Raw genomic sequence first — 101,658 nt, 5'->3', positions numbered from 1 at the left:
CCCGCAGAGCCCTATCCTCCGCTGAAGCGAGGACACTTTGCGCCTCAGCAACGCACCCCTCAAGTAAAACAGCAGCGGCGCCCTCATCATTCCAGCTTTGCTCGCACAGCCCTCTCCAACTTTGCTCGCACCACGACAGTGTTTTAACGGGCTTCTGCCACACCCTGGTGCCGATCGGTAGAAAGAACACGTTTGACCTCCCTCTCCTCCCGACGAAGGAAGGAGGAGAGGGATGGGGAGAGGAGGCGCTTGTATTCGGACCACCCCTCTCTCCGGCTCTCTCCCCGCTCGTTCCTCGCAAGGAGAGAGTGTCAGATCGCGTTGGCATCTGACAACTCGATCGGATGATCGTTACGGTTCTGCCTCCAACCTCGCCAAAAGCACTTTGGCCGATGGGACGTAGTTAGCGACGAACTCCCGCCGAAATTCGCCAAACGTTCCCGCCGCCAGATGCGCGCGAATGTCCGCCATCAGTTTGAGATACATGTGGCTGTTGTGAACGCTCAACATGCGCAGGCCGAGAATCTCGCCCACGTTCAGCAAGTGACGCAAATAGGCGCGGGAAAAATTCCGGCAGGCATAACATTCGCAACCTTCCTCAATCGGGCGCCAATCCGCCTTGTTGAAGCCGGCCTTGATGCTGATGGTTCCTTTGGTGGTGAAAGCAGTGCCGTTGCGTGCAATGCGAGTGGGCAGAACGCAATCAAACATGTCCACTCCCCGCGCCACCAATTCCACCATCTGCGCCGGCGTGCCGAGTCCCATGGCATAACGCGGTTTGTCGGCGGGTAAAAACGGCTCGCTGCACTCCACCGCTTTCATCATCTCGGCTTCCGGCTCGCCGACGCTCACGCCGCCGATGGCGTAGCCGTCAAAATTCATGGCCACGAGCGCCGTGGCGCATTCTTTACGCAGCGCGGCGTTCGTGCCACCTTGCACGATGCCAAAGACCAACTGCCTGGTTGCGCGCGGTTGTTCGCGACATTCCTGCGCCCAGCGGATGGTTCGTTCAACCGCCGCTTTGACTTCGCGTGCGGGACAACCATGCGGCGGACATTCATCGAACACCATCGCGATGTCCGAGCCGAGGGTGCGCTGGATTTCCATCGCTTCCTTCGGCCCAAGAAATAACAGCGAGCCATCGACGTGCGAGCGAAACTCGACGCCGTGCGGCTTGATCTTACGGATTTTTGCCAGACTGAAAACCTGGAAGCCGCCGCTGTCGGTCAAAATCGGATGCGGCCAGTTGATGAAACGGTGCAGGCCACCGGCTTCGCGGATAATGGCCATGCCGGGACGGATGTTCAGATGATAGGTATTGCCGAGAATAATTTGCGTCCCCATCTCGCGCAGTTCGCGGGGGTCGAGCGCCTTGACACTGCCTTGCGTGCCCACGGACATGAACGCCGGCGTTTCGACGACGCCGTGTGCCGTAGTCAAACGTCCCAGCCGAGCCTTGGAACTCGGATCGGTCTTCAACAATTCAAACATGGCGGCGCAGATTGAGCCATGAAGCGGCGCGATTGAACATGAATTTTTCCGCACCCTCTCCGCTTGTTGGTCGCGTCGGGCGCTCAAGAATCGTCAATTATTGCATTCCCTTTGCGCAACGAGTTGGTATCCTCAGGCATCGACGATAAGCAGAAAGTCATGAGCCGATTTTCCAGTCTGCGTGTCCGACTGGTGGGGATCGTATTTCTCGCCGTGGCGCCGGCGTTGGTGCTGTTGATCTACACGGAGCTTCCATGGCTGGGCTTCGTGATCGGGTTGCTGGCGCTGGCGGCGGCGTGGTGCGGCGGCACCTTGTTTGTTCTGCGTCAGGTCAAACTGCTTTCGGCCGCCACGAAACGGCTGGCGGCGGGTGACCTAACCAGCCGGACGGGCATGTCAGACGAACCGGGTGAACTCGGTCAACTGGCCCGCACTTTCGACGGGATGGCCGAGTCGCTCGAGCAGTTGATCAAGGAACGCGAACGGGCGGAGCAAAAGCTCCTCAACCACGCCCACCAGCAAACGGTCATCGCCGCGTTGGGGCAGTTTGCGCTCGTGACGCCCGACCTCGCGCCGTTGCTGGACCACGCCGTCATTTTCGTCGGGCAAATCCTCGAAGCCGAGTACGGGCTGGTGCTCGAACAACTTCCCGACGGCGTCAACCTGATGTTGCGCTCTGGCAGAGGGTGGAAAGAAGGTTACGTGGGACACGCGGTGGTGAACGTGGAGCGCGGCGCGCAAGCCGGCTACAATTTTCTCCGCGCTGAACCGGTGATTGTTTTGGATTTGCGCACGGAGACCCGTTTTCAATGGCCGCTTTTCCTGCACGAACATGGTGTCATCAGTGGAGTGAGCGTCGTGATTCCTGGGCATCATCGTCCGTTTGGCGTCCTCGGGATTTATACTAGTCAACCACGGACTTTCACGGAGGACGCCGTGCATTTTCTGCAAGCCGTGGCCAATGTGCTCGCGGTGGCGGTGGAACGCAAACGGACGGAGCCGGAAATCCAGAAGCTGGCCGCCTTCGCCCAGTTCAACCCCAATCCCGTTTTGGAATTCACCGCCGACGGCAGCCTCACCTATTTCAACAAGGCCGCGCTCAAAATGGCGACCACACTCGACAAGGATGAGCCGCTGGCGATCCTGCCGCCGGACGTAATCAAGATTGTCCAGACCTGTCTTGTCACCGGCAAAAACAAGTTGCGGCTGGAAACTGGCGTCGAAGGACGAACGCTGTCGTGGTCTTTCTATCCCATTCTGGCCAGTCAGGTGGTTCACTGCTACGTGGAAGATATCTCCGAGCGACTCAGCCTAGAAATGCAGTTGCGCCATTCACAGAAAATGGAGTCCGTCGGCCAACTGGCCTCGGGCGTGGCGCACGATTTCAACAACATTCTGACCGTAATCCAAGGTCATGCGGGATTGCTCGCCGCCCGGCCCAATTTGCCGCTCGAAATGACCAGGTCGTTGCAATCGATTTCCTTCGCCGCGGAGCGCGCCGCGAGTCTGACCCGCCAACTGTTAATGTTCAGCCGCAAACAAGTCGCCCAGCCCAAGAGTCTCGACTTGAAGGAAGTCATCGACAACATGAGCAAGATGCTCAAGCGGTTGCTGGGCGAAACGGTCACGTTGAAATATACTCCATCGTCCCGCATCCCACCCATTCAAGGCGACGTAGGCATGATGGAACAGGTGCTCATGAATCTGGCGGTCAATGCCCGCGATGCCATGACCAAGGGCGGTGAACTGACAATCAGCACCTTCGCGGTCGAAGTCAACGACGCGTACGTCGCCTTGCATCCCGAAGCGCGCGCCGGCCTGTTCGTTTGTCTGCGAGTCACGGACACGGGTTGCGGTATGGACGCCACAACCATGGACCGGATCTTCGAACCGTTTTTCACCACCAAGCCGGCGGGCAAAGGCACGGGGCTGGGACTGGCGACTGTTTATGGCATCGTCAACCAGCATCAAGGTTGGATCGAAGTCGCCAGCCGGCCAGGCCAGGGCACCACCTTCAACATCTTTTTCCCCGCCAGTACCAAGCCCGTCGAGGCATCAACGGCGGAGCCGTCGCCAGTCCGGGGCGGTCACGAAACCATACTGGTGGTGGAGGACGAACCAGTGCTGCGCGAGGTGGCCCATTTGATTTTGCTGGACCGCGGCTACCGCGTTTTGGAGGCGGCCAGCGGTGTCGAAGCGTTGTCCCTATGCGAGCGCCAACCGGAACCGATCCACCTCTTGATCACGGATATGATCATGCCCGAAGGGTTGTCGGGCAAGGAACTGGCGGAACAGTTGGTGGCCAGACAGCCCAGCCTCAAAGTCATCTTCACCAGCGGTTACAACGTCGATGAGATCGGCGGCGGGTTCGTTCTCAAGGATGGTCTGCGCTTCCTGCAAAAACCCTACAATCACCTTACGCTCGCCCGCACAGTGCGCGAATCGCTGGATGGGTGAAGCGAAACCCTGAAGCACGCCTACTTCCTTGCCGACGTGCGCTCCTGAAGCCAAACCACATCCGGGTTAATTGTGTTGGGAGGTATGCTGGTGTAAACAGCCGCGCCGTACTTTTCCCAAGCTTTTGTGCGCGCATCCCGCCATGGTTTGATTTCGGAATGTCCATCGGCGAACGCGATGCCGCACGCGCCGTTGTGAAAGCTGCCCGGCCCATCCAGAAAACGATTGGCCATCATGGTCACCGCAAACCCCGCGTCGTTGAGACTCTTGTTGTTCTCATCCAGCAGCACGAACAGCATGGCTGGGGACGGGTTGATAATCGACGAAAGCCTTCCGTAAGTGTTCCACGGGCCGCTTCTGGTGTGACTGTGCGAATCGTCCAACCAAGGCCCATTTACGGCGAGTGTTCCCCTGCTCGGAGGGTAGGGATCCGTTCCGACGGCCTGGCTCATCGAAAAAGTTCTCGCTGCCGGCACCCTTTCTCCCCTGGTTGACGGCGCTGTGGATCTCCCTGTTCGCTTGTCCGCCGGGCATTTGTAGATGGCTACGGCTTTGCCGGTATATGGAGTTAGAAGGGCACGGGTAGGATCCATAAGGATGTCACTGTTGAATTCTTCTCCTTGCCCCGGCCCGGCTGAGCCGGGACACCAGTTGTATCCCGGCGTTGTGTTGCCATCGTCCGGATTGGGCGGGAGCAGGTCCCTGTAATCTCCTGCATACATGTGAATCGCAACCATCATTTGTTTGCCATTGTTCATGCACATGATGCCCTGCGCCTTTATTTTTGCTTTGGCCAATGCCGGCAACAACAGTCCAGCCAGAATGGCGATGATGGCGATGACGACCAGCAATTCGATCAGCGTAAAACCGCTCTTTGATCGCCGCGTGAGATCCAGCGCGCTTTTCGGGTTCATAACATATTTTGCATGCATTCGATTCGTATCGTTACGTTGGCTAGTGGTTGCCATTTATCTTAGAAGCACTGCCAATTCATGTCAAATGCTACCTGCAAACGCGCCCAAGACAACTGTGCGTTTGAATGCACACCCTCGCGGATAATCCAGCAGCAAGACGCTTGAAGAATTGATAATGACCGAGAAGTCCGCTAGGTTCCGATCAACTTCAGCGTGGTAGCCACGGCGGAATCCATATTTATCGGGAGCATTTCGCCACCCCGCCGTTTCAGCTCCACTTCGCCCTTGGCCAGTGACTTCTCGCCAATGGCAATGCGGATGGGAAAACCAATCAATTCGGAATCCTTGAACTTCACACCCGGCCGGTCCTCGCGGTCGTCGAGAATCACGTCAACACCCTGCGCCGTCAGTTCAGCGTAAAGCTTTTCCGCCAGCGCCATCACCGGGCTGCCGGGTGTCACGCTCAATGGCGTCAGACAAACCGTGAACGGTGCCACGCTCAATGGCCAGATGATGCCGTCCTTGTCATTCGATTGCTCGATGATCGCCTGCAGCGTGCGCGTCACGCCGATGCCGTAACACCCCATCACCGCGGGCTGTTGTTTGCCGGCTTCGTCGAGAAACAAGGCGTTGAGCGCAACGCTGTACTTGGTGCCGAGCTTGAAGACGTGGCCCACTTCGATAGCTCGTTGGGTTTTGAGTGGTTTGCCGCAGGCGGAACACGACTCGCCTGCTGCCACCAGCCGCAAGTCAGCCCACTTTTGAACTGCAATGTCCCGCCCGACATTCACATGGCGGAAATGATAACCATCTTCATTCGCTCCGGTGGTCATGTCCGTATTGTCGCGCAAAACGTCATCGGCATAGACCGGCAATTGGCTGATTCCAACCGCGCCCAAACTGCCGGGATGCGCGCCGAGCGCGGAGAAAATCTCCTCGGCCGTGGCCGCGCGAAAATTCGCCGTTCCCAAAACGCTCACAAGTTTTGCTTCGTTCAATGGGTGATCGCCGCGCATCAAAATCAAAACCGGTTTGCTTTCGACAAGGTAAACCAGCGTCTTGATCTGCCGGTCGGCGGCGACGTTGTAGGGCGGTTGGGAAAGTGCTTCAATCGTGACGACGCCCGGCGTGGCAAACTTTTCGATTTCGGATTTCGGATTTCGGATTTCGGATTTCGCCACCGCGCTCGTCGCCTTTTCAATATTCGCCGCATAACCGCACGCTTCGCAATGCACCACTTCATTCTCGCCCGTCGCCGCCGGCACCATGAATTCGTGGGAGAATTTGCCGCCCATCACGCCGGTGTCCGCTTCCACCGGCATCGCTTTGAGGCCGCACCGCTGGAAGATGCGTGTGTAAGCGTCATACATCTTCTGGTAACTCACCTGCGCCGCTTCGTCCGTGGCGTCGAAGCTGTAGGCGTCCTTCATGATGAATTCCTTGGCCCGCATCAGACCGAAACGCGGACGGATTTCATCCCGGAACTTGGTTTGAATTTGGTAGAAATTCTTTGGCAACTGGCGATAAGAATTGATTTCGCCGGCGACGAGCGTGGTGATGACTTCCTCATGCGTCGGACCGAGCAGCCATTCCTTTTTGGCGCGGTCGCGGACTTTGAACAGCACGTCGCGCATGGTTTCGTAACGTCCGCTCTGCTGCCAGATTTCCAGCGGTTGCAAGGCGGGCATCAACACTTCCTGCGCGCCAGCGCGGTTCATTTCCTCGCGGATGATCTGCTCCACCTTGCGCAGCGCGCGCAGGCCGAGCGGCAAAAAGGTGTAAAGTCCGCCGGTCAGTTTGCGGACCAGCCCCGCTCGCAAGAGGAGCTTGTGCGACGTGATCTCCGCCTCGGCCGGCGTTTCTCGCAGAGTGGGAATCAGAATTTGTGTCCAGCGCATAAATTTAATGGAAAAACTTTCTGACAATTTCTTTGGGCGTGGCGATGACCGGCGGGTGCAAATCGAATTCGCGGAGTTCAAAAACGAGGCGCGAGTAATCCGCGCCGCGCACCACCGAATCCTTGGTGACAAGCAATTTTGCACCGAGCAACGCAGCTTCGACAAGGATGAAGGAGTCGTGACGTTCTTCGTGCGGGAGAACTCCGGCAATCCGCAGATGGTCGGCGACGCGCTCAACGACTCCATGCTGGGCGGGTGAAAGTGCCGCTGATTGGAAGTTCCAATCAGCGCGAAAGGAGGCGAGCGCCTTGGTGGCGGCGGATTGCAACCGTGGATTCCGGAGCTGTACCTTGAAGAACCTCAACTCTTCCAAAACCGTCGGGGTGGCGACGACTTGAAAACGCGGGGCGCGGCGGCGCAAAGTGTCGGCGGCATCCAATGCGTCTTCGTCATCTGCGGCCAATGCGAGCAGGAAGTTGGTGTCAACGGCGGCGAGCATGAGCGCGAGTCAATTCTGCGCCGTTGATGTCCGCCAAGGCTTCGGCCAGCAACCGCTGGCGCTGCGAGTCGGTCAGGGCGTTGAGTTGCGGTTTGAATTTCCGCACTTCCGCTGCCCAATCCACTTTTTTGGAGGGTTTCTTTTTGAGAGCATCCCGTTTCATCGCCGGTCAAATATTAGCCGATTTTCCAAAAATAATCGCCAAGGCTTTTTTGTGCAACTCCCGCCGTTCCTCGTCAGAAAGTTTGTTGCACCGTTGCCGTGTGCGCTCGCAGACGGCGTCCCAATCGATCCTTTTTCTGGTTTTGGAAGATGAGGTGTTTTTTCTCATGCCATTAATTTATACTCGGCCGCGGCTTGCCGCAATTATCTGGCTTATTTCACCGTGTTGACCAGCGGCGCAAGTCCTTGAATGCGCACTTCGAGACGATCCCCCGATTCAATCGGCCCGATGCCGCTCGGCGTTCCAGTCACAATGATGTCGCCGGGCAACAGCGTCATGTTGGTGGAAATGAAACTGACCAGTTGATAGCAATTGAAAATCAACTGGCTGGTGTTCGAGTTCTGGCGCAATTGCCCGTTCTGAAAAAGTTGAATCGTCAGATCATGCGGGTCAATCTTGGTTTCGACGTACGGTCCGAGCGGTGTGAACGTGTCGAACGATTTGCACCGCGCCCACTGGCTCTCCGATTTCTGAATCGTGCGGTCGCTGATGTCCTGCGCCGCCGTGTAGCCGAAAATGTAGCGTGCCGCCGCCGCCGGGGTCACGTTGCGCACCCGCCGGCCGATGACGATGGCCAGTTCCGCTTCGTAGTCCGTCCGATGATCGGGAAACGGAATTTCGATCTTGGCGCCGTCGGGAATCAGCGAGGTGGTGGCCTTCAACCAGAACAGCGGTTCCTTGGGCAACGGTTTGCCGCTTTCGCGCGCGTGATCGGCGTAGTTCAATCCCACGGCGATGATCTTGGACGGGGCGACCGGCGTCAACGTCCGCAGACCCTTGAACGGCGTCGCCTTTTTGTCGAAGGAAGGCGAACCGAAGACTTCACCCCGCAGACGAAACAGTTCGCCGTCCACAACTTTGGCGTAAAAAATTTCGTCGCCCTTTTGAAATCGGCCAATGGCTGCCATAAAGTGGTGCGTTTGTAGCAGATTGTGAAACGCCATCGCAAGCCGAAAGTCGGCCTGCGCGACAACGTTCCAAGCCGCGTAAATCTTGCATTGCACCGGCTGGAACATAAAACTCCAGGCATGACAAAAGTAACCCACCGACTCGTATCTGCCATCGCCATGCTCGGCAGTATCGCGACGCCCCTCAAAGCCGACTTGATGGATTCCACCAACGCGCAGCACATCAGTTTTCCCGATACGCGACTCACGGTGAGCGGCCTGGCCTGGTTCAACGAAGACAAGCCGGTCTTGGGACGCCTGCCACTTCGCTCGAAGGAAACGTTTCGCCCGGCAGTCTGGAATCTGGCTCAACAACCGTCTGGCGGCCGCATCCGCTTCAAGACCGATTCGACCAAGGTTGGCATCCGCGCCCAGAATCCCGACACCTCCGGCATGCACCACATGACTACCATTGGCCAGAGCGGGTTCGACATTTACGTCAACGGCGAATACATGGGCAGCGCCTGGCCGGACAAATCCGGGAGCATCGTCAAGGAATGGATGGTTGGAAAAGATCGCGCGCCACGCGACATCACCATCTACCTGCCGCTCTACAAAGGCGTCACGATCTCTGAAATTGTCTTGGAATCGAACGCGAGGCTCGAACCGCCATCGCCCTTCGCGTTGACCAAGCCGGTGGTCTATTACGGGTCGAGCATTACGCAAGGCGGATGCGCTTCCAATCCCGGCATGAGTTGCCAGGCACAACTCTCGCGCTGGCTCAACTTGGATTTCATCAATCTCGGTTTTAGCGGCAACGGCCTTGGCGAACCCGCCGTCGCCGACGCCGTCAGCGAGATCGACGCCGCGTGCTTCGTTCTCGATTACTGGGGCAACCCTACGCCGGAAGTTTTCAAGGAAACGTTGCCAAAGTTCGTCGAAACGTTACGAAGGAAAAATCCCAAGACGCCCATCATCATCACCAGCCCTTACTGCTTCCCGTCGGAAACGTTCACCGGCAAGAACGAGGGCGCGCTCGCGGAGAAACGCAGAACCGCCGAGGAATTTGTGGCACAACAGCGTCGTGCCGGCGACAAATTCATCTCCTACGTTGATGGCCGCGAAATGTTGTCGCGCGAACAGGCGGTGGGATTGGTCGATGGCGTGCATTGCAACTCGCTCGGCTTTTATTTTTGCGCCAAAGGACTCGAACCGCATCTCCGAAAAGCGTTGAAGCTTGGCAAAGCGCGCGCAACACGATGACAGAACGTGCCAATATGGACTTGAACATCCATTCTCCTCTGCCGGCGCGGAAGGACTTTCGCATCGGTATTCTGGGCGCAGGATTCATCGTCAACGATTGTCATCTCGTCGCGTATCGCAAGGCCGGCTTCAATCCCGTCGCCATCGCGTCGCGCGCGCGCGCAAATGCCGAGCGTGTTGCCCAGCGTCACCACGTCGCACAAGTGCATGAGACCTACGAACAACTCCTCGACGATCCCTCAATCGAAGTGCTCGACATCGCCGTGCCACCGAACGCACAACTCGGTTTGATCAAGGCCGCGTGCCAGCGCAAAACCCTCAAGGGCATCCTCGCGCAAAAACCTCTCGGAATGAATTACGCCGAAGCCGTCGAAGCCGTGAGTGTTTGTGACGCCGCCGGCATCACGCTCGCCGTGAACCAGAACATGCGTTACGACCAATCCGTCCGCGCCGCCAAAACCCTTTTGGAAAACGGCACAATCGGCGAACCGGTTTTCGCCACCATCGACATGCGCGGCATTCCGCACTGGATGCCGTGGCAGGCGCAACTCGGCTGGGCCACGCTCCGCATCATGTCCATCCATCACCTTGACTGCTTCCGTTACTGGTTCGGCGACCCGGAAGGAATTTACTGCAGCACGCGCCCCGACCCGCGCACGACATTTCCGCACAGCGACGGCATCTGCACTTATATTTTGGAATATGCGAACGGTCTGCGCTGCGTCGGCATTGACGACACCTGGACCGGCCCGGCGAAGGAGGGTTGTCCCGGAGACATCCGCATCGAGTGGCGCATTGAAGGTACGAACGGCATCGCGATGGGGGACCTCGGCTGGTGCAAAGAACCCTACACGACGCCCTCGACCATTCGCTACGCCGCCAAGGGGGATCACGGTTTTCATTGCCCGGTCTGGACGGAAAGCTGGTTTCCCGACGCCTTCATTGGCACCATGGCGCAACTGCTCGTCGCACTGGAAACGGGCAACGAACCTGTCATCAGCGGTGAGGACAATCTGAAAACGATGGCGTTGGTGGAGGCGGCGTATCTCAGCGCCAAAGAGAAAGATAAAGTGGTGCTTGAAGACATCACGCGCGTGCGCAGTACGTTCAAAGGCGTATCGGAAGACGAATCAGCGACCGCGGGAACGACTCCCGAGCGGCAAAGTTTCATTCGCCGGTGGATGTCGTCTCTATCGAGCCACACAGAATTCGAACCCATGAGCAATTTCACGCCTCGCGCCCAGCAAGCTTTGTTCTTGGCTCGAAATGAAGCTGACCGCTTCCATCATAATTTCGTCGGCACGGAGCACGTTCTGCTTGGACTAATCAAACTCGGCCAAGGCGTGGCGGTTAACGTCCTCCGAAATCAAGGTGTCGATTTAGAGAAGGCGCGAATGGAAGTCGAAACGCAAGTTCCTTCAGGCCCGGAACAAAAGACCTTCGGGAACATCCCTTACACACCACGGGTTAAACAGGTGCTGGCGCTGGCGGCAAAAGAAGCCAAAGCGCTCCATCACACTTACGTTGGAACTGAGCATGTGTTGCTCGGCTTGCTTCGCGAAGGGGACGGAGTGGCGGGTCGCGTCTTGACGAAGTTAGGAGTGGATCTTGAACAAACGCGAAAAGAGGTTTTGAAGGAGCTCGACCCAAACTTTGGCGGGACGGATGAACGACCATAGTCCAAAGAACCACTTTCCCGCCCGCCCAGGCCGAAGCCGTCGATTTCAGGGTCGTACTACTTTCGAAACGAGAACTGTTGGCGTCGCTCAGACTGTCGTTGCTCTATCTTTTGCTGTTCGGTTGGGTAAATGTAATGCGCCCCGTCCTTGAGGATTTGCCGCTCGAAGACGAGTTTCTCCAGAAACGGTCTCGCCCAATGCGGGTTCTCACGGTATTCCGTGCGAGCCACCATCTTGCCGATTTCCTTGTGGGAAAACGGTGTGCCCGCTGACTGTTTCATCAATCGAATAATATCGAATTCCATATTGCTCGAAAACCTTGAAGCCAGAATCGGGCCAGCGCCAGTCAAAATCTGCTCCACGCCTTCTACGCGCCTTTATCCAAATGGATGAGCTTGCCGCGCTGTCCCAGAATCTAACGCATTGCCTCCAAAACGTACAAAAGCCTTTCGTCATTGGAGACAATCCGGCTAAACTTTTCCATCACGATGAAACTTGGCATTATCAACAGCGCGTTCGAACAGATCGGCATCGACACGGCCACCGGCCTGGAGCACATCAAACGCATCGGTTTCGATTGCGTCGATATTTTTACCGAGGCGGTAGGCATCTCGAAAAAGGAAGTCAGCCTCGTCGCTAAAACTTGTGACCAGCTCGGTCTGCCCATCATCTCGCTGCCGCATAGCTCGCTCGGCTTGATTGATTTCGCCGAGCCGGTGCGGGAATTTCACATCTCGCGCACGAAGAAGTTCATTGACCTCGCCAACACCTGGGACGCGAAGAACATCCTGCTCGTACTCGGCGAATACATCTGGCAACGCGAAGTCATTCCCGCCGCCGACCAGTGGAAATGGGGCATCGAAACTTGCCGTCGCCTCGGCGATTACGCGGACAAAAAGAGAATCGACATCGCGCTCGAACTCGAACCGTTTCGCCTCAGCCTGCTCAACAACGTTAAAGAAATGGTCCGGTTCGTGGACGAGTGCAATCATCCGCGCGTCAAGGCGAACATCGACATCAGCCACTTGGTTCTTTCCGACACCAGCCCCGCCGAAGTGAAGAAGCTAAAAGGCAGGGCGATTCACGTTCACCTCAGTGATTGCGACGGCAAAGTCCACGGCGACCTGCCGCCCGGTCGCGGCGTTGTGAAGTTCGTTCCTTACCTGCAAGCGATCAAGGAGTTGAACATCGACGGCGTGGTCTCGATTGAACTCGAATACGCGCCCGACCCGAAATGCATCGTCGCGTGGGTCGAGGAAGCCTATCGCGAGACGGCGAAGTTGATGCACTTGGTGGGATTGCGCGGTTGAAAAGCACCAACCTCCAAGCTCCAACATCCATAGAAACTCCAAGCTCCAAATCACAAAATATGGAATGAGAGCACGTTGGAGGATTCTTGATGTTTGAATCTTGGAGCTTCTCTGGAGCTTGGATGTTGGTGCTTGGAGCTTTGGATTCTCTTCTTGCTTTACGGCCAAAATAAAAATTCCATTGGCAGCACTCGACCATGCGCATCGGCTTTCTAACAGACACGAATATCGCTCGCCTCGACTGGGCGAGGCAAAACGGTTTCGGCTCCATCGAATGGAACCAGTTTGAGAGCAGCCCCGCCGGGTCGCGTCACTCCGACTGGAAACCTTTCGCCGAACAATTCGCCGCGGAAGCCGCATCCCGCAACATCCGTATTTCGGCCATCGCTGCGCTCTACAAGAATCCGCTCGACCCAAAGCAAAGCGAGTTCGCGCGCGCCACCTTTCTGCGGGCCATTGATGTCGCCGCGCACATCGGCGTGAGAACCGTGGCGGGTTTCGCCGGCGCGGTGATCGAATTGGAAACCAATCCCAAAGGCGGGAATCCGGTCTATAAACCCTTCGAGAATTGTTTGCCGCAGCTCCTGCAGTTCTGGGAGCCGATTGCGAAGGTCGCGGCGGACAAAGGCGTGCGTCTCGCCTTCGAGCATTGTCCGCAAGGGCCATATCACCTGCCGATCATGCACTACAACATGCTCGGCCAGCCGGCGATGTGGGAGCGGCTGTTCAACGCCACGAAGTGCGAGAACCTCGGCATCGAATGGGACGCCAGCCATTTGATGTGTCAATTCATCGATCCAGTGACGAACATCCACAGGTTCGGCGCGCGGATTTTTCACGTGCACGCCAAGGACGCGTTCATCAATCGTCAATTGCTCGAGGTTTATGGCATCTGCCATCACGGCGTCGCGGAGCATCGCTTCCCCGGTTTGGGTCAGGCGAACTGGGCGGAGATCATTCACGCCCTGTTGCGCGCTGGGTACGATTCGGACCTCAACATCGAAGGCTGGCACGATCCGGTGTATCGCGATCACGACGCAGCGCCGCCGTCGGACATCAAACTGTCCGCCACCAACCGCCAGGCTGGACAAAAACTGGAACAAGACGGTTTGCTCATCGCGAAACGCTGGCTGGAGCAGTTTGTTCCGCGTGAACCGAATCGTTAGGTTGGTAACCGTCTGGAACAACCGCGCTGTCAGACGCAAGGTCAAGAAAATGAAACCAGATAGACTGCAAACTCCGCGAAACCGTCAGGCCGCCACGAGCTCACCCTAAACCCTCACCTCCGGCCCCTCCCTCATCCAATGTGCGACGGTGGCGTCGGACTCTCCCCAGCGCGGGGGAGGTAGAAGTTTTTTTGCGTTCCGTGTGTTCTTTTGCGACTGATTCAAATCCGTGTCCAACGGTGTTCATCCGTGCTGGAAACAATTCTTCCTTCTTCGCGCTTTTTCGTGGCGTCAGGGTTTCGCGTGCTTCTTCGTTTGAGTTCGACACCTCACCCCGTCCGGCTCCCCGGTCGAGGCGGGGGTGCGTGGTACGACGGCCAAAATATTTTCATCACGCCTATTGAAATCCGCGGGGAGGCTTTTATAGTGCGCTCGATATGAGTCAACGACATGAGCGATTCAACTGACGCCTCCCGACCGTGGGACATCCAGACCGCCCGCAACCTGTACAACATCCATCGCTGGGGAGCGAAATATTTTGACATCAACGAAGCGGGCCGCGTCGTGGCGACGCCCTTGCAGGAGGCTGGCGCGGCCGTGGACCTGACGGATGTCATCGAGGAGGCCAAGGCGCGCGGGTTGAAGTTTCCTGTGCTGATCCGCTTCCAGGACATCCTCCGGCATCGAGTGGAATCGATCAATCAGGCCTTTCGCAGCTCCATCACCGAATACAATTACCAGGGAAATTATCGCGGCGTATTCCCGATCAAGGTCAATCAATTGCGCGAGGTGGTGGAGGAGATTCTCGACGCGGGCAAGCCATACAGCTTCGGCTTGGAAGTCGGCAGCAAACCGGAATTGTTCGCCGGTCTGGCCCTGCAAAATCTGCCGGACAGCCTGATCATCTGCAACGGCTACAAGGATAGCAGCTTCATCAGGATGGCGCTGATGGGCACGAAGCTCGGTAAAAAAGTCATCATGGTGGTGGAGAAGCTGGAGGAGTTGAAACAAATCATCGCCGTCTCCCGGCAGGTCGGCGTTGAACCGCTCCTGGGCATCCGGTCGCGGTTGCTGAGCAAGGGCGCAGGGAAATGGTCGGAGAGCGCCGGTGAGAATGCGAAGTTCGGATTGAGCACCGCCGAACTCCTGAGCGCCACGGAGTTGTTGAAGACGGAGAATCTCAGCCACTGTTTCAAGCTGCTCCACTTCCACATCGGTTCGCAGGTGCCGGACATTCTCACGGTGAAGAAGGCGGTGCAGGAGGCGGCGCGCTTTTACGCCAAGCTGCACAAGATGGGTCTGGCAATCCAGTATCTCGATGTCGGCGGCGGCCTGGGTGTGGATTACGACGGCAGCCGCTCGGCGTTCGACAGTTCCACGAACTACACGTTGCAGGAATACACGAACGACATCGTTTATTACATCGGCGACGTTTGCAACGCGGAGAAGGTGCCGCATCCGGACATTGTCAGCGAGAGCGGGCGGGCCATCGTCGCCCACCACAGTGTGTTGATCGTCGAGGCGTTTGGAGCGATTGAGAAAATCCGCGCGGCCAACGATTTGAAATACGACGAGAACGAGCATCCGCTGGTCCGCGAGCTTTTGGACATCCGCAAGAACCTCGCCAAGCTGAACAAGCTGGAAGCCTATCACGACGCGCAGGAGCGGAAGGAGGACGCGCACAACATGTTCACGCTGGGTCTGCTGGACTTGCCGGACAAGGCGAAGATTGAAAGCCTTTACTGGGAGATCGGCCAGGAAGTGGCGCAGAGCTTTCGCGGCCAAGCTTACGTGCCGGAGGAAATCCGCCAACTCGAAGACAGTCTCGGCGACCAATACCTCTGCAATTTTTCCGTGTTCCAATCGCTGCTCGATCATTGGGCGCTCGGTCAGTTGTTTCCCATCATGCCGGTGAACCGCCTCAACGAACGGCCCACGCGCGAAGCGACGCTGGTGGACATCACCTGCGACTCGGACGGGCAGATCAACAAATTCATCGATCTGCGCGACGTGCGCGACACGTTGCCGTTACACAAGCTGATCACCAACGGCAATGGTCAGATCGAGCCGTACTATCTTGGCTTCTTTTTGATGGGCGCCTATCAGGACATCATGGGCGATCTGCACAATCTGTTCGGGCGCGTGAACGAGGTGCACGTCTTCCTCGATGCCGACGAAGCGGCCGGTTATTACGTGGAGGAAATTATCGAGGGCAACACCATCGTCCAGTCCTTGGCCGCAGTGCAGTACGACGAAAATGAATTGAAACGGCAAATGAAAGCGCAGATTGACGAAGCCATCAAATCCGACAAAATGAAACCATCCGACGCGATGCGATTGCTCGACGATTACGAGCGTGGCCTGAAGGAATACACCTATCTGACTTTCTGAATGTCAAATGACGAAGACCGAATGATTCATTCAGCCGCCCCATGGTCGGGTCAGTGGAGACAATCACCGGTGCGTCATTCGTCATCCGCCATTCGCAATTGTTTCCATGCCTGATCCCGCCCCCAATGCGGAATTGCTGCGGTCGCTGGGTCAACTGGTGCGCGGTCTCTCCGCGCTGTTTTGGGGATTGCCCATCGCGCTCATCGTGTGCGTGCAGACGGCCAAGAGCGACTGGCTGAAAACCTTCGGCATGGTGCCGCCAGTGCTGGTCACAGGCTGGCTTTTGTATGGTCTGTGGCAACTGGGATATTATCAGAAACAGGAACGGATCTGGCGCAGCGCGCTGGACCGCGCCAAACTCTTCGGCCTGGTAAACCTCGGTCTTTCGCCTTTTCTTTACTGGTCGAACAAGATTCCGAACCATCCCTTCTTTATGCCGATGGTGGCGTTGCTGGCGCTGTCGGGTCTGATCTTCCTGAGTAATTTCAATCTGGTCCTGCAGCGGTTGAGCGCCATGTTACCGGATGAAACGTTGCGGCTGGAAACCAGACATTTCACTACACTGAACCGCTGCCTGCTGCTGGCGGCCGCGTTACTCGCCCTCAGTTACCAGACCTTGGTTCACTTCAATTCATTGCCGATCCAGGTGGCTGCGGTGCTTGAGCAACTGGAGCGACAAGGACGGTTGTGGTGGCTCCTTCTCACTGTGTTGCCGCTGGCCATTTTCGTTCTGCTGCCGCTGGCGATGACCATGGCCTTGCTCTGGAAAATCAAGGAGACGATTCTCGACAGCGTTTTCGGTGCGGAAAATCGAACGCTGTGAAGTCCGGGCGGCGTCAGAATCGGAGGCTCAGGTTCAGGCCGGCACCCGCGTCCAGTTTACGGTAGTCCGGCACTGCGGGATTGCTCGATTCCTTGAGGGAATAATCCACGAAGACGCGAGCGCTGAATTGCCGGGTGAAAGCATATTGCAACGTCAGACCGACGGAGTTCAGGAAATCCTCGCGTGGCACGCCGCCGGTGAAATGTGTGTACTTGAACCGGTAATAAGGCTGCGCGATCAGTTTCGGCGTGACGAAATGCGTGCAACTGGCAAGCAGGATGTGATCGGTCCGGTCATTCAGGTCGCTCGCCGCAACGGCGTCGGCGCTGGTGAAACGATATGTGCCCTCGTAGCCGAGCGACAAAACGGTGGTTTCGCAGAACGGAAAAAGCTGGCGCAACCCCCAGTGCGGCACCAACTCCTTGTAGAATTCACGGTAATCCGATTGCGACATCAGCCGGGTTGCGTCCACGCCGACTTCGGCGATCCAGTTCTCGCAACAGCGATATTGTTCCTCCACGAACACCGTCTGCGCATTGAAGTCAAACCGATCGAGCGGAATCCCGAACGGTTCAACTTTGTTTCCGTCCAGACCAAAATCATACCATTGATGTCGATAGCCGAGGCGCGGTGCAAACATTCCGCCGAACATTTCGTAGGGCGACGGCGCCAGCGCAACTTCCACGGTACTCACCAACACGCCCGTATCCAGACGCCGGCCACTCCCTTCCTCCAAAAACATGTTGTCCGTGTAAAAATACTGGATGTCCGCAACCACTTCGAACAAGGTCTTGCGCGGTCTGAGCTGGACGATGGATTGCGGGCCGACGTCGTCGGTTTCACCCGGGTAAAGTTCCGGAGCGGTCTCTTCTTGAGTGGCGCCCGCTTGCGCAGATTGCTGGGCTGTCCGCCGCTGCTGCACTGAGTCCACCTGGTCGATTGCTCCAGGTACTTGCGCCTGCGCCTGACCGAGCGACGCGGCCAGGAGAGCGAGGAGGACGCCGTAGTAGAGCGTTTTGGATTTCATGTCATTCGCGACTCACAAACGTTTCACCGAAGCGGCTATTTTTGGGGCAGCGGCGGAACCGCCGCTTGATACGTGTTTTCGTCCATGCCTTCCAGACCCGTGCGGCTGGCAAAATCGGTTGGGGCACGACCTCTGGCCAGCGCCTTGTTCTGCTTCAGGATTTCGGTGTTGATCAAAGAGAGGGAAGCCAGCTCGCGCGAAAAGCCAGTGACCAGCTTTGATCCGGCCACCAGCTTGCCCAGATTAATGTCCAGCGTCGGCCCGAAATCTTCACCACCGGGCAACACCAGAACCATCTGTCCGGCTTTCAACGTCCGGCTTTTGCGGTTCGCGAGCGTCACCTTGCCCTTGCCCTCGAGGACGATTGTCTTGAATCCGCGGTTCGTCGTCGTGGACACCATCAGCGTCGTGCCAAGCACCGCCGCCGACGCGCCGCCGGTCTTGATGGCCCCGCCGCCTTTGCCCTTCGGCGAATGAAACAGAACGCTGCCTTGCTCCAGGTCAACATTGCGCCCTTTCGGTTCGAAGGAAAAGACCGTGTTCGCACCGACACGCGTGATGGTCTGGTCCGGCGCGGTCAGTTCGGTGCGGGAATCCGTGCCCGTCCGGACAAGGTCAGGCGCTTTGAAAAGTTCACTCACTTTTGCAGGTTGGGTGGTTCTGGCCGGCAGGGTGACGACGTTCACGTCCTTGATCACCTCCGTGAACGTGCTTTCGGTGAGCGAAGCGGCGCCCGCCAGCGAAGCCAGCGCCGCGAACGCGACCGCCAGAAGAATCCGGATTTTCATATTGGGCTTGGTTCGAGTCGCGGAAGCGTTTAAGGGAAGAGGGCGAATTTGTCAACGGAACAAAAGTTTTCTTGATCAACTTCATGCAACGGCAGTTCAAACGGTTCGGGGTGGTGCTCGCCATCTGCGCAGCGTTCACGCTGCTGGCGCTGGCGCTTCAACACTTCGGTTACTCGCCGCTGCTCGAAATGGAGCTTTACACACAGGACTTGCGGACGCGCCTCGGCCGGAAGACGCCCGTGGACCCACGGCTGGTTTTGATCGGGATCGATCAACCGGCATACGGCAGTTCGGATTTCAGCGCGGAAGAACTTCAGCGCGCGCCCATTTTGCGAGACCTGCAAAGAAACTTCCCCTGGTCGCGCGTCGTCTGGGCGGAGGTGACGGAAAAACTTGCCGCGGCCGGAGCGAAGGTGATCGCCTTCGACCTGGTGTTCAGCGCTCCGAATGACGGTGACGGACAACTCCGCCACACGCTCGAAAAGCATCGCGACAAAATCGTCGTCGGTTGCAGCCTGAGCCCGCAGAAAACGGATCGCGGCAACGTCCTCCAACTGTTGACTCCCAACCCAGCCGTTCTGCCCGCGCCGGACACGGACGCGGTTGTGCGGGACGACCGCGTCGGCTTTGTAAACCTCCCGGAGGATTTCGACGGCATTGTCCGCCGCGCCAATTTTCGTCAGACCGGCGAGCAGGCGGGCTTTGTCGTGTCAGGTCAGGAAGTGATGGAGTCGCTTGCGCTGCGCGTACTCCGGAAGCTCGGTCGCGTGGACGCGGTTCCCGCCGGGTTCGATTCCGTCCGTTTTCGCTTCGGCAACGCGCCGGGCTACGGTTATCGCGTTCATCCGATCGGCGACGTGCTCTCGCCCAAACTCTGGGAACGCAATTACGGGAACGGCGAATTTTTCCGCGACAAGATTGTGCTCGTCGGCCCGACCGCCAGCATCTTTCACGACGAGCACCGCACACCTTTTGGCGACCCAAAGCGCGAAATGCTTGGACCGGAACTCCACCTGAACATCCTCAGCGCCGCGCTGCATGGCGAGTTCCTGGGTGAGACGTCACCGCAAGGGACTTTGGGGATGATCGGTGCGGCCGGACTCCTGGCGCTGACACTGGGTTTCGTCATTCGCCAGCCGGTGACAAGACTGGCGGTCGTCGGCGCGTTGCTTGTGGGCTACTGGTTTGGGGCGCAGGCATTGTTCAGTCGTCCGGGTTTCGTCATTCCAGTGGCCGGCCCGGTGCTGGTCTTGCTCGCGAGCAGTGTCTTGGTGCTGACGTACGATTATGTGCTGGAGCAGTTGGAGAAGGCGCGGGTTCGCAAGACGCTGGAGCGCTACGTCTCCAAGGATGTCGTGAAGGAATTGCTCGACAACCCGGCGACTTACTTCGACTCACTTGTGGGCGTGCGCCGATCCGTCACGGTGCTCTTCTCCGACGTGCGGGGTTTTACGACGCTGACCGAAAGTTCGGACTCCGCGCGACTTGTGAAGCAACTCAACGAATATTTCGAGGAAATGGTGCGCGACGTTTTTACCCATCAAGGTTCGCTCGACAAGTTCATCGGCGATGCGGTGATGGCCGTTTGGGGCAGCATTGACATCGTTAGCAAAGGGCGCGCGCACGATGCGCAACTGGCCGTGGCCACCGCGCTTGCGATGAAACGCAGCCTGCGGAAACTGAACGAGGGCTGGAAAGCTCGCGGGATGCCGGAACTGGCGTTCGGCATCGGCATCAACCACGGCGAAGCCATCGTCGGTGAAATCGGCTCGTCCCAGAAGGTGGAGTTCACGGCCATTGGCGATCCAGTCAACCTGGCTTCACGCTTGGAAGGACTCACGAAGGAATATCATCTCGATCTCCTGCTCGGCGAAAACCTGGCTCCGCTCGTCGGCGAGCAATACATTTTGCGCACGGTGGATTACGTGCAGGTCAAGGGCAAAACCAAACCCGTGGACGTGTTCACGGTCGTGGGTGACGGCGCCGCGCAAACCGTGTCCACACCCGTCTGGCTGGCGCGCTATGAAGAAGGCGTGCGGCAGTATCGAAGCCGTGAGTTTGCAGCGGCAGCCACGGCCTTTCAGGAATGCCTGCGCCGACAACCGGAGGACTTCTTGAGCGCCCTGTATGCTGAACGCTGCCAAAACCTGATCCAGAATCCGCCCGATGAGTCGTGGAACGGCGTCTTCGTCATGACAAAGAAATGAGTTGGCGCGCTGCAAGGATCCAGTCGCTCGTCAGGCCTCCGCCTCCGACCGCTGAAACTCGATCCGATGGGTCAATCGCTGCAGCTCGGCGATGGGAATCAAGCCGGACTGGACTTTGCCCCACGCCAGTTCGCGCAGGGAGCGCCAGCCGTGCTGGCGGATTGCTTCGCGCAACTGACCGGTCTTGATGTCGGGCACAATCAAGTCCGCGATGGCGTCGTTCATCAAAAAGAATTCGTAAATGGCCACGCGCCCGCGGTAACCCTTCTGGTTGCACTCGATGCAGCCGCGCCCCTTCCATGCCTTGGCTTCCTCCGCCTTGATGCCCAGCGCCCGCGCCATTTCCTTGCGCAAACGGTCGGGGATGTTCGTGTCCTCTTCGCTGCAATGCCGGCAGATGCGCCGGGCCAATCGCTGTGCGACGCTGCATACCAGCGATGAGCCGATCAAAAAGGCGTCCACCTTCATGTCCAGAAGCCGCGTGATGGAGCTGATGCTGTCGTTGGTGTGCAAGGTGGAGAAAACCAGGTGCCCGGTCTGGGCGGCGCGCACCGCAATCTCGGCGGTTTCATTGTCGCGGATTTCTCCGATGAGCACAACGTCCGGATCATGGCGCAAGACCGAGCGCAGCCCGCTGGAAAACGTCAGCCCGATGTCCTGCCGCACCTGGATCTGGGTGATGCCTTCCAACTGGTATTCCACCGGGTCTTCGATCGTGATGATTTTCCGCGTATCGTCGTTCGCGTGGGCCAGCGCGGCATACAGTGTGGTGGTCTTGCCGCTGCCGGTCGGGCCGGTCAAAAGAATCATGCCCTGCGGCAACTGGGTCAGGTCGGCGAACAGCGCCTCGTGTTGCGGCTCCATGCCGAGTTGCTCGAGGTCCATGAACAGACTCTGCCGGCCAAGGATGCGCAAACAAATGGTTTCGCCGTGCTTGGTGGGAATGACCGAGATGCGCAGGTCGTACTCCTCGTTCCCGGTCTTCATGGCGATGCGCCCGTCGTGCGGCAGGCGCTTCTCCGCGATGTTCAGGCCCGCCATGATTTTCAGACGCGACGCGATGGTTTCGTGGAGCTGGCGCAAGGCATCAGGCACGGGAATCGTCTGCATCATCCCGTCGATCCGGTAGCGCAGGCGGATGGAGGAGTGGTACGGCTCGATGTGAATGTCCGTGGCCTGCAAGCGCAAGGCTTCCAGGAGAATCTGATCGACAAAATCGGCGATGGTGGCATCGACGGCGGAACTGTCCTCGGTGGATTTGACATCAAAAACTATATCTTCGCTCGCGTCGGTCAATCCACGCTCCTCGCGCAGGCGTTGGACGGTTTGCGCGCCCAGGCCGAATTGTCTTTTAATCACGGCATGAATCGAACTCGGAGTGGTCAGGACGACTTTGAGCCGTTTGCCGAGCAGCAGGCGGAGGTTGCCCAGTTCCATCTGGCGCGGCGGTTCGCCGAAGGCCAGTGTGAGCAACTCGCCCTCCAGCGACACCGGCACCATCCGGTAATGGAAAATGAGTTTTACCGGCACCAGTTCCAGCACGGCGGCGGGCAGCGCGAGCTGGCTGTGGTCGATAAAATCCAGATGATGGAGTGACGCCAGCGCACGATAGGTGTCTTCTTCCGATGCGTAATTCAGTTCAACAATTGCGCGGTGCTGGGGAAGGCCCAGGCGCAGTTGACTGCGGCGCACCTGCTCCAGTTGCTTTTCGGTCAGCTTGCCTTGTTCGAGCAACAGGTCGCCGGTTTCTTTTGTGGTCGCGGTCGCTTCCATGATCATTTATTCGGAACTTCGACTTCTTTGGGAACATTGAACTGGAGGAGGTTCGTCTGCGACGCGGCGTTTTTCAAAGTCAACGTGCGCAGCGCAATGTCCACCACCGCTAGGTCGGCCACCACGTTCGAGCCTACCGGTCCGACAAACAAGGTGTCGCCGACTTTGACAAACGCCTTCTTCTCGCCGCCAGCGGTTTGATAGACGCCTTGGTAAGTGAGTAGGATTTTCTTGGTCGGGGAGGGTGCGGGAGTTGGCGTCGCCGGTTTGGGAGGCGTGGGCGGTGGTTGAAAATAGGTGGTGTAAAAGGGATTGACCGAATTGGTTGCCGGGCGACAGGCCGCCAGCGTCGCCGGCGAGAACAACGCCTCAATCTTCCCCACCAACACGGTGGCATTTGGCGAAGTGGCGCGGCGCTTCAGCTCGGGGCGGTAGTTTAGCTGGCCGCCCAAGTTCAACACAGCCACCGCCAGCAGGACGAGCGCCCCCAGCAGCAGCACCGTCGAGAACCATTTGCTGTTTTCCAATGCTCTAAACATTATTCCGATTTTGTTTTTGCTTCCGGTCGGGCCGCGCGCACATCGAGCGCGCGCACGAAGCCGCAGAGCACCACATCCAGACTGACCTCAGCCGCCTTTTCCGGCGTTTGTTTCTTTAAAATCAACTTGTCCAGAAACAGCGCCGGTTTGCCGGGCCGGGATTCTGGCTGGCCGGCAGTCTTCATTTCTTCCGCGCGCAGCGGCAAGGCGAGCAGGAAGCTGGCGGCGGATTCCATCGGCGCCACCAGTTCAATCCGCACAGGAATCTCCTCGAGATTAACCTCCGTGCCACCGGGGACGCGATACATTTGCAACGGCAGTACACTCAGGTTTTTGATGGTGCTTACCTTGCTGTTGATGGCGGTGGTTAGAATGTGATGCACGATGGCCAGCTCCGCCCAAAGCAGGTTCGGTTCTTTCATCTCCGCCTTGTGTTCGGGAAAACCCGCCAACGCAGCAGCGTCCAGCGTCACCTGCTGAGTCTTGGCCAGCGCAGTCAATTGCTCGATGCGCTTCTGGCGATCGTTCTGATAATCCACCAGGAGGAATTCCTCCTTCAGCTTGGCGCGAATCTCCGGCTCCAACTCCACGCGGGCGGCGATCAGTTGCCCGGCCTTCTCCGTCGCGAGCAAGGACGCCTGCAATTTTTCCTGGGTCTTCTTGATCTTGCCCAGATCCAGATCGCGGATGCCGCTGCTCTCCAGACTGACGTTCACCAGGTCCTGCCAGACCTCCGCCAGCGGCCCATCCAGTGCGTCCGCCTGGTGTGCCAACGGCCGAAAAACCAGCACGAAGTATAACGCCAGCCCCACCGCCACCAAGAGCATGACCCAGCGCAGACCGGCAATTTGTTTGATCGTCGGCATGTTCAGTTTTCCCTGGCCGGCGCCGGCGTCCCGTTTCGCTCCAGCGCGGGGTGAAGCGTGCGCGCGTTCGTTTTGAGCGTGCGGATCGGTGGCGGTTTTGGTTCCGTGGGAGGCAGGGGATTTTGAAAAGTGTTTTCCGCCATCTCGATGGAGAGCGAAAAATAGCGGCCGGCCACCAGCACGTTCGTGCTGACCAGGTTTTTGCGCTGGTCCGCCGGCAGCGTATCGACGTTGGTGAACGCGGGATTCTGTTTCAGTTCGGATACGACTTTGCGCAGAGTCTCCCGCATGGCTTCGCCCTCCTCGGAGAGGCAAAGTTCGGCGATAAACCCGTACTTCGACGGCGGCGGGTTGGTGACATTGAGGGCGGCCGCAGCCACGGCTAGATTGGTCTGGGTGACGGGCGCGGCTTGCCCGGCAAAGTAGGACTCCTGATCTGCGAACAGCACAAACCAAAGTTTCTTGTCATCCCTGACTTTCTGCAACAACGCCAGCGTCGAGAGTTTATCGACGGTCCGCTTTTGCAGCTTCAACACAGGGCGCAGGCGTTCATAGGCGTCCTCCAGTCTCCGGTTCAATGTCTCAACCCCTTTGGCCTCCTCCAAGACGGCCTGGGACTGCTTCAACAGCGCCTGCTTTTTTTGGGTCAGATTGAACTTCTGCGCGGTGCCGAAGAGCAGCACCAGCGCAACAACCAAGAGCAATGCCCAGTTGACTGATTGCAGCAGTGCTTGCGTGCTCTGCCGTTTCCGCGCTTCCCGCAGGTCGGCAGGGAAGAGCGACGCGGATGGCAATGACGGCCCCAGCCGCTTGAGCGCGACACCGTAAGCCACTGCGTAACGTTCGAGCGTCAGTTCGCCCAGTTCACCGGACAAACTGGGCCAGGGGGTGAAACGCAGTTGACTCTTTGCGTTCAAGTACTCCATCAATCCCGGCTGACGCGCGCCGCCACCACCCAGAATGATCCGGAACGAGTCCACCGAAAGGCCGAGTTCCGGATTTTCCCGCAGCCAGTCTTGAAGAATTTTTTCCAGCTCGGTCCGCCAGCCGTCCACCACGGAGCACAATCCGGGAATCGCCGCTCCGGCCGCGAACAGGTTTTGCGAGTACTTGAGCGACTTGGCCGCCTCCAGCGAGCAATTCTGTTGCGTGGCGATGGCTTCGGTGAACGTGTTGCCGCCAATGGGATAGCTGAGGGCATAGACGCCCTGGCCCTGCGCGACGATGGCCACGACCGTGCTGGTCGCGCCCAGCTCCACCAACAAGGCGTTTTCCGGCCGGGGTTGCGCGGCTTGATAGGTCGCGATCAGCGCGTTGGCCGGCGTGATGATTTCGCAAAGGTGCCCGCCAATGCCAACGAGCCGGCTGACTTCCATCAAAATCTCCTCCTCCTTCGCGAAGGTGACCCAGAATGGATTTTGATATTTCCCAAACGGTTTGAGCTTGCCGTAATCATAGACGATCCCGCTCTCGCTCAGGCCGCTGAGCTTGACGGTTTCTTCTTCGATCAAGGCCTTGACCTGCTCCGGCCCGACGCGCGGTAGATCGATCACCTGCGAGATGGAGAGTTGTTGCGGCAGACTGATGGCCACGGGCATCCGACCGAACTCCTGCAACACGGTTTCCAGCAAACGGCTCAACTCTTCCGGTGTGAGCACACTGCCTTCCGCCAGGTCAAACGAGCGGTGACGCAGGACGCGCACCCGACCCATGAGCTTGTTCACCAGGAGAACTTTGATGCACCGGCTGCCCGGATCAATCACCAGCAGCCGGCGGGTCGGCGGGAGGGAAAAGAGATTCATGAACGAAAATTAAATCCACGGGAGGTCATTTCTGGTCTTCGTATTCAATGAACTCCCCGGAGTCGGACAGCAGCGTGGCCTTCACGAATACGAGCAGATAACGCGGGCTGTCCACCTCCGTGCGGGTGCGAAACGCCGCACCGATGATGGGAATGTGTCCAAGAACCGGAACGGATTCCACAAAGGTGCTCTTGTTGTGTTCCATGACGCCGCCCATGACCACGGTTTGTCCGGACTTGACCGCGACGCGGGTGGACAGGGTCTGGGTGCGATATTGCGGCAGTTTGATGTCAAAGGTGCCGACGACATTGCCCGCATCATTCCGGTCGGTGACCGTGGCAAAGGTGACCAGTTGCACGGAGGATTTTACTTCCGGCTTCAAGGCGAGCAGGATGGTTTTTCCGTCCCCGCCGATGCTGGCCACGACATCCAAAGAAGCTCCAGAAGTCAATTTGGCGGGTTTGCCGATCGGCACCAGACTGGAGGCCGTCGTTCGGTCTGTCACTTGTTGTTTGACTGTATATTCCTCGTAGTAATATTGGACCTGACCGTCCTCAATATGCGCGGGGAGATTGTTGATCAAGGTGAGCCGGGGCGCGCTCAGCGTCTGACTCTCCCCTCCTTGTTCCAGCGCTTTCAACGTCACACTGAGATCGTACCGGTTCAAAACGTTTGTGAAGGTCGTTTGCAAACCAAGTCCCGTTTGCGTGGTCGCCAACCCGGTGAAATCGGTCGGCGCGGGAACCGCCGTCAGCCGGTTGCGACCGGTTTCCCAATTGGCGCCCAGTTGCATGAAGGCGGCCTGGGAAATCGTGATGAACCGCGCCTCGATCAACACCTGTTGAATGGGTCGATCGAACTCTTCTATTATTCGATCCAATATCTCGAGTTGTTCTCGCGTTCCCCAAGCCATAATGACGTTGCGCTCCCGGTCAATCTGAAACTTGGGGCCTGCGCCAGTGATTACGTTGGTGCCCGCATTAGTGCTCGTGCTGGTACCTATGAAGAATTTCTTGATGGCCTCCTCGATCGAAGGGCTGGTCGACGCGCCGTCCTTGACAAATTGCTCGATCTTCTGATTTTCCGTGACGGTCGTAATGTTGCCCGTTGGCAATACTTTTGTTTCGCTCACCCGGTTGATTTCCGTGGGGCCGAATTGCGCCGGCAAAATGAATCCTTTGCGCAAATGATAAACCCGGGTTTCTTCCAGCACTCTTTTGGGGTCCTTGCTATCGACCACCCAGATCAGATCCTCACCCACCTGGAATTGCACATCCAGATTCCGGGACAAATAACGCAAAAACTCGGACAACCTGACCTTGTCCATGTTCACGAGCAACGTTTGTTTGAGGGCCGGCAGCGTTTTGTCCACCACGAAGTTAATTCCCTCCGCCTGGCCAATGTTAAGCAACATCGCCTCCAGCGTCAGATTATCCACGTGCACGGAAATCTCCTTTGACAGCAGCTTGGCCATCTTCCCTTCCTTGGATTCAAGGTCGAACAGCCGGCCCTTTTCCTGAACGGTTTTCCCAAAATTCTCAGGGACGTAGGGCACGGCTTCAAGCTGATCCACTGCGTCGCGTAAAGCTTTGTTCGCCGGCAATCCACGATCCTTCTTCTCCTTCAGCAAACCGGGGATGGTGGGATTAAACACCGAATTCTTGGCGTCAATTTCCCGGATGCTGTCCTCCAGCGCCTGCTCCCGGCGTAACTGACGCTCTTTCTTTACATACCCCAATATTCGCACGACCAGCGGATCCTGTGGCGACTTCTCAAACAAAACCGTCGCGCGGGTCTCGGCTTCGTCCCACTGATTCTTTTTCGCCAAATCCGTAATGGCCTTGATCTCCTCATCATTGTTGGCGCTGGATTGCACTCTTGCCGGCGCGGCCTGAGGTTTTTCCTTGGCCGGTTCCTTGACGGGCTCTTTGACCGGCTCCTTGGTTCGTTCGGATGTCTTTGGAGTCGCCAGCGCATGGGTTGGCTCGGCCGTCGGTTTTTTAGAACTCACACAGCCGGCCAGCAATACCAGAATGATTGAAAAAAGGGTTACGCGAAACACAACGAATTCACCTGCCATACCTGGTCATAGACGAGCCGCGTCCGGTTGTCATTCACCCCAACATCCACCTCGGCCATTCTTTAATGGTGCGCCGGCTCTGCCCCGGCCACGGGGAGCGCAGTGGCTTTCCGTTCGGCTAATCCGGCCTATTCTGAATTATTCAAGTCGGTTTGGTAAAGGGGAATAATCAAAATCTTTTAGATTTTCACCGGCAGGCGACGACCCAATGCTCTCCACTCAACGGCAAAATACTTCTGGCCAGAAGAATCGGCCAGCGCCTCACCTCAGCTCACCAACCGATACCAGTTGTCCCGCTGGCGCGCTTCGTAGCCGAGGTCGATGATGAGCCGCTGCATGTCCGCCACCCCCATGCAAAAGGTCGTGCCGGCCTGCGAGACAACATTCTCTTCAATCATGATGCTGCCCAGATCATTCGCGCCATACTTCAGCGCGATTTGTCCGATCGCCTGGCCTTGCGTGACCCACGAGCTTTGAATGTTCGGGATGTTGTCGAGATAGACGCGTGACAATGCCTGCATCCGCAGGTATTCGTGCGCGCCAACCGTCGGAGCTTTCAGCTTCGTGTGTTCCGCCTGAAACGTCCAGGCAATGAACGCGGTGAAACCGCCACAAGCATTTGCGGTTTGGCTTCGACCCTGGTTTTCGACCACCCTCTCCCCCTCCGAGGGGGAGAGGGATGGGGTGAGGGGGTTGGCCGAAGACGAAATGCACTTAGGGTTCATGAGTAGGGATGGGGTGAGGGGAGTTTGGCCATAGCCCAGCGACTTATGCTGCTGCGCCCGCACGCGTTCCAAATGCTCAATGCGCTCCTCGACCGTCTCCACATGACCGAACATCATCGTGGCCGTCGAAGCCAGGCCGAGCCGATGCGCTACGTCCATCACGCCGAGCCATTCGTCGCTCATCGCTTTGAGCGGGGCGATGCGCTGGCGCACACGGTCCACCAGAATTTCGCCACCACCACCCGGAATGCTGCCAAGCCCGGCCTTTACGAAGTCGCGGATGATTTGTTCAACCGGTTCGCCAAAGAATTCCTGGAACGCGACGAACTCGCTCGGACTAAAGCCATGAATGTTGATCTGCGGGAACTTCGATTTGATGTGCGAGAGCAAATCCAGATACCACTGCTTGCTCAGCTTCGGATGATGCCCGCCTTGCATCAAAATCTGCGTGCCACCCAGCGCGATGGTTTCCTCGATCTTTCGGTCCATCTCAGCGTGCGTGATGACGTAGGCGTCGTCCTCTTTCTCCGTGCGGTAGAACGCGCAGAATTTGCAATACACGTTGCAGACGTTCGTGTAGTTGACGTTGCGGTCGATGATATAAGTGACGATCTCATTGCCGTGGCCGTCAAAGGCATCGCGCTTGGCCAGTTCGCGGCGATGATCGGCCAATGCGCCAAGTTCTTCCAGCGGTAAACGGTAAAGCCGTAAGGCGCCGGCCTGATCAATGCGCTGGCCATCCCAAACTTTTTGGAGCAGCTCGTCGAGTGACGCATCGTAAATCACAGCGAAAGTTTACCGAGATTTCCTTGTGGAAACAAGGGCCAGTTGGCAGCCAAAAGCCGGCGACCGCCTCCTAATCAACTTCCTTGAACACAACGTCGATGGCCAATCCGGCGGCCAGCAGCAATGCACTCGCGGCTGGCCCCGCCGCGCTCACGTCACTCAACGAGATGATGTAGTTGTCCGCCGATGTGAATAGCTCCTTGCCCAGCCCGGCCCATTTCTTCGTCACCGTGCCGATCTCACGTCCGCCTTTGCTGAGAAATTTGAAGTCCCAACCTTTCCAGTTGCCCTTCACTTCTGCGACCTGCTGGTTTTGATTGTCGAAAACGTAGAAACCGCCGCCAATCGAAAACAATTTGCTTTTGAAGTAACCCAGCGAGGTGCCGTCGCCTGCCACCACTTTGATTTTCGACCGCAGAAACGTGAATCCGCGCTGAATCGAAAGGATGCGCGGCTGCCCTTCCTGTTCGTAAATATTCACCGCCGTGGGCATCATGTGCTTCTTGACGACCAGTCGCAACCACTTCGCCCACACTGGCGGTTCTTCCTTCGCAATCCCGATGTTCTGCCCACTGGCTGGATCAAAGATATCGTAAGTGTCAGTAAGCTTCAACAACCCGGCGCGTTCCTTGACGAAGAAAGTCGTGCGCTCCAACAACGCGCGGTCGGATTGATCATGCGCGTGCGCGCCGGTCGCCGATGCTTGTTCGGCCTGAGCGCTCCGGCCGCTGCGGTTTGCCGCACTCGCCACCCGCAAACCGGAAGTTGGCGGCGATTGAACCCGTGACGGAGATACTACCGATGCGGCCGGAAAGTTGCGTCCAATGATTTCATTCGCGGCGCCCGTGCCGTCCACACCGCAAACGGGACATTGCACCGGGGTCGGCATCCGGCCATGGACTGGCTCGACATCAAACTTGTAGCGCGAGCCACACCCGCACTCGATTTTGACTTCCATCTTGGTTGAAAGGGTTGTGACCGGATTCAACCATTCCTGTTGCCACGAGGCAACGAATTTTCTAACGCCTAATCGACCCGCGAATCAGTCGATTATGCTCCCACCATTCACTTTAGTGAGTGCCCCAGACCCAATCGCCATTGACCGTGTCCGCCGCGCCGTCTTTTTTGTGAACGACTTGGCCACCGTCGTCCTTTTCGTTCCAGCCGATGGAGTAGAGCAGAAATTTTCCGTCGTCCATGCGGCGATATTTCAACGGCTGGCCGCCGATGATGTCGTGCGGAAGTTTTTCAATGAATTGCGGCAAGAGCGAGTCGAGTTTGTCGGGATATTGATCATGCACCACGCGATAACGCTCCAACGCGCAGACAACGAGTGCCTCGTTTGCCATCGTTTGGTGCAATCCTAGTGCTTGAATGGCTCTGACAAAGTTAGGGGTTGTCATGGCGGCGATGAACGTGTACGGGGAAAAATGAGCAAAGGTAGTTTCAAGCTCGCGCGCGATTTCCTTCTCTTTATGCGCCAAAACGATTTCATTCATAGGATCAAAACCATCACTGTATTTCTGAAGCAATTGGGCGTGAACAACCATATTTTGATAAAACCAACCCCGCGGCGCAACGTTGAAAAGCAGGTCTTCGATCTCTTGCCAGAAGGTCGTTTTGGAATCTGCAAAAGAAAACATCTTCTTGATTTCCGTTCGTGGAGTGATTTCAAGCGTGCGCGACAAGAACATCTGTTCGCTCCGAAAGGCTTCCGCTACATAAGGCATTAAACTGATTTGCTTAAGCTGTTGCCCAAGCGCGACGAGTTGCGGCTCGTGCCACGCTTGCAGGCGGAATCCGTCAGCGATCGTTTGCACATAAAGTCCGGTGACAGCAACGTTGATCATCGCCGCCGTCAGGGTCATGGGTTTGCCGGTGGGCCTGCCTTCCAGCAAATGGCACAGGTCGTGAATCAGCGTCAGTTCGCGCAAGGCTTTGTCCGGCTGGCCAAGCAGCAGGTAGCATTGCGCACGTTGCGCCAGCATTTGCGCGGTGGTCCGAACGCATAGGAAATTTGGAATTGGCATGGCGGCAGGACGCTGATAATCGCCATCCATCCGCGCGTAAGGACGTTTGAGCGCTTCGCGAATCAGGTCGAAGTCGGATTCGAATGGATCGCTCCACGCCAGATAATCGGTGGCGCTATAAACCTCCGGCGGATTCAGTGACAGGCGGAATGAATTAGTGCCGGCCGCTTCTGCTCGCAGACGGCCGCCGTGAGGCGCAGGAAAAAACGCGGCGATCTCTTCGATGCTCGGTGTCGTGTCCGCCCGCACAACAATACGCACCGGCTTGATTGGATTCAGTGACTGGGCGACGAGCATGAAACCTTGCGAAGCTTTTGCGCTTGGCCCGGCAGAACCGTTTATGCTCGCTTCAATAGCGCTCTGGATGAGTTTTGCGAGACGTTCACGCACAGCCTGGTCCGCGTATACTTGCTTCTCGTCTTTCGAAGTAACGCGCGCAATGCCGGTTTTTGGATCTTCAACCATCATCAGACCGAAATTGTTGAGCACAGCCAAAAGTGCTTGGCGAGCGGTGACATTTGTCCATCGAACGGAAACCGGATATTGAAGGCAAGGCGTTCCATCCGGATAGGCCCAGCCGGAGGTAACTAGTGGATCAAAGGAAAATTTCAGCTCCGCCCGGCGCGCCAAATTTTCGATGGCGTTCGTCAATGGAACATTATCTAGGATCACGACCGGAATAATCGCCGCCTGGAGATCGGCCGCGTTGGACGAGTTCGCCGGTGCCGTCGCGATTGTCAGGGCCGGGTAGTTGTATTGCAACATTAGGTCCGCATCTTCAGGAGCGGTGGCGGCAGGAGACGTCACCACCGTTAACTCAGCGACGACGCTGAATGGCCGAGAGACCCATCGTTTCGATAATTCACTCACGCCTCTCCCCGTAAACCATTCCTGCATTTTTGGCGCTTTGAAGAAGTTTTGCTCGTCTGGCACTGCCGGAGGAATGTATGCAGACCAATTCAGTACTGCGCCTCTCGCTCCCAGTTCCCGTTTGCAACTTTCCCACGCGCGTTTGCCGCGCCAGTTTTCTTCGGTGTAGAAAACGGCGATTAACGTGGCGAGACCAGCGAGTCCTAGCAAAGTCCGGCGCAGATTGCGCCAACAACGCGACGACCAGCGGACGCATAACCACAAGCAAAGCAGGACGGACGCGCCGATGAAGCCAGTTACGGCGAAAACCACAAGTGGATGACGCATTTCTGGCTCCGACCCGGCGATCATCATTGTTCCGAAGATCACGAGGGTGAATGACACCAGCCAGATCAAGACGGCGCGCGGAACATGCCAAGTTTTTTTCCAGATGCGTTTGGGTTCTTCATTCATACTCGTGATGGTTTCAGAAGAACGATGCGATGGACTGTGCTCACGATTTCAAACCGTCGAAATTTCCACGCGCCTCTCGCTGCGCGGCTGGTGCTTTTGGCGACGCGGCGATTCGGCGGGCGGCGCGACCGGCGGCGGGCCGACGAGTTCAGCTAGCAGCCGTTGCTGTTCTTGAAACGCGAGGCGCATTTCTTCTGCTGGAGTCGTGGATTTGGTGGCGACGTCTTTGGTGCGTTCGGCGTGCGTGAAGTTGAATACGACCAATACCAACCAAGTCGCGGCGAGTCCCGCCCAAGTCCGGCGACATGGCCAGACCAATTCGCGCCAGAGTTTGAGCGCGACGGCGACGGGCAAACTTTGTTCGTGCGCCGCCGGACACTCCTTCAAGTTGGCCACTACAGCTCGGCGGATTTCGTCGAGCTTGGGCGTAACCGCTTGGTGACGTTGCAGCAGAATTTCGCGTGGCGTTTTCATAATGCCTCCCTTTTAACGCAAAGACGCCAAGCTGCAGAGTCGCCAAGGAGAACAGCGACAAATACTATTCTCTGCGTCTTCGCGCCGTTGCGTCTTTGCGTTAATTCCTTTTCGTTCATGGCCGGGTTTGTTGGATCAGTTGTTTGAGCGCTCGCTTCGCGTAATGCAAGCGTGACTTCACCGTTCCGAGGCTCACGTCGGTGATGCCCGCGATTTCTTCGAGCGAAAAATCCTCGATGAAACGCAGCAGCAACACCGAGCGTTGCGACGGCGGGAGTTGGTTGAGCAGGTTCATGAATTCGGCCTCCTGTTCGCGGCGGATGAGCAAATCGTCCGGGCTGTTTTCAAATTCAACGGGCGCGGCGGCGAGTTCGTTTCGCAACTCGGTTTCGCGGTCTTCTTTTCGCCAGCGTTGAACACACTTCTGATGCGCGATGCCGAAGAGCCAACTGCCGAATCTGGCGTCGTCGCGCAGGCCGGCGATGTGGCGCGCTGCGGCGATGAACGTTTCCTGCACGAGGTCGAGGCTCGTCTGTTCATTGTGAACCAATTCAAAAACATAAACGTAAAGCGGCAGTTGGTAGCGGCGGAAGAGCGTGTCCCAAGCTGCCGGGTCTCCGGCGCGGGCTTGAGGGACGGGCAGTTGTTCGCGTTCAGCCACTCCCAGCATTTACAATCAGTGGAATGCCGAAGGCGAGAAAAGGTTCAATGGGCGGGAAAAAAATTTCCAGCGGCTTGGATTTCAAGTTCGCGCGCCCACCTCCGGCAAAGCCACAGCGGCACGAATCCCAACACGCCGAACGAGCAGTCAATCAGCCGCCACCAGAATGGAATGCCGCGCACCGCGCCAAAGATCAGCGCATACGGAACAACCAACACGCACGCGATCAATCCGAAATCGAACAGCCAGCGATTCCGGACCGGATCGCGCAGCGCACCCACAAACGCTAGAGCGATGACGAAGTGCCCAAACGCCAGCCAGTCCGTGCCATAGAAAAGAAGTGGATGCTTCGCACTTATATCTTGCAACGCTTCGCCCGCCGTGAGCAACCAGCGCGCAAGTTCGGAGTTTGCCGTTGCACTGGTTTGCCCAGTGATTCCAAACCACTTCGTGAGAAGATCAAGTTCCCAGTTCAGCGGAATCGCCGTCGCGCCGCTCAAGACGAGGCCGATGATGAAGAACCATGTTAGTGCCTTGATTCGGCTGCGGAGTTGCGCTTCGCGGTTCACGTTCCCGCCTTTTGGAATGATGGGGAAATCACCTGCGGGCGCGGCAAATGTGTCAACGCATACAGCAACACGTAAGCGATAAAAAGAAACGTGGCGAACAACACCGGGAAGGCAAACGTGTTTGCGTTTGCCAGCGGATCTGCCGCCCAATGATTGATACCGTGATAGAGCTTCACCGGTTGGATCAGCACGTCCCAACTGTTGAAGCGCAGAAAGCGACCGAGATAAATTCCGAAACTGCTCAGGCCCGCAACCCCCGCCACGAAAAACCAGCCCGCCGCCCACCCGTAAATCCGTCTCACGACCGATTGCATCAGATAAAGCGACACGAATCCCAGCACCAATCCCGTGAACGCGCACAGTAAAATCAACGTTAGATCCACCCAAAAATGCTGGAAGCGGCCAGACAACAGGTGAATCACGTCCGTGAAAATGTACGGCGCGTTCGGAAAGAACAGCAACCACGCGCCGGCCAGTCCGGCGAAACGCCAGTTTTGTTTTCCGACGAACCCACCCCTGACCCCTCCCAAGAGGGGAGCAGCGACAGACGCACGATCGCAAAAGTTCCCCTCCCGGGAGGGGCAAGGGGTGGGTTCATTCGATTTGGTCGGTCGCTCGTATTGTTCGCAAGCCAGCACCGCAAAGATCAGTGGCAGCCACGCCAGGAACAGATTGCCAATTAAGAATGCGTAATAGAACTGGCCGGTCCAGGCAATGCGCGCCAGCACGAGCGCCACGCTCACCGCGGAGGCGAACGTCATCGCCAGCATTGGCGCGACGGTCTCGCGTTGGTAGAGAAGTTTCAAGAGTTTCATAAATTTAATTCGCGTTGACAGTTTCCAAATGCGGCGCGCGCCGTGCCCAAAGTTCGCGCGCCAATCGTAACACCGGTGCAGCCATCAGCACGAGCGCGACTCCGAACAAAGGCCAGTTGAATCGGGAGGGAAGCACGTTGCGAATTGCGTCCACGCCCTGGTTGGCGACATGCAGCGTGTCCGCCATGAAGACATAGAGTGCCAGCGTGACGCCCATGAAATTCAAAACCCACACGCGCCAATTGGACAGCCAGTGGGTGGGTGTTCGTTCAAATTGGCTGGCCAGCGTGCCCCACAGAATCATCAGCAGGGCAATCGAAACAGGAGCGAGCACTGGCCCCCACCACGGTAATGGCAGCAAGAATAAAATGTCCCAGTCCAGCAGTGAGTTCGGCCAGTCGCACATGATCTTCAGGAACACGTAATAGAACACGTCCCACACGCCGAAAGACACGGCCATGTAACCGACCCGCGCCCGCCACGTCCGGCCCGCCAGCATGCCCACCGTGAAGTGCATGACCATCGTGGCCACTTCGCGCGCCAATTCTACCTGGCCGAGCGACCCGACAATCGGCAACGGATCAACCTGCAACGGCTCCACGCGATCAATCATCGTACGCAAGTAAAACACGACGGACGATTCAACCCACGCCATGGCGACGGCAAAGACGACCACGATCCACCACCGCGAAAAGTTGGTTTGATTTGCTTTCATACGCTGGCGGGGAACGGAATTGAACAAGCGGACGCACCACTTTGATTTGCCGCAAAAGATTTCGTCGCGGCCAGACGGCGGCGGAAGGCGAGATGCCGCAGCCGCGTCACCTCGACGAGCGGCCGCCAGATGGCGTGAACGAGCTGATGCTGGATCAGGAAGCGCCACAGCCGGTTCGAGCGTTTGTAGAGATAACACCCGGCAAAGTAGGCGGGCAGGGCTGCCGTCGCGGCGGGTCGCCGTCGCCAGATCGAAGCGTGGGAGAACAACCGGCGATACAGCCAGTCGTAACCGAGCAGCAGTTCCTCCGGCGTGAGGTGCTTCGGGCGAAACACCACGTGCGCGGTGTCGTACTTCTCCCAGTCATGATGCAGCAGCCGGCCCTCGGCCGCCATCTTCCGGAACAACGGCGTGCCCGGATACGGGGTGAGAATGTGAAACGTGGCGCACTCCATCCGGTTCGCCTCGATCCATTGCACGAGCGTTGTGAACGTGTCCTTGCGGTCGCCGTCAAACCCGACGACGAAACTGCCGTTCACCTGGATGCCGTGCTCGTGGAAGATGCGCACGCGCCGTGCGTAGTCGTCCGCGCGCGGCGTGCGTTTGCGAGCCTCGACAAGGTTCTGATCTGTCAGCGTCTCGAAGCCGATGAACACGCCTGTGCAACCGGCCAACGCCATCTCGCGCACCAGTGCCGGCTCGTCCGTCACGTCGAGCGTCACGGCGGCGCTCCAGATTCTCTCCAGCGGACGCAGTGCGCGGCACAGCGCGCGCAAATAATCACGCCTCGAGCCCAGGTTGTTGTCGGTAAACACGGCGTAGGGTTGGCCGTCGGCATCGAACTGGCGGCGGATGTCCTCCGGTTCGCGCACGCGATAGGGCATGCGCAGCCCGTCGGTGGCGAGGTAACAAAAGCCGCAGCGATTGTGGCAGCCTCGGGTGGCGATGAGGCTCGTGGTCGTCAGGAAACTGGCCCGCGGCGCCAATTCACGGCGTGGCGGGGGATCGAAACCGTAAGCGCTTTCATAGGTGGCTTCGTAACGCGGTTTCAATTCGCCGCGCTCGATGTCGCGCAGGATCATCGGCCAAAGCTGCACGCCGTCGCCAATGGCCATGGCGTCGGCATGTGGCGCAACTTCCTCTGGACACGAAAGTGTGTGCAGCCCGCCGAGAATGACTTTGCTGCCGTGTGCGCGATACCACTTGGCGAGGGCATAGGCGCGTTTCGCGAAAGTTAGATGCACCGTGATGCCGACGACTTCCGGCAGCGGCTCGGACGGCGGTGGGCCTTGCAGAAGGTTCTCGTCCCAGTAACGCACCTGCCAATGCGCCGGCGTCGCTCCCGCCAACGAGGTCAGCGCGAGCGTCGGCGTGAGGACGTGCTTGCCGAAGCTGCCGTGCGGCGACTTCGCATAGAACGGATTGATGAGCAAAGCCGTTCGTGGCTGCGGCGTGCGGCTCGGTTGTGCTGATGGCAGCGGCGGTGGACTCGACATCTCGCGCGGCAGCCACAGCGGCGTGCGCGGCGCGTAAAACGGATCCTCAGGCACGCTCTCGAGCAACGTGGAAAGCAGTTTCATGTGGTAGGGCGCGTCACTCCGTGCGCGCCGTTTGGCGGATCGTTTCCAGTTTTCGGCGCGCACGGAGTGACGCGCCCTACCAATCATGTTGCAGAACATAATTGTCACAGCACTAGCTCCGGTCGCGCGCGTACCAATCAATGTTCCGCGTCAACCAGATGATTACGGCCAGGACGGCGAACAGCCCGGCGGTGCCAAGCAGCAACGCGTAATCCTGCAACTGAAGCGCGACGTAAAGAAATCCGTAGATGCCGGCCAGCAGACCCGCGACGATGAACGTCCTTGCGCCGCTTTTCAGCATCTTCGCGCTGTGGAAGCAAATCAGCAGCGTCGTCACCCCCGCCGCCGCCAGGTAGGAAAGACCAAACGGGATGAACTCCGAGAGGGAGAGCAGGCCGAGATAAAACAGGCAAAGTGCCGCGCCCACCACGGCGTATTGGAACGGGTGAATCTTGAGCGCCGCCAGCATCTCGAACAGGAAGAAGGCCGCGAAGATGAGCACGATGAAGAGCACGCCGTATTTGATCGCGCGCTCCGTGTTGCGATAAGCGTCAATGCCGGATAGGAAGTTCACGCCGAAAAACGAGGCCTCGGCGGCATCGGAGTTCAAGCCCGCCGTGGCATCTTGATCGGTCCATTGTTGTGAGTAACTGCGCCCGTAGTAGGAGACTTGCCAGGTGGCGTCGAAGCCATTGCGCGTGACTTTGCGCTCGGTCGGCAGGAACGAGCCGTCGAAGCTCGGATCTGGCCACGGCGACGTGAGCGTCACGGTATTTTGCGCGCCCACGGGCGCAAATCTCAGCCCGCCGCTGCCGTTCAACGCCAACTCCAACTGGAACGGAATCACGGCGTCGCTCCCGCGCAAACCGCCAACGCTGGCGAACACGCCCGATGGAAACCCTCTAAGTTTGCTGCCCGGCAACAGCGGATACGTGCTCGCGCCCCACTTCAGGTTCAGCGTCTCTTTCACCCCGCGCAGGTCGGGGATGGCAAAGGCGACGAGCGCGTCATCCCACATCACGTTTTTCTCCTCGAGCCGCAGGCTGCTGAAATCGGGCCGCGCGAATTGCCCGTCGAACTTCAGCTTCCCGTTATAGACCACCGCCTGGTAAATCCCGCGATGCAATTGCTTTGGCGCAATGTCGCCGGTGATCGTAAGGTTGGTCGGCAGGAAGTAGGCGTTGGCCACAACCATGTCCACGACTTCGAGCCGCTCGATCTTGCCCGCCCCGGTTGGCTGTTCCTTCCACGACTTGACCGGATGCCGGTAGGGGACAATGAGGACCGGACCAACGAGCTTCTGGTCGCGCCCCCAACTCGACGTGATGTCGGCCACCGCTTCGTTGCGCCGCCCGAGCCGTTCGTGCAACACGGAGCGCACCATGCTAAGCGGGATCAGCAGCAGCAGGATCAGCACTGCCACGCCCGCCAATTTGAAAACCGTCGCGCAGCGTTTCAGGAACGCCAACGCCTCCGGGATTCCGGGGATTTTCCAGTCATTCATAGTTTTGCCTCTTTTGAGTTGTGTGTTGGTGCGGTTGTTCGGCGCGAAGCCGGAGGTCTCGGATAGAACTCAGTTACACGATGCAGGTGCCGAGTACTCGATGGCGAACGTGAACAGCACAATGAGTGTTCTGGCTGGTTACTTAGATGCGTGGAAATGGCGGACGAAAGAGTGCGACTTCTGCTGAAGGGAAGACATGTTGGTTGCATGGCGGCAGTTGCTTCTCAGGCAAAGACGGGTTGGGGAGGCGGAGCCGTGCGGAGTTGTTCGGCGAAAGCCGCCAGCCATTCCTCCACTTGCACAATGAGGGTGTCGGGTGTGGACGTGCCGGCGGTGACTCCCACAGTGTCCGCTCCGCTGAACCATTCCGCCCGTAAGTCGTCGGCGCTTTGCACGTGGTGAACCCGCGTACAAAATTGGCCGCAGGTCGCCACAAGTTCCCGCGTGTTGTTGCTGTGCGCGCCGCCGATGACGATGACGACGTCCGATTGCTGGGCGAGTTCGACGGCGGCGTGCTGGCGCTGCTTGGTCGGCTGGCAGACGGTGTCAATAAAACGGACTTCGGAATTCGGGAAACGCTGGCGGATCAAACCGACCAAATAGCGCACTCGCTCGACGGGTTGGGTAGTCTGAGCGGCCACGCCGAACCGAGGACGCTCCGCAAGTCGCAGCACATCCTCTTCGCTCAACACCACGTCGAACTCCGTATGGTCTTCCGTCAGTCCGCGGACTTCCACATGGTCACGTTTGCCGATGATGACTGGATGAAACCCTTGGCTCACGAGCTTCGCCACCGCGCGATGCGCAAAGGTAACGAGCGGACACGTGGCTTCCAGCACGGTCAAACCGCGTTCGCGCACGGCGCGCAGCCGCTGTTCGGAAGCGCCATGCGCGGTAATCATCACTGTCGGTGTGGTGATAGCGGCGACCTGGTGTTCGATCTTCACTCCTTGATTGCGAAGTTGATTGAGGACGGTTTCATTATGCACCAGCTCGCCCAGAATGGTCAGCGGCTCCTCTTTCGCTTGTTGCCGGGCCAGCGCGATGGCATCACGCACGCCAAAGCACATGCCCAGATGTTCAGCTCGAATGATTTTCATTGTGCGGTGGTAGCGCAGGTTTCCAAACCTGCCGTATCGCCGACTTCCAAGTCGGCAGGGCTTCGAACGCCGCGAGGCTCACAGGTTGGGAAACCCGCGACACAGCAGACTTGGAAGTCTGCGCCAGGTTCGTCTGTCTTCGGTGTATTCACTTTGCAATACAAAGTTAAAGACCATGCAGGTTCAGGTTCGTTCAAAAGATTTTTCACTTAGGTCGGGTTTGTTGGACGATCTGCTCCAGCAGGTTGATGTAGGCGCTGAAGGCCTTCTTGCCGGCGGCGGTCAGGGCGCAGGTCGTCAGCGGCCGGTTGTTCTGGTACGATTTGGCCAGGGAAACGTAGCCGGCCTCCTGCAGCGTGCGCATGTGCGAAGTCAGATTGCCGTCGGTCATTTCGAGCGTGTCGCGCAGTTCGGTGAACGACAATTCCGGCGACGCGGCGAGCATGGACATGATGGCCAGCCGCCCTTTCTCGTGAATCACGCGATCGAGCTGAAGAAATGGTTCTGGGTTCACGTTTCATTCCTGCGCTGCTCGGTGAAATAAAGATAGATGCCATAGGCCAGATGGAGCACGCCGAAGAAAAAACCCATCACCCCATGGGCGTAAGAAGGTCGCGGCGCCCAATCCGGAATCCCCAGCGCAAATAACCCACAACCGCCAATAATAAAAGCCCAGCCGAAGATTCTTATCCCTCGTGGCATGAAGAACCCCGCAGCATGCAAAGCGCAACCGTAAAGCACAACCCAGCCGAGCGGCAGCCAAAGCATGCCCATGACGTTGGCAATCGCTGCGTCTGCAGTGCCGACGTGAATCAGCAGAACGGCGCCCGTGATGAAGCCAGCAGCCAAGGCCGGCAGCATCGCTTGTGTCACCCGCCGCGTGGGTGGCGACCAGAAGGGTTCTGCATCTTTCAGCGCCTGCCGACGCACCAGAAACAGCGAACCAGCAACTGCGATCAGTCCCACGCCGATCCAGTAACCAATGAACGCACGCGGTGCGCCGATTTGAAAAATCCAACCGCTGACTGCGGCCAAAGTGCCCACCGTGCCGGCAAACGTCATGATCGGTGCGAGCGCGCGGCGATACAGCGCGGAGCGCTCCATCAACGTACGGATGGTTTGAAGATGTTCGGCGGCCCAATTCGATTCCATGCCGTCACTTTGCGCTGCAAAGTTAGAATGTCAAGTGTGCATTTTGCTCGAAATCAATTCGAACCCCAGGCTTCTACCTGTCGTCAGTTCGGAGGAGAATCGGGCGGCCGGGAAGCAAGCTGAAGCTTGAACTCCAACTTAGTCCGACTCGGAGACTGGCTCGTAAGGTTCGACCAGCACCTTGCCCAAGACGTTGCGGGATCGCAAATGGGCATAGGCCTCGGCGGTTTCCGTCAAAGGATATACACTGTCAATAACCGGCTTCAGTTTTCCCGCCGCCGCCCATTCGAGGGTGGCCACCAGATCGGCGCGGTCGCGACTGTAACTGCCGATGAGCCGGTGCTGCTTCACAAAGAACGACCAAACATTCAGAGGCACTTCGCTGCCGGCAGTTGCGCCACAAGTCACGACGGTGCCGCCACGCGCCAGACAATCGAAAACTTTTAGCAATACTTCGCCACCGACATGCTCGACCACGAGATCCACGCCCCGTTTACCAGTGAGCTTGCGAACCTCCGCCGGCCAATCCGGATTGGTGGAATCGACGACGAACTCCGCGCCGAGCTGCCGGCCCAACATGCGTTTGGTTTCCGTTGAGCCGGTGCTGATGACGTGCGCTCCAAGATGTTTGGCGATTTGAATGGCGGCAGAACCAACGCCACTCGCCGCACCGATCACGAGTACCCAATCGCCTCCCTTCACTTTGGCGCGATTGGTCAACATGCGCATCGCCGTGCTGCCCGCCAACGTGAGCGCCGCCGAAGTTTCAAACTCCACATTATCCGGCAGTCGAACGAGCTGACGCTTATGCACGAGCACCATTTCGGCAAAACCGCCGTCGCGCTGTACGCCGAGCGTCTGGCTGTTCAGGCACATCGCTTCGTCTCCGCGCTGACAGAACTCACACTGTCCGCAGAAGAGGTTTGACTGAACAGCCACGCGGTCGCCGATTTGCCACGGGGTTGCGTCCGCGCCCACGGAGGTGATCTTTCCCGCAATCTCACATCCGGTCGTGCGCGGCAATTGCAACGGGATCGGCAAAGCGCCTGCCTCCGCCCACAGGTCGAGCCGGTTCAAACCACACGCCTGCACCTGAACGACGACCTCACCGGCAGCAGGCTGTGGATCAGGCAACTCGCGGAGTTCGAATTTTCCGGGCTTGCCATGAGCGACGAGTTGAACGGCCTTCATGGCTTCATTCAATCGCCGCAGCGGAAATGTGACAAGAAAGTTATCCGGGAATGGCCCGAATCAGCCCGAGTGAGTTGGAGTTCAAGCTTCAGCTTGCTCCGGTCTCGCTCTGGCTTTTTCACAACCCGACAAGCTAAAGCTTGAACTCCAACCACTGCCGCGCCGACCGGGTCAGGGCCTCAACACCCGGTAGAACTTGCGATTGAACCCGGCGGTGTTCGTGTCGGAAAGGAACAAGGTCCAATTGGTCGCGGTGAACAGAGGCAGCGAATCCCAGAAGAGCAGGTTGCTGGAGGTCTGGAGTTGATATTGGCGGCCCGGATCGGCGGTGAGAGCGAAACGAAATTCCCCATTCGATCCGAGCGCCAACGAAAACAACTCCGGCGTCAACTGCGGCGCGGCATAAAACCGCAGGTCCTGGACGGCGTTGGTTTCCAAAATCATTTTCATGATGCGATTGGTCGGGGTGAAGGGGAACAGTTGCTGCCAGTTGAAAAGATTGCTCGACGCGATGACGGCGTAATCGCGTCCCGGCACGCCTTTGAAAGTCGCGGAGACGAGGCCGTTGCTGTATTGGATCAGGTTGAGGCCGTACTTCAACTCCACGACGATGACGGTGAAACTCGACGTGCTGCTCAGGCTCGGAGTGCCGTTGTCCGTGGCGAGGAGAGAAAACAAGTTCGTGCTCGGCACCTGGGAGAGCAGCGGCGTCCAGGTCAACACCCGACTCGCGTTATCGAGGACGGCGTTGGTCGGCGTGCCGGACAGCATCGAAAGCGTGACCACGTCCGCCGGAATGTCCGCGTCACTCACCGCGGCGGTGATGGAAAGTGAATCGCCTTCAAAAATCACCGCGTCGGGTATTGGCTCAATTACCGGTGGGGTGTTCGTGTCGAGGACGACGACAGTGAACGTGCGCGAGTCCAAGTACGGCGGCGCGCCGTGATCATTCACGGTGATGGTGATGACATTGGTCGTGCCGCCCTGCGTTTCAGACGGCGTCCACGAGAAGAAGCCGCCGGAAATTCCCGCGCCTGCCGGCGCGTTGGTATTCAACGTGTACTCGAGCGGATTGGCCGGGATGTCCGCATCCGTCGCGCGCGCATCGATGACCAGCGTCTCGTTCTCCGTCACGAAATAAGCGGCCGCCAGCGCCGGCAACACCGGCGGTGAGTTCACTTCATTGACCGTCACGTTGAACGAGCGCGTGGCGAGGAGCGACGGAATTCCGTTGTCGGTCGCGTGGACGGAAACCGGATAAACGCCCGGCCCGTGCGCTTCGCTGGTTTCCCAATGCAACGCGCCGGAGACCGGATTGATCGTCATACCCGGGGGCGCGCCGGGCGCGACACTGAACGTGACCGCGTTGCCCTCGTTGTCGGTCGCGCTGACGGTAAGATCAACAGTCTGGCCTTCATTGATCGTGACGTCGCTGATGGGACTTATCACCGGTGCCGTGTTGGCGGTGACAGTGGTTTGCGCGTCCGGCGCGCCGGGCACCGCCTCGCGATTGCCCGCGCCGTCCACGGCGACGCTGTAAAACGAATAATGATGTCCCGCCACGCCTGAATAGATTCCTGCGGTGACATGCGAGTTCTGCAACCACGGCGTAAACGGTCCACCGTCGTCCGAAACAAAAATGTCAAAGCTCGCCACGCCGCTGCCGCCTTCCTCATCTTGCCCCGACCAGCTAACCGCGAATTGGGTAGTGTTGAATTCGTTCAGCGGTGTCACGGCGCTCGTGGGTGGCGTGGTGTCAGGGCCGCCCGGAATGACGGCGTATTCCAGCGTGTAACTGCCGGTGCTGTTGTAGTCGAGCAGATGGAATTTGAACTCATCGATGGGCCGATGGCTGTTTTCAATGAACGTGCGGTCCGTGATCCACGCGTCGTCGTTGAGCGGCACCTCGCTGTTGTCCGGGCGGCGCACGCGCACCAGTTTGAACAGGCCGTTCGCGGGATCAGGCATTTCCAGGTACGCCCAGCCCGCCGGCATCGCGGCCGTCACGTGCACCAGCAGGTTGGAAACCGTCGGCGGGCCGTCGCTCGCTGGCCCGGTCGCCATGCTGACCGGCATGATGCTGCCATCGCTCAGATAAAGTGTGTCCGGCAAATTCCCGCCGTTCGCGACGTCGTTGACGAGAAAGTCGGGCAAACCGTCGTCGAACGCGCCCGTGGCTCTCACGACGTGATTCATTTCGTGAATTTCGACGCTATCGACCAGCGACAGTTTCGGATCACCGAGACTGTCCACGTGCGTGAAGCTGGCGGAGTAATCAATGAACTGGCCTTGCAGTGAAGATTGAAACAGCCATTGCGCGAGGCCGATTTTCCCCGGCGCGATGTCGCCAAAATTCGCGGTGAGCGACGGCTGGGCCGCGTTGCTACCAACCTGCGTCGCGATGATCTTGAAGTCGATCAACAGCCCTTTTTCGTTCTCCACGATGGTTGGTTGGCTGGAGGAAATCGTCACGTTCTTCGCCGCGCCCTTGCCGACGTTCTGGATGAGCACGCCCAGCGAGTACGGCTCGGCGGGTTCAATCAACGGCGTGAACGGATCATCGCTGAAGACATCGCGTTGATGGAAATATTTGATCTTAAGCCTGGCGTCGGGGAAGACGGTGATAGGCACGGGCAGCAGCGGCACCATGATCTGCCGGCCATCTTGCGTGTAAGTCAGCAGACCGCCGACGGAATATTGCGTTGGACCTTCCGGCGCGGCGTCGGAATTCGGAATCAGAATCCACGAGGCGATGCCCGTGGCCTCCGACGGAACAACACCCGTGCCGTCCACCGCATTCAGACCGGTGAGCCGGGGCGGTTCGAGACCGAATTTGTCGTTGGCGATGTTGCCCGCCACGTCGAGCACATTCACCTGCACGGCGATGTTGGAGAGGCTCAAGGCAGGATCATTGTTCACCAGTTCGAGCGTGGCGTTGAAGGCGCTGCGAGTCATCACCAGGTCCTGATCGAGATGCAGACGGACGCGGGCGCAAATGTCGGCACTGGCGACCGAGGGACGATTGGCATCGGCGGCGGTTGGCGACTCAGCACCAGACTTCGAATGTTTCCCAGATTTGGGATGTGTTTCGCGCCGGGCATGTCTCTGAGGATGGCCGGCGTGACTCTGCGCCTTGAGTTTGTCTGCGTGCTGTTTCAACACGGGCAGGATTTGCTTTTCAAGTTCCTGCATCGCCTTGCGTTCCGGATAGTCGAGGAACTCCGACCGGGCCGCGCCGGGACAATACGGCTGGATGATGTAATTCTTTTCCGCGGCAAAGAGATTGTATTGTTGGCCCAGGAGGTTCACGAGCGCCGTGTAGTAAAGTCCTTCCGAACAGACTTGCGAAGTCAACGTGCCGTGACTGTAAGTAAACGTGAGGGTGGCGCCGCCCTGCACGCTGCCGTTGACGCTGACCGGGGTGGTTTCGCCGGATTGATTGCCGCCCTGAATGGTCGCGGAAAGGTCGCCGGTAACGCCGCCAAAGAAACTCAGCCCCACGCTGGCCGACACCGTCACTTCCGGACCGGAATCCAGACAGCCGGTGGTCAGTGTCCCGGACAGCGAAAGGCTGCCGGTCACCTGAACGCCGACCTTGACGCCGCCATGCAAGGAGGCCGAGGCCGGGGGTTGGCTGTCGAGCGTGATGGTGAGCGAAGCCTCCTGCTCGAAGAGCGGGCCGACGCCGATTTCCAACGTCGCGCTCGCTGATGCAAATCCTTCGTACCCTTGATTCCCCTGGGAGCAACATGTTTGCAGTCCGCCGGCGGCCTTGATCTTCACAGTGGGATCGACCAGCCCGCCGGCTTGCGCCTTGATCGCGTTTTCGATGATCGGTTTCAAGAACTGAAAAAACGTGGAGAGATCCACGGAGAAGACTGGTTCAGCCTCGAAATTCGTCCCGCACGGCGCGCAACTCACCGGCGCGACGATGTTCACCTGACCGACGGAGTAGGCGCCGCCACCGCCACCGGGCGGAGGCGGGGCGGGTTTGATTTCCTGATAACTCGGCGGCAGCGGTTGTGAGGGCACCGAGTCGTAAGTGACCGGCGAACCGCCGGAACTGACCGAGCAATCACCGGCATTAATTGCCGTCACCGATGCGCTGTACTGATTGGTCTGTTTTCCGCAAACCAGCGACCAACCGACCCCACCGCCGAATGTGCAAGGCGAACCCGAACCGGGTCTGTTGGCGGCGCCGGCCGGACGACTGGCGGATAAATTCCGGATCAACAACGGCACGGTCAACGTGCTTTGGGCCGCGATGGTGCCCAGATTCTCGGTCAACGGCTTGATTTCGTAATCGGGATGCGAACCGAAATGCAGCGTCGCGCCATTGGCCGCGATGAGTCCGTGGTTGGAGATTTTCAAATCCACCTGCATCGTATCGCCCTGGAGGTCGGCCAGATCAATCAACGACGGCTCGACGGTGATCACCGGGATGGGCACGACCGTCTCGAACACCGTTTCGATCTGGATGCGCGTGCGATCCTGAATCTCTGTCGGCACCACGGTCCAAAAATACTGCACCGTCTGGCGCGAAAGAAACGCCTGCAGCGTGTTCGTCAACCCGCCGGACACCAGCATGGTCTGATGAAACGGAGTGTGTTTGTCCGCGCTCACCTCCACGATGTAATATGCCTCCTGCAAGTCGGGCAATGTCCATTGGCCGTTCGTGTCGGTGATGCCGTTGGTGATGACTTGCGTCGTGACCGCATCCCGCAAGGTCACGGCGGCGCCGGAAATCTTCGGCGCGCCGGCTCCGTAAAAAGTCAATTCATCCACCGCCTCGACGTTTAGAATTCCCTTCGCGCTGGAGATCGCCACAAACGAAAACGAAACAGGCGTCTGCGTGTCGTCGCCGGACACCAGCAGGATGCCCTGTTGTTGGCCCAGCGGAAAATCAACCGCGGGCGCCAGTTGCAACGTCACCCGATTCGTTTCACCGGGCGCAAGCGACGGCAGCGGTTGTGGCGAAGCCACGCTCATCCACGGCACGTCCGGCAAATGCACCTGCACCGGCCCGCTCGTCTTGCCGCCTTCATTGACCACATCGAAAGCAATCAGCGTCTGCGCGCCGCGCAACATCCCGGCGGAAAGTTGCCCCGGATAAACGACCAGGCGCGCCTGCAAAGCCCGCACGTTCAGGTTCACCGGCAAATCGGCCACCACGCCGCCCGCGCCGGTGACACGGATCAAAAACGTCCCGACAAGTCCGCCATCCGTGAGCGATTGAATCGTGTAGCTCAACGGAATCGAAGCCGAGCCGGGCAGCGCATTGCTCACGTCGATCGTCGCCGACAGGCTGGGCGGCAGCCCGATCGCACTGGCGCTCAACCCCGTGATGGGCATGTCGCTCAGGTTCACCACGGCGACCTGATTGGAAACCGTGCTCAACGCCGCCATCGTCACCGACGGATTCGGCGGCTCGAACCGCATCCCCAACAAAGTGAAACTGTCCTGCGGGCTGGTGTTGGTGACGCCCGGATTCGCGGCACTGAGATCATAATGTCCTGCCTCTCCCGGCAACGGATGGAAGACAGTCGAGAATTGTCCGCTGGCATCGGTGGTCACCGCGAGTGTTCGACGCGTGGAGCGGACATCTACGTAAATGTTCACCGGCACGTTTGTAGCCGGACCGCCGAGCGCACTGGTTGCCGAGCCGGTCAACGGCACATCCGTTCCCGTCGGCGCAGTCGTGACGGCGGTTGCGACCACGGCCGTGTAAGCCGCGGTGACTTGAATCGGCACCGCGGTGATGCTCGTGTTGTTGTTCTCTGAGCCTTCCGTGATCAACCCCGTGCTGTCGGCGGTCACAATCACCCAATACGTTCCCGGCGCGGATGGAAGTGTGAACGGAATGGTCCGATTCGTTTGTCCGCCTGCCGCGAGCGTCCCGGTGAATCCAAACGTGCCGATGAGCGTGTCGTTGCCGAGGTAAGGATCGCTGGAAAGCAGCACCTGTTGAATCGAAGTGCCATTCATGGCGGCGACGCCCGAGTTTGCCAGCGTGTAAGTCAGTTGCGCCACGCTGCCGTTGTAGCCATTGGTCGGCAGCGTGATTTGAGAAATGATCAGGTCCGGCAGATCCGTGTCCGAAACCACCAGGCGCGCCGAACCGCTGGTGAAACCGCCCGCACTCGCCGTGATGTCCACGTTTTGATTTCCATCCGCGACGCCGTCGTTGACGCTCGCGATGTTCACCGTCACCGAACTCTGTCCGGCGGGAATTGTCGCCGAACTCTGCACCGTCGCCTCGGTTGTGTCGCTCGATGCAAGCGAGATCAACAGATCGGCGTTCGTCCCGGTGTTGCGGGAAATGGTCGCCGTCGTCGCCGGATTCAAGCCTTCGCGCACGACGGTTTGTGCCAGTGACACAGAAAGCGTCGGGCCGTCGTCGTCCGTCACCTGCAGGAGCGCTTGCGCCGCCGGGCCGAGCGGCTGGCCGTTGATGGCGTCCACCGCGCTCGCGGCAATGAGCGAGGTCTTCGTGCCGTCCACAATCGAATTGTTGACGGCGCCGACCGGAAAAGTGGTGGACGTTACGTTGGCGGGAATGGTCACCGACGCGGGCACGATGGCGGCGTTGAGGTTGCTGCTCGACAAGGCGATGACCATCGGCTGCGCGCTGGCGAAGGTGCGGGTGATTGTGCCGATGGTCGCCGCGCCGCCCGCGCCTTCGCTCACCGTCGTGCTGCCGAGTTGCAGCGACAACATGGGCGCGTCGTTGTCGAAAATGGTGAAGATCTGCGCGCTGTTGGTGAAGCCCGCGGCGCTGGCGGTGACGCTGACCGTTTGCGGCAACTCCAGAACGGGGTTGTCCACCGCGGTGATTGTGAACTGAACCGAAGCTTGATTGGCGGGAATCGTCACGGTTTGCGGCACGAGGAGACGGCTCGAACTGGACGGAATCAGCAACACCAGGAGGTCGTTGGTCGTGGTCGGCGCGCGTGAGACGGTCGCCAGTTGGCTGGCACTTTCCATCATCAGGTTCGTTTGCAGAGTCAGGGTCAACACCGGTTTGTCCACGTCGATGACGGTGAGGTTGGCCGAAGATTCAAAAATATTCGTGCCGCCGTTGGCGCGCAGCGTCACGACCTTGTCGCCGTCGGGAATCCCATCAGCCCGCGGATGGACATCGAACAGCACCACCGACTGGCCGGCCGGGATGGTGACGCTAGGAGGAAACTGAAGTTCGTTCGAAATGCTGGCGCTTAGGTTCACGACGAGGTTCGAATCCGTCACACCGTTGCGGGAAAGACTCGCGCGCACGAAGGCGTTCGTCGGGCTTTCGGGAAGGCTGTCCGCGCTCAAACTCAATTTCAACGCCGCGGGAATCGTAATGGTGTTCGTGGCGAAGGCGGCATTGTTGCCTTCGTCCTGCTCAAACACCAAGTTGTCCGAATCCGCCAGCACCGCCAGGTGCAGCGCGCCGGAAATGCCGGTCAGCGGGATGCTCACGGTTTGCGTCGCGGTAATGGACGCGTTCGGCGGGAGCGCGTTGGCGACACCGAATCCGCCCAGCAACAAATCGCCGCCAATCGTCAGGTCGGCCGAGAGCACAATCGAGTTGGAAAAATTTCCCGACACCGTGCCCGAGCCGGAGTTCGTCACCGTGCAGACAACGGAAATGACTTCGCCGGGAAAAGCAAAGTCAGGCCCGACCACGCTGCTGATCCGCAGGTCGGGCAACGGCGGATTGCTCAGGACGATGGCCGAACTGGCCACGGTGTTGTTCGTTTCGTTCGCCTCGATGAGCACGCCGGTTTGGTCTGCGACGGCGACGATAAAATAATTTCCCGGCAGGAGCGAAGTTGTCAGCGGCAGCGTCACAGCTTGAGTGCGGACGTAACTGTCGCCCGCGACCAGCGGTGAAACATCGGCCATGCTTCGCGTGAACAAAAGGATCGCGCCCCCGAGCGAACTTGAATTGGTTGTCAGGTAAAGTTTGTCCGACCAGACGGCGTTGGCAGCGGCATCCCCGGCGTTCTGAACATTCCAAGTGACGTTGATCGTCTGGCCGAACTGCGCGCTGGCGGGTGCGCCGACAGAGAGCGCCGCCAAATCTGGCGCAGTCACTTGAATGGGTGTGGCGCTGAACAATGTGTTGTTGGCTTCGTTGACCTCTGACACTTGATCCGCACTGTCGGCGTTAATCCCGAGGTATTGTTGACCCAGATCCGACGCCGGGAAGATCAGCGTTTGCGTGACGGTGACGGAAGCGTGGCCGGAGAGCACGCCGTTGAAGTTGACGACGGCGAGCGTTTGCGTGGGCGCGCCGGCAAGATTTGTCGCCAGTAGAAAGGCGTCGGCCCATCCGCCGAAAGCAATGCCGTCGCCCGCGTTGGTGAGAGTGAACACGATCGGCGTGGGTTGGCCGACCACGGCGCTGGCGGGAGCGGAGATGCCTGCAACCAGGAGGTCGCGATGGCCGTTGGTTTGGGAGGACAGCAGCGTGATCTCCGCTTCAATCGGCGTAGTGCCGTAAAAGTAACCGCCATAGACCGCGAAGTCCACCGTGTCACCGCCCACCACCGAAGCGCTCAACGAAAACGCGCCCGCGTCGCCCGCGTTCCACCACGGCTGGTTGTTGCGGCGCACGGCCACCTGCATGTAACCGCCGTCGCCGGGAAGAAAACGGCCGGCGACGTGTGCGTCGCCCGAGACCGGCGCCGTCCAACGGAGCACGCAAGGTTCAGTGCCGTTGCCCGGGTGCTGCGCAAGCCAGCCGGTGGGCACGCCGACAACCGGCCCGCCAAGATTGTGCCAGATGCCCGGAGTGCGATCGCCGCCCCAGCCGTACCAAATTGGATTGTTGCCGGGCAGCCCGAGATGATTGGTGAACAGGTTAAATTGGCTGAAGTCCGTCGGCATCCAACCGTAGCTCCAGACGCCGTTGGGATTGCCATTCGTGTCGCTGAAATCGCTGGTGGGGTTGAACTGCTGACCGACGCACAAGCCGGCGTTGTCCGCCGTCACAATGCCCGCAACTTCGCCGGCCGAAAGAGCGCGGTTGAAAATCTGGATTTCGTCCAGCAAACCGGTGTAGGCGACGCAATCGCCGGAAGTGCCGATGCGCAACGAGGCGTTGTTCGGCGCGCCGAGCGTGCTTTGGTTCGTCGCGCTCAAACTGCCATTGATGTACAGGCTGAAGTTTGTACCGTCGAAGGTCACGGCCAGATGCGTCCATTGATTCAAGGGCAGGTCTTCGCTGGTGCCAAAACCCGTCCCCGGCTCGCCGCCAAAACCGATGGGCGGCGCGAACAGTTGATAATTGATGTCGCTGCCGCAACTGACACGCTTGCCCAGCAGATGCCCTCCGCTCCCGCCGGTGCGATAGGCCCAGAGCGCGACGGTCATTGCCGAGGTTCGCGAAAAGCTGAGGCTGGCGTCATTCGGCACGTCCACGAAACTGGTGCCGCTGAAATTGAAGGCCTGTCCAACCTTGCCGGGGGCGAACGTGACGCCGTTGACGAGGTTGCCGTGATTCGTGCTGACGTGGTCGAGCGCGTTGCTTTCCGCGCGCCACCAGGAAACGAGTCCGGGCGGGGGTTGAACGCACGTGGACGCCGATGCGCTTGAAACAATTGTTGCTAGGAGTAAAAATGTAAAGGCGTGGCGCAGCTTCATAGAGTTGGATCGCGGAAGGCATAGCAGGATGGTTCGGGAAGTCAATCTGGCTTTTAAGAGGAGCTGACACGCTTGAGTTGGAGTTCAAGCTTCAGCTTGTTCTGGTGCCGGGGCTGGATTTGGCGCAACCCCGACAAGCTAAAGCTTGAACTCCAACCGCCGACGCTTCGCCGAGAGAATTATTCCTTGGCCGGATAACGCCAGACCCAGTCGCCTTGGGAAATATCCACCTTGCTACTACTTTCATTCCGGGGGTCACGACTTTTCTGGTTGACCACCACGCCGCCATCATCCGTTTCGTTCCAGCCGACGGAATATAAAACGAATAGGCCATCTTCCGTGCGGCGGTATTTGAGCGGCTGGCCGCCGATGATGTCATGCGGAATTTTTCCCATGAACTGCGGCGCAAGCGCGTCGAGTGTTTCAGGAACATTTCCGTGAGCGAGCCGATAACGCTCCAGCGCGCAGGCGATGCGAACCATGTCCGTGTAGGATTGTGCCTGAACAAATTTTCTGGAGGCTTTGCTCAAAGCCGGCACGACTAACCCCGCGAACAAGTCGTTGAGGTTTCGGTTCGTTACGAGAGCTTCAATCGCTTCGTCCGCCTGCTTTTCCTTATCGAATGAAAAGGCGCGCGCCCTTAGATTTATGATCGGCAAATAATATTCGGTCTGTATCCGGCAAGTGGAGATTTTGTTTTGCTCAAACCAGCCACCCGGAGCTAGACGAAATATCGTCTTTTGGAAATTCATCTCGTCTGCATGATGCGCGTTGCCATCCTCATCGGAATAGCCACCCGTGTCGCCAATATTTGCGATATATTTTCGATTGTGGCGGAGGAAATCGATCTCCCCGACACCACCGGCGCGCTCGCCACGTATGGACAATTGGTAGTCAGCAAGGAAATCGAGTTTGCCAACTTCCGCATCAAGCGCGGCGAGTTGCGCGTCCGTCCATTTGTGGTCGGCCAATCCTTCCCAAATGGGTTGCAGTGCAATTTGCAGCATCGCAATGCGAACCAAATGTGAAATTAAGAACGGTTCGGCGCGAATTGATTCAATCAGGCGCAACATCAACTGGATGTCATTGAAGGCTTTTTCCGTCTGGCCAGCTTGCAATTCGGCAACGGCGCGCAACCGCAACGTAAGCGTGCAGCCTTTCAGCGAAGCCAGATGTGGCAGCAAAATCCCGAAGGGGTTTTCATCACCATAACCGAGCGGAAAACGAGCGTAAGGAAGTTTGCTTGCGGCACGCAACCTTTCGATTGTTGAATCGTATTTGCTCAACGCCACCAAAACATCTTCGGCAGGCGATTGCGGTCGAGATGCAACCGGAAAAAGATTGGTGACAGCAGCAAGTCGGTGATAATATTCTTGCCACGCTCTCAAATCGAACTTTTCACCTTTTTGCCAGTTGCCGTACCGCTCTGACGTTAGCTTTATGTGTTCCGAACCTTTGCCCCAGTACTCGACCGGCATTTGCAGCCAACGAACGAAATTCGTATGGCCAAGCGCGGCCACTTTATCTCCATACCACCTCATGGCATTTGTCATCCCCATCATTCCGCTGACTTCTTCGACCCAAAGCGTCGTCATCGCGAAATTCTGATCGTCCGGGACGAGTTGGGATGCCAGCGAAACGAGGTCGAACTTTTCTCCTTTCGCTTCCCACTCGCGCTTGTATTTGTCCCACGCGTGTTTGCCGCGCCAGTTTTCTTCGGCGTAGAACAGTGCAATCAATGTTATGAGGCAGGCGACACCAAACAAGATTCGTTTCAAGTTACGCCAGCAACACAGCCAACTGACAAAGAAGATCAACAAAACCATCCCTGCCACGAAGCTGATAGAACTGATCAGAGCGAATGCCAGCAAGTCTTCGCTTGAACCGGGTTCGGACAGCAACGTGATCGCGAAGATTATGAGAAAGGTTGCGCAAGTAAGAACTAAGCACCAAAGGAATAAACCGCGTGCCCCTCTCCATGGCTTTTTCCAGATGCTTTTGGGTTCTTCGCTCATACCATCATCATTTCATGGCGACGTTCGCTGCGCGGCGACGGTGTTCCCGGCTTGGGCCGCTCTGATTCGCGCGGCTCGGATCGTTCCGTCAAGAGTTCCGCCAATATTTTTTCCTGTTCCTTCAAGACCATCAGCATTTCCGGCGATGGCGGTGGTTGTCTTTTTGCAATCGCCGTTGGTTTTTCGCCGGTCGCAAAGTTGAGCGTGAGGATGATCAACCAAACGGCAGCCAGACCGGCCCAAGCTTTTGGGCAAGGCCAGAGGATGGTTGAGAGTTGGTGGTTGAGAGTTGAGAGAAGGGAAGGATGCGTGATGCGTGATGAGTGAGGAGCATCGTTCGCGTGCGACAAGATTTCCGCGCGCCATTCGGTTGGGATCGGGCGCAGTGTTTGCCGTTGGAGTCGTTGTTCAAGATCGTTGTCGTTCATTTTTTTCTTGGTAGGAGTCGAGGTCACGAGACTCTGACTTCATTTTGAACCTCGTTACCTCGTCTCCCACGCAGTTCATTTAATCTCGTCATAGAGGGGACGCAGCCGCTCGCGTAATTTGTCTAAACCGTAGCGATAGCGGCTGGCGGCGGTGTTGGGCGGAATGTCGAGCAATCCGGCAATCGCGTCAAAGGTCAGGCCTTCCCAAAGTTTCAGGTGAACAACCGCCCGTTGGTCGTCGGGCAATTTACCCACTGCTTCCGACAGCGCGTTGCGAAAAGCCTGTTCATCCGGATCGGCAATTGGCGCAAAGACGGAAGCCGTGCAGGCAGCCGCCTGTTCGTGCATTTTCTGCCGCGTGCCGCGACGACGTATGGCGTCGATGGCCAGGTTGTGCGCGAGCCGCAACAGGAAGGCGCGTGGTTCGCGGACGCCATCGAGCAACTGCGGACGTCGGGCGAGCTTGATGAAGAGTTCCTGAAGGAGATCGTGGGTGTCGGCTTCGCTGCGGGTGAGATTCAGAAGAAAAGCAAACAACGCCTGGGCATGATCATCGTACAGGCGTTCGAGATCGAAGGGCGACGACATGTCTTTGTTGAATGACGCACGCGGCGGGAGGATTTGTCTAGGAAACTCTGCATGAAGATTTAAACCGCAGATTCACGCTGATGAACACAGATGGGCAGGCAACAGATCCAAAAAGCAGCCGCCGAGGTTACGAGCCTCATACTGAAAACGGGCAGGTGGGAAAGTGGGTAACTGAAAAAGTGAGAATCGCGCCCGCCCGCCCCCTCTCCCTTTCCCACTTGCTCACCGGCTCACTTTCTGTTCGACAAGTTCTGAGCCTCCTCACGTCGGCTCCTACCGTTAAACTGCGGTCAGTCGGTGGTTCTCGGTCGGCGCACAACGACTTCCTGCGCGGCCTTATTTTTCACAATCATGTTGGCGGGGAGAATGCCGCGCCAGTTGATGTTCGGATAAATCACGGAGCCGCGACCAATGATGCTGCCGGGATTCAGCACGCTGTTGCAGCCGATGTCACAACCGTCCCCGATCAGCGCGCCGAACTTGCGCAGGCCGGTGTCGAATGGTTGGCCATCGATTTCGACAGTCACGTTGCCAGGAAGGGACTTGATGTTGGACAACACCACGCCGGCGCCGAGATGCGCCCGGTGGCCGAGGATGGAATCGCCGATGTAATTGAAGTGCGGCGCGCCGGCGTTGTTGAACAGGATGGAGTTCTTGATTTCCGTCGAGTTGCCCACGACGCAACTATCGCCAAGGATGACATGTTCGCGGAAATAGGCGTTGTGCCGGATGTGACAGTTGCGCCCGATGATGGCCGGGCCTTTGATCATGACGCCGTCCTCGACCACCGTGCCTTCGCCAATAAAAACTTGTTCGCCGATGAAGGCCTGTCCTTCGCAACGATGGTGCAGAGCCGGGCGCAAATTCGCCGCGAGGTAGTCCTTGAGTTTTTTCAGCACGTCCCAGGCAAATTCGCAACCGTCGAACAGCGCGGCGTGCTCCGTCTGGCTGAGATCGAAAAGGTCGCCCGGTTTGAACATGCGTCGAACTTACGGAAAAGAATGGCAGCGGCAAATGTCTTTTTCAGACACGAATCGCACAAAACGCGTTACTCAGGAGGGGCGTCGGGATCAGCCTGCTCGCCCTCCAGTTTTAGAGCATGTCTGTGCCCACTGTTCACTGGATCTGCGAACACATTTCCTTGATTCAGGTCAATGGTGAATTCATCGCCGGCTCTTATTTTCAAACTGAATTTCTGATTTCAAGCATTTCGCGGAAAAAAGATCAACATGGCGAAGCACGACCACAGAATCGCGCGCCGGGATTTTCTCAAAACGACTGGGGCGGTCGTGCTCGGTGGAGCCGGCATCGGCTTTCCGCAGTTCGTCCCGTCGCGCGTCCTCGGAGCGCCGGGCCTGACATCTGCGAACAGTCGCTTGACCATCGCCCACATCGGCGTTGGCGGCATGGGCACGGTGCATTTGAAAAACATGTTGGAGTTTCAGAAAGCCGGAAAGATCAACCTCGCCGCCGTGTGTGACGCGGACGAAAAGCGCCTTGCCGCGGCGGTGAAACTCGCCGGCCCTGGCGTCGAGCCGTATCGCGATTATCGCTACATCATTCAGCGCAAGGACATCGATGCCGTGGTGATTGCCACGCCCGATCACTGGCACGCGGTTCAGACTGTCCATGCGTGCGAATCGGGCAAGCATGTTTATGTCGAGAAGCCCGCCTCGGTCACCGTCGAGGAAGGCCAAGCGATGGTCGCGGCGGCGCGCGCGGCGAACGTGGCCGTGCAAGTTGGCGCGCAAGGACGCACCGGCAAAGGCGCATGGTACACCTGCCGCGCCATCCGCAACGGCATCGTGGGCCGCGTGAACAAAGTGACTTGCTGGCATTACGCCAATCCAGTCGATGCCAACCCGGTGCCCGACTGCGAGCCACCAGCGGAATTGGACTGGGACTTGTGGCTCGGTCCGTTGCCGTGGCGTCCGTACAATCAACGTTATTGCCCGGCCAATTTCCGCTGGTTGCTCGAGTCCGGGGGCGGCCAAATCCGCGACCGCGGCGCGCATCAGTTCAGCACGATCTTCTGGTGCATGAACGCCGACCAGCAAACTTCTTTCACCGTCGAAGCCAAAGGCACCGCGCCGACCAAAGGTCTGTGGGACTGCCCGATTGACATGGAAGTGATTTACCAATTCAGGAACCCGGACTGGACGCTCGTGTGGGGCCAGCCGGGCGACAAGGTTGGCCAGACGGAGTTTGGCCAGGTGTTCTGGGGCGAGCGCGGACATTTGATTTTGGAGTGGGAAGGCGCTTACAAAGGAGCGCACGCGGACGCGATCAACTTCAAGCTTCCGGCCGGCGGCGGCGAAGTCGCACGAACCCACGAATACGAGGACTTCAACATGAACCACAAGGCGGATTGGTTTAAGTCCATTCGCGAAGGCCACCACCGGCCCGCCGTCGATATCGCGATTGCCCATCGCACCGCCACGCTCTGTAATCTTGGCAACCTCTCCTACATCCTCGGCCGAAAACTGGAATGGGATGGAGTAAAGCAACAGGTCATCGGAGATGAGCAGGCCAATCGCATGTTGGGCAAGCCGCAGCGCTATCCGTATGTGTTATGAAATCCGAAATCCAAAATCCGAAAGCCTTCACCCCGTGGAATAGCACTAGTGTCATCGCCGGAAATAGCCAAGCGTTTATTCCACGGGGGAACAGAAGCTCGAAGCCCAAAACCCGAATGCACCGCCCGAAGGAACCGGCCTTTCTTCGAGCTTTGGATTTCGGAATTCATTCGGATTTGGAATTTCGGAACTCGGGTTTTCTCAGCCGCCGTGATTTCCTTGCAGTCGCAACTGCCGCCGCTGCCAGCACGCTGATTCCAATTGGCCGAGCTGCTGACATCTGGCGTCTCCGTCTGTCCACCTCCTCCATTCACTTCAAAGGCCTGCCGATCGAACAAGCCTGCGAGCGCATCGCGGCGCTGGGCTTCGACGCCATCGACATCTGGTGCGCTTACGACAACTGTCCCCACCTCGACGACGTGCAAAAGCGTCTCGGCCCTGACGGCCTCCGGGAACTGCTCGCCAAACACAAACTCAGGCTTTACGCCTTCTCCACCTACGTCGGCGGTTACGCGAAGTACGCCGAATTGCTCGGCAAAGCCGGCGGTGGCGTGGCCATCCAGAGCAGCGCCGCGCCCTGCAAACCGGAGGAACTCACTTCAAAAATGAAATCGTTCCTCGAAAGTCTAAAGCCGCTCGCCGACCTGGCCGAGAAACACAATTCCTATCTCGCCATCGAAAACCACGGCAGCGCGCTGCTCGATTCGCTGGATTCCTTCAAGGCGTTTGTCGAGTTGAACAAGCATCCACGGCTCGGCCTCGCGCTGGCGCCGTATCATCTTCAAACCATCAAAGCCCCGGTGGAAGAAACCATCGCCGTATGCGGCCCGCAATTGTTTTTCTTTTACGCCTGGCAAAACCAACCCGACGTGGGCCAACTTCCCGGCCACGGCCCGACCGATTTCAAACCGTGGCTCAGAGCTTTGGCCAAGGTGAATTACCAGTGGTTCGTGAACCCCTTCATGCACGGCCACGTCGAGCCCGACGCCATGACCGCCGCGCTGGCCAAGTCGCGGGATTATCTCAAGAAGCAAGTTTGACCATGACGAACCAACCCTTCACCAATGCCCCACTGACCGCTGGCGTCACGCTCGCCAGCCTGTCAACCGCCGCCGGGAAAATTTCCCTGGACGAGTTCATCAGTCGGATCAAGAGCGCGGACGACCGGGTACGCGGTCCCGCGTGGCAAAGTGCCGCCGAGTTCGGAGCGCCAGCCGTGAAGCCGCTGGCCGAGGTCATGGCCCATCCCGACTTTGAAATCGCTCGCGCCGCCCAACGCGCACTGTGGAAAATCGTGCGCCACGCTGGACGGCCGGGTGCAGACAAGGAAAGAAGCGAGGTCGCGACTGAACTCGTTCCGTTGCTCGCGCACGGCAGCAGCTATGTCCGCCGTGAATTCGTCTGGATGCTTTCCGAGATTGGCGGCGACGACACCGTGCCGCCCTTGGCCGCCCTTCTTCTCGACCAAGACCTGCGCGAAGACGTCCGCGGCGCTCTCCAACGAATGCCCGGCGCCAAATCACTCGCCGCGCTCAAGACTGCGTTGGCTTCCACGCCCGAAGATTTCAAGCCCGCGATCGCCGTGTCGCTCCGGGCACGCGGCCAAAAGGTCAACGGATTTCCCAGCCAGAAACTCATTCCGACGGAAAAAACCGCAGTGAAACCCGTCGCCACTGCCTGATGCCGGTTGGAAACCGTTTTTGCAAACACAGAAACACCGATGACCAGGAAAACGCATCAAACTTCAACTGAACAATTGAGACATGGACCATCATCAACCAACGGAGCAAGACCATGAACCCTGAACAAGCAACCACTCAATCCCTCACGACTCGTCGTGAGTTTCTCAAAACTTCCGGCGCCGCCGTCGCCGCCACTGCATTGGCCGGCACACTGGCCGCGCCACGCCCCGGCTACACCGCCGAAGACAACACCATCAAAATCGCGCTCGTCGGTTGCGGCGGACGCGGCACCGGTGCCGCCGCCAACGCGCTTTCCACTAAAGGTCCCACCCAACTTTGGGCGATGGCCGACGTGTTCGAGCATCGCCTCGAGGGCAGCTTCAAGGCCCTTTCGCCGAAATACACCAGTCAGATTCACGTCCCGCCCGAACGCCGCTTCCTCGGCTTCGACTCGTTCAAGCGCGCCATCGACGCGCTCGACAAGGGCGATCTCGTCTTGCTGGCCACGCCCGCCGCCTTTCGCCCGATTCACTTCGAATATGCCGTGCAGAAAGGCGTGAACGTGTTCATGGAAAAATCCTTTGCCACGGACGCGCCGGGCATCCGTCGCATCCTGCGCGCCGCTGAATTGGCGAAACAGAAGAACCTCAAGGTTGCCACCGGCCTGATGTGGCGCCACGACAAGCCGCGCGAGGAAGTCATCCAGCGCATCCACGACGGTGCCATCGGTGACCTCCTCCTGCTGCGCACTTATCGCATGCACGGTCCCGTCGGCTTCAAACCCAAGGGGCCAGATGAAACGGAGCTTGGCCACCAGATTCTCAACTACAGTTGCTTCACCTGGCTCAACGCGAGTTTCTTTGTCGATTGGCTCATCCACAACATCGACGTTTGCTGCTGGGCCAAGAACGCCTGGCCCGTCACTGCGCAAGGCCACGGCGCTCGTGCCGCCCGCGAAGACCCGGACCAGATGTTCGACCAATACATGATTGAGTACACCTTCGCCGACGGCGCGAAGCTGCTGGCCGAAGGCCGGCACAACACCGGTTGCTGGGACATTTACTCCGACTTCGCGCACGGCACGAAAGGTTCCGCGCTCATCATGGAAAGCCTCGCCGCCGCGAAACCGCGTCTCTACAAGAACCAGGTCCAAACCCGTGAAAATGAATTCTGGCGCTACAGCGGCGGACCCTGCGAGCCGTATCAAGTCGAGCACGACCTGCTCTTCGACGCCATCCGCAATGACAAGCCTTACAATGAAGCCGAACGTGGCGCTCGTGCTTGCTTCGTGAGCATCATGGGACGCATGGCCGCCGAGTCCGGGAAGTTGATCAGTTACGACGAAGCCCTCGCATCGAAGTTGGAACAGTCGCCGGGGCTGGACCTAATCAGTTCGCTGGCGGCACCGGCGCCGGTCCAACCTGATGCAAACGGCCGCTATCCGATTCCGGTTCCAGGAAGAACCGTGGTGCTTTAGAACGTGTCCGGAAATTCGTAGCGGCAGACATCCTTGCCTGCCAGTAAGGGCGGCGTTCCGCCGACCGGAATTGTTGAAGAAGTTAGCGCCCGGCGCCCGTGGCCGTTGGCTGGCCGGGAATGCCGGTGGCCAGCGGAGTGAACGGCGGTATTGACGCCAGGTTCGTGCTGCGCTCCAGGAAATAGTTTACCCCGGCCACACTCTGCCAACTCACGGTCACGTTGGTGCCGCTGGGCGTCGCCGACAGCAGGCGTAACACCGAGAGCGCGTTGGTGGGATCGGTCTGGCAACGCCACTCCTGCCAGGTGGTGTGGCCGTCGGCGTCCGGGTCCGTGGCATCCGCCGAACCGTCGGTGGGCAGGCCGTACTGCTGGAGCCAGGCGTAGGAAATCACTGAGCCGGGGCCTTGGAACTCGTAGGCGCCGATGTCCACCGTGCCGCTGACGATGCGCGGGAGGCCGTCCAGGTCCGTTGAGCCGGGAGCATAGGCATTGAGGCCGGCATTGATGCAGGGGGAGTTGGATTGCAGATGCAGATTGCCGTTAGCGTAATCCACGAACAGCGGCGCGTTGGTGATGTTGCCGAAACCGCTGGTGGACATCGGCGTTGTGGAACAGTAGTTCAGGGTAGTGAAAAGAGGACTGGTCGCGTAGTTCGCTCCATTCGTGGCGGTGTTGAAATAGACGATGCAGTTGTTCAGTGTGCCCCCCAACGCCCCGCCGCCGGATAAAGAAGCAGAATTGCCGGTCAGCGTGCAGTTGTTCAGGGTGAGGGGTCCCCAAAACATGTCGCCCCCAATGACCCCTCCGCCCCAGGTCGCGGTCGAATTGCCGGTTAAGCTGCAGTTGTTAAGCGTCCCTCCTGCCGCCCCCCCGCCGCCAGAAAACCCACTGGTCCCACTGGCCCGATTCCCGGTCAGCGTACAGTTGTTGAGTGTGCCAATCTCAACTCCACCACCACCTCCAGAAGCCGAATTCTCAGCCACAGTGCAGTTGTTGAGTGTGCTGCGCGAGGCCCCGCCGCCCAATGTGGCCGAATTACTACTCACCGTGCAGTTGTTAAGCGTGCTGTACATCGCTCCGCCTCCGCCGCCGGCCGAGTTGCCGGTCAGTGTGCAGTTGTTCAGCGTGCTAAAAGTCGCCCCGCCGCCGGAGTAGTAAGCGGAGTTGCCGGTCAGCGTGCAGTTGTTCAGCGTGGCATCACCTGCCCCGCCGCCTTGATCAGCCGAGTTGCCGGTGAGCGTGCAGTTGTTCAACGCGCCGCCACACGCCGCACCGCCCTAGCCAGCCGAGTTGCCAGTCAGGGTACAGTTGTTCAGCGTGGCTTCACATGCCCCGCCGCCGCCGGATGCCCAGTTGCCGGTCAGTGTACAGTTGTTCAAAGTGCCCTGAAACGCGCCGCCGCCGGCCCCGGCAGCCGAGTTGCCTGTGATGACGCAGTTGGTCACAAAAGCGTTCGTGGATTCACACCACAGCCCGCCGCCGTGAATCACCAATCTCTCCAATTGCCAATTCCCGTTGGTAAGCGTGGCCCCGCTGGTCAGGGTAAACCCGGACAGGCTGGCGCCGTTGGCGAGATACACGCAGCGAATCGCGCCGTCGCCGTTGGTGGTGCCGGGCACCTGGTAGCCTTGGATGATCGTCACCTCCGCTCCCATCAAACTTTCGACCGTAACGGCCCGGTCAATGGCCACGCGATTCACCAGCACGTTTGTTCCCACCGCGCGTCCGCCCGTGGCGTACACCCCGCCGGCGACCCGGACGGTCTCGTCCGTCTGCGCCGCGTCCACGGCCTCCTGGATGACGTGGGCGGCGGTGGTCCAGGTGGTATAGGGCGGCGCCGGGCTGGGGCTGTCCTGCCAGACGTAGCGCGTGGCGGCGGAGGCGCTGGCGGTGGAAAGCAGGAGGAGAAGGATGGCCGCGAAAGAACACAAGGAGCGCAAAGCAGAGAGCACGAGCCTTGGCTCCATGCGTTCCTTGCGTTCTCTGACGGCGATTGAAGTTTCTGGCCAGCGGTTTGGATTTGTTTGATTTGTTTTCATGGTTCTTTCGGTCGTCGGTTCACTGGTTACAGAGGGAAAACCGGGAATTTGTCACAGGAATTCTTGCCCTGCCCCTGGCGAGGGCTTGGTCAACCGCGAGCCAGCCAGGCCACCGGGACGTGGATTCCTGTGGCCCACAGAAGCAAACGCAGGGAACGAAGCCTGCCGGTGCCGCTTTTCGTTGCCTGCGTTGCGCTGGGCAGGCCACAAGCCGTTGTTGCGCGCGGTCCGGCTTCGTGTTAAAGCAACAGCGTGAAAACGACGTTCGACATTGCGGAGGCGCAGGCGCGGTTGCCCAAGCTGGTGCGCACCAAACAGACCGTTTCCCTGCGGCAGGCCAATGAAACGGTGGCGTTTCTGGTGCCGCGCGAGCGGATGGAGGCGCTGCTGGAGACCATGGAAATCCTGGCCAACCCACAGGCCCTCCGCGCCCTCCGCCGCGACCGCTCCGGCAAAGGCCGCTATCTCCCCTTGTCGGCGCTCGATGAAGCTTAGAGTCGAACTCGATCCGCAGGTGGCCGGCTTCGTTCGGGCCTTGGCGCCGGAGCCGCGCCTGCGCCTGCGCCGCGCGCTGCGCGGGCTGGAGCAGGAAAAAGGCGACCTGAAACAACTCGAAGCGGACCTCGCCGGCTACGCCCGTCTGCGAGTAGGAAGCTACCGGGTGGTGGTTCGATTCTACGCTCAGGGTGGCCAGCGCGTCGCTCGTTGCGTTTTCGCCGAAAAGCGTCCGGTCGTGTACGAATTGTTTGGCGAGATTCTGCGGGGCGAGGCCGGGAAGGCCTAACGGACGCCTGCCGGACGGGCTCCGCCGTAACCTTGGATTCTGCGTTTGGATTGCCATCGTGTTTCGGTTTTCTTTCGGGTTTCGGATTTCTACGATTCGAGTCCAACGCAAAGACGCAAAGACGCGGAGGCCGCAGCGGTTTGGTGTCCACGCTTCAGCGTGTTCTGGCGGCCTGGCACCCTGAAGGGTGGACACCCAACGCGATTCTTCAGACACACTCTGAGAACTGACAGTTCGTTGCTGCATTGATTCTTCGTTGTTCCTTGCGTCTTTGCGCCTTTGCGTCTTTGCGTTTCACCTCTGCGTTCAGTTCCCCACCCCCACGCGGTAGAACAGCGGAGCCAGGGGCGCGGCATTGGTGTCGGTGAAAGTCGTCGTGCCGGGTTGGCCGGGGAGGTTCGGGGACAACAGCGCGAACGGCGGGCTGGCCCACAGATTCGTGCTGCGCTCCAGGAAATAGTTTACCCCGGCCACGCTCTGCCAACTCACGGTCACGTTGGTGCCGGCGGGCGAAGCCGACAGCAGGCGCAACACCGAGAGCGCGTTGGTGGGATCGGTCTGGCAACGCCACTCCTGCCAGGTGGTGTGACCGTCGGCGTCCGGGTCCGTGGCATCTGCCGAGCCGTCGGTGGGCAGGCCGAATTGCTGGAGCCAGGCGTAGGAAATCATCGAGCCGGGGCCTTGGAACTCGTAGGCGCCGATGTCCACAGTGGCGCTGACGATGCGCGGGAGGCCGTCCAGGTCTGTGGGGCCGGGGGCGTAGGCATTGCGGCCGGCGTTGATGCAGGGGGAGTTGGATTGCAGGCGCAGGTTGCCGCCGGCGTGATTCACGAAGAGCGGCGCGTTGGTGATGTTGCCGAAACCGTTCGTTGGCATCGGCGTCGTGGAACAGTAGTTCAAGTAAACTGAATTCCAATGATCAGGCGCGTAGTTTGGACCGCTCGGAGCGGTGTTAGAATAGAGGATGCAGTTGTAGAGCATGCTCCCGCTCGCTCCGCCTCCAGACCCCACCCCCTCCTCAGCTGCCGAGTTGCCCGTTAGCGTGCAGTTGTAGAGGGTACTCCCGCGCGCCACGCCCCCACCACCCTGCCGACTTGCCGAGTTGCCGGTAAGCGTACAGTTGTAAAGCGTGCTCGCAAACGCCCCACCGCCCTCGTCCGCCGAGTTGCCGGTCAGCGTGCAGTTGTTCAAAGTGCTGTCAGACGCCCCGCCGCCGCCGTACTCAGCCGAGTTGCCCGTCAGCGTGCAGTTGTTCAGCGTGCTCGCGTCCACCCCGCCGCCGAAAGAGCCGAATGCAGTGCCGGGTGCTGAGTTGTCGGTCACGGTGCAGTTGTAAAGCAGGCTCCCGGAAGCCCCACCCCCGTATGCAGCTCTATTCCCGCTCAATGTGCAGTTGTAAAGCGTGCCGCCAGACGCCCCGCCGCCGGCCCCGAGCCACCCCACCAACCCGAGACCAGTCGCATTGCCGCTCAAAGTACAGTTGGTTACCACTCCGAACCGCTCACAGAACACCCCAGCACCATCACCAACCAATACATTCCCATTGATCAACGTATAGGTATTCCCATTGGTCAGCGTAAATCCACTCAAGAGCGCGCTCTCGCCCACGTAGGCGCAACGCACGGTTCCAGCCCCGTCGATCACGGTCGCCGCTGGCCCGTTGACGCTGCGCACCGTGAGCGACTTTTCCACCGCCACGCGGTTGACCAGAATGTTTGTTCCCACCGCCCGCCCGCCGGTGGCGTAGATGCCGTTGGTCACCACGATTTCGTCGCCCGCCTGTGCCACGTCCACGGCGTCCTGGATGTTCGTCGCCGCAGTGAGCCAGTTGGTGAAGGGCGGCGTCGGGTTCGTGCTGTTCACGTCCACGTAGCGCGCCCTAGGAATCATGGATGTCCACAGTTCAAGGTTGTCGAAAGTGACCTCGGCCGTTGAGTTTGTGCCCCAGTTGTATTGGAATATCTTGAGGTCCACAACATCCCCCATGGTCACTGGCGCTCGTCTTACGTCCGGCGCAAACGGCACTGAATTGCCGGTCAAGGCTAGGACTTCGGCCGTGGTGAGTGACCGATCAATCTCGGGCGTATCTACAAAGCGGCGTTCATAGAGGACGGCGTTGAGGTTGTCCTTGTCCAAAACGCGGGCCGTAAGAACCACATCCGCGCCCATCCGCGACATCGCCAGCGCCAGGACGACATTCGTATTCTTGATCACGACCGGGTCACAGGAAAAAGCCACGACACCATCTCCCCCCGTAAGTTTGACGATGGAAATAGCGTTGCGCCCCTTGATAAACATGTAGGCTTCGTAGGTGCCCAAATAGCCAGGCTCGATTACTACGTCACTCGTGTTCTCATTCATGCCGACGACGTCAACCCGCCACTCCAGGGTCTGACCGATAGCGAGGTTCCAGTTCTTGGTCCGCAAGCCCTTGGTCCAGATGCCCAATTCTGGAGTCGGATAACCACGCCAAAGGCCGCGCACTTTGAACTGCTGGTTGGTTTCGATGAGTCCACCCTCGGCATTGCTCATCAAGCTCCACCCGGTCAGCTTGTTGTCATCGAAATTGTCGACCACCACGTTGGTCGTCACCAGTGCCGGCCGCATCACATAAAGGCGGGCCACGGCACTGGTTCTCCCAGCGGTGAGATTGGTAATGACCACGCGGTAGTCACACGCGTCCCACGGCTGCACATTGGTCAGGACCAGCGCGGCATTGGTGCAGTTCGCGAGGTCGGAAAAACCGTTGCCCGGGTTTTTCTGCCACTGGTAAGCGAGCGGCTCTGTGCCCCTCGCGCCGACGTCGAAGGTGGCAGTCGCGCCGGGAGTCGTGGCCTGCGTTTGGGGCTGGTTGGTGATGACGGGCTGGGCAAAGCAGATACTGGCGGCGGCCAGAAACAACGCGGACGCGAGGAGAAAACTACGGTCGGCGCCCGGGCAACGCGGCCATAAACTGCGTGGATTGGTAAGGCGCGTCATTCCGTGCGCGCCGTTCGGAGGGTGGGTTGCCAGTTGCGGCGCGCACGGCGTGACGCGCTCTACCTTGAGGTTCATGGATTGGTTTGGTTTCGTTTTCATGAGGTCGAAAGTTGGGTGGTTGTTCTTGCAGCGTTGAGTCCAGTCCGGACGGGGAGTCTGTCCCACTTGGTGGTGCAGACTCCCCATCGTTCCGTCGTCAGCAACTCGTTCGCTGAGTTGCGACCGATCCGCTATGGTAGGATGGGCACGCGCTGGGCGGTGTCTATCACGCCGGGAGTCGTGACCACCGGTATGGCGCCCGGGTCGGGCATCCCGTCGCCGTCCGCGTCCGCCGCCGCCGGATATGTATCGATGGTGTAATTCAACACCGCGTGGTCACGATCGGTGTATTTCCAGGTGCCGTGCCCAATGATGATGGCAACGATCTGCGGCGGGTTCTGACCCGCCTGTACATAGCCCACCAGGGTCCATTTGGCCGTGTCACGGTTGATCATCTTCGTTTCACCGACGAACTCACTCATCCTGTCTCCGCCAAAAGCGGCGATTAGGCCGGCAGTGTCGGGGCCATAGGACTGGAAGTTGACATGACCGGCCATTGTCTGGGCCTCCGGGTCCAAAGGCGCATGCACTGCGGTCCAGACGCTTCCAGCTCCTTTGCCGATCCAAGACCCGCCCAGTTGGTAATGCCTTTGGTTCATCCAGCCCACCGTCGCCCCAGCGGCGATCAGCAGCACGGCGAGGAATCCCCAACGCGTGATCCTGCCTTTCGGCAGTTTGTTTAGCAACGTTTTCATGATGTTAACCTTTCTTTGTTTTGGTGTTCAGGTGAATCCGCAGCGCGTCGTTTTGATGCGGCTGCCTTCAACCTGTTTGTACTAGTTTTCAATGGTTACTAAAGCAGTCCCCGGAAAAAGTAACGGAACGAGCCGTTCGGTGGGATTCCGCCATGTAAAGCGTCCAAGATTCCACAATGGCGCATCGCGGCCATAAGCCTGCTGAGAGGGTAGGGCGCGTCACTCCGTGCGCGCCGTTCGGAGGGTGGGTTGCCAGTTGCGGCGCGCACGGAGTGAAGTGACGCGCCCTACCTTCGTTGTCGTCCGCTGAACCGTTGCCCAGGTTTTTGGCCGGGCGTCGCTGCTGACGCCGGCCGAGGAGGTTCAGGGAATCGGCACCTTTACGGGAATGGCGCGGAAGAAACGGCCCAGGTCACGATCGGTGTTGGGCACGGCGGGCCTGAAATCCGGCCAGAGGTTCGCCTGCGGCGGTTTGAGCGTCGTCGGTTCCTTCCAATGCCACACTTCGGCATGTCCATCGGCAAAACTCACCGTGCCGGCGTTGCCGTGGCGCGTGGCCGGGAAACTGAGCCACGTCCACACGGTCGTTCCAGGATATACGTAGAAGTCTGGGTTGTTGTAGCAGAAGAGGCCCTGTGCGATGCCGTTTTCGTGCTCGTCCACGAACAACAGCGCCTGGGCCGGGCTCGGATTGCGAATCTGATTGAACCGATGCCAGGTGTATGGATGACGCCAGTCGGCCCGGTCCGGCCACATGCCCATGGACCAGCTCAGCGAATAGCTGCGGGTTCGTGGGATGGTGCCCTGGTCGCGCACGGTGGACTTGTCGGCCGGGCAGCGATAAATGCCCAGGGACCGGTTGTAGCTGAACAACACGCTGCGCTGGATGTTGTCCGAGGTCGTGTCAGTCCAGGCATTGCCGAACACCCAGGAGTCTGGCGTGGCCGACAGGGCGGCGCGATCGTTCATACTGCCGAAGTCCGGTGTGGTGGGCGGCAGCGCGTCATTGAAATCCCCGCAATACATCTGCCAGCAAAGCTGGAGTTGCTTGAGGTTGCTAACGCACGCGATCCCCTGCGCCTTGGCTTTCGCCTTTCCCAGCGCGGGCAAGAGGAGCGAGGCGAGAATGGCAATGATCGCAATGACGACGAGTAGTTCGATGAGGGTGAAACCGAGGAGGTGGCTACGCCGCTCGGAGCGCGGACAGCCATGTCCGCGTAATCCTGGCGCAGTGGTTGGGGACTCGCGGACATGGCTGTCCGCGCTCCGGCGACATGGATCGGCTCTGACTTCCAAATCTGAGGTCCGACGTTCGAGGTCGGAATCCAGAGTGAGCTTATTCACGAACCTCAAGGTAGGGCGCGTCACTCCGTGCGCGCCGTTCGCAAGACCCCCTCCGACCGGCGGCGCGCACGGAGTGCCGCGCCCTACCAACCCACGCAGTTCATGGCCGCAGTGGCCAGCCACCAACTGCGGGGTTCTTCCTTCGCCCACGCCAAGGGATCTGTGGTTCGTTTTCATTTCACTTCAGCCCCGGAATCACGTTGATGGTTGCCATCCTTTTCGGCCGCCTCGATTTCCTCCCAGGAGGGTGCGTGCCAGAGGTCGGCGACACCGTCCCAGCTCAGCGCCGCCAGCGTATTCCCGTCGGGAGAAAAACGCGTCCACATAGTCCAGTTCCCGACGGCGTCCAGGCCGATCAGCTCTCGTTGACCGACATAATCCCAAACCTGGAGGGCCGGCTGCAGTTGTCCTCCGATAGATCCTCCGGTCACCAACCGTTTGCCGTCGGGGGAGAATGCCACTGAGACGACGCTATTCGCGTGAACCGACAAAGTAGCCACTTCGCGCCAGGAAGACGCGTCCCAGACCCGCGCCTCGCCACGTACCGGGGCGGCCAGGAGGCGACCATTCGTGGAGAAGACGGGTGCAAACGATCCGCCGGTGTCTGAAACCAGCACCCTCTTCAACTCGCCTGAGGTCCAGTCCCACAATTTGAGCGGCGGCTTGCCAGTGTAGCTCACGGCCAGCAGGCGCCGGTCGGGAGACTGGGCGAGACCATAAGCCCAATCCACATCAATCGGACCAAAAGGAACGCTCTGCCACGAGGCCACGTCCCAACGTATCACCTCCACCTTACGGTGCGTGAGCATGGCAAAGGACACGAGCGTCTTTCCTTGATCAAAGAAAAGGACTCCATAGATGGGGATCTGATGCGGTCGGAATTGCTTCACCAGTCTTTTGTTCTTGAGGTCCCAAACCTTAATCATTCCATCATAACCCCCGATGACCAGCAGGCGCTCATCTGGCGAGAGCGCCAGGCTGAAATTATTGGTGCCCAGGGCGGAGATGCGTTGGACCTCAGACGCGGTGGCGACATCCCAGACGGTGACTGGGTTCGTGAGCGAAGCGGTGAAAAGGCGGCGGCTGTCCGCCGTGAAGGGAACGCCGCAATTCACCACAGGGAATGGCAGCTTCTGATGCGCCGGTGGCCGCGGTTTGCCAAATGCGTCCCAAACCCGTACCGAGCCATCTGAATCGCAACTCACCAGGGTTCGGCCGTCGGGAGAGGCAGCCAATCCTCGCAGTCCCGAGGTGTGGCCTTGAAAGCGGCGTGTCTCGCGCTTCTGTTGAATGGCCCATGCCCGAACCGTTTCGTCGTCACTGGCAGAGAAGAGCGTCCGGCCATCGGGAGAAAAAACCAGTTTCGAAACCCAGCCCCGATGACCTTCCAGGCGGCCCAGAGGGTCAAGGGAAGCGACATCCCAAAGGCGAATAATGCCATCGGAATATCCGTAGCCGGAAGCCAGAATCCGGCCGTCGGGCGAAAAAGCCAGGGCCGTCACGCACTCGCTGTCGGGAGAGGGAGGCGGTATTTTCCGCTCCTGGCCGGTTCGCCAGTTCATTAGTCGAATCGTTCCGCCCCACTCCCCAAGCACGAGCGTGGCCCCGTCCGGGGAGAACAACGGGACGCGCGTGTCCCCGTTTATAAACTCTGAAGCTGGCAGGTTCTTGACAATGTCGCCCGAGGGCAGGCGCAGAATCCGACACTTGGGATCGGCGTAATACACCGCCAGCAAAGTGCCGTCCGGGGAAAGGGCGAGCGCGGTGACCATACGGGGCTGGGGAATCGAGGAAACGAGTCGTTGGTTCGCAACATCCCAAATGTTGATCGAATGGTTCCCGTTGGTATCGCTATCGCCTGAAACAATGAAGTCACCCTGTGGAGAAAAGGCCATCGCGTTCCTCGCACCTTGGTTGAACAGTTGGCCGGTTTTCCGCCGCGCAGTCCAATCCCACAGATCAATGATGCCGCTCCTGTGCCGCACCGCCAGCAGCTTGCCGTTGGGTGAAAAAGCCACATTGACCAAAGCGTTTGAATGCTGAGTGAGTTTGAAGTGCGCATCCTCGCGGCACAGGCCCCACAAATATCGCCATTCCCAGCCGCGCAAATCCATTTCGGATTTCCGCTTTCTACTTTCTGCTTTTCCCGCGGGCAGATACTTGTTCAGCAACTCGATCGCGCGCCCCAGACTCCCCTCCTTCAATGCTTGTTGCGCAATGGTCATGTCCCCCGCATACGCGTGGCGCAAGGCCAGCATCTCGCCGGCTCTGGCTCTTTTCAACTGCCAGAGGATTCCGGTCACCCCCAGGAGAAACGTGAGAACCAAGGCCGCCGCCAGGCTAGCGAACGCCGGCCTGCGCCGGCACCATTTCCACGTCTTGCCCAGCAAGTTTACCGGGCGGGCGAGGATCGGCTCGCCGGCCAGGAATCGGCCGAGGTCGTCCGCCAGTGCCTGCGCGGTCGGGTAACGACGGCCGGGCTCTTTTTCGAGGCACTTCAGACAAATTGTTTCCAATTCTTCCGGGATGCTGGGATTCAGCAAGCGCGGCATGAGCGGCTCGACTTCAACCACCTGCTTCAACAGCGTGGTGAGCGTATCCGCCTGGAACGGCGGCTGCCGGGTGAGCAGGTGATACAGCAGGGCGCCAAGAGAATAGATGTCACTGGCGGGACCAACGTCGCGCGAGCGGCCCCCGGCCTGCTCGGGCGAAATGAAACTGGGCGACCCCAGCACCTGGCCGGTCAGGGTGAGTGACGAGTGACCAGTGGCGAGTGACGAGTCCAAAGTCAGGCGTTTGGCCAGACCAAAGTCGGTGATGTGGGGTTGGTCCAGTTCATCCACAATGATGTTCGAGGGCTTGAGGTCGCGATGAACGATGTTGTGGTCGTGGGCGTATTGGATGGCTTCGGCCACCGGTTTCAGGTAGCCGGCGGCGCGTCGAGCCGGGAGCGGGGCATCGCGTGCCAGTTCAGCGAGCGTCTGCCCCTCGATCAGGTCCATCGAGAAATAGGGGCGACCTTCGTGTTCCCCCACCTCGTGAAGGGCGACAATATGCGGATGCTGCAAAGCGGCAACCGCGTTTGCTTCAGCCCGGAACCGCCCGACCGCGTCCTCGCGGCTCAACGGGCCCGACGGCAGGAGTTTCACTGCCACAATACGGTCCAGGTTGACTTGGCGCGCCCGGTAAACCACCCCCATTCCGCCTTCCCCGATCTTCTCCAACAGTTCGAAATTCCCAAACCTCTGTCCGCCGAAGCCGGCCCCCGGTTCTCCGCCTCCGCCGAACGCCAAGCCCCACTCGGCCGCGCCAGCCTTCAGCAGGCACCTGGGGCAGAGGCCCTCCGGCGCATGGCTGGGCAGCTCGCTTTTGCATCGGCTGCAAATACGCGTGGCGTTCATGTTCATCATGCGATCCGACCGTCACTCCGCTCCGTAGCGCAGGTTGGCAACCTGCTGTTTCGCCGACTGGCAGTCGGCGGGCCGTCCCCACGCTGGCGGCGTCCGCGGATTGCCAATCCGCGACACAGCAGACTCCAGTCTGCGCTACGTCGCCGACCGTCCGGTTCAGCGGTTCAAAGCGCAAATCACTTCGGCCCGGCGGTGCGGCCTGACACGACCCTCACGACCGTTACTAAAGCAAACCGGGACGACAAGTAACGCTTCACCCACTCAGAACTGCGCACAGGTGACGCAACTCGTCCTCGGCTTCCTTGGGATCAGCAACGGTATGCGCAATCTCTTCCCGCAGCAGTTGGCCATAGCGGGTGCGCAACCTTTTCACCGCCATTTTCAAAGCCCCTTCAGTTGTGTCCAGCTTCCGCGCCAGCTCCGCGTAGCCTGAGTCTTGCTCTCCGGTCAAAAAGACCTTCAGTTCGTCGAACTGCTTTGCTCGCCCGGCGGCCACCGCTTCCGCGCGCAAACGCCCGAGCACTTTTTCCAACAGGGCGAGCGCCCAACAATGTTCATAGACTTGTTCCGGCGAAGATTGTGACAATCCCCCCTCCATACATCGTTGTTCGACGGAATCGTCCCCCAGCGGCAGGAAAGTCACGCGACCGCCTCGCTTCACGGCGTGCGCCCGGTCCCATTCGTTGGCCAGAAAGTGGTTGATGGAACTCAACAGGAAAGAGCGGAATCGCCCGCGGCGTGGATCGGCGAAGGAAAGCCGGTTCTTTTGCAGCAAACGGAAAAAAAACTCCTGGGTGAGATCCTGGGCTTCCTCCAGGTCAAAGCCGCGCCGCCGGACGAAGGCGTAGAGCGGATGCCAATAGGTGCGGCACAACTGCTCCAAGGCTTCCGACGCTTGCGCATCGGTGCATTGGCCTGCCGCCAGCACCACACTCCAGTGGGTGGTGGCGAAAATGGCCGCGGTGGAGTTCATCTGGGTTGCTCCAGGACCGGACGCCAATCCGCAGTCTGCTCCCTGGCAGGTTGGAGTCAACCCTGTCTTTGAAACGAGAATCGACGGCCGCCACAGGAAATCGTCAGCCGGTTTTCGGTCTTCGGTCTGACGTTATGACATCACCCAAGCCCCTCTTCTCCTACTGGCCAACCTTTTCATAGCGGATCACCACCGCGCTGGGGCGGTCGTTCAACACGACGGGGACACCGCCGTCCATCAACTGTCGGCCCGTGATGACGTCGGCCTCCGGTGAGTCCAGGTTTCTCACGCGGTAGCGCGCTTCGGGGTCCAGGCCGTGGAGTCGCAGGTCCGCCGCCTTGTAGATGCTCTCGCTGCGCCGGAAGACTTGCAGCATGCCCGTGCCGAGGTCCGGTCGGTCGAATTGCCAGCCCAACCAGGACGTGTTCTCGAGGCTGTACGGTGTTAGCGGGTAATAATCGCCGAGATAGTTGTCAGCCACCTGACGGAACTGTTCGCACAGCCGTCGCATCAAGTCGTAGTCGGCGTCCTTGATGCGCACGTCCCAGATGCAGTTCAACAGCGGAGTCATGTTGCTGCGAAAATCGTAGGCCGCGTAAGTTCCCGTGCCGGTCCCGCTCAGCGGAAGCCAGAAAGAAATCCCGTAGCTGTGACATTGCGTGCCGACCGGATCGAGCCGGAAATCGGTTCGCCATAGCGGCACCGAGCGGCGCATCGTCTCCAAGTCGTTTCGGCGACCGCCGCTCGCGCATGAGTCAATCAGCAACCCCGGATGCCGGCGCAGCAGCTCGTCCCAATAAGCCAGGTAGCCGGTGATGTGGTGATTCTCGGTGATGCCCTGACGATCCTGAGCATCGTTCTTCCGCCACAAATCGAGCGGGTCCATGTTGAAGTCCTGGCGGTACAGATCAATGCCCTGGGCGGTGATCAACTTGCTAACGTGGTCGGTCAGCCATTGGCGAGCCTCGGGATTGCCGAGATTCAACAGGCCACCGCTCTTTCCGCCCAGGATCCATTCGGGGTGTTTTTCGGAAAGCCACGTGCCGGGGGCAACCCGTTCTGGCTCGAACCAGACGATGGTCTTGATGCCGTTGGAATGCGCATGGTCGCTGATCGCCCGGAGGCCTCGAGGGAACCGCTTGGTATCCACTTCCCATGTGCCTGTCTTGCCCCAGTTGCCGTCGCAGAAGTACCACCCGGCGTCCATCCACCAATAGTCAATTTTCAACCGCTCCTCGAGGTAGCGATTGATGAACTGCAACTGATTCGCCTCGTTCGCATCCACCATCTCGCCGGTGAAGTGTGAACTGCAGCCGAAGAGCATCGGCTGGATCGGTTTGCCGGCGGGCTTCGGCACGTTGTGGGCGAGCATCCATCGGCGGAAAGTGTTCTGCGAGCGAATCCGGTCGCCCTTCCAGAATTGCAGAACGACCAGCGGCGTGCGCACTTCCTCCCCGGGCAGCAGTTTGAAGTGAGTCTGCTCCTGTCCCGCACGCACCCGCAGCCCGTTGGCCTCGTCACGCGTGAAGCTCGCCGCCCACTGGCCGGGCCAACCCACCACGGCGATGACGCCTTCACCCGGCCACTCGACGTTGAAATAGGGCCAGTCGCTGTTCGACCCGCGCCCGCCGGACGTGGCGATGCGCTTGGCCGTCTTGTGGGGCAAGGCGGTCCGAAGCGGTTGGTAATCATTCGCTGCACACGGACTCCCGACGTGATGATTCAAGACAAACTCATCGGGCGCGGCGAATCGCGCATAGACCTCGTCCTTCTTCCGCTCGAAACGAGCGTCCAAGGCTTGAACGTCCGCGATGATGGGCGTGTCCGTCGCACCACCGTTCTTGAAATAAAGCGTCCATTCGACTGTCGGGAAATCGAGGTACTCAATCGCAGCCCAGCGGAGCGCCAACTTGGTCTTGGGGTCGGTCCAGGTCCAGGTTCGCTGTGTCCGTTGAGCGTCGAGCTTTTTAACCTGACGATCCAGCGGCCAGTCTTTGAGAAGTGCGGCCGAGGACTGGCCATCGTAGCTGAAAGAGAAAGGCAGATCCGTGGGTAGCGGTGTTTGCACCTGCCCCTCAATGATCGGCAGATCACCCAGCCACAGAATGCGACCGTCGGCCAACGCGATCTTCGCATCCGCCCAGTCCGCCTGGTCACAGGTGATGCCGTCGCCGTCGTCACCGACTTCGAGCAAGAATTCCGTCGCGCCACTGAGGTCGAGGTTGACTCGCTCGGCTGGCAACCCCTCGCGCATGACCTTCGAACGGAACGCCTCCTTCCCCGCGACCGTCACCGAGAAGACGATGCTACCGCGCCCACCGCGCGTCTGAGAGTTGCTGTCCACGCCAACGAAAGCCGAGAAAGCCTTGCCCGGAGCTGGCAACCGCACGGCCACCTTGCTGGTCGCGTGGCAGAATACTCCACGCGCGTACTCCGTGTTGCCGATCGTGAGCGGCCGACCCATTCGCGTGTTCAGGCACAACTCATCGAAGTTGGTCAGGACGGCCAGTCCCCATCTGGGTGGGGCTGCTTGCTTCTCGTCGTCAAACTTCGCTGCCGTCCAGCGGTGCAGTTCCCGCATTTCGGCGGAGTTCACGGCCACTGCGGGGATTTCTGCCGCCCAACCCAGTTGGACCAGCATCGCCACCGCGATCAGTCGCGTCACCACTCCCCAGGTCGTAACCAATTGTCCAATAGAGCGATTATCCTCGAGCACGTGGAGACGCTACCCGAACGGAGAGGCCATTCAAGGGCAGAACGGCAAGGGTCCTCCATAGATCTCGCCCTCAAGGGGCGGCTCCCGCATACGCTGGCTGGCCGGGGATGTAAATGCTTTCATAGCCGGGCAGCGTCGGGATCAGCCGGTCGCAGGCGAAACACCAGAGGTCCCAGTGGCCGTCAATGTAGTTGCCGTTGTCGGGCAGCGGACAGGCTTGAGCGTAGAGATACCATTTGCCCGCGATCTGATACAGCGCGGGCGTGGCGACGTGGTAGATCGTGTCGTCGCGGTACAGGCCCGTCCATTTCGTCTGAAGCACCGCGTCCACGTCGGTCTGCGCCCAGCCGGTGGCGGGGTCTTTGCTCACCGCAATGACGGGCCGCCAGCGTTTGCCCGCCGAGATGCCGACTTCGATGGAGAGCAAATAGGTGCCGCCGATTTTGAAAACCTGATGCCACTCGTAATACGCGCCCGGCGTGGACGGAAAAATCTGGCCCATGCCGCGCGGATCTTTCTCGTTGAAGTGGCGCGTCCAGATTTTTCCGTCGCGCGAAGTCGCCAGCCGCAGTCCGGGCAGCGTGCCGTCCTTGCCGCGATAGGAGTAATACAGGAACCAGTCCCATCGCCGCTCCTTCGCGTCCCACTCGCGCAACACCGCCGCCTGCGAAGCCATTTGCTCGAAATACGGCGCGGCTGGCTCGGGCGCGAGCACCGGCTGCGCGCCGACGCGGCGGATGGCCGCGGGCGTGATGCCGGAATATCCATCCGCCCCGGCCGGACAGATCGCCAGGCCAATGCGATCCTGAACTGAAGCCGTCGTGCCGGAATAATAAATGTAGTAGGCGTTCTCCACCGGGAGGTAGAGGACTGCGTCGAGCCGGATGCTGCCGGAATCCCAACCCTGTTTCCCGGGACTGAACACCGGGTTGTGTTCGTCCTGATGCCACGTGAACGGGTCGGACTTGAGCGACCACGCCTTGCCGATGAAACACAAGTTCCGGTTCGTTGCCGGCACGCCGGAGTAAAACATCACGAGGCGGGCCGGGTCCTTCGGGTTCGGCAGTATGCACGGCTCCTGCACCTGCTGCGACTCCCACGCCGCGTTAGTGCGGTTGATGATGACTTCACCGCGGATTGGCTCGAGTGGAACGGCCGCATCGGCGGCGAGGATCGGAGAATGCGGAACGGACAATAGGAGGCCGGCGCCGAGAACGAGCAGAACTGATTTCATAAGATGCAGCCTCGAAGGTGTGAAGCAAGCGGGCCGACTTGAGATTGTTGGACTGAAACCACGCCAGCGCGTTTCACACCGGAACGAAGGTAATTACTTGGTTTGGAAATGAGCACTGCGCTTCCAAGCGCATCATTCTCATGGCCTGGCGGAGTTCGTCGATTCCTATTTCGCTGACGCTGCCATGCGCAACGCGATCTCGGCAACGCGTTTGCCGACGCCGCGGACGGTGTTCAGACTACCTTCGTCTTTCGAAAGTTCCTCGCCCTGCGATTGAATGGTGCCGCCCCAATGATCTCCCGGTTTGCCATCGCCCACGAGGATCATTCCTTGGGAAAGCATGAACATGATCAGTTGTTGCAGGATCAGCTCCACCCCGGTGTTGCGCCCGGCCCCGACGGCGATGGCGCCGCCCACTTTGTTGCGCAACGGGAATCCGCCTTGACGAAAGGCGAGCATTCGCTCGAAGAGCTGTTTCAGCGGCGACGAGACGATCCCCATGTAAACCGGCGAGCACATCAGAATGCCATGGACGTTCGCTGCCTCCAATTTCCCGCGCACGACGGGGAAATCATCCGGCCGGTCGGAACTCTTTGAGCCGACGGCGATGTACGGGTCGAGGTTCAGTCCGGAAAGCTCGAGGAGTTCCGTGGTGATGGCCGGACTGACTGTCCTGGCAGATTCGAGGGCGAGTTCCATCGCCTTGAAGGTGGTCTTGCCCTTTCGCAGGCTGCCGACCAGGCCGATGATTTTGACTGATCCAGCCGCAGGCTCGGCGGCGTTCGACAACGTTGAGAGGGTGGCCGCTGACATCGCAGCAGCACCGAGAAAAAGACGGCGGTTCATGTTTTTCATAGAAGTTGGAGGAGCTTGTTTCCGCGTTTGCTCACAGCGTGTCGGAAGGAAATGAGTGGTTCAAGGGAAAACATAGCTGGCGTGCCGGACTATTATCTGCCGTATCTGCCGGGCAAGGAGCTGTTCACGCAGTGGAAAACATTATCTCGAGTTCAAGGGTCATTGCCTGCCGCGGGCCACTGTACGCTCGCAATCGGATATTGCGACGTTTTGAGGCACCCCAAGCCCACGCCGTGCAGTGGTCTTTGACCGAAAACCCCCCAGGTTGCGGTTCTTTTGACCGTGGCCAGGAGATGCAGCCTGGATTTTTGCGCGTAAAGGACTGGCCTCTAACGCGATTGCGCCGGGAATGTGACGTGCTAGTATCGCAGGCATGGGCACAAAGCAGAAATCTCCGGTGCAAGAGGACAGCAGCGGCCAGTCAACCGTCAGCGCAGATCCGGCGCGTCAGGCTGAAGACACGAATGTAGAAATCGTTTCAGCCAATCTCCGCGCGCTCGAAACCATTTACTTCACCGCCATGTTGGAGGAGGCCCGCCTCTTTGAGGTGGTGGACCGATTGGTTGCCATGTTTAGCCGCGGAATGTTGCCCCTCGGCCCCGGACGGGCCGGAGCCATGCTCTACCGCCACTGGAAGGGCCATCACAGCCGGCTGACGACGGCGCAGCGGCGCAATGTGTATGCCCGCGCGTTCGGCCTGCCCGGCGGCGATGCCGATGTGATGCCCAATCGCGAATTCAACGATCTGTGGATGAGCTTTGTTTCGATCGTCGGCATGTATTCAGCCGAGCTTCAGTCGTTGCCCCCCGGCGAACGCTCCGTCAGCGCAGAGGAAGTGCTTGTCAGTGGACGCACCCTCGCCATCAATCTTTCCGCCCACGGTCACGGCCTCGCGTGGTTTGCGGCCCAGGATTTTAAGGCCGAAATTCCGCAAGCCATCGAGTTGCTCTCCGACGCGGAACTCCAGAATGCGTTTGGCGCAAAGGATCCGTGGCAAGTCATCCACAATGTTGCGGCGTCCGAATTGGGAGCCAGGCCGAACGTCCCGCGCGCACACACCAGGGCGAACAGCGGCGTCATCATCATCCGCTGGCTCGCCAATCGTCGCGCCCGTTTGCTGCGTCCGCGTTCCGCCAACATTCTCAGACACGAAGATATTGTCGAAGGGCGCACCGCCGCTTCGCAAAACAAGAAGGCGACCGTCTATCCGACCGATTCCGATCTCGTGACCGCCTGCGAACAATGGCTGGGCGTGACCGGCACACAGGAAGCAGAGCTAAAAGGGGAGGCAGCGCCGGTTCCGCCTTTCAGGACTCCGCCTCCGAAAGAGGAACAACGGGATCAGGTGGCGTGATTGGCGAATACCGATCGCCGAGCGGGCTGTCACGAACACACCTGGTGCCTTGCCCCACAAGCGACTTATCGCGGCCAAAGCGGTGCGTCAATTATCCCGCACTCAAAACAACATCGCGTGCCGCCGGTCATGGTGCTTTCGCATTCGGATATTGGGACGTATTGACCGGTGGATTGGCGGCTTGAGGAACTTCTGGAGCAGTGTAGAGTGCCCGAATGTTTAGCCGGTTCTGCACTCACGGGAGATCGAACACCATGACGCCACGCGTTGGAATCTCGAAAAGATACCAAGCGGCACTGTCCAGGCGCCTGTCGGCAAGAGTCGTGAGCAACCATCTCACAAAGCCTTGTCTATTGCTGGCTGTATGCACGGCGATACTGGAGGCGTCGTCGGACGCCGCGACATTACCCCTCCAAGTTCGCTCGCCGGATGGAAAGAACTCGATTGAACTGACTGGCCCCGGCGCACAAACCAACGGGTTGGGGTTTAGAATCTCCCGCGGCAGCCGCACAGTGATCGACATTACGTCGTTCGCGGTTCGTCTGGCGGAGGGTGGCGAATTATCCGGTGCAGCGACGCTGGAGAAAATTGAGCGTAGCAAGATGGATGAAAAATTCCCGCTGCAGTGGGGAAAAACGAAGGAGGTGGCGAACCGGTGCGAACGCGCGACGGCGCACTTCACTGACCGCGCGGGCGTCAAATGGGACATAGACCTGGCCGCGTACGACGATGGCGTCGCCTTCCGCTATCGCTTGCCGGAACAAGGGAAACAATTCACTTTGACCGGTGAGTTGGGGGACGTCCGGTTTGCCGGCGTGCCGACGTTGCACTATACCGCCTGGGACCGCTTCACGAACGATCACGAATCCGAGTTCCACCGGGACCCACTGACGGGTGTCCGGGGACCGCTGGTGGACTTGCCGTTGTTGGCCGTCTGGCCGGACGGGCTGGCCGTGGGCTTGACAGAGGCGCGCATCCGCGATTTTTCGAGCCTCTACCTGGCTCGCGATGCCGATGCGGATTCGGAAGTGTTTCATCTGCGCTTATCGTCTCCGCCCGGCAAAACCAACGCGTGTGTCATTGGCCGAACGCCCCACGCCAGTCCGTGGCGCGTCGTGTTGCTGGGCGACAGGGCCGGTCGGCTCCTCGAAAGCAATCTGCTCCTCTGCCTCAACGACCCGTCCGCCGGTGATTTCAGTTGGGCCAAACCGGGCAAGACCACGTGGCATTGGTGGAACGGCACACTGGAACACCAACCGCCTCACGTCCCGGGCATGAATCTGGAAACGCACAAACGCTACATTGATTTCTGCGCCAGCAACGGGATCGCCTATCACGCTGTTGTGTCGGACACGCGACCGTGGCACGTGCAGTCGGAAGAAAGTTTTTCACCACATGCGGACACCGACATTCTCACCCCGCGTCCCGAGTTGCAGTTGCCCGAGATAATCCAGTACGCGCGGCAGCGTGGGGTTGGTATTCGTCTTTGGTTGCACTGGAAAGCGCTGACCCCGCGGCTGGAGGAAGCTTTTCAAAAGTACGAGGACTGGGGGATCAGCGGTTTGATGGTGGATTTCCTCGACCGCGACGATCAGGAAGTGGTCAACTTCTGCGAACGCGCGCTCGAGTCCGCCGCCCGGCACAAGCTCCACCTCCAGTTTCACGGCTCGTACAAGCCCAGCGGCGAACAGCGCACGTGGCCGAACCTTTTCAATCGCGAAGGCGTGTTGAATCTGGAGTACCTCAAGTGGAGCAAGCGCTGCACACCGCCGCATAATGTCGAGGCGGCCTACGTGCGGCAGTTGGCCGGCCCGCTCGATTATCACCTAGGCGGATTCCGTGCGATTTCGGAAAAGGCGTTTGTCCCGCGCAACGAGAATCCCTACGTGCTCGGCACGCGGTGCCATCACCTGGCGATGTACGTGGTGTACGAGAACCCGATGCCCATGGTCACCGACACGCCCGAAGCCTACGAGGGCCAGAAAGGGTTCGACTTCATCGTGAAGGTGCCGACGACATGGGATGAGTCGCGTTTCGTGACCGGGGTGCCGGGCGACTACATCGTCATGGCCCGCCGTCACGGCGATACCTGGTACGTCGGCGGGATGACGGACTGGACTTCGCGCAAGGTGTCCGTTCCGCTTCACTTTCTCGCACCGGGTAAATACCAGGCCCGGCTTTATGTCGATGGTTCCATGAACGAAGATGAACCCAATGCAATCCGGGTGGAGACGAAAACCGTCAAGCGTGACTCATCCCTTCCAGTTTCCATGGCTCCGGGTGGCGGCTTTACGGCCATCATTGCGCCAAAGTAGGAATGCCGAAAAGTGCGCATGGAAGATTTTTTTCCTGCGGGGCATTTTGAAAATGTCTGCCATCAGGGCAGATCACAACCACTTGTCGAAGTAATTGCACACGTTTGAGTTCATCAAGCCGTTACTCGCGCAGGTGCACGAACACACCCTTCTTGTTGCCGACGATCACGTCGGGCCGTTTGTCCCCGTTCACATCGCCGACGGTGACCTGCGTGCCCACGCCGGAATCGTCGTCAATGAGGTGCGGCAAAAACACAGCCTGGCCGTTGCCGGGGCGCTGCAACTCGAACCAGACCAAAACCGCCGGCGCATCCGCTTCCGCGTCGCCCGTGGGGCCGTGCGCCCAAAAGCGTTTGCCGGTGACGAAGTCCTTGAGTCCGTCGCCGTTCATATCCGCTAAAGCCAGGGCGTGCATCTGACTGAAACGGAGGTCCGTGGTCCTGACATCCGGGTGCGGGGGCATGAGGACGTTTTGCTGCCAGGTGATTTCTCCGCCGGCGGTCCGCATCTGCCGATACCAAACCAAACCGTAGAGGTGACAGTGCCAGGAATTGATCACGTCTGCCAACCCGTCGCCATCCACGTCCGTGACGAGCATTTGCGAAGCGGCCTCGGCGAATTTCTGCGGATGAAATTTCCAAGGGGCAGATGTGGTCGCATCCGCAGGCTGCTCCCACCAACCGGCGGCTTCAACGATGTCCACGCGTCCATCCCCGTTGATGTCGCCCGCGCCGATGCCGTGCGTGAAGCGCTGATAGCGTTTATCCTGCGGCGAGATGGCGTGAAACTTCCAGACCTCGTCCGGCCTGGCCGTATCGAATGTGGCGTAGCCGATATAGCCTTCGTTGTTGAAGACCAGGTCCGGCTGTCCGTCACCCGTCACATCAACCAATGTAGGCGATTCGTTGCCCAACATCGGATACGCGAGGTGCCGTGACCAGTGCCCGCCCTTGGTGCCGGGATTTTCATACCAGTAACCTTCCTTGCCGGGAAAGGGCACCTCTAAAATGTCGAGCCAGCCATCGCGATTGAAATCGCCGGTGAACATCAGAAAACAGTCCGAGTAATCTTTCGGACTGAAAGCGGTTGGGGTACGTATCTCGTGCTTCGTTTTGAAATCCGGTCCTTCAAACCAGAACGGCCCCGCCACCACATCCATCTTTCCGTCCTTGTTGAAGTCACCGAACGACGCGCCTTCCGCGTAGAACTGGTCGGACAGTTTCAACTTCCGGAATGAATCCCGCTTGGGCAGCACGGAGGGCACGGGCACAGGCGCGGGCAGGGGTGCCGGTGCGGGAGCCGCCGCCGCCGCGGTCGCTGCCACCCCGCCTTGCGGTTCGATGCGCAAGCCCGCGATGGGCTGGCCATCCGTCCCGACGATTCTTGCGCAAGCGATCCATCCTCCACCGCCCTGGGTGATCTTGAGCAGGAGTTGGTTGTCGCCTTTCTTGAGTTCAATCGGCGCCATGTCTTGGTCCGGCACCATACCGCGGTCAACGTTGTTGCCGTGAACCAGGACACCATTGAGCCAGGCTTTCACGCCGTCATCGCTTCCGATCAACAACGCCGCTTTACAATTCTGCGGCGAGATGATCTGCGCCTTGAGATACGCGGCGCAATTCATCTGGTCGGGAAACAGCGCTCCAAGATTTGCGTGGTCCCCGCGCGGCATCGGTTTCCAGTTCACGGTTTCGCCCGGTTTCTCCGGAGCAAAAACGGTGTTGAAGACGGCCTCAGCACCAGTCGCTCCCTGCTGATGGTAAGGGCCGCTGACCAGCCAATCCTGAATGAAAGGTCCGCCGCTCTTGGGCTGACGGCGCAGCGCCCAGGCCCGCTTGACGATGTTCTGGGTCTTGCAATGAGCGAGCACTTTGACAGCAGCATCGTCGGCGAGTTGTGGATTCGCAGCGGCGAGTTTTTCAGCAATGCTCACCGCCGCCAGGCCCGCTTCAGTCACAAGGTTGGAATCGGCCAGTTGATCAAGCGCGATCTGCAAGGCTGCGGGCGTTGGAATCTGGCCGAGCTGGCCGAGCGCCTGTTTCTTTTCATCGGGACGTTTTGCGACTGCCATGGCCCGCTGCAGCAGATCGAAACGTTTTGCGAGATCCGTTTCCTGTTCAGCAACGGAGATGCCCCCGCTCAGGGCGAGCAGTTGCAACGTGGGGTCCACGCCAGTTCGGGCGAGATCAAGCAGAGGCGGCGCGGCGGCGGCATTCGGCCATTGAGTCAAGACACGGACACCCTCCCTTGCCAGCGACGGATCTGCAGACTTGCTGGCGGCCTGGGCGGCCGTGAGAGCGGCAGGCGTGGCGAGATCGCCGAGCAGTTGTAATAAATGGCGTCGCTCAGTGAGAGGCAAACGATCCATTGCTTCGAGCACTCGGCGAGTAGCGTCGTTCTTGTCGGAGCTGGCCTGACAGATTGCTGACAGAGTTCTGATCACCGGCTCACGCTCGCGCTCGGACTTCGATTTGCCGGCAAGATTCAGCAACGGGGTGAGGGTGTTCGGCACGGCAAGTTTTCTCAACGATTCCAATGCCGCGAGGCGAACCGGCTCGTTTTCATTGTCGGCGTATCTCAGAAGGACATCCGCCGCGCCCTTATCGCCGCGATCACCCAAGGCGCGCAACAACTCGGCTTTCACAGGCGATTCGGTTTCGCTGATCTGCTTGAGGATGGCTTTGTCCACGCCCGGGCCGCGCAATCGGGTGAGTGTGTCTCGGGCGGCCTCGCGTTCGGCAGGTTCACCATGCGCTGCGGCCTTGGCCACCGCAGGGAGCATTGAGGAATCTTCCAGTTCCGCCAGCACCTGCCACGCCGCAACCCGGACAGGAAGGTGCGCGCTCCCGGCGGCGGCCCGAACGGTGGGCAGCGCCTTCGCTCCCAGCTTGAGGCTCGAATTCAGGACTGCAACCTGTGAATCTGCCGGGAGTGCTGCCCATTGCTTAAGACAGGCATTGATTACTTTCGCGTCACCCAACTCGCGCAGCAGTTTGAGTGCGGCGAGGTGCGTCAAACGATCCTTGCCCGCAAGCGCAATTGTGATCCGATCAACGCGCTTGCTGGTGTCCGATAAGACAAGTCCTCGCCAGGCAGCGGCGCGGATTGGCGGCGGAGAATCCACATTGAACAAACTCCGGTAAATAGTTGCCGCACCCCGGTTGTCGCCTCCGGCCTGGAGACGCTCGGCACATTGCATCAGCGCTTCGAGTACGACGGGTTGAACTGCCGGGGGTGACTTCGCGCGTGCTGCTGAAAGCGCCGCCAGCGCGTCCTTGCCCCCAATCTTGCCCAACGCTGCGGCTGCCGCAGAGGCAATCATAACGTCGGCATCGTCAAGCAACGGCTTGAGCACAGGCAGCGATTCAGGTTCGCGCCGCCGACCGAGCGAATCAATCAAGCCGGCTCTGATGACTCCCGAAGTTCTGTTCAGCGCATCCCGCAAGGCCGCGCCCGCTTCGGCCCCGGGGATCGCCTCCAAAGCGTTGCGCGCCGCGTGAGCGGTCCGTTCCTCACCGAGGAGTGCGGACAGAGCTGACACCGACTGGACAGTGCCGATGATTCTCAACTGCTGGCAAGCGGCACATTTCTCGGTTGGGCCCGCAGCGGATTGAAGGATCGTGATGAATTCCTGTTCCTGCGCGGCACGGAGTTTTGTGGAAACGAATGCGAGAAGACAGGCGAGCAGGCTCACCATCACCATTCTTAATTTTGCATTTTGCATTTTATATTTCTAACTTACTTCAGTCAGAACCGCCAGGGTGCGCGCGGAGCGTAGGCGACAAGACGATTGGCCTCGACGTCGCCGGGAAATTCACCTTTGACCGGATCCCATTTGACCGTCCGTTGCAACGCCATCGCGATGCCACCGATCAGGATGGCGCTCATGCTGTAAACGGCGGTTTCCGGTTTGCAGATTGTCGGGCGACGGGAGCGCACGCACTCGAGGAAGTTGTCGGAGTGTCCATGGTTATGCTCGACGCGGGCATCGGTAGGCCGCAACGGCTCCTTGAGAATACGCTCCGGATAGGAAACGAGGTTTGCGCGGTCCACAGCAATGCGCCCTTCGGTGCCGATGAAGCAGGCCCCGCCCTCGTTTCCAACCGGTTCACCTGGGTAGGGGGTGGAGTGAACCACCACGCCGTTTGAGTAACGGTAATGGACGTTCCCGTCTTCAGGCCGACCCACAGCGCCACCGGGATAAACCGCTTTGCCGGAAGCCGTGGTCTTGGGTTTCTCATAATCCACTTCAATGGGCGCGGTGGGGTCGGGGTTCACCGTCCATTGGATGATGTCGTAGTGGTGCGGGCTCCAGTTCAAGTCGCCGATGAAGATTCCCGAAATTGTATGACCGGCTTCGCCTCCGTAGGGACGCCAGGGTAACGGGCCGAGCCAGAGGTTCCAGTCAAAGCCGGACGGCACTGGCACGGACTTGTCTGAAGTCCAGTTGCTCGGGAAAAATGCTCCCGGCTGTCGGTACGCATAGACTTCTTTGAGCCGGCCAATGCGACCATTGCGAACCAGTTCGCAGGCCTGACGGAATTTGCCGCCGTATTCCGAGCGCTGCTGGGTGCCGGCCTGATAGATGCGCCCGAAACGCGTGCAGGTCTCGACGAGGTTGCGCCCTTGCTCCAACGTGATGGCAATGGGCTTCTCGCAATAAACATCCTTGCCCGCCCGTGCCGCCATCGTGGCCATCGGCGCCGCCCAGTGGTACGGCAACGCCAGCAGCACCGCATCAATATCGGACCTGGCCAGCACTTCGCGGAAATCAGAATGGGCGCGGACACTGTTGTAGCCGGCCTGACCGAGCTTCCCGGCATAAAACTCGTTGCATCGCTTATGCGCTGATTCGCGGCGCTCCCTGCGCACGTCACAAACCGCCTGCACCTGCACATCCTGGCGGGCGATGTAGCCGCCGGCAACATAAGTCCAGGCACCGCCGAGCAAGTGGCCGGTGCCCTGGCCACCCAGTCCGATAAAACCCATTCTGATCCGTTCGCTGGGTGCGGTGGCTCCGCCCATGCCCAAGACGGAAGATGGAACAATCATCGGCGCGGCGACAGCGGTACCGATGGCGGTGGCGCTGCTGCGGAGGAAACGGCGACGGTTGATCAAAGTGTTGGTTGGTTTCATGTTTGACATAATGTTTTGGCGAACCGCCCGGGCGTCAATGCTCAATTCATGTTGACGATGCATTTCTGCCAGCTTCGGAATCCGGGATAGGCCGAGGTCAGGGATGAATCGGAAAGCGGAACGCGCGAAGGACTTCGAGTTCGCGCTCGAAAACACGGCAGGCGACCAGCAGCAGGCGTAGGCGGCTCATACGCATCGACTCCGTTGAACTTGGGTTAAATGCTTCAATGTCAACTCGCTCGCTTCGCCAGGATGTCAAGGAACTCGCGGGCACGGACAATCTCGATGCCGCGAAACTTTTTCAACGCCAACAAATCCAAGTCGCCGCTGACGACGAACTCGGCCTTGCCTTCAAGGGCACTTTCGAGCACCGCATTGTCTTCCCGGTCACGTGGAACGGCATCCAAAGTTTTCGCAATGTTCACTACACGGATGAAGCCCAGATAATCGGCGAGCGCTTCGGCACTTTGCTGGGGAGAAAAGCCGAGCTTCAATTCCAGTTTTTCGACCAGCTCCTCCATCAACTCGACGCATGTCACTGCTTCAATTTTTCCGGCCCGCGCCTGTTCCACGCACTGAAACGGATTGCCGCGCCAGCCAGTGGCCGAGAACAGGATGTTCGTGTCGAAGACGACGGTAAGCGCCACGGCTACGCCTCATGCAGGAGCCGGTTCACAAACTCTTCGCGCTGGTCTTCCGACAGCCGGTCCCAGTCCAGCCCGCGTTCGGCGCACAGGCGTCGCAACTGCGCCTCGCCGAAGCGCAGCCGCTCGTCGCGACGGGCAAGGCCCTCTTGCGCCAGGGCCAGCAGCGCGGTGCGCTTGCGCGCCGACGGCAGTTGGCGCACCAGAGAAATCACCTGCTCATCGGTCAATTCCAAGACGCTCATACGCACGACAAGATAGCAGCAAAGCCGCGCAGGTAACAACTGCAATCGCGGTCCGGGGAAGTTTGCAAAATGCGGGACTTACCCGTTCCTGTGCGAGCCATGCACGACCCACGTCAAACGTCCCGACGCAGCGGGAATTACGCAATCCCCGTGAACTGCCGTCTTGCCCCGGCGAAACAAACACTGCATCTTAACGGCATGAAAACCGCCAGCGTTCAACAAGCGCCGCAGCAATGGGCGCAAATCCTCGAATGGGTCGCCGCCGGTGAGGAAGTGGAACTCACAGAGAAAGAAAAGGTCATCGCCAAAGTTGTTCCTGCGAACCAGCCTGATTTCCTGGCGCGAGCCAAAAAGGTTTGGGGCGAACAACCGCCCGGCAAGCCGCTGAGTGAACTGGTTGGTGAGGCGCGCGGAGGCGAGTCGTGACCTACCTGGACACGGGTTGCTTCGTCAAACTCTACTACCCGGAAACGGACAGCGCCCAGGTCATTGCGCTCATTCAAGGCAAGTCCATCTGCCACACGCCGCTCCACGAGCTGGAGTTCGTGAACGCGCTTCAACTCAAAGTCTTCCTCCAGAACGCGACGCCGCAGCAAGTGGCCGCCGCGCGGGCTTTGGTGGAAGCGGATTTGAAATCGGGCGTGCTCGCCTCGGCGGGCGGCGACTGGCCGAACATCTTCCGCGAAGCGGTGAAATTGGCGGACCAACACACCGGCACGGTCGGCTGCCGCTCGCTGGACATTCTCCACTGCGCAGCGGCAAAAGTCCTGGCGGCGACCGAATTCATCAGTTCCGACACGCGGCAGAAGAAGCTGGCCACCGCGATGGGCTTGAATCTGGTGACGATTTGAGGTGGGCGGGTAGCTGCGGGCGTCCGCGCCTGCCGTAGAGCCGGTGCGTCACGCCCGGCGGAAAAAACCGCTCGCCAAGCCAAGCCCGTCGGAAGTATTGTGAGTCAATGAACCTTCGGACGTTTTGTCCGGGCGGCAGGATACACGCCCTCTACGGCAGGCGGGACGCCCACCGCTACATGTTCGCGCTCGAAAACACGGCAGGCGACCCGCATCAGGCGTGGGCGGCTCATACGCGTCGGCGAACGCTCCTCCGGGACGATGGCTTGCGGCTGTGCCGGATCAATGCCCGCGTTTTGTGAATAGCCGCTTGATCGGTCCTGGCCAATGGATACATTCACGGGTGGTTCGATAAAGCATCAGGCGAAGGTCAAACGTGAATCCGAAGAACAATCGTCATTGGCCCCAAAGCGGCCTTGCGTTCGGCGCTTTGCTGCTCCTTTGCGTTTCTGTGCAAGGATTCGAGCCGAAGGAAGTTCAAGCAGATATTGATCACTTGCTTGCCGGTCTCGGTCGGAAAGTTAACCTTGAAGAGCGCATCGAGCGGGTGGCCCAGCACGGGACGAATGCCGTCCCACTCTTGATCGAAAGGTACGGTCAAAGTGACCCGGAACAACGTTGGCTGCTGGCCGCTTGTCTGTGTCAGCTTCCCACCGTTGGATCGCTTGATCTTCTAAGAAGCATCCTTCGCAGTCATGAAGACCAACGAGCGTCGTCTCAGGTTATTCGCCGGTTCCCATTGGAGTACGAAGACCAGATCACTATGATTCTGGTCGATTTGCTCCGCGTTGCACGGCTATCATTTGATGCCGAGGAGCGCCTGCGAAAAATGATCGCCAGGAAACCGAGCAGAGCAGGCGACTTGGTGAGCGCGATGGATCTCGCCGACAAATCCATGACGGGCAAAAATTGGAGTATTGGTGAGATTCTCGCCGACGTTTCCGGCTACAAGCACACTTGGTGTTGTTTTGGTCCGCCGGGTACTGATTGGGGTGCGTGGCAGCGCGACTTTTGGACCAAGTGGTGGATACGAAACAAGGACAAGGAGCCTTTTGACTGGCTGGCCGAAACATTGCAGTCTGACCTCAAAAACGGTTCCAGACAGGCCGAAGCGCTCCAAGTCCTCGGATCCCTGAAGGACCCCCGATCCGCTGCATTCCTATTGGAAGCGTTGGATTCCGAATCGGAGCGCGTTCGATACTGGGCGGTGATAGGGCTCAAACGCTTGGACGGATCTCTCGACCCAACGGGGTATCGCTGGGAAACGTTTCAGAAGGAGCAAGCACCGGTCATCAGTCAGCTCAAGCAGAAGTTCTCCAACCAAGAGCACAATCCTAACCGTGCACAACCGCGCGCCGCACCGAGTGACGGCCCCGCCACTCCGCAGGGTAATCCAAACGTTTTGGGGCAAGGCCGCCCCTGAAAGTCAGAAGCTCAACAGCAATTGCCAGATGTAAGTGTTGCCCAACGCTTCCACTTTTTCCCAGACCCGGCGAACCAAATCCTGGTCGCCGATGATCGGCGGAAGTTCCTTGGCCTTTTCCTCCCACGGACGACAGATGCCGGGTTTGATCCGGGGAGCGGCGCGATGCGCCATTCCCGTGAGCGTGGACACGTCCGCTCCGTGGCAGGGGCACAATTGCGCGAGACCGGTTGAGGCCTGACTTGAACCCGCCGAATAGACGCCGTATTCGCGCGTGAAGTCCGTCAGCGCGCGCAGGTTCTCGATGCTGGTGTCGTCCTGCATGATCGCGCCCGCATCCATGATGTAGCCCCCGTCCCGGGCCACGCCGTCAATGACCTTCCGGCAGTGCGCGCGGACTTCGTCGGGTTTGCCGTAGCTGAGCAGGACGTTCGGGATGCCGCCGCTGAGCGCGAATTTGTGATGCAGCTTTTTCTGCGCGAGAAAAATATCGCCCTGGTCCACGTGGAAAAGAATGCTCCGCTCCGGCAGCGTGGCGAAATCGTCGAGGTGATGGTCCCATTTGCCCTCGGCGTAGAACAAGGTCTGGTGGCCGTGCTTCCAGAATTCCTCGATGCACGGCCGGAGCGTGGGCCAGTAGTGCGATTGAAATTGTTTCGGGCTGATGAACGGCACGCAGCCGCGATGCATCCAGAAACCGATGGGTACTTGCTTCGTGGGATCGGATGTGGTCAGGCCGCAAAGAGGCGGTCCAACTCGACCGTGAAGCTCGGCGCCGCCGCACAGGTCAGGGATCCGCCCGGCCCGTGGAGAGCGTGTTCGGCAAACTGATCGCCCTGCGGCTGGCGGTGGACTTCGATCTGTTTCTCCGGTCCAAGCACCAGCCAGCATTCCTTCACGCCGGCCCCGGCGTAGGCGCGGAGTTTGGAGCGGTCGTACTCGTGGCTGCTTACACAAATCTCGATCACAAGTTCGGCGGTCCGGGGGTGCTCGCTCTGGTAGTCTTCAATGGAACCGCGGATGATCGAGAGGTCCGGCTCCGGCTCGGAATTGCCGCAGAGGATTGGCTGTTCCGGTTGAACGTGCAGGCCGGGCGGCAGAACGCGCTGAAGCAGTTCCAAAAGCCGCATGAGGAGGAGGCGGTGGAAGGGAGACTTTGGCATTTTGTGGAAGATTTGACCGTACAGCAGTTCGGTCTTCTCCGGGATGAGGCCCAGCTCGCCCAGCGCATGATAAGCTTTGACGCCGAGAGGCCAGACTTGCGGGCCAGCAACTACTGGTTTCGGTGTTTCAATTCCCGTCATAGGGCAAACATAGTCCTTCGTGGCATCGCCGCCAAGTTCATTTTCTGGTCGTGAAGGGGTCAATATTCACTACAACTGTTTCGGCGCGTAGCGAGGTTCGGACCGGCCGAAAAACTTGTTTTGTTTGTTTCTGAACTGTGACGTGAAGGAGAAGGTGTTGCTGTCGTATCTCACAGTCTTGCAACGGAATTTCGCAGTTGCGTTCCCGCGCCGGTTGGCGTCAAGCTGCCGACGTTCGGAAAATCGCAAAACCAACCCTGCGACAGTCATGCTTGATTCCATAGCTTGCCACACCCGCCGCGAATTCATCCAACGCCTCGGCAGCCTGGGCATCGCCTGTTCCGCGGCGCCGCTGCTCGCGGGCAGGGTTTTGGCGGACGACACAGCGGCGTTGCCGGATCCCGCGCTAAAATTCCCCGGCCCGTGGCAGTTTCAAATGCATCGGGGCGGCATCATTCTCGTCAGCGATCAGCAGCTCGAAGATTTGCAGGACCCGGACAAGGTCGTGGACCTGAGCCTGAGCCAGACGCCGAACCCGACCACGCTCCGAAAGATTTGCGAGCAAACCAAGGCCGCCGGCGGACGCACGGTGATTCTTGCGTTTGACGAGTTCTGGACGCAATACCGCGCCGGCCAGGGCAACAAACCGCGCGCACTCATGCCGGACACAGACGATTACATCCGCCGCCTTGCCCGTATCGGTGAAACGCTCAAGGCTTACGGGCTGGGCTTCGAGTTGAGTCTGCTCAGCCCGCTGGAAATCGGCCGTGGTTACCAACGCAAGACCGGTGAATCCGGCCGTTGTGTGCAATACCGCGAAGGCTACCGCGATCCGGCCACCGGCAAGTACACCGTGTCGCTTTGGGAAGAGCACCGCTGGACCAACAACAAAGGCAGCATCGAACTCAAGCGCACCGGCGTGCGGGTGTTTGCCTTCCGCGAGCAGCGCGTCGGCGGCACGAGCTTCTACGCCGTGAGCCCGGCGGACATCGTCGAATTGAAATCCGCGCCGGACATTGACGTGGACGAATCCGCAGTGACGAACGCGAAGTCGCGCCGCATGATGGTTCGCGGCAGCGGCGAGACGCAGGTCGGCACGCTCAACCGCGTGCTCGTTGTCGTGAGCTATACTGTGCCGGAGATGGATTATTTCAGTCCCAAGGCGCTGCCGTTCCTTGAAGACCTCGTGAACCGCTACCACGCGGCGGGCGTGCCGCTCAACGGTCTTTACGCCGACGAGATGCACATCCAGCAGGACTGGCACTACGCCAGCCACCACGATGAAGGCCAGCTCACGTTTCGCTACCTCACGCCGCACATGGCACAAACTTTCGCGAAGCTCTACGGCGCGGAGTTCGCGGACTTCGAGAAGTTCCTCGTCTATTTCGCCTACGGCCAACACGGTTTCCTGCCCGATCTGGAAGCGCGGCTGCCGGCACAACACGTCTTCGGCCACAGCCCGGAGGAAGTTCAAAAATCCTTCCTGCTCCGCCGCCGTTACTTCGATTTGCTCCAGCGCAGCGTCGTGGAGTTGTTCGTCAAGGCGAAGGAATTTGCCGAAAAGAAATACGGCCAGGAACTCGAAGCCCGCGCGCACGCCACCTGGGCGCAAAGTCCGACGATTGATTTCTGGAACACCGGCAATCTGCGCCGCGCGCCGCGCCAATACGAATACACTCCGGACTTCCTCTGGTCGAACACCGTGCAGCAAGCCGCCTGCGCCTGCGATGATTACTTTGAGTGGAACGAATTTCTCACTGGCGGTGGCAACGATCACGCCGAGGGCGGCTGGTCCGACCGCGACTACTACGGCATCGCGCTGGCCTGCTCGACCGGCATCCTCAACCGCGTGCCGCAAGCCTACGCCGCGGCGTGGGGCATGCCCGGCGAGGTGGGCCGCCGTCACCAGGCGCTTTGCGACGCTTACGGTGCGTCCGCGAGCGAGTGGTTCGCGGCGGTGCAGGATATACAGCATCGCGACACCGACGTGCTCATGCTGTATCCGCTCTCACTCGTCGCGTGCGAGGAGCGCTTCGGCTCGTGGATGGTGCAATACGGTTACGCGAATTACGTCACGCCGCGCAAATTGCTCGAACGCGGGCGCGTCAACGAGGATGGGAAAATTGAAATGGCCGGACGCAAATTCGGAACGCTCGCGGTGTTGTTCGAGCCGCTGCCACCAGTGGAGCTTCTGCCATTCATGGAGAAATTCGTCGAAGTTGGCGGCAAGCTGGTTTGGTCTGGGCCTCCGCCGCGGCTCGATCTTTCCGGCCAGTCGATCCTTGCTCGCTGGCAAACACTTGTCGGCGTGAAAAACGTCGCCTTTGGTGTCGAAGGCCAAGAGATGCCAGGGCGACAAATTCATTTCACCGGCGTGCTGAAGTCTGTGCTGCCGCAAACCGTGCTCACGGATTTCCTCGTGGACCTGGTTTACCCGGTCGAGCCGGACGCCGGCGTCGAAATAGTCGCCAACCTGAACAAAGAAATTGTCGGTGTGCATCGTGCGACGGCAAAAGGCGGCTCGGCGACGTTCCTCGGCTTTCGTCCGCGCGATGATCAAGCGGCGTCGCTCGGTGAGGAAGTGCGGACGTGGTTTGAGATTCTGTTTGCGCTCGGCGCGTATCCGAAAACCCAGGCCAACGCGCCAGCCAATGACAATCCCAGTGTGGTTTCACGCACGACACCTTATCTGGCGTGCAGCTTTCCAAACGGCACGACGAGCATTGCAGTTCACTACCGCACACACGAAGAAAGCTGGCCCGGCGGCTTCCACCGCGATGCGAAGCAGGACGCGGAAATTCTTGCGCGCAATCCGCTGCCGCCGGACAGGCTGGAGTTGCGCGACTTTGCCGTGAACGGCCATCGCGTGAATTACGACGGCTTGCTGACGGTGGCATTTCGTCTCGACGACCGCGGTGCGCTCATTGGTTTTGCCGGGCACAACTGCCGGCGCATCGTGGTGGACGGGCACGAGCATAACTTTGCGAGCCAGCCAATGGCGCTGATGGCGTGGGCACCGGTGTTGCCGGCGCGCCGCGTGCCGGGCGGAGCGGTGCTGGAGCTTTGGGTCAAGGGGGACGCGGAAGTTTCCGTGCCGTTGTCGGCGGGCGTCACCAAAGGGCGGCTCTTCTTCCGCGGCGCGCGACCCGGATCGCTGGGAGAGGCGGTGGAGTCCGTTTGCGAGAACGGCGGGTTGCGTTTCAAGGCGCAAGGGGCGTGGGGCCAGCGTCACTTGCTGTTTGTGGCCGGGTGAGTTCGCGAGGTGAATCTCGCGCCTACTGTTTCGATGCCTCCCGCACAGCCCGTCCTGCGGCCGCCAGATTGGCCAGTTGCATTTCGGAGTACTTGCGCGAGAGAATCACACCATCCGCACCAGCTTTAAGCGCGGCGGTGACAGCGGCGTAAGTGTCCTCGGGTGAAGCTTTGCGGCTGTTCTTGCCGGTCGGGATGCCGATGTCTATTCCCGGCAGGACCTTGCACTTGCCCTGCACGCCGCCGAGGGCGCGCTTCGTTTCGCGCGAGATGTAGTCTGGTGAAAGTCCAGCGGTGGCGAGTTCGTCGAGCCTGGCCTCGTCACCGTAGTGGAGGAGGTGATTGTTGAATCGCAGCAACTCGTCCTTCGGCACGTCACGGAACACTGTTGAGCCAACGTTGCGGATGAAGTTGGCATAGCGTTCGCCGCCGCAGTTGTTATAGACGACGACCTTCAGGAAGTCGGCCTTCGTCGCCAGATCGGCGTAACTGCGCGTGGCGCGGAAAATGGGATTGAAGGAGTTGACGTGCTCGATGTGGAAACCGACTTGCAGCCCCGGCCGCACGCGCTTCACGGCGGCATTGAGCTCGGCGAGCACCCGATGCTTCGCCGCGTCAAACAACCCATCCCACGCGATGATCTCCGGATACTCGACGAGCAACCGCCAGAACTCGACGAAGTAGCCGTCGGTCGGTCGTTGGTCTTTGAGCGCCGCCTGGATGAACTGGTCGAGCTTGAGGTAACCCTGCCGGGCGCGCTCAAAATGAATACCGCGCTCTTTCGCCGCCCGCTGGTGATGTTCGCAGAAACAGGTGACACGCGACGAGGCGATGCTCTGCGCGTGGCTGGCGCCGAGCGCATTCAGCAACGGGCCATTGCGTTCGTTGAAAAAGAGAATGCCATCGATGTCGTACGACTTGCATAGATCTGTTGCGAGACCAGTCCAGAACGCGCGCACGTCAGGATGGTAGAGACAAAGGCCGCCGGCTCGGCGCCCTTGGAGATCCACTTCAGAAACCTCCTTCACACCCGGCACCTCACCGCTAAACACGTCTTCGATCGAGCAGAACAGGCGCATCCCGCGCTTTTTGGCAGCGGGCAGCACGGTGGCGACAATGTCGAGGTCACCATGGTCGGGCGCACGGGTTTGCTTCAGCACAGTATCGCGGTAAAACTCAGGGTGCGGCGTGGCATAATTCCCGCCGTGGAAAAACTTCTCGTCCGACACCCGCACGCCGTGGTCGGGGAACGGGTGGCCCGGAATCTGTCGCCCGCCCAATCCACGCCCGTACGTAAAAGTAGTGAGATAGATGGCATCAACGGCTCCACGTTCCTGCAAAACGTCGAGCACGTTCTCGGTGCCTTCATCCACAAATGAAACCGCGCCCACCTGAATGCCGACGCTCTTGCGGCTCTGGAGTGGTTCCGCCGCCGTCGCGGTGGCGAGGTGGCCCAGCGGACCCGCCGCGGCCAGCGCCGTCAAACCAGCACTGCTTCTGATGAAATCCCGACGGTGAATTTGTGTGGCCGGGTCGCGTGTTTTCATAACTGGGCAGAATTATTGCGCTTCAGACATGACATCTTTTGCATCAAAAGACACAAGCACAACGATGGTGGAGGCGGCGGGAATTGAACCCGCGTCCCTGGCTAACAAACCAGCCGCGACTACATGCTTAGTCAGAAGAGAGTTTTCTGCGGTGTGATGACGCTCTGACCCGAGTCACACTGCCTAGTCCGCATGAGATTTTCTCGGCCGCCGGCGCGCAGTCTCCGCCGTCAACCATGCCTGCTGTGGCGTTCGTCCCTCGTAGCAGGTGTCCAAGGGCGAACGTCGCGGCAATTTAGGCCGCGAGAGCTAATTCTTCGTTAGCACTTATTTTTTGGTTCGATGATTAACGAGGCCAACGAACCATCCTCGGCATGCCGCCTCTGGCGCATTTTCCAGGTCGAAACCAGTACGCCCCCATGTCGGCAAGAAGATCATGCTTCAATTCCTCGCGGCGGTCAAGCGCGTCAATACAAGTGTGAAGATGGGAAAGTGCGAAAAGCAAAAAGCGAGGCTGGCGTGCGCCAACCTCGCTTGCATTGTTTCGGTTCCTCCGAAAGGCCGAACGGCTTAGTAATCCATGCCGCCCATGCCGCCGCCGTGGCCGCCATGACCCGCGGGCGCCGGTTTTTCCTTCTCCGGCACCTCGGTGATGAGGCATTCGGTGGTCAGGAGCAGACCAGCGATGGAAGCCGCGTTTTGCAGCGCGGCGCGGGTGACCTTCTTGGGATCAACCACACCGGCCTTGACGAGGTCTTCGTATTCACCGCTGCTAACGTTGAAACCTTCGTTGCCCTTGCGCTTTCTGACTTCCTGCACAACAACGGAGCCTTCGTAGCCACCGTTCGCTGCCAGCCAACGGGTCGGGTATTCCACGGCGCGACGGACGATCTCGACGCCAATTGCTTCATCCTCGTCTTTGAGGTTGATGGCTTCGATCGCCGGGAGACAACGGAGCAACGCGACACCACCGCCGGGAACGATGCCTTCTTCGACTGCGGCGCGGGTTGCGTGCAGCGCGTCTTCGACGCGGGCTTTCTTTTCCTTCATTTCGGTTTCGGTCGCGGCGCCGACGTTGATGACGGCCACGCCACCGGCGAGTTTCGCCAGGCGCTCCTGCAATTTCTCGCGGTCATAATCCGAGGTGGTTTCCTCGATCTGGCGGCGGATTTGATTGACGCGGCCCTGGATCTCAGAGGACTTGCCGTAGCCTTCCACGATGGTGGTGTTTTCCTTGTCCACCACGATGGACTTGGCGCGACCGAGGTCTTCCAGCGCGATGCTTTCGAGTTTGATGCCGAGGTCTTCGGTGATGCATTTGCCGCCGGTGAGGATGGCGATGTCTTCCATCATGGCTTTGCGACGATCACCAAAGCCGGGGGCCTTGACGGCGCAGACGTTAATTGTGCCGCGGAGTTTGTTCACCACGAGGGTGGCGAGGGCTTCGCCTTCGACATCTTCAGCGATAATCAACAGCGGCTTGCCGACCTTGGCCACTTTTTCGAGAATCGGCAGCAGGTCTTTCAAGCTCGTGATTTTCTTTTCGTAGTTGAGGATGTAAGCGTCTTCGATCTTGGCTTCCATGCTCTCAGCATTAGTCACGAAGTAAGGCGAGAGATAGCCCTTGTCGAACTGCATGCCTTCGACGACTTCAAGACTCGTCTCGATCGACTTGGCTTCCTCAACCGTGATCGTGCCGTCCTTGCCGACCTTGTCCATCGCGTCGGCTATGATCTCGCCGATGGTGGTGTCCCAGTTGGCGGAAACAGTGGCGACCTGTTTGATCTCTTCCTTGTCTTTGACCTTCTTGGAGATCTTGGTGAGATGCTCAACCGCGGCATCAACGGCTTTCTGAATGCCACGTTGAATGCCGATGGGGTTGGCACCGGAGGTGACGTGCTTCAAGCCTTCGCGGAAGATTGCTTCGGCCAACACGGTCGCAGTGGTGGTGCCGTCGCCGGCGCTGTCACTGGTTTTGCTGGCGACTTCGCGCACCATTTGCGCGCCCATGTTTTCATAGGGGTCTTCCAACTCGATTTCCTTGGCCACGGTCACGCCGTCTTTAGTGACGGTTGGGGAGCCGAATTTTTTGTCGAGAACGACGTTGCGGCCTTTGGGGCCAAGCGTTGCAGTAACTGCGCGGGCCAATTTTTGCACTCCTCTTAGGAGTGTCTGACGAGCATCTTCGTCAAAGATCAATTGTTTTGCTGCCATAATAGTATTTTTCCTTTGTTTCGGTTGTGTTTGATGAGTTAACCAATGACCGCCAGAATGTCATCGGAGTTCAAAATTTTGTATTCGGTGCCGTTGAGCTTGATCTCCGTGCCGCCGTATTTGCTGACCAGCACGCGATCACCCTTCTTGACTTCGAATGGAACTTTTTTCCCATTGTCGTCAGTCTTGCCAGTGCCGAGGGCAACGATGACACTCTCCATTGGTTTTTCCTTGGCGGAGTCCGGGATGATGATCCCGCCTTTTTTGACTTCCTTTTCCTCGACGGGTTCTACAAGAACGCGGTCGCCGAGTGGTTTAATGTTTAATGCCATATTGTATTTTCCTTTGTTTGTTTATTTTACGGTTGAATCAAATCCCACCGCCCGAGCGGCAGGAAAAAATGTTTCTGGCGGCGGCCGCTTTCTCGTGAAAGCAACGCCGTCGAATCTTGTTCTTACTTTTTCTTTTCCTCCCCCACCACTTCGGCGTCGATGATTGGGCCTTTTTCGCTTTTCTCTTCGGCTTTCGGCTCGCCGGATTCCGGCTGTGGTTGCGCCTTGCCCGCCTTGGCCTTTTCAGCGGCGGCCTTGTAAAGTTCGGCTGAGACCGCCTGCCACGCTTCGTTCAACTTCTCGCTCGCAGTTTTGACCGCTGAAGCATCGCTGCCTTTGAGCGCCTCCTTGACGTCTTTGACAGCATTTTCAATCTTGGTTTTGTCGTCCGCGGAAATTTTGTCCGCGTTGTCTTTCAACATTTTTTCGGAGCGATAAACGGCGTTGTCGGCCTCGTTGCGCGCTTCGATCCCCTCACGTTGCTGTTTGTCTTCCTCGGCGTGCGATTCGGCGTCCTTGCGCATCTTTTCGATTTCGTCCTTCGAAAGGCCGCTGCTGGCGGTGATGGTGATCTTTTGTTCCTTGCCCGTCCCAAGGTCCTTGGCGCTGACGTGCAGGATACCGTTGGCGTCGATGTCGAACGTCACTTCAATCTGGGGCATGCCCCGCGGCGCGGGCGGGATGTCCGTCAAATGAAATTTACCGATGGTCTTGTTGTCGCGGGCCAGTTGTCGTTCGCCTTGCAACACGTGGATTTCCACGCCGGGTTGATTGTCCGATGCGGTCGAAAAAATTTCCGATTTCCGGGTGGGAATGGTGGTGTTGCGCTCGATGAGCCTAGTGAACACGCCGCCCAGCGTCTCGATGCCGAGCGAGAGCGGGGTCACGTCGAGCAGGAGCACGTCCTTCACTTCGCCTTTGAGGACGCCGCCCTGGATGGCCGCGCCAACCGCGACGACTTCATCGGGATTGACGCCCTGATGCGGGGGTTTGTTGACGAGGGAATGAGCGGTTTCAACCACCTTGGGCATGCGGGTCATGCCGCCGACGAGGACCAACTCGTCAATCTTTTCAGCCGTGATGCTGGCGTCTTTCAAACAATTCTTTACGGGGGTGATGGTGCGCTCGAACAACTCGTCGCAAATTTGCTCCAGTTTGGCGCGGGTCAGCTTCAAGCTGATGTGCTTTGGACCACTGGCGTCGGCGGTGATAAACGGGAGATTGATTTCATATTGCTGTGAGTTGGACAACGCGATCTTGGCCTTTTCAGATTCCTCTTTGATTCGCTGCAAAGCGTCCGGCTGTTTGCGTAGATCCATGCCGTGCTCGCGTTTGAACTCATCGAGAATCCAATCCATGATCCGGTTGTCCCAGTCGTCGCCGCCCAAATGCGTGTCGCCGTTGGTGGCTTTGACTTCGAAAACACCATCGCCGATTTCGAGCACCGAGATATCGAATGTTCCACCTCCCAAATCATACACGGCGATTTTCTCGTCCTTCTTTTTGTCGAGGCCATAAGCCAGGGACGCGGCAGTTGGTTCGTTGATGATGCGCAGCACTTCCAAACCAGCGATGCGCCCAGCGTCTTTGGTGGCCTGGCGTTGGGAATCGTTGAAATACGCCGGGGTGGTGATCACGGCTTGAGTAATTTTCTCGCCCAACCGCACTTCGGCATCGGACTTCAGTTTCGCCAGAATCATCGCCGAGATTTCTGGGGGACTGAATTGCTTTGGCTTGCCGTCCACTTCCACTTCCACGGCGACGTCACCGTTGGAGGCGCGAACAACTTTGTAAGGTACGCGTTTGATTTCCTCCTGCACTTCATCAAATTTGCGGCCCATGAAGCGCTTGATGGAGTAAACCGTATTTCGCGAGTTGGTGACGGCCTGACGTTTCGCGGCATCGCCGACGAGCCGCTCGCCGCTCTTGGTGAATGCGACGACTGAAGGCGTCGTGCGCTTGCCTTCGGAATTCTCCAAAACGGCGGGTTCCCCACCCTCCATTACTGCCATGCAGGAATTAGTCGTGCCCAAGTCAATGCCGAGTACCTTTGCCATAAATCGTCCTGTTAATTGTGGAACCTAATTAGCAATGAAAGTGCCACGACGTGCGCGTGCTCCCGGAACGTTGGAACACAGATGTTTACATCGACTTCTCCCTGTCGTGTCGATTCAAAATCTGTGTCAAACGCGCCCTTCTGTCACTCATATCTCCTGATGCGGCGAGGCGGTGGCACAACAAACGGAAGGTCGGTGATCATTGTTGGCGCCTATTTGCTGCCTGGTTTGACAGCAGGAATCGCGGCCAGGCCCGGCGGCAAATTCGTTGGTTCAAACGCTTCAACTTCAAGCGAAATGAGGCTGAACATCGGCACGCCGAACTTCACGTTCCCGCCGGAACGATCCACTGCGACAGCTACGCCCAGGATCCGGCCTCGATTGGAGTGCACGATGTCGATCGTTTCCTGAACGCGTCCGCCCTTGGTCACCACGTCTTCAACGACTAGTACTCTCTCCCCTTCTGAGATTTTGAAGCCGCGGCGGAGAACCAGCTTGCCCGCCTCCTTTTCGGCAAAGATAAATCGACATTGCAGTTGCCGCGCCACCTCCTGACCGAGCACGAGTCCTCCCAACGCCGGAGAAATGACGGTGGTCGCTCCAAGGGAACGAACTTTGTCCGCCAGCGCCCCGCCGAGTTTTTCAACGACCGGCATCTGTTGCAGAGCGAGGGCGCATTGAAAGAATTGGCGGCTATGCAATCCACTGCGCAAGACAAAATGGCCTTCCAACAACGCACCACTCTCACGG

At 59.1% G+C, this 101,658-nt stretch carries 72 protein-coding genes, 1 other RNA gene and 3 pseudogenes (1 of these 76 running past the window's edge); 22 read left to right on the top strand and 54 right to left on the bottom strand.

What is annotated here, in order from left to right; genetic code table 11:
- Window positions 1-351: 351 nt before the first annotated feature.
- Window positions 352-1,491, bottom strand: coding sequence for a tRNA guanosine(34) transglycosylase Tgt (gene tgt, locus HY298_12690; GenBank protein ID MBI3851114.1), 1,140 nt, complete (start codon window positions 1,489-1,491; stop codon window positions 352-354).
- Between the two features lie 159 nt (window positions 1,492-1,650).
- On the opposite strand from tgt, the gene HY298_12685 reads away from it, so the two are divergent.
- Entirely contained in the window at window positions 1,651-3,948 is a 2,298-nt protein-coding gene (locus HY298_12685) for a response regulator (protein ID MBI3851113.1), read from the top strand.
- A gap of 20 nt (window positions 3,949-3,968) precedes the next feature.
- Here the strand turns inward: HY298_12685 and HY298_12680 are convergent, their stop codons facing one another.
- From HY298_12680 to HY298_12660, 5 genes are all read right to left on the bottom strand, one after another.
- The gene (locus HY298_12680) at window positions 3,969-4,916 is read right to left on the bottom strand and encodes a prepilin-type N-terminal cleavage/methylation domain-containing protein (GenBank protein MBI3851112.1); all 948 of its coding nucleotides are present in this window, start codon (window positions 4,914-4,916) and stop codon (window positions 3,969-3,971) included.
- A gap of 137 nt (window positions 4,917-5,053) precedes the next feature.
- The gene (locus HY298_12675) at window positions 5,054-6,760 is read right to left on the bottom strand and encodes a proline--tRNA ligase (protein MBI3851111.1); all 1,707 of its coding nucleotides are present in this window, start codon (window positions 6,758-6,760) and stop codon (window positions 5,054-5,056) included.
- 4 nt (window positions 6,761-6,764) lie between these two features.
- Entirely contained in the window at window positions 6,765-7,259 is a 495-nt protein-coding gene (locus HY298_12670) for a hypothetical protein (protein ID MBI3851110.1), read from the bottom strand.
- Entirely contained in the window at window positions 7,243-7,422 is a 180-nt protein-coding gene (locus HY298_12665) for a hypothetical protein (protein ID MBI3851109.1), read from the bottom strand. The genes HY298_12670 and HY298_12665 overlap by 17 nt, the downstream gene beginning before the upstream one ends.
- 212 nt (window positions 7,423-7,634) lie before the next feature.
- Window positions 7,635-8,390, bottom strand: a complete 756-nt coding sequence (locus tag HY298_12660) for a fumarylacetoacetate hydrolase family protein (protein MBI3851108.1) — start codon at window positions 8,388-8,390, stop codon at window positions 7,635-7,637.
- Between the two features lie 120 nt (window positions 8,391-8,510).
- Here HY298_12660 and HY298_12655 point away from each other — a divergent pair, with 120 nt between their 5' ends.
- The 3 genes and pseudogenes from HY298_12655 to HY298_12645 all read left to right on the top strand — a co-directional run bounded on the left by HY298_12655 (window position 8,511) and on the right by HY298_12645 (window position 11,287).
- A complete protein-coding gene (locus tag HY298_12655) occupies window positions 8,511-9,632 on the top strand; it encodes an SGNH/GDSL hydrolase family protein (protein ID MBI3851107.1) in 1,122 nt (373 codons plus the stop codon).
- Window positions 9,629-10,690, top strand: a pseudogene (locus tag HY298_12650) (Gfo/Idh/MocA family oxidoreductase). The gene HY298_12655 and the pseudogene HY298_12650 overlap by 4 nt, the downstream one beginning before the upstream one ends.
- A 159-nt stretch (window positions 10,691-10,849) precedes the next feature.
- Window positions 10,850-11,287: pseudogene (locus HY298_12645) on the top strand (NDP-hexose 4-ketoreductase).
- Window positions 11,288-11,367: 80 nt separating this feature from the next.
- Here the strand turns inward: HY298_12645 and HY298_12640 are convergent.
- A complete protein-coding gene (locus HY298_12640) occupies window positions 11,368-11,592 on the bottom strand; it encodes a hypothetical protein (GenBank protein ID MBI3851106.1) in 225 nt (74 codons plus the stop codon).
- 207 nt (window positions 11,593-11,799) lie between these two features.
- On the opposite strand from HY298_12640, the gene HY298_12635 reads away from it, so the two are divergent.
- From HY298_12635 to HY298_12620, 4 genes are all read left to right on the top strand, one after another.
- On the top strand, window positions 11,800-12,621 hold the full coding sequence (locus HY298_12635) for a sugar phosphate isomerase/epimerase (GenBank protein MBI3851105.1): 822 nt from the start codon (window positions 11,800-11,802) through the stop codon (window positions 12,619-12,621).
- Between the two features lie 197 nt (window positions 12,622-12,818).
- Window positions 12,819-13,787 carry a sugar phosphate isomerase/epimerase gene (locus tag HY298_12630; protein MBI3851104.1) on the top strand — a complete coding sequence of 323 codons (969 nt, stop codon included), beginning with the start codon at window positions 12,819-12,821 and terminating at the stop codon, window positions 13,785-13,787.
- A 450-nt stretch (window positions 13,788-14,237) separates the two neighbouring features.
- Window positions 14,238-16,178, top strand: coding sequence for a biosynthetic arginine decarboxylase (gene speA, locus HY298_12625; GenBank protein MBI3851103.1), 1,941 nt, complete (start codon window positions 14,238-14,240; stop codon window positions 16,176-16,178).
- A 106-nt stretch (window positions 16,179-16,284) separates the two neighbouring features.
- On the top strand, window positions 16,285-17,001 hold the full coding sequence (locus HY298_12620) for a hypothetical protein (protein ID MBI3851102.1): 717 nt from the start codon (window positions 16,285-16,287) through the stop codon (window positions 16,999-17,001).
- A 13-nt stretch (window positions 17,002-17,014) separates the two neighbouring features.
- Here the strand turns inward: HY298_12620 and HY298_12615 are convergent, their stop codons facing one another.
- Complete coding sequence (locus HY298_12615; GenBank protein ID MBI3851101.1) at window positions 17,015-18,028, bottom strand: hypothetical protein; 1,014 nt, start codon at window positions 18,026-18,028, stop codon at window positions 17,015-17,017.
- A gap of 35 nt (window positions 18,029-18,063) precedes the next feature.
- Complete coding sequence (locus tag HY298_12610) at window positions 18,064-18,816, bottom strand: FecR domain-containing protein (GenBank protein MBI3851100.1); 753 nt, start codon at window positions 18,814-18,816, stop codon at window positions 18,064-18,066.
- A gap of 83 nt (window positions 18,817-18,899) precedes the next feature.
- On the opposite strand from HY298_12610, the gene HY298_12605 reads away from it, so the two are divergent.
- Complete coding sequence (locus HY298_12605; GenBank protein ID MBI3851099.1) at window positions 18,900-21,023, top strand: adenylate/guanylate cyclase domain-containing protein; 2,124 nt, start codon at window positions 18,900-18,902, stop codon at window positions 21,021-21,023.
- A gap of 30 nt (window positions 21,024-21,053) precedes the next feature.
- Here HY298_12605 and HY298_12600 read toward each other — a convergent pair whose 3' ends face one another.
- From HY298_12600 to HY298_12485, 24 genes and pseudogenes are all read right to left on the bottom strand, one after another.
- A complete protein-coding gene (locus tag HY298_12600) occupies window positions 21,054-22,796 on the bottom strand; it encodes a type II/IV secretion system protein (GenBank protein MBI3851098.1) in 1,743 nt (580 codons plus the stop codon).
- A gap of 2 nt (window positions 22,797-22,798) precedes the next feature.
- On the bottom strand, window positions 22,799-23,335 hold the full coding sequence (locus HY298_12595) for a hypothetical protein (GenBank protein MBI3851097.1): 537 nt from the start codon (window positions 23,333-23,335) through the stop codon (window positions 22,799-22,801).
- Window positions 23,335-24,201: a hypothetical protein gene (locus HY298_12590; protein ID MBI3851096.1), complete on the bottom strand. Its 867-nt coding sequence runs from the start codon at window positions 24,199-24,201 to the stop codon at window positions 23,335-23,337. The genes HY298_12595 and HY298_12590 overlap by 1 nt, the downstream gene beginning before the upstream one ends.
- A gap of 2 nt (window positions 24,202-24,203) precedes the next feature.
- Complete coding sequence (gene pilM / locus HY298_12585; GenBank protein ID MBI3851095.1) at window positions 24,204-26,003, bottom strand: pilus assembly protein PilM; 1,800 nt, start codon at window positions 26,001-26,003, stop codon at window positions 24,204-24,206.
- A 25-nt stretch (window positions 26,004-26,028) separates the two neighbouring features.
- Window positions 26,029-28,083 carry a type II secretion system protein GspD gene (locus HY298_12580; protein MBI3851094.1) on the bottom strand — a complete coding sequence of 685 codons (2,055 nt, stop codon included), beginning with the start codon at window positions 28,081-28,083 and terminating at the stop codon, window positions 26,029-26,031.
- 755 nt (window positions 28,084-28,838) lie between these two features.
- Window positions 28,839-29,594, bottom strand: a pseudogene (locus tag HY298_12575) (radical SAM protein).
- A gap of 70 nt (window positions 29,595-29,664) precedes the next feature.
- Window positions 29,665-30,252: an oxidoreductase gene (locus tag HY298_12570; GenBank protein ID MBI3851093.1), complete on the bottom strand. Its 588-nt coding sequence runs from the start codon at window positions 30,250-30,252 to the stop codon at window positions 29,665-29,667.
- 412 nt (window positions 30,253-30,664) lie between these two features.
- Window positions 30,665-32,716, bottom strand: coding sequence for a hypothetical protein (locus HY298_12565; protein ID MBI3851092.1), 2,052 nt, complete (start codon window positions 32,714-32,716; stop codon window positions 30,665-30,667).
- Between the two features lie 279 nt (window positions 32,717-32,995).
- Window positions 32,996-33,421: a hypothetical protein gene (locus HY298_12560; GenBank protein ID MBI3851091.1), complete on the bottom strand. Its 426-nt coding sequence runs from the start codon at window positions 33,419-33,421 to the stop codon at window positions 32,996-32,998.
- 115 nt (window positions 33,422-33,536) lie between these two features.
- A complete protein-coding gene (locus HY298_12555) occupies window positions 33,537-34,082 on the bottom strand; it encodes an RNA polymerase sigma factor (protein ID MBI3851090.1) in 546 nt (181 codons plus the stop codon).
- Between the two features lie 44 nt (window positions 34,083-34,126).
- Window positions 34,127-34,651, bottom strand: coding sequence for a hypothetical protein (locus tag HY298_12550; protein ID MBI3851089.1), 525 nt, complete (start codon window positions 34,649-34,651; stop codon window positions 34,127-34,129).
- Window positions 34,648-35,466 carry a DUF1361 domain-containing protein gene (locus HY298_12545; protein ID MBI3851088.1) on the bottom strand — a complete coding sequence of 273 codons (819 nt, stop codon included), beginning with the start codon at window positions 35,464-35,466 and terminating at the stop codon, window positions 34,648-34,650. The genes HY298_12550 and HY298_12545 overlap by 4 nt, the downstream gene beginning before the upstream one ends.
- Before the next feature lie 4 nt (window positions 35,467-35,470).
- Window positions 35,471-36,181, bottom strand: coding sequence for a hypothetical protein (locus HY298_12540; protein MBI3851087.1), 711 nt, complete (start codon window positions 36,179-36,181; stop codon window positions 35,471-35,473).
- The gene (locus HY298_12535; GenBank protein ID MBI3851086.1) at window positions 36,178-37,761 is read right to left on the bottom strand and encodes a B12-binding domain-containing radical SAM protein; all 1,584 of its coding nucleotides are present in this window, start codon (window positions 37,759-37,761) and stop codon (window positions 36,178-36,180) included. The genes HY298_12540 and HY298_12535 overlap by 4 nt, the downstream gene beginning before the upstream one ends.
- Before the next feature lie 112 nt (window positions 37,762-37,873).
- The gene (gene creD, locus HY298_12530) at window positions 37,874-39,265 is read right to left on the bottom strand and encodes a cell envelope integrity protein CreD (GenBank protein MBI3851085.1); all 1,392 of its coding nucleotides are present in this window, start codon (window positions 39,263-39,265) and stop codon (window positions 37,874-37,876) included.
- A 224-nt stretch (window positions 39,266-39,489) separates the two neighbouring features.
- Window positions 39,490-40,365: a 4-hydroxy-3-methylbut-2-enyl diphosphate reductase gene (gene ispH, locus HY298_12525; protein MBI3851084.1), complete on the bottom strand. Its 876-nt coding sequence runs from the start codon at window positions 40,363-40,365 to the stop codon at window positions 39,490-39,492.
- Window positions 40,366-40,570: 205 nt separating this feature from the next.
- Window positions 40,571-40,816: a transcriptional regulator gene (locus HY298_12520; GenBank protein ID MBI3851083.1), complete on the bottom strand. Its 246-nt coding sequence runs from the start codon at window positions 40,814-40,816 to the stop codon at window positions 40,571-40,573.
- Between the two features lie 59 nt (window positions 40,817-40,875).
- On the bottom strand, window positions 40,876-41,517 hold the full coding sequence (locus HY298_12515; GenBank protein ID MBI3851082.1) for a hypothetical protein: 642 nt from the start codon (window positions 41,515-41,517) through the stop codon (window positions 40,876-40,878).
- 138 nt (window positions 41,518-41,655) lie between these two features.
- Window positions 41,656-42,708 carry a zinc-binding dehydrogenase gene (locus tag HY298_12510; protein MBI3851081.1) on the bottom strand — a complete coding sequence of 351 codons (1,053 nt, stop codon included), beginning with the start codon at window positions 42,706-42,708 and terminating at the stop codon, window positions 41,656-41,658.
- Window positions 42,709-42,879: 171 nt separating this feature from the next.
- Window positions 42,880-52,338 (bottom strand): hypothetical protein, encoded by a 9,459-nt coding sequence (locus tag HY298_12505; GenBank protein MBI3851080.1) that lies wholly within the window; start codon window positions 52,336-52,338, stop codon window positions 42,880-42,882.
- A gap of 179 nt (window positions 52,339-52,517) precedes the next feature.
- The gene (locus HY298_12500; GenBank protein ID MBI3851079.1) at window positions 52,518-54,116 is read right to left on the bottom strand and encodes a hypothetical protein; all 1,599 of its coding nucleotides are present in this window, start codon (window positions 54,114-54,116) and stop codon (window positions 52,518-52,520) included.
- Window positions 54,117-54,349: 233 nt separating this feature from the next.
- Window positions 54,350-54,781: a hypothetical protein gene (locus tag HY298_12495; protein ID MBI3851078.1), complete on the bottom strand. Its 432-nt coding sequence runs from the start codon at window positions 54,779-54,781 to the stop codon at window positions 54,350-54,352.
- A 75-nt stretch (window positions 54,782-54,856) separates the two neighbouring features.
- Window positions 54,857-55,369: a sigma-70 family RNA polymerase sigma factor gene (locus tag HY298_12490; protein ID MBI3851077.1), complete on the bottom strand. Its 513-nt coding sequence runs from the start codon at window positions 55,367-55,369 to the stop codon at window positions 54,857-54,859.
- A 290-nt stretch (window positions 55,370-55,659) separates the two neighbouring features.
- The gene (locus HY298_12485; protein MBI3851076.1) at window positions 55,660-56,349 is read right to left on the bottom strand and encodes a UDP-N-acetylglucosamine diphosphorylase; all 690 of its coding nucleotides are present in this window, start codon (window positions 56,347-56,349) and stop codon (window positions 55,660-55,662) included.
- 249 nt (window positions 56,350-56,598) lie between these two features.
- On the opposite strand from HY298_12485, the gene HY298_12480 reads away from it, so the two are divergent.
- From HY298_12480 to HY298_12465, 4 genes are all read left to right on the top strand, one after another.
- Window positions 56,599-57,945, top strand: coding sequence for a Gfo/Idh/MocA family oxidoreductase (locus HY298_12480; GenBank protein MBI3851075.1), 1,347 nt, complete (start codon window positions 56,599-56,601; stop codon window positions 57,943-57,945).
- 116 nt (window positions 57,946-58,061) lie between these two features.
- Window positions 58,062-58,985, top strand: coding sequence for a sugar phosphate isomerase/epimerase (locus tag HY298_12475; GenBank protein ID MBI3851074.1), 924 nt, complete (start codon window positions 58,062-58,064; stop codon window positions 58,983-58,985).
- Between the two features lie 2 nt (window positions 58,986-58,987).
- Window positions 58,988-59,626, top strand: a complete 639-nt coding sequence (locus HY298_12470; protein ID MBI3851073.1) for a HEAT repeat domain-containing protein — start codon at window positions 58,988-58,990, stop codon at window positions 59,624-59,626.
- Between the two features lie 113 nt (window positions 59,627-59,739).
- Window positions 59,740-61,104, top strand: a complete 1,365-nt coding sequence (locus HY298_12465) for a Gfo/Idh/MocA family oxidoreductase (GenBank protein MBI3851072.1) — start codon at window positions 59,740-59,742, stop codon at window positions 61,102-61,104.
- 82 nt (window positions 61,105-61,186) lie between these two features.
- Here the strand turns inward: HY298_12465 and HY298_12460 are convergent, their stop codons facing one another.
- Both HY298_12460 and HY298_12455 read right to left on the bottom strand, forming a co-directional pair.
- Entirely contained in the window at window positions 61,187-62,359 is a 1,173-nt protein-coding gene (locus HY298_12460; GenBank protein ID MBI3851071.1) for a hypothetical protein, read from the bottom strand.
- Between the two features lie 24 nt (window positions 62,360-62,383).
- Complete coding sequence (locus HY298_12455; GenBank protein ID MBI3851070.1) at window positions 62,384-63,145, bottom strand: hypothetical protein; 762 nt, start codon at window positions 63,143-63,145, stop codon at window positions 62,384-62,386.
- A gap of 252 nt (window positions 63,146-63,397) precedes the next feature.
- Between HY298_12455 and HY298_12450 the strand changes: the two genes are divergently transcribed.
- A complete protein-coding gene (locus tag HY298_12450; GenBank protein ID MBI3851069.1) occupies window positions 63,398-63,640 on the top strand; it encodes a prevent-host-death protein in 243 nt (80 codons plus the stop codon).
- The gene (locus tag HY298_12445; GenBank protein ID MBI3851068.1) at window positions 63,630-63,929 is read left to right on the top strand and encodes a hypothetical protein; all 300 of its coding nucleotides are present in this window, start codon (window positions 63,630-63,632) and stop codon (window positions 63,927-63,929) included. Before HY298_12450 ends, HY298_12445 begins: the two co-directional genes overlap by 11 nt.
- 306 nt (window positions 63,930-64,235) lie before the next feature.
- Here the strand turns inward: HY298_12445 and HY298_12440 are convergent, their stop codons facing one another.
- From HY298_12440 to HY298_12405, 8 genes are all read right to left on the bottom strand, one after another.
- A complete protein-coding gene (locus HY298_12440) occupies window positions 64,236-67,007 on the bottom strand; it encodes an immunoglobulin domain-containing protein (protein ID MBI3851067.1) in 2,772 nt (923 codons plus the stop codon).
- Between the two features lie 131 nt (window positions 67,008-67,138).
- Window positions 67,139-67,702 (bottom strand): hypothetical protein, encoded by a 564-nt coding sequence (locus HY298_12435; GenBank protein MBI3851066.1) that lies wholly within the window; start codon window positions 67,700-67,702, stop codon window positions 67,139-67,141.
- Between the two features lie 363 nt (window positions 67,703-68,065).
- Window positions 68,066-69,223 carry a prepilin-type N-terminal cleavage/methylation domain-containing protein gene (locus HY298_12430; GenBank protein MBI3851065.1) on the bottom strand — a complete coding sequence of 386 codons (1,158 nt, stop codon included), beginning with the start codon at window positions 69,221-69,223 and terminating at the stop codon, window positions 68,066-68,068.
- A complete protein-coding gene (locus tag HY298_12425; protein MBI3851064.1) occupies window positions 69,220-72,447 on the bottom strand; it encodes a serine/threonine protein kinase in 3,228 nt (1,075 codons plus the stop codon). Before HY298_12425 ends, HY298_12430 begins: the two co-directional genes overlap by 4 nt.
- Window positions 72,448-72,709: 262 nt before the next feature.
- Window positions 72,710-73,429 carry a sigma-70 family RNA polymerase sigma factor gene (locus HY298_12420; GenBank protein MBI3851063.1) on the bottom strand — a complete coding sequence of 240 codons (720 nt, stop codon included), beginning with the start codon at window positions 73,427-73,429 and terminating at the stop codon, window positions 72,710-72,712.
- 160 nt (window positions 73,430-73,589) lie between these two features.
- Window positions 73,590-76,115 carry an alpha-galactosidase gene (locus HY298_12415; GenBank protein MBI3851062.1) on the bottom strand — a complete coding sequence of 842 codons (2,526 nt, stop codon included), beginning with the start codon at window positions 76,113-76,115 and terminating at the stop codon, window positions 73,590-73,592.
- A gap of 100 nt (window positions 76,116-76,215) precedes the next feature.
- On the bottom strand, window positions 76,216-77,379 hold the full coding sequence (locus HY298_12410; GenBank protein MBI3851061.1) for a hypothetical protein: 1,164 nt from the start codon (window positions 77,377-77,379) through the stop codon (window positions 76,216-76,218).
- Window positions 77,380-77,544: 165 nt separating this feature from the next.
- Window positions 77,545-78,225 carry a flavodoxin family protein gene (locus tag HY298_12405; GenBank protein MBI3851060.1) on the bottom strand — a complete coding sequence of 227 codons (681 nt, stop codon included), beginning with the start codon at window positions 78,223-78,225 and terminating at the stop codon, window positions 77,545-77,547.
- 382 nt (window positions 78,226-78,607) lie between these two features.
- Here HY298_12405 and HY298_12400 point away from each other — a divergent pair, with 382 nt between their 5' ends.
- Window positions 78,608-79,588, top strand: coding sequence for a hypothetical protein (locus HY298_12400; protein ID MBI3851059.1), 981 nt, complete (start codon window positions 78,608-78,610; stop codon window positions 79,586-79,588).
- A 323-nt stretch (window positions 79,589-79,911) separates the two neighbouring features.
- Window positions 79,912-81,903 (top strand): glycoside hydrolase family 97 catalytic domain-containing protein, encoded by a 1,992-nt coding sequence (locus HY298_12395; GenBank protein ID MBI3851058.1) that lies wholly within the window; start codon window positions 79,912-79,914, stop codon window positions 81,901-81,903.
- Between the two features lie 121 nt (window positions 81,904-82,024).
- On the opposite strand, the gene HY298_12390 is transcribed toward HY298_12395, so the two are convergent.
- The 4 genes from HY298_12390 to HY298_12375 form a co-directional block, all read right to left on the bottom strand.
- Window positions 82,025-85,627 carry a HEAT repeat domain-containing protein gene (locus tag HY298_12390; GenBank protein ID MBI3851057.1) on the bottom strand — a complete coding sequence of 1,201 codons (3,603 nt, stop codon included), beginning with the start codon at window positions 85,625-85,627 and terminating at the stop codon, window positions 82,025-82,027.
- A 23-nt stretch (window positions 85,628-85,650) separates the two neighbouring features.
- Window positions 85,651-87,039 (bottom strand): Gfo/Idh/MocA family oxidoreductase, encoded by a 1,389-nt coding sequence (locus tag HY298_12385; protein MBI3851056.1) that lies wholly within the window; start codon window positions 87,037-87,039, stop codon window positions 85,651-85,653.
- 230 nt (window positions 87,040-87,269) lie between these two features.
- On the bottom strand, window positions 87,270-87,686 hold the full coding sequence (locus HY298_12380; GenBank protein MBI3851055.1) for a putative toxin-antitoxin system toxin component, PIN family: 417 nt from the start codon (window positions 87,684-87,686) through the stop codon (window positions 87,270-87,272).
- A gap of 2 nt (window positions 87,687-87,688) precedes the next feature.
- The gene (locus tag HY298_12375; protein MBI3851054.1) at window positions 87,689-87,928 is read right to left on the bottom strand and encodes a hypothetical protein; all 240 of its coding nucleotides are present in this window, start codon (window positions 87,926-87,928) and stop codon (window positions 87,689-87,691) included.
- A gap of 198 nt (window positions 87,929-88,126) precedes the next feature.
- Between HY298_12375 and HY298_12370 the strand changes: the two genes are divergently transcribed.
- The 4 genes from HY298_12370 to HY298_12355 all read left to right on the top strand — a co-directional run bounded on the left by HY298_12370 (window position 88,127) and on the right by HY298_12355 (window position 90,202).
- The gene (locus HY298_12370; GenBank protein MBI3851053.1) at window positions 88,127-88,354 is read left to right on the top strand and encodes a hypothetical protein; all 228 of its coding nucleotides are present in this window, start codon (window positions 88,127-88,129) and stop codon (window positions 88,352-88,354) included.
- Complete coding sequence (locus tag HY298_12365; GenBank protein MBI3851052.1) at window positions 88,351-88,779, top strand: type II toxin-antitoxin system VapC family toxin; 429 nt, start codon at window positions 88,351-88,353, stop codon at window positions 88,777-88,779. Before HY298_12370 ends, HY298_12365 begins: the two co-directional genes overlap by 4 nt.
- Window positions 88,780-88,886: 107 nt before the next feature.
- Window positions 88,887-89,081 (top strand): hypothetical protein, encoded by a 195-nt coding sequence (locus HY298_12360; protein ID MBI3851051.1) that lies wholly within the window; start codon window positions 88,887-88,889, stop codon window positions 89,079-89,081.
- A gap of 74 nt (window positions 89,082-89,155) precedes the next feature.
- A complete protein-coding gene (locus HY298_12355) occupies window positions 89,156-90,202 on the top strand; it encodes a HEAT repeat domain-containing protein (protein MBI3851050.1) in 1,047 nt (348 codons plus the stop codon).
- 3 nt (window positions 90,203-90,205) lie between these two features.
- Here HY298_12355 and HY298_12350 read toward each other — a convergent pair whose 3' ends face one another.
- The gene (locus tag HY298_12350) at window positions 90,206-91,093 is read right to left on the bottom strand and encodes a hypothetical protein (protein MBI3851049.1); all 888 of its coding nucleotides are present in this window, start codon (window positions 91,091-91,093) and stop codon (window positions 90,206-90,208) included.
- Window positions 91,094-91,774: 681 nt separating this feature from the next.
- Between HY298_12350 and HY298_12345 the strand changes: the two genes are divergently transcribed.
- Complete coding sequence (locus HY298_12345; protein ID MBI3851048.1) at window positions 91,775-94,759, top strand: hypothetical protein; 2,985 nt, start codon at window positions 91,775-91,777, stop codon at window positions 94,757-94,759.
- 22 nt (window positions 94,760-94,781) lie between these two features.
- Here the strand turns inward: HY298_12345 and HY298_12340 are convergent, their stop codons facing one another.
- The 6 genes from HY298_12340 to HY298_12315 all read right to left on the bottom strand — a co-directional run.
- Window positions 94,782-96,305 carry a hypothetical protein gene (locus tag HY298_12340; protein MBI3851047.1) on the bottom strand — a complete coding sequence of 508 codons (1,524 nt, stop codon included), beginning with the start codon at window positions 96,303-96,305 and terminating at the stop codon, window positions 94,782-94,784.
- Window positions 96,306-96,370: 65 nt separating this feature from the next.
- Window positions 96,371-96,724: a transfer-messenger RNA gene (gene ssrA / locus HY298_12335) on the bottom strand.
- Between the two features lie 151 nt (window positions 96,725-96,875).
- A complete protein-coding gene (gene groL / locus HY298_12330; protein ID MBI3851046.1) occupies window positions 96,876-98,519 on the bottom strand; it encodes a chaperonin GroEL in 1,644 nt (547 codons plus the stop codon).
- 38 nt (window positions 98,520-98,557) lie between these two features.
- A complete protein-coding gene (groES, locus tag HY298_12325; GenBank protein MBI3851045.1) occupies window positions 98,558-98,851 on the bottom strand; it encodes a co-chaperone GroES in 294 nt (97 codons plus the stop codon).
- A gap of 122 nt (window positions 98,852-98,973) precedes the next feature.
- Window positions 98,974-100,908 carry a molecular chaperone DnaK gene (dnaK, locus tag HY298_12320; GenBank protein MBI3851044.1) on the bottom strand — a complete coding sequence of 645 codons (1,935 nt, stop codon included), beginning with the start codon at window positions 100,906-100,908 and terminating at the stop codon, window positions 98,974-98,976.
- A 212-nt stretch (window positions 100,909-101,120) separates the two neighbouring features.
- Window positions 101,121-101,658: the 3' portion of an orotate phosphoribosyltransferase gene (locus HY298_12315; protein MBI3851043.1), read on the bottom strand. Its footprint extends 29 nt past the window's final position; 538 of the gene's 567 nt are visible here — the last part of the coding sequence; its start codon lies off the right edge, out of view; the stop codon is at window positions 101,121-101,123.

This window comes from Verrucomicrobiota bacterium, from assembly GCA_016200005.1.
Lineage (GTDB): Bacteria > Verrucomicrobiota > Verrucomicrobiia > Limisphaerales > PALSA-1396 > PALSA-1396.
This window is presented reverse-complemented; position numbering and strand designations above follow the sequence as displayed.

Coding starts and splice junctions, on each gene's coding strand:
- HY298_12375 (MBI3851054.1), bottom strand. CDS start 87,928: ATGAGCGTCTTGGAATTGACCGATGAGCAGGTGATTTCTCTGGTGCGC.
- HY298_12475 (MBI3851074.1), top strand. CDS start 58,062: ATGCACCGCCCGAAGGAACCGGCCTTTCTTCGAGCTTTGGATTTCGGA.
- HY298_12685 (MBI3851113.1), top strand. CDS start 1,651: ATGAGCCGATTTTCCAGTCTGCGTGTCCGACTGGTGGGGATCGTATTT.
- HY298_12590 (MBI3851096.1), bottom strand. CDS start 24,201: ATGCCGACGATCAAACAAATTGCCGGTCTGCGCTGGGTCATGCTCTTG.
- HY298_12420 (MBI3851063.1), bottom strand. CDS start 73,429: ATGAACTCCACCGCGGCCATTTTCGCCACCACCCACTGGAGTGTGGTG.
- HY298_12660 (MBI3851108.1), bottom strand. CDS start 8,390: ATGGCAGCCATTGGCCGATTTCAAAAGGGCGACGAAATTTTTTACGCC.
- HY298_12655 (MBI3851107.1), top strand. CDS start 8,511: ATGACAAAAGTAACCCACCGACTCGTATCTGCCATCGCCATGCTCGGC.
- groL (MBI3851046.1), bottom strand. CDS start 98,519: ATGGCAGCAAAACAATTGATCTTTGACGAAGATGCTCGTCAGACACTC.
- HY298_12485 (MBI3851076.1), bottom strand. CDS start 56,349: ATGTTCAAACCGGGCGACCTTTTCGATCTCAGCCAGACGGAGCACGCC.
- HY298_12465 (MBI3851072.1), top strand. CDS start 59,740: ATGAACCCTGAACAAGCAACCACTCAATCCCTCACGACTCGTCGTGAG.
- HY298_12510 (MBI3851081.1), bottom strand. CDS start 42,708: ATGAAGGCCGTTCAACTCGTCGCTCATGGCAAGCCCGGAAAATTCGAA.
- HY298_12340 (MBI3851047.1), bottom strand. CDS start 96,305: ATGAAAACACGCGACCCGGCCACACAAATTCACCGTCGGGATTTCATC.
- HY298_12470 (MBI3851073.1), top strand. CDS start 58,988: ATGACGAACCAACCCTTCACCAATGCCCCACTGACCGCTGGCGTCACG.
- HY298_12490 (MBI3851077.1), bottom strand. CDS start 55,369: ATGTCGTCGCCCTTCGATCTCGAACGCCTGTACGATGATCATGCCCAG.
- HY298_12350 (MBI3851049.1), bottom strand. CDS start 91,093: ATGCTGGCTGGTGCTTGGACCGGAGAAACAGATCGAAGTCCACCGCCA.
- speA (MBI3851103.1), top strand. CDS start 14,238: ATGAGCGATTCAACTGACGCCTCCCGACCGTGGGACATCCAGACCGCC.
- groES (MBI3851045.1), bottom strand. CDS start 98,851: ATGGCATTAAACATTAAACCACTCGGCGACCGCGTTCTTGTAGAACCC.
- HY298_12670 (MBI3851110.1), bottom strand. CDS start 7,259: ATGCTCGCCGCCGTTGACACCAACTTCCTGCTCGCATTGGCCGCAGAT.
- HY298_12595 (MBI3851097.1), bottom strand. CDS start 23,335: ATGTTTAGAGCATTGGAAAACAGCAAATGGTTCTCGACGGTGCTGCTG.
- HY298_12400 (MBI3851059.1), top strand. CDS start 78,608: ATGGGCACAAAGCAGAAATCTCCGGTGCAAGAGGACAGCAGCGGCCAG.
- HY298_12390 (MBI3851057.1), bottom strand. CDS start 85,627: ATGCAAAATGCAAAATTAAGAATGGTGATGGTGAGCCTGCTCGCCTGT.
- HY298_12640 (MBI3851106.1), bottom strand. CDS start 11,592: ATGAAACAGTCAGCGGGCACACCGTTTTCCCACAAGGAAATCGGCAAG.
- ispH (MBI3851084.1), bottom strand. CDS start 40,365: ATGAAAATCATTCGAGCTGAACATCTGGGCATGTGCTTTGGCGTGCGT.
- HY298_12610 (MBI3851100.1), bottom strand. CDS start 18,816: ATGAAAATCCGGATTCTTCTGGCGGTCGCGTTCGCGGCGCTGGCTTCG.
- HY298_12370 (MBI3851053.1), top strand. CDS start 88,127: ATGAAAACCGCCAGCGTTCAACAAGCGCCGCAGCAATGGGCGCAAATC.
- HY298_12665 (MBI3851109.1), bottom strand. CDS start 7,422: ATGAAACGGGATGCTCTCAAAAAGAAACCCTCCAAAAAAGTGGATTGG.
- HY298_12605 (MBI3851099.1), top strand. CDS start 18,900: ATGCAACGGCAGTTCAAACGGTTCGGGGTGGTGCTCGCCATCTGCGCA.
- HY298_12545 (MBI3851088.1), bottom strand. CDS start 35,466: ATGAAACTCTTGAAACTTCTCTACCAACGCGAGACCGTCGCGCCAATG.
- HY298_12635 (MBI3851105.1), top strand. CDS start 11,800: ATGAAACTTGGCATTATCAACAGCGCGTTCGAACAGATCGGCATCGAC.
- HY298_12385 (MBI3851056.1), bottom strand. CDS start 87,039: ATGAAACCAACCAACACTTTGATCAACCGTCGCCGTTTCCTCCGCAGC.
- HY298_12540 (MBI3851087.1), bottom strand. CDS start 36,181: ATGAAAGCAAATCAAACCAACTTTTCGCGGTGGTGGATCGTGGTCGTC.
- HY298_12405 (MBI3851060.1), bottom strand. CDS start 78,225: ATGAACCGCCGTCTTTTTCTCGGTGCTGCTGCGATGTCAGCGGCCACC.
- HY298_12435 (MBI3851066.1), bottom strand. CDS start 67,702: ATGAAAACGTTGCTAAACAAACTGCCGAAAGGCAGGATCACGCGTTGG.
- HY298_12455 (MBI3851070.1), bottom strand. CDS start 63,145: ATGAAAACAAATCAAACAAATCCAAACCGCTGGCCAGAAACTTCAATC.
- HY298_12440 (MBI3851067.1), bottom strand. CDS start 67,007: ATGAAAACGAAACCAAACCAATCCATGAACCTCAAGGTAGAGCGCGTC.
- dnaK (MBI3851044.1), bottom strand. CDS start 100,908: ATGGCAAAGGTACTCGGCATTGACTTGGGCACGACTAATTCCTGCATG.
- HY298_12675 (MBI3851111.1), bottom strand. CDS start 6,760: ATGCGCTGGACACAAATTCTGATTCCCACTCTGCGAGAAACGCCGGCC.
- HY298_12480 (MBI3851075.1), top strand. CDS start 56,599: ATGGCGAAGCACGACCACAGAATCGCGCGCCGGGATTTTCTCAAAACG.
- pilM (MBI3851095.1), bottom strand. CDS start 26,003: ATGAATCTCTTTTCCCTCCCGCCGACCCGCCGGCTGCTGGTGATTGAT.
- tgt (MBI3851114.1), bottom strand. CDS start 1,491: ATGTTTGAATTGTTGAAGACCGATCCGAGTTCCAAGGCTCGGCTGGGA.
- HY298_12630 (MBI3851104.1), top strand. CDS start 12,819: ATGCGCATCGGCTTTCTAACAGACACGAATATCGCTCGCCTCGACTGG.
- HY298_12580 (MBI3851094.1), bottom strand. CDS start 28,083: ATGGCAGGTGAATTCGTTGTGTTTCGCGTAACCCTTTTTTCAATCATT.
- HY298_12495 (MBI3851078.1), bottom strand. CDS start 54,781: ATGAACGACAACGATCTTGAACAACGACTCCAACGGCAAACACTGCGC.
- HY298_12505 (MBI3851080.1), bottom strand. CDS start 52,338: ATGAAGCTGCGCCACGCCTTTACATTTTTACTCCTAGCAACAATTGTT.
- HY298_12615 (MBI3851101.1), bottom strand. CDS start 18,028: ATGAAATCCAAAACGCTCTACTACGGCGTCCTCCTCGCTCTCCTGGCC.
- creD (MBI3851085.1), bottom strand. CDS start 39,265: ATGAATGACTGGAAAATCCCCGGAATCCCGGAGGCGTTGGCGTTCCTG.
- HY298_12445 (MBI3851068.1), top strand. CDS start 63,630: ATGAAGCTTAGAGTCGAACTCGATCCGCAGGTGGCCGGCTTCGTTCGG.
- HY298_12430 (MBI3851065.1), bottom strand. CDS start 69,223: ATGAAAACGAACCACAGATCCCTTGGCGTGGGCGAAGGAAGAACCCCG.
- HY298_12620 (MBI3851102.1), top strand. CDS start 16,285: ATGCCTGATCCCGCCCCCAATGCGGAATTGCTGCGGTCGCTGGGTCAA.
- HY298_12360 (MBI3851051.1), top strand. CDS start 88,887: ATGAACCTTCGGACGTTTTGTCCGGGCGGCAGGATACACGCCCTCTAC.
- HY298_12535 (MBI3851086.1), bottom strand. CDS start 37,761: ATGAAACTGCTTTCCACGTTGCTCGAGAGCGTGCCTGAGGATCCGTTT.
- HY298_12600 (MBI3851098.1), bottom strand. CDS start 22,796: ATGGAAGCGACCGCGACCACAAAAGAAACCGGCGACCTGTTGCTCGAA.
- HY298_12410 (MBI3851061.1), bottom strand. CDS start 77,379: ATGAAATCAGTTCTGCTCGTTCTCGGCGCCGGCCTCCTATTGTCCGTT.
- HY298_12345 (MBI3851048.1), top strand. CDS start 91,775: ATGCTTGATTCCATAGCTTGCCACACCCGCCGCGAATTCATCCAACGC.
- HY298_12560 (MBI3851091.1), bottom strand. CDS start 33,421: ATGAAAACGCCACGCGAAATTCTGCTGCAACGTCACCAAGCGGTTACG.
- HY298_12520 (MBI3851083.1), bottom strand. CDS start 40,816: ATGTCCATGCTCGCCGCGTCGCCGGAATTGTCGTTCACCGAACTGCGC.
- HY298_12425 (MBI3851064.1), bottom strand. CDS start 72,447: ATGAACGCCACGCGTATTTGCAGCCGATGCAAAAGCGAGCTGCCCAGC.
- HY298_12680 (MBI3851112.1), bottom strand. CDS start 4,916: ATGGCAACCACTAGCCAACGTAACGATACGAATCGAATGCATGCAAAA.
- HY298_12515 (MBI3851082.1), bottom strand. CDS start 41,517: ATGGAATCGAATTGGGCCGCCGAACATCTTCAAACCATCCGTACGTTG.